This is a genomic window from Salmonella sp. A1325, assembly GCF_056991255.1.
Genome location: NZ_JAMLWO010000007.1, coordinates 1 through 115,343, shown reverse-complemented (window position 1 = coordinate 115,343; position 115,343 = coordinate 1). Strand labels below are relative to the sequence as shown.

Genomic DNA, 115,343 nt, shown 5'->3' with positions numbered 1-115,343 from the left:
CCAGCATCTGGTTATGCGCAATGGTAAAACCGGCGTTATTGGTCACTTTGGCGATGGGTTTAACAATAAGCGTAGTTGAAAACGCCCAAAAGACCCCGGTCAATACCCCGGCAATCACAATGGATTGTACCCAACCGAACCCCAGCCAGAAGACGATTAACCACAGTACTGCCTGTGAATGAGAGACCCCGGTATTACCGGTAAGAAATATACCTTTTGCGCCGGTATAACGGCCAAATAAAACTAATAACAGGTTAGTAAAAAACGCCAGTACAAAAACGTATCCTACATAGCCGAAATTATCGCCCAGCGCTATTTGCGTCGCGGCTTTCATGGCATATGAATCCATTAAGTATCCATGCACGCCATAAGCCTTGCTGACTGCCTCTGCAACCGGTTTAAAAGTGGCTGAAAATTGAAAGCCGCCAAATAACACCATCATCAAACCGACCATCGCGCTGATCATACCGGTGATAATTTTTATAGGCGTCTTTTTATCCAGCGCATAGCCAACACCGACTAATATCCCAATTAATATTGCCGGTTCAGTTAAAAACGTTTGAATAACATCTATAAATTTGGCAAACATCGTCTGAACGCCCTCCATAAGCGTGCCTATTCGTTGTCATGATTGACCCCTTTACTGACGTTACGTATTGCTTCGCTGATGCTATTGAAATTTACCCGATAAACCACCTTGTCTAATTTTGCCTTACACGCACTGTAATAATCAAAATTAGTCATTAAAAGATTTAAGTGATTATTTGTGATTTGATTTGCAAAAATAGGTTAATATATAACCATGATCGATCGGAGTTTTTTATCGATCGATCATGGTTATTATTATTTATGGATAATTAGATAGTTAATATAGATATTTTGTATGTCTGGCTTTTGGCGCTACAGCCTGCAAAGCAATGTTAACACTTCATAATGCGCGGTATGCGGGAACATATCGAAAAGCTGAACACGTTGAATACGGTAGTTCGGCAGATGACGAATATCCTGCGCCATCGTCTGCGCGTTACAGCTCGAATAAATGATAAAACGCGGCGCCATTTGTGCAAGGTAATCGCACAACGGCTTGCCAATGCCGCGGCGGGGAGGATTCACCAATACCAGGTCGGGCGTTTCGCCTTGTGCGGTGGCGAATTGGGTGGAATCCAGCGCCTGGAAATGAAGGCGGGTCAATCCTAGCTCGGCAGCGGATTGCTTCGCGCAGGCAATCGCCTCCGGCGCGATCTCAATACCGGTTAATTGCATCTGCGGCGTCGCGCAGTGCAGGCCGAATCCGCCCACTCCGCAAAAAAGATCCCACATATGGCGTACCGGCAGTTGCCCTACCCAGTCGCGCGCCGTTGCATATAATCGGCTGGCGACCGTAGGGTTGGTCTGAAAGAAACTTTGCGGACGAATCCACAGCGGCACATCGTTAAAACGTTCCGCCAGCGCCTGCTGATCCGTCAGATAGATTTCCGTCTCCCCTTCCATAATCGCCATATGTACCGGCTGAATATTTGCGGTGATCACCCTGAGCTGCGGCAGTTGCGCACGCAGCCACGGTAACGCTGCGCGAAGTTGCGTAAGTTTGGTTTCTGAACGCAACACGAAGCGTAGCATCATGCCGCCATCGAACTGACTTTCCGTCAGCAACAGGTATTTCAGTTCGCCACGTTTTCGCGCCACGTTATAAGGCGTGAGTCCGGCACGGGCAATAAAAGGTTTTAGCGCGCTGAATACGGGGGCAAAGGAGGCGGGATACAGCGGGCAGCCGCAAAGATCGACTGGCGTACCGTCGCGATGCAGCATCCCGAAGAGCGGTTTTTCTACACTACCGCTCACGACCATTTTCGCTTTGTTGCGGAAATGCTGTTCCGGGCCGCCAATCGGCGCGCACCACTGTTCAACAGGCAGCCCGGTCAGCAAACGATGTAAATCGGCTGTTTTTGCGGAAAGTTGTTCGTTAACCGACTGCGTAATCCATTGACAGGAACGGCAGCGACCCGCGTCATAGAGTGCGCACTGCATACCAAAAAACCTTCATATTATCCGGGGCGACGATTATACACATTATTGCAGCCGGAAGAACCGACGGCTGGGAGCGGGAATAAACAGCAGAAACAGAATTAAAAGATCGGGGAGTTTTTGCATGACCAGGGAATGCAGGATATCACGCTTCGATTCTCCCGCGATGCTAAACAACTCCGGATACCCGTAGCCTAACGACGCCGCCCACAGATACCCACTCACAATAATTTGTGTCGCCAGGTACACCCAGCGCGCCCAGCTACGGCCTTTCACCAGCGAAAACGCACAATAAATTTCAACAAAGACCAGCACTAAGCTTGCCAGAAAGACCAGGGTTAAGCTCCACGTCTGCACACTGCGATGAATAAACTCGCCCATCCCACGTATGCCGAGGGTATTCATAATCATCAGCACATCGAGACCGCGAATCAAAATAATCGCCATAGCCGCAACCTGCACCAGCGTAGGCACATTTAAACGGGCATGTGATGAGGTTGATTGCTTTATAAATCCCAATGAATGTCTTCCCTGAAAATGATGCCGCGACCCGCGCGGCAACGCATTGCCATAGTGGAAGATTTTAGTGGCTTCAGCCGCGTCTTGCACGCTGGATATCGCGAATCCGCTGTTTTTCCGCTCGCGCCATCAGGTACCAGGCAATAAATCCGACGATTCCTACCACACCGAGGATTAACGTCGCCAGCGCGTTGATTTCCGGGTTCACGCCCATGCGCACACTGGAGAAAACCAGCATCGGTAGCGTGGTGGCGCCGGGACCGGAAACGAAGCTGGCAATCACCAGATCGTCAAGGGAGAGCGTAAAGGCCAACAGCCAGCCCGAGATCACCGCTGGCATGATCATCGGTAACGTAATGACAAAAAAGACCTTCAACGGCGCCGCGCCAAGATCCATCGCCGCCTCTTCAATCGAACGATCCAGTTCGCGTAATCGCGAAGCGATCACCACTGCCACATAGGCGGTACAGAAAGTGACGTGCGCCAACCAGATGGTCAGCATTCCGCGATCGGAGGGCCAGCCGATAGCATGACCGAGCGCGACAAACAGTAGCAGCAGCGACAGCCCGGTAATCACATCCGGCATCACCAGCGGCGCGGTGATCATAAACGCAAAGCCGTTTGCGCCGCGAAATCGTCCAAATCGCACCATCACCACCGCAGCGATAGTACCGAGCACCACCGCCATCGTCGCCGCGCAGGCGGCAATTGTCAGGCTTAGTCCCACTGCGCTCATCATGGCGGAATCCCGAAAGAGCTCGCCATACCAGCGCGTCGACCATCCCGCCCACACCGTCACCAGCTTCGAACTGTTAAACGAGTAAATCACCAACATTAACATCGGCGCATAGAGAAAAGTAAACCCCAGCACCAGAATCAGAATGCGCCAGGGCGAGCGAACGACCGGTAAGTTATTCATCCGTGCTCCCCCACACTTTTTTGCTGATGTTTATGGAACCACATGATCGGTACTATCAGCAGCAGCAACATAATAATGGCGACCGCAGAAGCCACCGGCCAGTCGCGGTTATTGAAAAACTCCTGCCACAGGACGCGACCAATCATGATACTGTCCGGCCCGCCAAGCAGTTCCGGGATCACGAATTCGCCCACCGCCGGGATAAAAACCAGCATCGAGCCAGCGATGATTCCGCCTTTGGTGAGCGGGACAATGATGCTAAAAAACGTTTTCAGCGGTCGGGCGCCGAGATCCAACGACGCTTCCACCAGCGAATAATCAATGCGCGTCAACGCGGTATAAATGGGCAGAACCATAAACGGCAGATACGCATAAACAATGCCGATATAGACGGCCAGGTTAGTGTGCAGGATCGTCAGCGGCTGATCGATAATCCCTAGCCACAGCAACACATTGTTCAGCACACCGTTGTTTTTCAAAATGCCCATCCAGGCATAGACGCGTATTAAAAAAGACGTCCACGAGGGCAGGATCACCAACAGCAGCAGGATATTGCGCGTGGAGGGCTTGCTGTGCGCCACCGCCCACGCCAGCGGGTAGCCCAGCAGCAGGCAGCAGATTGTGGAAATGCCGGCAATTTGTAACGATTGCAGATAGGCTTCGAAATAGAGCGGATCGTCGGTCAGTTGCAAAAAATTACCGAGATTGAGCGTAATCGACAACTGACCGTCAGCCCATTCCAGCAGATCGGTATACGGCGGGATCGCCCGCGCCATTTCCGCCAGACTTATCTTAAAGACGATAAGAAACGGCAGTAAAAACAGTAGAATGAGCCAGATATAAGGCAAAGCAATAACCAGCTTACGCCCATATTTCATTTGCATTCGCGCCAACCATAGCGCCGCGCCGCCAGGTTTACTGATGCGTGCCGGAGGTTCAAGTGTGCTCATGTTTCCCCCTTATACCGTCAGGACCACGCAGCTATCCGCTTCCCAGCACAAACGCACTTCATCGCCCCAGGTCGGTAACCCTTTCCGGTAACGGTGCGCATTCTGCAGTTGAGCGCTGATCATCTGCCCGCTTTTTAGCCGCACATGATAAATAGACAGATCGCCGAGATACGCAATATGCGCCACTTCGCCGACGGCGAAATTATAGCCATCGGCAGGCGGCGACTCACACAGCATGATTTTTTCCGGACGTAGCGCCACATATACCGGCACATTATCAACGACAGAGGCATCTGCATCGACTTTTAACGGATGAACCAAACCAGGTGCGTCAATGACCAGACCATCCTCTTCACGCGCTTTCAGTAAGCCCTCAAAAACATTTACCGATCCGATAAATTCGGCGCTGTAGCGGGTCGTCGGATGCTCGTAAATCTCCTCCGGTTCGCCAATTTGCACAAATTTTCCACGGTTCATGATGGCAATGCGCCCCGCCATCGTCATCGCTTCTTCCTGATCGTGCGTCACCATGACGCAGGTCACGCCGACGCGCTCAAGGATATCCACCACTTCAAGCTGCATCCGGTCGCGTAATTTTTTATCCAGCGCGCCCATCGGTTCATCCAACAAGAGCAGCTTAGGACGTTTCGCCAGACTGCGCGCCAGGGCCACGCGCTGACGCTGACCGCCGGAAAGCTGATGCGGCTTACGTTTCGCAAACTCCTGCATGTGCACCAGACCCAGCATTTCATTGACGCGGCTGGTAATCTCCGCCTTCGGCAGTTTGTCCTGCTTCAGACCAAAAGCGATGTTCTGCTCTACCGTCATATGCGGAAACAACGCATAGGACTGAAACATCATATTAATCGGACGCTGATACGGCGGAACATGCGCCAGATCGACGCCGTCGAGCATAATTTGCCCGCTGCTCGGCGGTTCAAAACCTGCCAGCATCCGTAGCAGAGTCGATTTTCCACAACCTGACGCGCCCAGCAGGGCAAAAATCTCGCCTTTATAGATAGTCAGACTGACATCATCGACAGCATGTTGCCCGTCGAATGACTTCGTCAGGTTGCGAATTTCCAGAAGCGGCGTCAGCGCTTTACGGGTTTTCACCTGCGGGCGGTGGGGGACATCATTCACAAGGCGCTCTCCGGCATAACACAATCAAACGATACAAACGGTGGAATGCCCGATAGCGCACGCTTATCAGGCCATACCGTTAATAAATTACTTACCGCTTTTCACCTTCGTCCATGCGCGGGTGCGGACGCGATCAATCTTCGGCTCCTGCACTTTCAAGGTAAACAACTTGGCCCGCACATCCGCCGGCGGATAAATTCCCGGGTTATCGCGCACCTGCTGGCTGACCAGCGCCGTCGCCTCTTTATTCGCATTGGCGTAGAAAACGTGATCGGAAATATGAGCAATCACATCAGGGCGCAGCAGATAATTAAGGAACTGGTAGGCCTCGTCTTTATTTTTGGCGTCAGCCGGCATGGCAAACACATCAAAAAACGCCATTGCCCCCTCTTTGGGGATCGAGAAAGAGATATTGACGCCATTTTTCGCCTCTTTCGCCCGGTTAGCGGCCTGCCAGACATCGCCCGCCCAGCCGATGGCCACACAGGTATCGCCATTAGCCAGATCGTTAATGTATTGCGAGGAGTGGAAATAGCGAATGTTTGGCCGTAGCTTCAACAACAGATCGGTTGCCGGGCCGGTGTAGTCATCCGCTTTGCTGCTATTCGGATCTTTACCCAGATAATTCAGCACGGTGGCAAAAATTTCTTCAGGCGCATCAAGGAAAGAGACGCCGCAGCTTTTTAGCTTCTCCAGATTTTCCGGCTTGAGGACTAAATCCCAGCTATTCACTGGCGCATCATCCCCCAGCACCGCTTTCACTTTATCAACGTTATAGCCAATGCCCGTCGTGGCCCACATATAGGGCATGGCGTATTTGTTGTCAGGATCGTGCTTCGCTACCAGTTTCAGCAGTTCAGGATCGAGGTTTTTCCAGCCGGGAAGTTTGCTTTTATCCAGCGGCTGAAAAACGCCCGCGGTGAGCTGGCGCTCAAGAAAACTGGCCGATGGCACCACCAGATCGAACCCGGTGCTGCCTGCCATTAACTTGCCTTCCAGCACTTCGTTAGAGTCAAAGACATCATAGATAACGTTAATCCCGGTCTCTTTTTCAAAGTTCGCCACCGTGTCCGGCGCGATATAATCTGACCAGTTATAAATGTGCAGCGTTTTTTGTTCGGCAGCGAGCGTGCCGACAGAGACGACCATCAGAGCACCCGCAACCAGACCCGATAGCCATTTTTTCTTTAAGGCGGTCATCATCGCTTTCCTTCTGAAATCCGTTAACAAATGAACCCATTAGGCGTGGTCTAAAACATGCCTGAAATGTGCATACCTTTTCATTTGATACAAATGAAGAAGAGAGGTCGCCCTCCCTGCCATCAAGCTCGCTATAGAAGCTTCGCAAGAATAACTTTAGCTAAGGTTTGAGGCTATAGCCCAGATTAAAAAACGCCTTTTATCAATTTTTTATGCAGGTTTTGTCTATGTGATAAAGCGAAATGGTCAGAAAGGAGGTGAATAATTCTTTAAATAAAGGTTAACGGCAGCATAAAAAAACGTAAACAGCAGCCGCGCTGGCAGCGACTGCCTGATTATCGGGAGGGATCAGTGAAGAAAATGGTCAACCGCGCTGGTTTTTTGCGCGTCTTCTTCCGCGTTAAACAGAAGCTGATGCGCCCCGGCCTCAAGGATCACCATAGAAATCTGCTCTTCACTTTGGCGAACAAACCATTCGAACTGTTCGTAGGTGACGCCTTGCATAACGGATAAAGACTGGCACACAACCAGTTTTGGCAGATTATCATCCTGCATATCGAGAAAAGCTTTTACCGTCAACGAACTGGCGTTAATAGCAGAGAGATCGGCCGCCAGCGGCAGCAACGCGGAAGGCCTGACCTCCGCCATCGCGGAAAAAAGAACGGTGTTGTCCACCAAATCGATTTTAGCATCGTAGACGCCGTCAAAATTCTGCATATGCGGCAAATGCAGCGCCTGGCAGGTATCACATTCGAAGAAATTCATGCCCAGGTCGTCGAGCCATTGACGCAACGTATCCAGAGTGGGAACGACCAGTGATATCATAATAATGTGCTACCTCTTACGATGACGATGAAAAAATTACCGGCACAGCTTACGCAAAAAGCGTGCTTCGTACTACGGCGGAATCCATGATTGCGATTAGCCGCCGATTTTAAGGCAAAATTCAGGCGTAGCGTGACGTTCTATCCACTGAATCATTCGCCCCGCGATATCCACGCCCGTGGTCTTTTCGATACCTTCCAGTCCCGGCGAGGCATTCACCTCCATCACCAGCGGCCCGCGCGCGGCGCGTAAAATATCGACGCCCGCCACATCCAGCCCCAGCGTCTGTGCGGCTTTGATGGCGATATCCCGTTCACGGGGCGTGATCGTCGCGATGCTGGCCACCCCGCCGCGATGAAGATTGGAGCGAAAATCACCGGCTTTCGCGCACCGCTCAATCGCCGCCACAACCTCATTGCCGACGACCAGACAACGAATATCGCATCCTTTAGCTTCGGCAATGTATTCCTGAACCAAAATATGGGCATTCAGCCCCCGAAACGCATCAATAACGCTTTCAGCAGCCTGACGCGTCTCCGCCAATACCACGCCGATCCCTTGCGTGCCTTCTACCAGCTTCACGACCAGCGGCGCCCCGCCAACCATCTTAATAAGATCGCTGGTATCATCCGGCGAATGGGCGATCCCGGTAATGGGGAGATCGATCCCCTGGCGCGCCAGAAGTTGTAGCGATCGCAGCTTATCGCGCGCGCGGGTAATGGCGACGGATTCATTCAGCGGATAGCTACCCAGTAGCTCAAACTGACGTAGCGCAGCGGTACCATAAAAGGTAATGGCCGAACCAATACGGGGAATAACAGCGTCAAAATGGGGCAGACGACGCCCCTTGTAATGGATCGACGACGCTGCCGGATTAATATTCATATAGCAGGAAAGAGGATCGAGTATCTCGACCAGATGGCCGCGCCGCATCGCCGCTTCGCGCAGACGTTTGCAAGAATAGAGCGTTCCATCCCTGGACAATATGGCAATTTTCACCCTGCACCTCGCTGAAAACCCTGAAAAGCCCGCGTATCATACACTGGCCCGCAGGTTTTAGCGCGTCGCCCAGCCCTGTTTATGCAAATATTCAAGGATAAATGGGCGATTTTCTTTAATCAGGGTGCGACGGATATGATCGCTCCAGGTATCGCGTCGCGTATTACTGCCGCGGGTCAGATAATACTCAGCCAACTGCTCGTCATAGCGCGCCAGCAGCTTTTCATCAAGCGGTTGATACTGGTTCTCATGAACCACAAGCTCGGCAGGCAGGCGCGGTTTCAGATCCGGATTATCCGCAGGCCATCCCAAACACAGGCCAAAGAGCGGCAATACATGCTTCGGCAATTTTAATAGTTCGGTAACAGACTCAATATTGTTACGGATGCCGCCGATATACACGCCGCCTAACCCCAGTGATTCCGCCGCCGTCAGCGCATTTTGCCCCATCATCGCCGTATCGACGACACCGAGCAGCAGTTGTTCGGCAAGCCCCAACTGCGCGTCAGGACAGATCTGCAAATGACGATTAAAATCGGCGCAAAATACCCAGAACTCAGCGGCCTGCGCCACATGCTTTTGCCCGCCCGTCAGGGGTACTAACGCCTCGCGCAGCGCCCGATCGGTAATACGGATAATAGAGCTGCACTGTAAAAAACTGGAACTGGACGTGCTGCGCGCGGCGGCAATAATGGCCTCTCGCTGCGCGTCAGTCACGGGTTCATCGGTAAAATGGCGAATAGAACGATGGCCACAAAGAAGTTCAATGGTCGGACTCATTATGCTTTTCTCTATCTGAACGGGAAGAAATGTCGGGTGGACGTTTCATCAACTGCGGCGCCAGTAACTGCGCAATACGCCACATCATCGCCACCGCGGCGGGGAGGATCAACACGACGCCCAGGAAAACCATCAATACGCCAGCCAGCGGCGTATTGAACGGCGCGGGCAGCGTAAGGTAATGATTAAGCGATAGCAGAGCAAGCGCCAGCAAAATCATACCGAGGTATTCCAGTATCAGTACGCTTTTGGGTAACACGCCAATCGTGCGCATATCAAGCCTCCCGGTTAACTGACGCACAGTGTAGAACGTTCTGGTCCGGCGTGCTTAACAGATATAGCCCTGGGTTATCAAAGGAACAGGCGTAACCTGCTTTTCATCTGCCGTAAATCGCGGCATGATAACACCTGTTCGCCGTCTGGCTTTATGTTCGAGGAGAGATATGTTTACTGTTATTTTTGGCCGCCCAGGGTGCCCTTATTGCGTGCGTGCAAAAGAGTTGGCGGAAAAACTGAGCAAAGAACGCGACGATTTCAACTACCGCTATATTGATATCCATGCCGAAGGCATTACTAAAGCGGATTTGGAAAAAACCGTAGGTAAACCTGTAGAAACCGTACCGCAGATTTTTGTCGATCAAAAACATATCGGCGGCTGTACGGATTTTGAAGCATGGGCAAAAGAAAATCTGAATCTTTTCGCCTGATTGCTCTGGCAACGCCCTCTACCGGAGGGCGCTATCGGCGTTTTTTTCGCCGGTGGCTAAACAGGCTGCTAATAAACAAATAGCAGAGCGCGCCTAACGCACACCAGAATACGGCGCTAAATAACCACGCCAGTTCTTGCCAAAACGATCGGGTAGGCATAAATACCACGCGCATTAACACCAGGCAAAACGGTGCCGCCAGCATCGCCCCGATCAGCGGTCGGATCACCTCGCGTCGGTGAGAACAAAAACTGGCCACCGCGCCAGGTAACGTAAAAAATAACAGTCCAATCTCAGGATGCCCTGCCGCGCGAAAAGCGCCTTGTACATGCATAGTTAATGAAAGACACACCACAATAAAGAGTACAAAGCAGCAGACAACGCTTGCCCACCCGTGTTTATGTTTCAATCGTTCCTCCTGACACTCTCTATCGAACACGCTTTCCGCCGTGAGGCATCCAGTCAGATAAAGTCATGTGGCATTCCATGCCAAAAACACACCTGCACGATTCTTATAGCCGTTAGTACGCAATAAGATTAAACTAGCAGGATATATTGTTGTGTTGTTTTTATTTGGATGCTGTATGCAATACGATTGCACCCTTAATTCATGATAAAAACAGTAGCGTAAATTACCATTTCTTTCAACAGCTTACTCGTAAACAAGAAGTTAGTCTCCGTGAATATAAACGTCGCAGATTTGTTAAATGGGAATTACATCCTGTTATTATTTGTGGTCCTGGCTCTTGGCCTGTGTCTTGGCAAGTTACGTCTGGGTTCAGTCCAACTTGGTAATTCCATTGGCGTTTTAGTGGTCTCTCTATTATTAGGGCAGCAACACTTTAGTATTAACACCGACGCGCTAAATCTGGGATTTATGCTGTTTATTTTTTGTGTCGGCGTCGAGGCTGGCCCCAACTTTTTTTCGATTTTTTTTCGCGACGGTAAAAATTATCTGATGCTTGCCCTGGTCATGGTCGGTAGCGCTCTGCTAATCGCCTTAGGCCTTGGTAAGCTTTTCGGCTGGGATATCGGCCTGACGGCCGGTATGCTGGCCGGCTCAATGACATCCACGCCCGTGCTGGTTGGCGCAGGCGATACCCTGCGACATTCCGGTATCGCCAGCACGCAACTCTCCTCCGCTCTTGATAATCTGAGCCTGGGCTATGCCCTGACCTATCTGATTGGGTTGGTCAGTCTGATCGTGGGCGCGCGCTACTTGCCTAAACTGCAGCATCAGGATTTGCAAACCAGCGCCCAGCAAATTGCTCGCGAGCGCGGTCTGGATACCGATGCTAATCGCAAGGTTTATTTGCCGGTTATCCGCGCCTATCGGGTTGGCCCGGAGCTGGTGGCCTGGACTGACGGCAAAAACCTGCGCGAGCTGGGTATTTACCGTCAGACAGGCTGCTATATCGAACGTATTCGCCGTAACGGTATTCTGGCGAACCCGGATGGCGATGCGGTGCTGCAAATGGGCGATGAGATTGCGCTGGTCGGCTATCCGGACGCGCACGCCAGGCTCGATCCCAGCTTCCGTAATGGTAAGGAAGTGTTTGATCGCGATCTGCTTGATATGCGCATCGTGACGGAAGAAATTGTGGTGAAAAACCACAATGCGGTCGGTCGCCGCCTCGCTCAGCTCAAGCTGACCGATCATGGCTGCTTCCTTAACCGCGTCATCCGCAGCCAGATCGAAATGCCTATCGACGATAACGTCGTGCTGAATAAAGGCGACGTGTTACAGGTGAGCGGCGACGCCAGACGCGTAAAAACCATCGCCGATCGCATTGGTTTTATTTCGATCCATAGCCAGGTGACGGACCTGCTCGCCTTCTGCGCTTTTTTTATCATCGGGTTAATGATCGGGATGATTACCTTCCAGTTCAGCAATTTTAGTTTCGGCATCGGCAACGCGGCTGGATTGCTGTTCGCCGGGATCATGCTCGGTTTCCTGCGCGCTAACCATCCTACCTTTGGTTATATTCCGCAGGGCGCGCTTAACATGGTGAAAGAATTCGGCTTGATGGTATTTATGGCAGGCGTTGGTTTAAGCGCTGGCAGCGGTATCAGCAACGGTCTGGGCGCGGTCGGCGGACAAATGCTGATCGCCGGGCTTGTCGTCAGCCTGGTACCGGTGGTGATCTGCTTCTTGTTTGGCGCTTATGTGCTGCGCATGAACCGGGCGCTGCTGTTCGGCGCCATGATGGGCGCGCGTACCTGCGCCCCGGCGATGGAAATCATTAGCGATACGGCGCGCAGCAATATTCCAGCGCTGGGTTATGCGGGGACTTACGCTATCGCCAACGTTCTGCTAACGCTGGCGGGGACGCTTATTGTCATCATCTGGCCGGGGTTAGGATAAAACTGAAGTTTGCCTTTAAGTGAAAAAATTTTGCCAATAGGTCGAACTTTTCGTTAAAGCATCAGTCATACCTATTGCCACTGCTTTTCTTTGATGTCCCCATTTTGTGGAGCCCATCAACCCCGCCATTTCGGTTCAAGGTTGGTGGGTTTTTTGTTGCCCGACGCAGAGTGACACGACATTGACGCTCCGGCGATTCGCTTTACCATCTGTAAAATCGCTTCACGCGCCAGCGGCGTTCGATCCGTTACAAAATGCAGCGTCATCCCCTCGATAAACGCATCCAGCGCGCGGGCGGTCTGCGCGTCAAACCACTGCGCCAGCGTATTCTGGCTACGCTGCATCCAGTTTTGCATGACTATTTTTAACGCTGGCTTATCGCTGGCATAGGCATATAACTGATACATTAACGCCATATTATCCGGCGTCGTAACCTGCGAGCCGTAAATCATTTCCGTTATCGCCTGGCACGCCCCCTCCGCATCCGTCACCTGCGCAAAAAAGTCCTGGTATTGACGAGACATGTTCTCGGTGAAAAGTGTAAAAGCTTCACTCAATAACGCATCCATACCGGCAAAATAGTAGGTCATCGAGCCAAGCGGCACCTGAGCGATAGCGGCGATTTTCCGGTGCGTCACGGCATGAACGCCATAGGTCTTTACCGCTTCCAGTGTGGCCTGAATTATTTTTTCCCGTCGCTTAGGATCATTGGCGCGTCTTACGGCATTTTCTTTCATGATGAGTTCCACATCTCATTCAGGATGCAGGCTATAGTAGCCTGCCGCTTACGCTGAAAAAACAGACAGTAAAAACTGTCTGCACAACGAAGTATGACGACGATATGTACAAATGTACACAAGCTTGCTAATGTTTACCTCTCGCTTCTATTTTCTGGCCTGACGCTATGACCGTCCTCTCCTCACGTAACGCCTTAAAACGCCGTACCTGGGCGCTGTTTATGTTCTTCTTTTTACCCGGACTGCTGATGGCCTCCTGGGCAACCCGAACGCCTGCTATTCGGGATATTCTTTCCGTCTCTACCGCGGAAATGGGGGCGGTCTTATTCGGGCTTTCTATCGGTTCAATGAGCGGTATTCTTTGTTCCGCCTGGCTGGTGAAACGATTTGGCACCCGAAAGGTTATTCGCACGACGATGACCTGCGCAGTAACCGGGATGGTTATTCTTAGCGTCGCGCTGTGGTGCGCCTCGCCGCTGATTTTTGCCCTTGGATTAGCTGTTTTCGGCGCCAGTTTTGGCGCCGCCGAAGTGGCGATTAATGTCGAAGGCGCGGCGGTCGAACGCGAGCTGAATAAAACCGTTCTGCCGATGATGCATGGTTTCTACAGTTTCGGCACGCTGGCGGGCGCTGGTGTCGGCATGGCGTTAACCGCATTAAGCGTCCCAGCTAACATCCATATCATCCTCGCGGCTGCCGTGGCGATCGCGCCCATTTTTATCGCCATTCGGGCGATCCCTGACGGTACGGGTAAAAACGCATCGGAAGATTCTCACCTTCAGGAAAAAGGATTACCTTTTTATCGGGACATCCAGCTTTTGCTTATTGGCGTGGTGGTGCTGGCAATGGCATTCGCCGAAGGCTCTGCGAATGACTGGCTGCCGCTACTGATGGTAGACGGACACGGTTTTAGCCCAACCTCCGGCTCTCTGATCTACGCCGGTTTCACGCTAGGTATGACCGTTGGCCGCTTTACCGGCGGCTGGTTTATTGACCGCTATAGCCGGGTGACGGTTGTTCGCGCCAGCGCGTTGATGGGAGCGCTGGGCATTGGCCTGATTATTTTTGTCGATAGCGACTGGGTCGCCGGCGTCTCGGTCATTCTTTGGGGCTTGGGCGCTTCGCTCGGCTTCCCGCTGACCATTTCCGCCGCCAGCGATACCGGTCCCGACGCGCCGACGCGCGTGAGCGTTGTCGCCACGACCGGCTATCTGGCGTTTTTGGTCGGGCCGCCGCTGTTGGGCTATCTGGGAGAGCACTATGGATTACGCAGCGCCATGATGGTTGTGCTGGCGCTGGTTATTCTGGCGGCGCTGGTGGCGAAGGCCGTCGCCAAACCTGTATCGACTCCGCAACCGGTGATGGAGCATAACGCATGAGTATTAAATTAATCGCCGTCGACATGGACGGCACGTTTCTGAGCGATCAAAAAACCTATAACCGTGACCGGTTTATGGCGCAATACCAACAAATGAAGCGGCAAGGCATTCGCTTTGTCGTGGCCAGCGGCAACCAGTATTACCAGTTAATCTCGTTCTTTCCGGACATTGCGCACGAAATCGCTTTTGTCGCGGAAAACGGCGGCTGGGTGGTCAGCGAAGGCGAGGATATTTTTAACGGCGAGCTGACAAAAGCCGACTTCCAGGCGGTTGTCGAACACCTGCTCACACGCGCCGATGTGGAGATCATCGCCTGTGGAAAAAACAGCGCCTACACGCTGAAACGCTACGACGATGCGTTAAAAGCCGTTGCGGCAATGTATTATCATCGTCTGGAGTTTGTGGATAATTTTAATAACATCAACGATGTCTTTTTCAAATTCGGCCTTAATATTACCGATGAACGGATACCGGAAGTACAGGCGGCGCTGCACGACGCCATTGGCGATATCATGGTCCCCGTTCATACCGGCTATGGCAGTATTGATTTAATAATTCCCGGCGTGCATAAAGCCAACGGCCTGCGTCTGTTACAGCAGCGCTGGGGCATTCATGATAGTGAAGTGGTGGTATTCGGCGACGGCGGCAACGATATTGAGATGCTGCGTCAGGCCGGGTTTAGTTTTGCCATGTCGCACGCCAGCGAAGCGGTCGCGGCGGCGGCGAAATACTGCGCCGGATCGAACAACCAGGAAGGCGTGCTGGATATCATCGACAGCGTATTAAACAACGAGCCGCCGTTCAACGTCTAGCGGATGCCTCTCTATGCCTGATAACAGAAAGCTTATCAGGCGTAGCCGCTCTCTCAGACTGTTTGCAAATTCCCCGTCCGCTTATCTTTTAAGAAGACCAGCATCAGCAGTAGCCAAAGAATACCGTTTGCCAGATTAAACAGGCTAAATAGCCCATTGCCGCCGCTTAACCAGGCGTGTTTACTGACTTCAATGCCAACGGTAAAAATCAGCATTTGTAGCATTCCCATCGCCGCCGAGACCGTTCCTTTACTCATATCGCTGGAAAAGAGCGTCAGACGCACCAGTCCGGCATTCGCCAGCCCAATGCCAAAAGCGTATACGCTTAATCCCGCCGTCATCCATAAATAAGCATGGGATGAAACCACCGTCGCCGCCGCGGCGATGATCAGCCCCGCGACGATAGGCCAGCCGCCCATCACGATCAGCGAGCGAACCGTACGTCGGGAGGTTAAACGCGCTAACACCAGATTACCGGCAATGAGCGCGCCAAAAACGGGCACCTGCAGCAGACCATATTCATAGCTGCTGAGCTGTTCGCCGCTAATGATGATAATCGGCGACTGCGCAATCCAGGCCAACAGCGGCAGGCTGACAAATCCCAGCGCTAACGCCCCTGCGACGAATCGCCGGTTTTTTATCACCAGCCGATAATCCCGGCCCAGCGCCTTAAATGACAGCGTTTCGCCCCGCCGCGTGGCGGTCTCCGGCATTGCGCGCTGTAGCCCGAAAAAGGCGATAGCGGCCAGTGCGGCAAATAAAATAAACATCCCCTCCCACGGCAGAACATGCACCCATGCCGCCCCAACCAGTGGTCCCAGTAGCGGCGCGATTAACGCCACGTTCGCCATCAGCGCGGTAATTTTTATACACACCGCTTCCTCAAAGGATTCCTGAATCGCGGCATACCCTACAGCGCCGATAAAACACAGGCTAATCCCTTGCAAAAAACGCAGGAATGTAAATTGTTCGATGTTTTTCGCCAGTAACGTCGCCAGGCAGGTGACAATAAACCACACGACGCCCGCCAGCATCACGGGACGACGGCCAATCCGGTCAGACAACGGGCCAAGCAGCCACTGTAAGAACATACCGCCCGCCAGATAAGCGGTCATGGACGTCGGAACCCAGTCCAGGCCCGCCTGATACTGCTCAACCACCGCCAGCATACCCGGCTGGATCATGTCGTTGCCAATATAAGTAGAAAACTCGTACAGCACCAGACAGAGAGGAAAAAGCAGCGCCTGACGTCCCAGCCTGCCGCCTGATTGTAAACGATTCTGCATACCATCTCTTCGCCAATAAAAACCGCGCAGAGTGTAATGAAAGTCGGGGAACTGAGATAGCGAATTATGAGGCTGCAAGGGAAATAGCGCACATTTTTACAGAAAGCCGCTTAGCGCTTGCATACTTTAAGGTTAATTTAAGTTTGCGCCGTTATCATCAACGTTATTTTATGCCATTGTCTTAAATCTCTTCATGTTGCCGCCAAATAAGACAATACTGCTTTTCCTCTCTGTTACGCTGCATTTATGCTCAGTTTGCACGGGGATGAGCTGGCTATCCCTTTTGATTTCATTGTTCCGAGCCTGGATGTTATGCTGGAAAACCTTAACAACTCGCTGTTTTATTTTATTAACGCCACGCCTGATTCCGCGCAGTGGACGATTTCGCTCGCTATCTTTATCGCCAAAGATGTCATCAACATCGTCCCGCTCTTAGCCGTTGTACTCTGGCTGTGGGGTCCCCGCGATCGGGTCTGCGCCCAGCGTCAGCTGATCGTTAAAATCGGCATCGCGCTGATTATCAGTCTGGCGGTCTCCTGGACAATGGGACACCTTTTCCCGCACGACCGTCCGTTTGTCGATCATATCGGCTATAACTTCCTGCATCATGCCGCCGATGACTCTTTCCCCAGCGATCACGGTACGGTGATTTTTACCTTTGCGCTGGCGTTTTTGTTCTGGCACCGCCTCTGGTCAGGCATCGTGATGATGGCGATAGCTATTACCATCGCCTGGTCGCGCGTCTATCTCGGCGTACACTGGCCGTTAGATATGATTGGCGCGCTGCTGGTAGCGATGCTTGGCTGCCTGAGCGCGCAATTGATCTGGCAATGGTACGGCGTGCCGCTCTACCAGGCACTGCAACGTTGTTACCGTTTCTGTTTCGCGTTGCCCATTCGAAAAGGCTGGGTACGTGACTAAACAGCGAAAAAAAGAGTAATATTAAGCGCTCTGTATGGTGCGGAGCGCTTATTTAACTCTCCAGGGGAACTATGGAAACGCGACGCGACGAGCGTATTGGTCAATTGCTGCAGGCCTTAAAACGCAGCGATAAACTTCATCTTAAAGAAGCCGCGACCCTGTTGGGCGTCTCTGAAATGACCATTCGTCGCGACCTGAACCATAAAAGCGCGCCTGTCGTGTTGCTGGGCGGCTATATCGTACTGGAGCCCCGCAGCGCCAGTCATTATCTGTTAAGCGATCAAAAATCTCGTCTGGTGGAAGAAAAACGCCGAGCCGCTCAGTTGGCTGCGGGCCTGGTACAAGCGCATCAGACGGTATTTATTGACTGTGGCACCACCACGCCGTGGATCATTGAAGCCATTGATAATGACCTTCCCTTTACGGCGGTGTGCTATTCACTTAATACCTTTCTGGCGCTGCAGGACAAACCACATTGCCGCGCCATTCTCAGCGGCGGGGAGTTTCACGCCAGCAACGCCATTTTCAAACCGCTTGATTTCCATGAAACCTTAAACAATATTTGTCCGGATATCGCGTTTTATTCCGCCGCCGGCGTTCATACCAGTAAAGGCGCTACCTGCTTTAATCTGGAAGAGCTGCCGGTAAAACATTGGGCCATGACGATGGCACAGTGCCATGTACTGGTGGTGGATCACAGTAAATTCGGCAAGGTACGTCCGGCGCGGATGGGGGAATTATCACGCTTTGATACGATTATCAGCGACCGCCGTCCCGATGAGGCCTTTGTGGCCTACGCTAAAGCGCAACAAATTACTCTGATGTATTAACCGCAGGTTGCCGGATGCGACGCGCACCCGGCAACGGAGTTATTTTACGAGAACCAACTGCCAAACCACTGATGGAGTTTCATCAGCACAAAATCCCACATCCGGCTGAAAAATCCCCCCTCCTCGACGTTTTCCATCACCATTAACGGGCGTTGCTCAATGGATTTTCCGTTAAGCTGGAAATCGATGGTGCCGACAACCTGCCCTTTCTTCAACGGCGCCGTGAGCTGTGGTTCGTTCAACGTAAAGCTGGCCTTCAGGTTTTTAAGCTGCCCACGCGGAATCGTCACAGACCCCGCATCGCCCGCCCCCAAATTGACCTCACGCTTATCGCCAAACCAGACCCGTTGCGTCACGAATGTCGCGTCAGGTTTAATCGGTGTGACCGTTTCAAAGAAGCGGAAACCCCAGGTCAGCAGTTTTTCTGACTCATTAAAACGAATACGGTCCGTTTTCGCCCCCAGCACGACAGAGATCAGGCGCATATCGCCCTGGGTGGCGGAGGCGACAAGGTTATATCCAGCCCCTGCCGTTGTCCCCGTTTTCATGCCGTCGACATGCAGATTGGTGCTCCACAACAGGCGGTTGCGGTTCGGTTGACGAATATTATTAAAAGTAAATTCTTTCTCTTTATGAATGGCGTATTCGTCAGGCACATCGTGAATCAAGGCCTTGCCGAGCAACGCCATATCGCGAGCGGTACTGAACTGCCCTGGCGCATCAAGACCGTGTACCGTCTGGAAGGTTGTATTGGTTAACCCCAGTCGTTTCGCATAGGCGTTCATCAGGCCGATAAAGGACTCCTGGCTTCCGGCGACGTAGTCGGCAAGCGCGATACAGGCATCATTACCTGACTGAATGATGATGCCTTTATTAAGATCCGCAACCGACACCTGATCGCCTGGCTTCAGAAACATCACCGACGACCCACGTAGCGCCGGGTTCCCCGTCGCCCAGGCATCTTTGCCCACCGTCACCATATCGGTCAGCTTGATTTTCCCTGCCTTCAGCGCCTGGCCCACCACGTAGCTGGTCATAATTTTTGTCAAACTGGCAGGGTCGAGTTTCTCATCGGCGTTGCCTTCCGCCAGTACTTTACCGCTGGCGTAATCCATTAAGATCCAGGCTCGCGCATCAACGCCCGGCGGCGCGATCGTTTGTTCCTCTGCCTTTACAGGCGAAGCGAAAAGGAATAAGAGAACCGAACCTGCCGCGAGGCTACGAAGGGAAGAAGCGTATTGCGTCATAGTACCACCCGAGTATCCATTCCAAAAACACACGTCACACCACCGTGTAATAAGTGCGGTGAGTAATAACGCACTCACGACGTTAAAGAAACCGTAACTTGGTAAAGTTTTTAAAGTTTATGCAATAACATCCCGTTACGCTTCCTTCATAACGATTTTTTTACAGACCATTGTGTAAATGTTAGGTTTATCTCACGGTAGGCCGATTACTGTCATCATCCTGATAAAACGGAAGGGGTTAATATGATTACGCTGTGGGGCCGGAACAACTCGACTAATGTTAAAAAAGTGTTGTGGACGCTTGAAGAGCTGGAACTGCCATACGATCAAATTCTGGCAGGCGGAAAATTCGGCGTTAACCAGGATGCCGACTATCTGGCGATGAATCCTAATGGGCTGGTGCCGCTGCTTAAAGATGATGAAACCGACCTGTTATTGTGGGAATCCAATGCCATTGTCCGCTATCTGGCGGCGCAATACGGCCAGAACCGGCTATGGGTTGATAATCCGGCGCGGCGTGCGGAGGGCGAAAAATGGATGGACTGGGCGAATCAGACGTTAAGCCCGGCGCACCGCGTGATCCTGATGGGACTGGTCAGAACCCCGCCGGAAAAACGCGATCGGGCGGCAATTGAAGCCGGTATCGAAAAGTGTGACAGCCTGTTTGCGCTGCTTGATGATGCGCTGGCCCACCAGCCGTGGTTCTCCGGGGATAACTTTGGCACCGGCGATATCGCTATTGCGCCTTTCGTCTATAACCTGCTGAACGTGGGTCTGAAATGGACGCCGCGCCCGAATCTGGAACGCTGGTATCAACAGCTTACCGAGCGCCCTGCTTTTCGCAAAGTGGTGATGATCCCGGTGACCTAACGCGTGGCTGCAGGACTTACCTTGAGTAACTGCCCGTCGGACTCATCGGTTAACACATATAAGTAGCCGTCAGGTCCGACACGCACATCCCGAATACGCTGCTTTCTGTCACCCAGAATACGGCCTTCTTCCGTCACCGTATTGCCATCGACGCGCATCACAATGACCTCTTTATCTTTTAGCGCGCCGATAAACAGTTTGTGCCGCCACGGCGCAAAAACGTCGCTGGCATAAAAAGCCATCCCGCTGATCGCCGGAGAATCCTTCCAGTAGTAAACCGGTTGCTCCGTTCCCTCGACAATTTCACCTTTGGCTTCCGGCACTTTCAGACCACTATAGTTGACGCCCCATGTGGCCAGCGGCCAGCCATAATTTTTGCCTTTTTCCGGGATGTTAATTTCATCGCCGCCGCGCGGACCGTGTTCATGCAGCCATAGCGCGCCGCTCCAGGGATTGATGGCCAGCCCCTGCGGATTACGAATACCGTAAGACCAGATTTCCGGACGCGCGCCCGCCTGATGCACAAACGGATTATCCGGCGGAATTTCGCCCTGCCCGGTCAGGCGCACCAGCTTACCCTGTAATTTATCCAAATCCTGCGCGGTAGCGCGCTGGTTATTTTCACCCAGGGCAATAAAAAGAGATCCTTGCGCATCGAATACCATACGTCCGCCGAAATGGTTGCCGGTAGACAGCTTAGGCATCTGGCGAAACACGGTACGAAAATGCTCCAGACGCTGAAGATCGTCGCTCAGCCGTCCAAAACCGACTGCCGTACCGGCGTTTCCTTCGCGGTCAGCTTCAGCATAGCTCAGCCAGACGCGGCGCGACTGGGCAAAGTCAGGCGCCAGCACGACGTCCAGCAAACCTCCCTGCCCGTTTGCCCACACTTTCGGTACGCCAGCCAGCGGTTCGGAAAGTCCCCGTCCCACCTGCCAGTGGCGCAGTTGTCCCCCTTTCAGGGTAATGAGCATCCCACGGTTATCCGGCAAAAAAGCCAGCGACCACGGGTGATCGAGTCGGGTTTGCAGCACCTCAACGTTCACCGGCGCAAGATTGGCGTTCGCCCATGAAGAGAAAAGAGAGAATGAAACTATCGCGAGAAGTATTCGACGCATACCGCCTCCTTCAGGGCTCTGCGTTAAAGCGTAGTCAGCATCGCAAGAGGTCGGGTTTATTTTTACAAAACATTAAGCGGCGCGGTCCGGTAAAAAGGGGGAGTCGCCTCCCCCTTATTCAGACCTGTGTAAGTGGTGAATGTGCTTTCAGACTCTGAATACTCAGAGTCAAAGTTGTCAGACAGTTTTCAAGTTTATCTGCGTTGACGGCAATAAAGGTCGGACAATCATGGTGTCCGCTCATTAAACAAACGGCGGCGGCTGCAAGCGCGCCTTCGGCACGACGCAGCGCGTTCCACTCTTCCTGATCGAGATGCAGTCCCTGCCGTAAAGCGTGATCGTGGAGCTCGCGATTCAGTTCAAAAAAATTGTCACGCAGAGTGTCACTTTCGCTGACTGACATATACCCCTTCGCTTTTCGCAATTGCAGATAAGCGGCAAGATCGATACGCGCGTTTATCAGCTTGTTGAGAAGATCGGTTCTCAGTCTGTCAACGACCATACCTTTTTTCCTCCTCTTTTCTACCAGGGTTCAACTTAATAGTATGGTCGTTTTTTAGACAAAGGGGTGTCAGAGATCAAGAATTTTCTTAGAATTGCCCTTTTTCACCTTTTGCTGATAACCACAACGGTTGATGCCGCCGCTCCCGATGAGATTGCGATACAATTTTTGTTCGGATATCTGTAGAATCCCTGCCCTGACCACTCCAATAAATGAACATTTTTTAAGCTATGAGTAATGTAACCCACCAGCCAAAGATCGGCTTCGTTTCCCTGGGCTGTCCGAAAAACCTCGTTGATTCGGAACGCATCCTGACTGAGCTGCGTACCGAAGGCTATGACGTTGTGCCACGCTATGACGATGCGGATATGGTTATCGTTAATACCTGTGGCTTTATTGACAGCGCGGTACAAGAGTCGCTGGAAGCCATTGGCGAAGCGCTGAACGAAAACGGTAAGGTAATCGTCACCGGCTGCCTGGGCGCAAAAGAAGATCAGATCCGCGAAGTGCATCCGAAAGTACTGGAAATCACCGGGCCGCATAGCTATGAGCAAGTTCTGCAGCACGTACATCATTACGTACCGAAGCCGAAGCACAATCCATTTTTAAGCCTCGTACCGGAACAGGGTGTAAAACTGACGCCGCGCCATTATGCGTATCTGAAAATTTCTGAAGGCTGTAATCACCGCTGCACGTTCTGCATCATTCCGTCGATGCGCGGGGATCTGGTCAGCCGTCCGATTGGCGACGTATTAAGCGAAGCGAAACGTCTGGTTGATGCCGGGGTCAAAGAGATTCTGGTGATTTCGCAAGATACCTCCGCCTACGGCGTAGATGTGAAGCACCGCACCGGATTCCATAATGGCGAACCGGTGAAAACCAGTATGGTGAGCCTGTGCGAGCAGTTATCAAAACTGGGCGTCTGGACACGTCTGCACTACGTCTACCCCTACCCACACGTTGATGATGTGATTCCGCTAATGGCGGAAGGCAAAATCCTGCCTTATCTGGACATTCCGCTGCAACATGCCAGCCCGCGGATTCTTAAACTGATGAAACGTCCCGGTTCCGTTGACCGCCAGCTGGCGCGCATTAAGCAGTGGCGCGAAATCTGCCCGGAACTGACCTTACGCTCCACCTTTATTGTCGGCTTCCCCGGCGAAACGGAAGAAGACTTCCAGATGCTGCTCGACTTCCTGAAAGAGGCGCGCCTCGATCGTGTAGGCTGCTTCAAGTACAGCCCGGTGGAAGGCGCAGGCGCGAATGAGCTGCCGGATCAGGTGCCGGAAGAGGTGAAAGAAGAGCGCTGGAACCGCTTTATGCAACTGCAACAGCAAATCTCCGCTGAGCGCTTGCAGGAAAAAGTGGGCCGCGAAATTCTGGTGATCGTCGATGAGGTTGACGAAGAAGGCGCTATCGGACGTAGCATGGCGGATGCGCCGGAAATTGACGGCGCGGTCTATTTGAACGGCGAAACCAACGTCAAGCCGGGCGATATCGTGCGCGTGAAAGTGGAAAACGCCGACGAATATGATTTGTGGGGCAGTCGGGTTTAACGCCACCTCCCCCGGCGCGGGTGCCGGATGTGTTACCCCACCTGGCGAGCCCGTTCCAGGCCCGCCAGGCGTCAACGCCACCGGGCTGGCTTACCCCTTAATCTTCGGGTCCAGCGCATCGCGCAACCCGTCGCCTAACAGGTTAAACGCCAGCACAGTCAGGAAAATCGCCACCGTCGGGAAGAGCGCTACGTGCGGCGCGATGACCATATCCGCCCGCGCTTCATTGAGCATCGCTCCCCACTCCGGCGTTGGCGGCTGCGCGCCTAATCCGAGAAATGACAGGCTTGCCGCGGAAATAATTGACGTACCGATACGCATCGTAAAGAAAACCACAATTGACGAGACCGTTCCCGGCAAGATATGGCTAAACAAAATCGTCGTGTCGCTGGCGCCGATACTGCGGGCAGACTCAATAAACGTCTGCTGTTTTAAGACCAGGGTATTTCCGCGCACCAGACGTGCAAACGCCGGAATAGAGAAAATCGCCACCGCAACAATCACGTTAGCAATACCGCTGCCTAACACCGCCACAACGGCAATCGCCAGCAAAATGCCGGGGAAGGCGAACAGCACATCGCAAATGCGCATAATGAAACGATCCCACCAGCCTTCATAATATCCCGCCAGCAATCCCAACACCGTGCCGATTATCGCGCCGATAAATACCGCGAACACGCCCGCCGCCAGTGAGATCTGCGCCCCAACGAGAACCCGGCTAAAGATGTCTCTTCCCAGCGAGTCAACGCCAAACCAGTGCTGCAAAGAGGGGCCATTGTTCAGGCTATCGTAGTCAAAATAGTTTTCCGCATCGTAGGGCGTCAGCCAACGGGCAAAAATCGCCACCAGAATTAACGCCAGTACGAATCCCCCGGCGACCAACGCGACATGCTGGCGGCGAAAACGACGCCAGAACTCCCGCCACGGCGTGCGTATCTGGTCGGGTTTTACCACCGGCATAGCATGTAAAATCGCCTGACGGCGCCAGTTAAATAATCGCATCCTTACTTATACCTGATAGCCGGATTAATGGCGGCATAGAGGACATCCACCACTAAGTTGATAAGAATAAATTCCAGAGAAAACAGCAGCACTTCCGCCTGAATCACGGGGTAGTCGCGCATGTCGACGGAGTCGACCAGTAATCGCCCAAGCCCCGGCCAGTTAAACACTTTTTCGACGACGATCGATCCGCCAAGCAGAAAGCCAAATTGCAGTCCCATCATGGTGACGACCGGGATCATTGCATTGCGCAGGCCATGTTTTAACACCACCCACGTTTCACTGACGCCTTTCGCCCGCGCGGTCCTCATGTAATCCTCGCTCAGGACATCGACAAACGAGGAGCGCGTAAAACGCGCCATGACGGATGCCACCGCCGCGCCAAGCGTCAGGGAGGGTAAAATATAATGTTGCCAGCTATCCGCCCCCACGGTCGGTAGCCAGCCCAGATCCACGGAAAAAATCTGCATTAACAACATTCCCAGCGCAAAAGCCGGGAAAGAAATGCCGGTCACGGCAAGCGTCATTCCTAACCGGTCAGGCCAGCGATTACGCCACACGGCGGCGGCGATGCCGATCGCCATGCCAAACAGCACCGCCCATATCATACTGGTTATCGTCAGCCACAGCGTCGGCAAAAAGCGGCTGGCGATCTCCTCAGAAACCGGGCGGCGGGAAACCATTGACGTACCGAAATCGCCTTGTAAAACATGGGTGATGTAATGCCAAAACTGGACATGAAGCGGCTGATCAAGCCCCAGCTGCTGACGAACCAGCGCGATCACCTGCGCGTCGGCCTCCGGTCCGGCTATCAGCCGCGCCGGGTCGCCGGGCAACAAATGAACAAATAAAAACACCAGCACTGCCACAATCAACAGCGTAGGAATTAATCCCAGCAGGCGCTTGAGAACATAGTTAAGCATCACACGAACCTTTTACCGGATGGCGGACAACGCGCGCGCCATCCAGCCCCATCGCATTACTTACTTCAAATCCGCATCGTCAAAGCTGAAACCGGTATCCGGCATAATCCAGAAACCGGTCAAATTTTTACTGTGCGCAGAAACCAATTTCTCCACCACCAACGGTATCCAGGGCGACTCTTTCCAGATAATATCCTGCGCCTCTTTGTATAATCGTGTTTTCTCCTGCGGATCGTTGGTCTTTAAGGCCGCCGCCAAATCGCTGTCGACCTGCTTGTTGCTGTAAAAAGCGGTATTAAACTGCGTCGGCGGCCAGTTTTGTGATGCGAAGAGCGGCGATAACGCCCAGTCAGCTTCGCCCGTCGACGCCGACCAGCCGGTATAGAACATTCGCACGCCGCTCTCTTTTTGCCCTTTGCCCTCAACTTCCGCGGCGCGCTGGCCGGCGTCCATCGCGGTTATCCGGGCTTTAATGCCAATCTGCGCCAGTTGCTGTTGGGTAAACTGCAACACTTTTTGCGCGGTGCTATGGTTGTGCGATGACCACAGCGTGGTACTGAAACCGTCTGGATACCCCGCCTCTTTCAACAGTTCGCGCGCTTTAGCCGGATCATAGGGCCACGGCTGATAGCTTTGCGCATAGGCTATCGACGGCGGCACCACGCCCGTCGCCGGCGTGGCGTATCCGGCAAACGCCACTTTAACCAGCGCCTGACGATTGATAGCGTAATTCAACGCCTCACGCACCTTAGGATTATCAAACGGCTTCTGCGTCACATTCATACTGATATAACGCTGCATAATGGACGGGCTGGCGACCAGTTCGAGGTTTTTATTTTTCGCCAGTAACGCGGCCTGCTCATAAGGGATAGGAAAAGCAAATTGCGCTTCGCCGGTTTGCAGCATCGCCGCGCGGGTATTGTTGTCAGTAACCGGACGCCAGGTAATAGAATCCAGCTTGGGTAAGCCCTGCTGCCAGTAACCGGCGAACTTTTTCACTTTGACAAAGTCGGTCTGATTCCAGGTTTCAAGCTGGTATGGACCGGTACCGACCGGATGAAAACCAATATCCTTGCCATATTTTTCCAGCGCTTGCGGCGAGATCATCGCCGTCGCCGGGTGCGCCAGAATATTAATGAAAGCGGAGAACGGCTGTTTCAGGGTAATTTTTACCGTTGCCGGATCGACAACCTCCGTTTTTGCGATATTTTTATACAGGTTATAACGCTTGAGGTGGTTATCCGGATTGCTGGCGCGATCGAGATTCGCTTTCACCGCCGCCGCATCAAAATCCGCGCCGTCCTGAAATTTCCCCCCCTGTCGTAGGGTAATGGTGTAGGTCAGACCGTCATCAGAAACGGTATAGCCTTTCGCCAGGACGTTTTTTACCTTCATGTCTTTATCCAGGCCAAACAGCCCCTGATAAAATGACTTCGCCACCGCCTGCGAGAGCGTATCGTTGGCGTCATACGGATCGAGCGTGGTGAAATTAGACCCTACCGCCACCACCACATCTTTGGCCGCCAGGGCCGGAAAAGCCGCAATGGATGAGGCCAGTCCCAGCGCCGCCAGCCATTTATGCGTAATAAATTGCGTCATGTTGTTCTCCTGAAACCCTGCCTGTCTGAATGTTATAAGCGCGAGAGCGCATTATCCTGCAGCGGCCGCGCAACATAATGTCCCGGCCCGACCAACTGTAATGAAACGGCGGGCGTCTCTTCGCCACGTTTATGAATATTGCTGGGTATATCATCTGATAGCAGAACGCGCCGCGGCCGGTGTCTGGAGGGATCGGCAACCGGCACCGCCGCCATCAATTTACGCGTATAAGGATGCTGCGGATTTTCAAAAACGGCGCGCCGCGGCCCCATCTCAACAATTTGACCAAGATACATCACCGCCACGCGATGGCTAATTCGCTCCACGACCGCCATATCATGCGAAATAAACAGGTAGGCGATCCCCATTTCCCGTTGTAAATCGAGCAGTAAATTAATGATCTGCCCGCGAACGGAAACATCCAGCGCGGAGACCGCCTCATCAGCAATAATCACTTTAGGATTCAATGCCAGCGCGCGAGCAATGCAGATGCGCTGACGTTGACCGCCGGAAAACTCGTGCGGATAACGCCAGGCATGTTCAGGACGTAATCCGACACGCTCAAGCAACCAGGCCACGCGCTTTGCCGCAGCGTCCCCCTGCCCCAGACCATGAATCCGTAAAGGTTCCATAATGGAATACCCCACGGTCTGGCGCGGGTCGAGCGAGGCGTAAGGGTCCTGGAAAATACACTGAATATCGCGGCGCAACGGCTGGAGTTTACCCGCAGACAGCGTGTCAATGCGCTGGCCGTTAAAGATAATCTCCCCCTGCCGGGATTCAACCAACCGCAGCAGCGCGCGTCCGGTCGTCGATTTTCCGCTACCGGACTCGCCCACCAGCGATAGCGTTTCGCCGGGCCAGAGATCGAAACTGATATTCTCAACGGCATGAACTTCACGCGTAACGCGATTAAAGAGACCGCTACGCAGCGGGAATCGCGTCACCAGTCCCCGAACCTGGAGAATAGGCTCGCCTTCCACCACCGTGTCTTGCTCAATCTGCGATTCATAAAGGGCTGGTTCGTCAGCGGAAATCAACGGGAAACGGCGTGGCAGCGAGTGGCCGCGCATCGCGCCAAGCTGAGGGACGGCGGCCAGTAACGTTTGGGTATAAGGATGCGTCGGCGCATGGAAAATCTGCTCTACGCTGCCGGTTTCCACGGCCTCGCCCTGATACATCACCAGCACGCGATCGGCAATATCCGCCACGACGCCCATGTCGTGGGTGATAAAAATCACACCCATCGACATCTCTTGCTGCAACACTTTGATAAGTTGCAGAATTTGCGCCTGGATAGTGACATCCAGCGCCGTGGTGGGTTCATCGGCAATCAATACCGCCGGACGGCAGGATAGCGCCATCGCGATCATGACTCGCTGGCGCATCCCGCCGGAAAGCTGATGCGGATAACGCGATAAAATCGCCTGCGACTCCGGGATCCGTACCTGATCGAGCATACGTTTCGCTTCCGCCAGCGCCTCTTCGTGGCTGGCACCCTGATGCAAACGAATAGATTCGGCAATTTGCTCGCCGACGGTAAATACCGGGTTGAGCGAGGTCATTGGCTCCTGGAAAATCATGGCGATATCCGCGCCGCGCACACGCCGCATCTGCGCGTCACTCTGCTCAGACAGCTCAATCACCTGGCGATTACGCCGACGCAACAGCATTTCGCCGCAGCGCACGTTCGCGCCCGACTGCTCAATCAGCCGCATTAACGCCAGCGCCGTCACCGATTTTCCCGATCCCGACTCGCCGACAATCGCCAGAGTCTCTCCACGCTTCAGGCGTAATGACACATTACGCACGGCGTCTATCTGTTGCCCTTCGTGGTGAAACGCGATATTCAGGCCACTGACGGACAGAACATCGCGGCTATCCAGTTCATCGCTGTGCGGCACCTGCGGCTCCTTATTCCCGGTAAATTCCTGTGGTAGGCGTATCCCCGGCATATCCCCAGGCGCGATACATCCCTTCGCTGTTAAACGGCAACGCGACATTACCTTCGTGATCAACAGCGATTAATCCACCGCTGCCGCCCAGCGCCGGTAATTTTTCCATCACCACGCGCTCACAGGCGTCGGCAAGGCTGAGTCCGCCATATTCCATCAATGCGGCGATATCGTAAGCCGCGAGCGTGCGAATAAAGACCTCTCCCGTTCCGGTACAGGAAACGGCGACGCTGGCGTTGTTGGCATAACACCCGGCGCCGACCAGCGGGCTGTCGCCGACGCGCCCGGGCAATTTATTGGTCATCCCGCCGGTAGACGTTGCCGCCGCCAGATTGCCGAATTTATCCCGCGCCACCGCGCCGACTGTACCCATTTTTTTCGTTTCGTCCAGCGGCGCGCCGCTGTGATCGAGCGCCATTTCGCCCGCCGCACGCGCGGCCAGTAATTGCTCGTAACGCGCCGGGGTGGAAAAGATATCCGGCGAAACGCGCGCCATCCCCTGTGAAAAGGCAAAGTTTTCCGCCCCTTCCCCCACCATGAGTACATGCGGGCTGCGCTCCATCACCAGTCTGGCGGCGAGCACAGGATGGCGAACATGACTCACGCCCGCGACGGCTCCGGCTTTCAGGGTATTGCCGTCCATCACGCAGGCATCCAGTTCATGAGTTCCGTCTCGGGTATAGACCGCGCCGATACCCGCATTGAAGAGCGGACACGCTTCCAGCAGGCGCACCGCTTCCGTCACTACATCAAGCGCGCTGTCACCCGCTTCCAGCATCTTTTGCCCGCTTTCGACAATCTCTGACAGCGCCTGGATATAGCGTAGCTCCTGCTCATGGCTCATTTGCGCGCGAGCAATCGCGCCTGCGCCGCCGTGAATCGCAATCACTGCTTTATTCATTTTTAGGGTCCATTAACGGTGGCACACAACTTTTACTATAACTATCAGAATTGTTGTGAGTTATTCATTCGATTTTTGAATATAGAAAGATGCGTAAGGTATGTAAAGGCGCAAGGCCGTCTCTAAGACCGAGGTAGCATACTGCCCGCCACTGTTTTCTGACATAATAGCCGGATTCGATTTTGCCTCGCAGGAGTATGTTCATGGAATTTTCCGCCGGATTGATGCCGCTTGAAACGGCGCTGACCCAGATGCTTTCACGTATTACCCCGCTCACCGCCGTAGAAACGTTGCCGCTGGTGAACTGCTTTGGCCGCATCCTGGCGACCGATATCGTTTCTCCCCTCGATGTCCCCGGCTTTGATAATTCAGCTATGGATGGTTATGCGGTACGCGTGGCGGATTTGTCCGCCGATAAGCCGCTGCCCGTCGCCGGCAAAGCATTTGCCGGTCAGCCCTACCAGGGAGAGTGGCCTGCGGGAACCTGCATTCGCATTATGACCGGCGCCCCGGTACCGGCAGGTTGCGAGGCGGTAGTCATGCAAGAGCAGACGGAACAAACCGATGACGGCGTGCGTTTTACCGCCGATGTTCGTTGCGGACAAAACATCCGCCGCCGCGGCGAGGATATTCGCCAGGATGCGGTGGTCTTTCCGGCCGGTACGCGCCTGACTACTGCCGAACTGCCAGTGCTGGCGTCGCTGGGAATTGCCGATGCGCAGGTTGTACGTAAAGTGCGCGTAGCGCTGTTCTCGACCGGCGACGAGCTCCAGCTTCCGGGCCAACCGCTGGAGGCGGGACAAATTTATGACACTAACCGTCTAACTATACATTTGATGCTGCAACAGCTTGGCTGCGAAGTGATCAATTTAGGCATTATTCCTGACGATCCCGGTAAGCTTCGCGCCGCATTTATCGACGCCGACAGCCAGGCCGATGTAGTGATAAGCTCCGGCGGCGTCTCGGTTGGTGAAGCGGACTATACCAAAACCATCCTTGAGGAGCTGGGCGAAATCGCCTTCTGGAAGCTGGCTATCAAGCCAGGCAAACCGTTTGCCTTCGGCAAACTCAGTAATAGCTGGTTCTGTGGCCTGCCGGGGAATCCAGTCTCTGCGGCGCTCACGTTTTATCAACTGGTTCAGCCTTTACTGGCGAAGCTTGGCGGCAACACGGCAAGCGCTGTACCGCCGCGCCAGCGTGTACGCACAACATCTCGCCTGAAGAAAACGCCGGGGCGTCTCGATTTCCAGCGCGGCATCCTGCAACGTAGCGCCAACGGCGAACTGGAGGTCACGACCACCGGACACCAGGGCTCACATATTTTCAGCTCGTTTAGTCTGGGCAACTGCTTTATTGTGCTGGAGCGTGAACGCGGCAATGTTGAGCCGGGAGAATGGGTGGAAGTCGAGCCGTTTAATGCTCTGTTCGGAGGCCTGTAATGGCGGAACTTAGCGACCAGGAGATGCTGCGCTATAATCGACAAATTATTCTGCGCGGCTTCGATTTTGAAGGGCAGGAAGCGTTAAAAGATGCGCGGGTATTAGTGGTCGGGCTGGGCGGACTCGGCTGCGCGGCAACGCAGTATCTGGCCGGCGCTGGCGTCGGGCAACTGACGCTACTCGATTTTGATACCGTTTCCGTTTCCAATCTCCAGCGTCAAACCTTGCACAGCGACGCCACGGTCGGGCAGCCAAAGGTTGAGTCCGCCCGCGACGCGCTGGCGCGAATCAACCCGCATATTACCATTACGCCCGTTAACGCGCGGCTGGACGACGACGCTATGACCAGCCTGATTGCCGGGCATTCGCTGGTACTGGACTGTACTGATAACGTTAGCGTACGTAATCAACTTAACGCCGGGTGCTATACCGCGAAAGTGCCGCTAATCTCCGGCGCGGCAATTCGTATGGAAGGACAAGTTACCGTCTTTACGTATCGGGAAAACGAACCCTGTTACCGCTGCCTGAGCCGTCTGTTTGGCGAAAACGCTCTGACCTGCGTAGAGGCAGGGGTGATGGCGCCGCTGATTGGCGTGATCGGTTCGCTACAGGCAATGGAGGCCATTAAGCTGCTGGCGCATTACGGTCAGCCTGCCAGCGGAAAAATCGTCATGTACGATGCGATGACCTGTCAATTCCGCGAAATGAAGTTAATGCGCAACCCCGGCTGTGAAGTCTGCGGACAGTAGCCACTTTACGGATAAACATACCAAAGCACGGTTTATGGCCGTGCTGTATCAACAGATAATTACTGTCATCAGACGCAAAGCCAGCTTACCCAAGCTCCGACTGACGATCGGCTCAAGCAGCGCGGCATCATCTTAAACGCCATATCACAGCCTCAAACCGTGATGTTGTACCTCATTTAACGCCTCTTTGTCAGAACCTCTCCATTCGTTGACGCACATCAAGACAGCTTTCATTCGAAAGTAATTTAATCTTTATATGAAATAAGAGAGGCCGTTTATGATCTTCAATATTCAGCGCTATTCTACCCACGATGGCCCCGGTATCCGTACCGTAGTATTTCTCAAAGGCTGTTCGTTGGGCTGTCGCTGGTGCCAGAACCCGGAAAGCCGCGCCCGCGCTCAGGATCTGTTATACGACGCGCGGCTGTGTCTCGAAGGATGCGACCTGTGCGCGCAAGCCGCGCCGGACGTCATTGAGCGCGCGCTAAACGGCCTGCTCATCCATCGCGAGAAACTGACCGACGCCCATTTTTCCATCCTGGCGCATTGCTGCCCCACACAAGCGTTAACCGTGTGCGGCGAAATAAAAAGCGTCGATGAGATCATGGCGACGGTACTGCGCGATAAACCTTTTTACGATCGCAGCGGCGGCGGTCTTACGCTTTCCGGCGGCGAACCGTTTATGCAGCCGGAACTGGCGGCAGAGCTGTTTAAAGCCAGCCATGACGCCGGTATTCATACGGCGGTTGAGACCTGTCTGCATGTCCCATGGAAATACATTGTGCCCTCACTGCCTTATATCGATCTGTTTCTGGCTGATTTGAAACATGTCGCCGACGGGCCGTTTAAGCAGTGGACCGATGGCAGCGCCTCGCGGGTGCTGGAAAATCTCAGGAAACTCGCCGCCGCGGGCAAAAAAATGGTGATTCGCGTCCCGCTGATTCAGGGATTTAATGCCGATGAGGAGGCCATTAAAGCCATTACCGACTTTGCCGCCGACGAACTGCACGTCGGGGAAATTCATTTTCTGCCCTACCACACGCTGGGCATCAATAAATACCACTTACTCAGTCAGCCCTATCATGCCCCGGATAAACCACTGGATGCGCCGGCGTTACTTGATTTTGCCCAGAAGTACGCCTGCCAAAAAGGTTTAACCGCGACCCTACGAGGATAATTATCATGACCCAACTGAAACTGGACACGCTCAGTGACCGCATTAAGGCGCACAAAACCGCGCTGGTACATATCGTGAAACCGCCGGTCTGTACCGAGCGCGCGCAGCATTATACCGAAATGTATCAGCAGCATCTGGATAAACCGATTCCGGTACGCCGTGCGCTGGCGCTGGCCCATCACCTGGCGGAACGCACTATCTGGATAAAACACGATGAACTGATCGTCGGCAACCAGGCAAGTGAAGTCCGCGCCGCGCCGATTTTCCCGGAATATACCGTCTCGTGGATTGAAAAAGAGATCGACGACCTGGCAGACCGGCCCGGCGCAGGTTTTTCCGTAAGTGAAGAAAACAAACGTATTCTGCACGACGTCTGTCCGTGGTGGCGCGGTCAAACCGTCCAGGATCGCTGCTACGGCATGTTTACCGATGAACAAAAAGGGCTTCTGGCGACTGGCATTATCAAAGCCGAAGGCAATATGACCTCCGGTGACGCGCACCTGGCGGTGAACTTCCCGCTGCTGCTGGAAAAAGGGCTTGATGGCCTGCGCGATAAAGTCGCCGAGCGCCGCTCACGCATCAACCTGACCGTGCTGGAAGATCTGCATGGCGAGCAGTTCCTGAAGGCGATTGATATTGTGCTCGACGCGGTAAGCCAGCATATCACGCGCTTTGCCGCGCTGGCGCGCCAGATGGCGGGCGAAGAGTCCCGTGAAAGCCGTCGTAAAGAGCTACTTACCATCGCCGAAAACTGCGAGGTGATCGCCCACCAACCGCCGCAGACCTTCTGGCAAGCACTGCAATTGTGCTACTTCATCCAACTGATTCTACAAATTGAGTCTAACGGTCACTCGGTGTCATTTGGTCGTATGGACCAGTATCTTTACCCCTATTATCGTCGCGATGTCGAACTAAACCAGACGCTGGATCGTGAGCACGCCATTGAACTGCTGCACAGCTGCTGGCTGAAACTGCTGGAAGTCAACAAGATCCGCTCCGGTTCGCACTCTAAAGCTTCCGCGGGCAGCCCGCTGTATCAAAACGTCACCATTGGCGGTCAGAATCTCATCAACGGTCAGCCAGTGGACGCAGTGAATCCGCTGTCTTACGCCATTCTGGAGTCCTGCGGACGTTTGCGTTCTACCCAGCCCAACCTCAGTGTGCGTTATCACGCCGGAATGAGTAACGATTTCCTTGACGCCTGCGTCCAGGTCATCCGCTGCGGCTTTGGGATGCCGGCGTTTAACAATGATGAAATCGTCATCCCGGAATTTATCAAGTTGGGGATCGAACCGCAGGACGCTTACGATTACGCGGCGATCGGCTGTATCGAAACCGCCGTCGGCGGGAAATGGGGTTATCGCTGCACCGGCATGAGCTTTATTAACTTCGCCCGCGTCATGCTGGCGGCGCTGGAAGGCGGTCGCGACGCCACCAGCGGCAAGGTATTTCTGCCGCAGGAAAAGGCGCTCTCCGCAGGCAACTTTAACAATTTTGACGAAGTGATGGCCGCCTGGGATACCCAAATTCGCTACTACACGCGCAAATCGATCGAAATTGAGTATGTGGTCGACACCATGCTGGAAGAGAACGTCCACGATATTCTCTGCTCAGCGCTGGTAGACGACTGTATTGAACGCGCGAAGAGTATCAAGCAAGGCGGCGCGAAATATGACTGGGTATCCGGTCTTCAGGTCGGTATCGCCAACCTGGGCAACAGCCTCGCCGCCGTGAAAAAACTGGTCTTCGAACAGGGCGTTATCGGTCAACAGCAGCTTGCCGCCGCGCTGGCCGATGACTTCGACGGTCTGACTCACGAGCAGTTGCGCCAGCGTCTGATTAACGGCGCGCCGAAGTACGGCAACGACGATGACAGTGTCGATACCCTGCTGGCGCGCGCTTATCAGACCTATATTGATGAGCTGAAGCAATATCATAACCCGCGCTATGGTCGTGGCCCTGTCGGCGGCAACTATTATGCCGGTACGTCCTCTATCTCAGCAAACGTGCCATTTGGCGCCGCGACCATGGCTACCCCGGACGGTCGCAAAGCGCATACACCGCTGGCGGAAGGCGCAAGCCCTGCATCAGGTACGGATCATCTCGGCCCGACGGCGGTGATTGGTTCCGTAGGCAAATTACCTACCGGTTCCATTCTCGGCGGCGTGCTGCTCAACCAGAAACTGAACCCAACGACGCTGGAAAACGAATCCGACAAACAGAAACTGATGGTTCTGCTACGGACGTTCTTTGAGGTGCATAAAGGCTGGCATATTCAGTACAACATCGTGTCACGCGAAACGCTGCTGGATGCGAAAAAACATCCGGACCAGTACCGCGATCTGGTCGTGCGTGTGGCAGGCTACTCCGCCTTCTTCACCGCGCTGTCGCCGGATGCGCAGGACGATATCATCGCCCGTACCGAACATATGCTGTAATTTGCCCTGGCGCCATCGGCAATATGTCCGAATTGCCTGATGGCGCTACGCTTAACAGGCCTGCGCAGGCCTGTTAATCAGAAGGGATCGGTGCCGTCAAGCACGGCCTGAATGACGTTGAGCGCGCCTTGATGGTTATTATCATCAGTGTGATAGCGTGAAAGCGCTTTGATATTGTCTGCAGCATTGCCCATGGCAAAAGAGTAATGCGCCATTTTCAACATTTCCGCATCATTACCGCTGTCGCCAATGGCGACGACATTCTGTGGCGACCTGTTCCAGCGCTTTAACAGACGACTGATGCCATTCGCTTTATGCAGTCCCGGGATAATCAGGTCGATAAAACCGAAGCCGCTGGTGACGGGCTTCATGATGCCATCCAGAGATACGTGCAGTTTGTCGATAACCAGCGGAATTTGTTCATCGGGCAAATTCAGGGAGAACTTAAACAGGATATCGTCAATGTCGTGATAATCGTTTACCGGCTGCAGGCGGTGATAATGTTTGGCCATCAGCGCCACGAAAGCCTCGGGAGCGTTTTTGCTGACATAAGCGCTTTTCAGACCACAGGCGACGAAGTTAAGCTGCTTATCCTTCAGCAGTTCGCCAATCACAATACGCGATTCATGCCAGGTTAGCTCCCCGTGAAACAACTGTTTGCCATGTTCATACACCAGCGCGCCATTTTCTGCGACGAAGGAAATTTCGTCTTTCAGCTCGGGGAAGAAGGAGATCAACTGGTAGTACTGATTACCGCTAGCGACCACAAATTCGATATTACGTTTTTTCAGTTCCTGGTATTGCGCCATGAAGCGTACACGATCGTACTGCTTGGCATCGTCGAGAAAAGTGCCGTCCATATCGGTAACGACAACGTTAACGGTCATACTTAAGCTCCTGGCTGTAACTGCGACCAGAAACATTTTAATAACAATGTGAGCAGAACCACAAATTTATTTCGAATGAAAAGTGGCTGAACGAAAGGAATAGCCGCATAAGACATTAAGGCGTCCTGGCCACCTTACGTTTTCCTCTCGCTTCCCTCTTTGTGTTCCCCTGCAATATTTTAAACTTGCATTAACCTTATTTTAACTTAAAGTATCACATGTAACTAATTTTACTTTCGAACGAAATACGGTGAAGTTGATATGACGACTCCTTTTACCCACGAAACGCTGCCCGCCGACCCAAAAGCGGCCATTCGTCAGATGAAGCAGGCGCTACGCGCGCAAATCGGCGACGTACAGGCGGTGTTCGACCGTTTGAGCGCCACCATAGCAGCCCGGGTGGCGGAAATTAACGATCTGAAAGCGCAGGGACAGCCGGTATGGCCAATTATCCCTTTTAGCGAACTGGCGATGGGCAACATTAGCGATGCCACCCGCGCCGAGGTTAAGCGCCGTGGGTGCGCGGTGATTAAAGGTCATTTTCCACGCGAACAGGCGCTGGCGTGGGACCAGTCGATGCTCGACTATCTGGACAAGAACCATTTTGACGAGGTGTATAAAGGACCGGGGGATAATTTTTTCGGTACGCTGAGCGCCTCCCGGCCTGAAATCTATCCTGTCTACTGGTCGCAGGCGCAAATGCAGGCCCGCCAAAGTGAAGAGATGGCGCTGGCGCAGTCGTTCCTCAACCGTCTGTGGCAGGTAGAGCACGACGGCAAGCGATGGTTTAATCCGGATATCAGCATCATTTATCCGGATCGCATCCGTCGCCGCCCGCCAGGCACCACATCCAAAGGACTGGGAGCGCATACCGACTCCGGCGCGCTGGAACGCTGGCTGCTACCAGCCTATCAGCAGGTATTCGCCAGCGTGTTTAACGGCAACGTCGAGCAGTACGATCCGTGGAATGCGGCGCACCGTACCGACGTTGAAGAGTATACGGTGGATAACACCACCAAATGTTCGGTATTTCGCACCTTCCAGGGCTGGACTGCGCTCTCCGATATGCTGCCCGGTCAGGGGTTGCTTCATGTCGTCCCTATCCCGGAGGCGATGGCGTATATTCTGCTGCGCCCGCTGCTGGATGATGTCCCGGAAGATGAATTATGCGGCGTCGCGCCGGGCCGGGTGCTGCCGATTTCTGAACAGTGGCATCCTTTACTGATGGCGGCGTTAACCAGCATTCCGCCGCTGGAAGCCGGGGATTCCGTGTGGTGGCATTGCGATGTCATCCACTCCGTCGCCCCCGTAGAAAATCAGCAGGGCTGGGGCAATGTGATGTACATTCCTGCCGCGCCAATGTGTGAGAAAAATCTGGCCTATGCGCGTAAGGTGAAAGCGGCGCTGGAGACAGGCGCATCACCGGGCGATTTCCCGCGCGAGGACTATGAAACCACCTGGGAAGGGCGCTTCACGCTGCGCGATCTGAATATTCACGGTAAACGGGCATTAGGTATGGACGTTTGATGGTCGTACAGCCCTGCCCGCTTAACTGCGGTGCGCCCTTTGTCTGGGCGCACCCGTCTTACCGGACCTACGCGCCAGGATACGTAGGCCCGGTAAGCACAACGCCACCGGGCGTCAGTGTTTAGCTTTCAATCCCTTTACTACGCAAATAATCGTCGTAGTTGCCGCTGAAGTCCACCACGCGCTCCGGCGTAATTTCAATGACGCGGGTTGCCAGCGAGCTGACGAACTCACGGTCGTGCGAAACAAAGATCAGCGTGCCCTGATACAGCTCCAGCGCCATATTCAGCGATTCGATCGACTCCATATCCAGGTGGTTAGTCGGTTCGTCCATAATCAGGATATTCGGCTTTTGCATCATCAGTTTGCCGAAAAGCATACGGCCCTTCTCGCCACCGGAAAGGACTTTCGCAGGCTTTTTGATATCATCCTGGCTAAATAGCAGGCGGCCCAGAATACTGCGCACTGCCTGCTCGTCGTCGCCTTCCTGCTTCCACTGACTCATCCATTCAAACACCGTCAGGTCATTTTCGAATTCATATTCGTGGTCCTGCGCGTAGTAACCAATACGCGCGTTTTCCGACCATTTAACGGTGCCGTGATCGGCGTCCAGATCGCCAACCAGCGTCTTCAGCAGCGTAGATTTACCCACGCCATTGGTGCCGAGTACCGCCAGCTTCTCGCCGACTTCGAGCAGCAAATTGACATTTTTAAACAGCGGACCGTTATCAAAACCTTTCGTCAGCGCTTCCACTTCCAGAGCGTTACGGAACAGTTTTTTATCCTGCTCGAAACGGATGAACGGGTTCTGACGGCTGGAGGCTTTCACCTCTTCCAGCTTGATTTTATCAATCTGCCGCGCGCGCGACGTTGCCTGACGCGATTTAGAGGCATTGGCGCTAAAACGGCTAACAAAAGATTGCAGCTCGGCAATTTGCGCTTTTTTCTTCGCATTATCGGCCAACAGACGTTCACGCGCCTGAGTCGCCGCCGTCATATACTCATCATAGTTACCCGGATAGACGCGCAAGTCGCCGTAATCCAGATCCGCCATATGCGTACAAACCATGTTCAGGAAGTGACGGTCGTGCGAAATGATAATCATCGTGCTATCGCGCTCGTTCAGCACCTGCTCCAGCCAACGGATAGTATCAATATCCAGGTTGTTGGTCGGTTCGTCGAGCAACAGGATGTCCGGATTAGAGAATAACGCCTGCGCCAGCAGCACACGCAATTTCCAGCCTGGCGCGACTTCACTCATCAGACCGTAATGCTGCTCCAGCGGGATGCCCACCCCCAACAGCAGTTCGCCTGCACGCGCCTCAGCGGAATAACCGTCCATCTCGCCGTATTTTACTTCCAGATCGGCGACTTTATAGCCGTCTTCTTCGCTCATTTCCGGCAAAGCGTAGATACGGTCGCGCTCCTGCTTGACTTCCCACAATTCGCCATGCCCCATAATGACAGTATCAAGTACGGTGAATGCTTCAAAAGCGAACTGGTCCTGACGCAGCTTACCGATGCGCTCATTCGGATCGAGGGAAACATTGCCCAGCGTCGGCTCCAGGTCGCCGCCGAGGATTTTCATAAAAGTGGACTTTCCGCTACCGTTGGCGCCGATCAGGCCGTAACGGTTGCCGCCGCCAAATTTGACGGAAATGTTTTCGAACAGCGGCTTACTGCCGAACTGCATGGTAACGTTGCTGGAAACTAACACAGGCTTATCCTGAAAAAAGATGTGACAAACCGCTTATTATGCCACAAGTCTGAAATAAGATCGCGCCCTGTACAAAGGGCTACACTGAACCGTAAGGGAAAAAAACGTGATTTCGTACACATCTGAATTCCCTGTTTACTGGAATGCACCTATAATGCGCTCCCAACATGACAGAATTCTCAACCTACTAGCCTGCTTGGCACAGAATCTCGCATAACATGAATATGAAATTAACAACGCTTTTCGCGGCGGCTTTCGCTGTAGTTGGTTTTTGTAAAACAGCCTCAGCAGTCACTTACCCGCTGCCTACCGATGGTAGCCGTTTAATTGGGCAAAATCAGGTCATCACCGTGCCGGAGGGCAATACCCAGCCGCTGGAGTATTTTGCCGCGGAGTATCAGATGGGTCTGTCCAACATGCTGGAAGCCAACCCGGGCGTGGATACCTTCCTGCCGAAGGGCGGTACCGTGCTGAATATTCCGCAGCAGCTGATCCTGCCGGATACCGTACACGAAGGCATTATCATCAATAGCGCGGAAATGCGCCTCTATTACTACCCGAAAGGCACAAACACCGTTATCGTCCTGCCGATTGGGATCGGTCAGTTAGGTAAAGACACGCCTATCAACTGGACGACCAAAGTTGAACGTAAAAAAGCCGGTCCGACCTGGACGCCTACGGCAAAAATGCACGCTGAATATCGCGCCGCCGGCGAGCCGCTGCCTGCCGTCGTGCCTGCGGGCCCGGATAACCCGATGGGCCTGTACGCGCTGTACATTGGTCGCCTGTATGCTATTCACGGCACCAACGCCAACTTCGGCATCGGGCTTCGCGTGAGCCACGGCTGCGTGCGTCTGCGCAACGACGATATCAAATTCCTGTTTGAAAATGTGCCGGTCGGCACCCGCGTGCAGTTTATCGATGAACCGGTAAAAGCCACCACCGAGCCGGACGGTAGCCGTTACATTGAGGTGCATAACCCGCTGTCAACGACGGAAGCGCAGTTTGAAGGTAAGGAAGCGGTGCCGATCACGCTTAATAAGAGTATCCTGGCCGTCACCAACGAGCCTGACGTTGATCAGACCGTCGTACAACAGGCAGTTCAGGATCGTTCCGGGATGCCGGTTCGTCTGAACTGACAGACTCTGCCTGCGAAGCCCGATAGACACTATCGGGCTTCTCTTACGGCATCAGTTGCAATAATCCATATCCCACCAGCGCCGCCCATGCCAGCATCGGCAGTGAATAGAAATGAAATCGCCACCAGATTCGGCGATCGTTCGCCATCCGTAAAGCAATAAGATTTGCCAGCGACCCCGGCAGCAGACCAAACCCGCCGATATTCACCGCCCACGCCAGCAGCGTCGAGGCCGGTACATAGTTCAGCAGGAGAATGGTACTGGGCACATTACTGATAACCTGAGACAAGCCGATAGCGGTTAGCCAAAGTCCCAGGTGAGACAGTGCGCCAACCTGGTTGAAAACGCCCTGCAACGCCGGCAATTGCGTTAGCAGATGGACATCAATAAACATCGCCATAAATACCAGCAGCAGCGTCCAGTCCACGCTGACTATCACCCTGCGCGCCAGCACAATAAACCCAGCCGCCACCAACACCAGTCCCCATAACTCTTGCCTGAGCTCCAGCGCGGTAAGAAAAACGACATATAATCCCAGGCAACTCCACACCAGACGGGGCTGCCACTGCGGCGAACGCGTACCGGTATGGTACTGTAACGCCCTACCCGGAAAACAAAACCAGCACAGGAGCAGTAACGTCAGCATCATCATGACGGCAAGCGGCGCCATTTGCCCGCTAAATTCAGCAAAGGTTAAGCCGGAGCGTCCCCACAACAGAATATTTTGCGGATTACCGACAGGCGTCAGCAGCGAACCGGCGTTCACCGCCAACGCCTCAAAAATAATCAATCGGTTGACCGGAATCGCACACAGTTTTTTCAACGTTATCGTCAGCGGCACAACGATAAACAGCGCGACATCGTTTGTCAGAAAGGTCGACAGCACCGCCGCAGCCAGCACCAGGAACATCGCCAGTTGCCGCTCGGTATGAAATCGGCGCGTCATCTTGCGTCCCAGCACATCGAAATAGCCGCTCAGCTCAACGCCTTTAGTGAGCAACATTAACCCACTGAGGGTAATAATGGTGTGCCAGTCAATCGCGCCAGGCCAGGCGCGGGGCGCAAAAGGAACAAACAGGCTTAACGCCATCCCCACAATGATCAACAACTGAAAAAAACGGTCACGCCGCAGCGCCCGTAAAAAGGCCAGATTCATTCTACAGATGTTCCATGCTGCTGCGTGAAGGCCAAAAAGGCATCCAATGTCTCCTGGCTGACATGGTGTTCCATCCCTTCCGCATCACGACGCGCGATCTCCGGACTTACGCCTAATACCAGTAAAAAATTTTCGACAATTTGATGCCGCTCGCGGCTTTCCTGCGCCAGCTTCTCCCCTTCCGGCGTCAGAAAAACGCCGCGCCAGGGGATCATTTGAATAAATCCTAACGATGCCAGGCGCTTAAGCATTTTGGCCACAGTTGGCTGGGAGACGCCGAGCCGAGCCGCCATATCCACCTGACGCGCTTCCCCTACCTCAATAATTAAATCGGAAATCAGCTCAACGTAATCGTCTATCAACTCACGGCGATGCGCCTCTCTGACCTGACGAAATCCTTCAACGTGTTCTTCTACGTTCACCAATTGCGTCACTTTTTTTGTTGTTGGCGTACCTGCGCGACGACCCATTTTGCTTCCTCGTTTCTGTGACGCGTTAACGCGTCAGCTGACAGAGCGCTCATTGTAAACCAGAGTTGTCCGGGCACAAAAAATTAACGTTTTAGCAATAGCTATAAAACATAGCCTGTGCTATATCTGTATGTAATGCAGACATCCCTCACGGATCGATGGGATAGAAACATCAGGAGGTTTATATGAACGAATTTAAGAGGTGTATACGCGTGTTCAGTCACTCTCCCTTTAAAGTCCGGTTAATGCTGCTCTCTATGTTGTGCGATATGATCAACGGCAAACCGGAACAGGATAACCCTTCCACGAAATAACGCGGCGGTGCGGTACGCCGCTTTATTTTGCATCCTCAACGGAAATGGCGCCCATTTCCCCTGTTTTTTTGTGGTTTTGCTATTCTCTTCGCAAAACATTTTCTTTCCGGCGGTTGACCTTCTTACCCGCACGCTCTATCTTCTGGCAGCCCTGAATATTTTGCGACTCGCCGTTGCGAACCCAATACCTTTTTTACGCATAATCAGGCAGGTAATGACCCTTCGCGCCAGGGTTAGCACATGGCGTTTTTGCAATAGTGGCATATGAATTCAACCCTTATCGATTCACTTCTCGCCCGTCGTCGGGCTGTAAGCCCGTGGGCGGGCCTCTACTTTTTACAGTCGCTGCTGATTAACCTCGCGCTCGGCTATCCCTTTAGCCTGCTTTATACCGCGGCGTTTACCTGCCTGTTGCTGCTGCTCTGGCGCTACCTGCCCCGCGGACAAAAAGCACTGCTCGGCATTTGTTCGCTGGTAGCCGCTTGCTATTTTCCCTTTGGCCAGGCTTACGGCGCGCCGAACTTTAATACGCTGCTGGCGCTGCACTCCACCAATATGGAAGAGTCGAGCGAAATCCTGACCATCTTCCCGTGGTATAGCTACCTGACCGGACTTTTTATTTTTGCGCTGGGTATTATTGCGCTTCGCCGCCGAAAAGAAGAGGTCAAGCCGCGCTGGAATAGCCTCGACAGCCTGTGCCTGCTGATTAGCGTCGCGGCATTTTTCGTCGCGCCGGTACAAAATCTGGCGTGGGGCGGCGTTTTTAAGGTTATTGATACCGGCTATCCGGTTTTTCGCTTCGCCAAAGACGTTATCGTCAATAACAACGAAGTCATTGAAGAGCAGCACCGTATGGCGCAGCTATCCGGCATAAAAGATAGCTGGACGGTTACTGCGGTGAAACCCAGATATCACATCTATGTCGTGGTGATTGGTGAAAGCGCGCGACGGGATGCCATGGGCGCTTTCGGCGGCCACTGGGATAATACCCCCTTCGCCAGCCATGTGAATGGCGACTTCTTTATGGATTACATCGCCGCCAGCGGCTCAACGCAAAAATCGCTTGGTTTAACGCTCAATCGCGTGGTGGATAACAAACCGCAGTATCAGGATAACTTCGTCACGCTGGCTAACCGCGCCGGTTTTCAGACATGGTGGTTTTCCAATCAGGGGCAAATTGGCGAATACGACACGGCCATCGCCAGTATCGCCAAACGCGCCGATGAAGCGCATTTCCTGAAAAACGGCGATTTTGAAGCGGATAAAAATACTCGCGACGACGCGCTGTTAACCATGACGGCGCAGGTATTGGCGACAGAACGCACGCAACCGCAGTTGATTGTGTTGCATTTAATGGGATCGCATCCCCAGGCCTGCGACCGTACTCAGGGAAAATACGCGACGTTTGTCCAGTCGAAAGAGACGTCTTGTTATTTATACACCATGACGCAAACCGACGATTTGCTCCGTCAGCTCTATACTCAGCTTCGTCATAGCGGCGACAGTTTTTCGCTCGTCTATTTCTCCGATCACGGGCTGGCGTTTAAAGAGCGCGGCAAAGCGGTACAGTACCTGGCGCATGACGACAAATTCCAGCAAAACTTCCAGGTGCCGTTTATGGTGCTATCCAGCGATAGTAAAGCGCATCGGATCATTAAAGCTCGCCGTTCCGCGAACGATTTCCTGAGTTTTTTCTCGCAATGGACAGGAATTAGCGCTAAAGAGATCAAAAATCGCTATCGTTTTATTTCGGAGCAGAAAGCCGGGCCCGTTTATATCACCAATTTCAAATTACAGAAAGTGGACTATAACCATCTGGGCAGCGATATTTTTTCACTAAAATAATGCACGTTTCAGGCAAAAAAAATCCGCCCCGAAAGGCGGATTTTTTATTTTCACCGACGTGATTAGAAGCGGTAACCCACGCCAGCAATCCAGGTGCCAACGTCAACGCTACGAATACGGCTCTGCTCGTAAGAGAAGTCCAGAGCAACATTTTCCATCGGGTTGAATTGCAGACCAGCGCCATAGGAGAAGCCATAATCGCTGGTGTCATGTTTGTAGATTGGGTAATCGGTCGTCTGGAATTTACCGTAACCCACACCGACTACACCGTAGATGCTCGCCCAATCGTTCAGACGGTAAGCCGGGCCGGCAGTGATGCCGTAGTACTGCCCTTTGTTGTAATCGCCCGCACCGTTAGTACGATCTTTTTCGGTGTAGGTGAAGGAACCGATTACGCCCAGCGGGTTGTCGTCCTGCTCGTAACGATACTTCAGGTTGAAACCGCTCATTTTATTCGCTACGCCCTGCGCGTCGCTCTGAGCGTAACCACCGGTAACGGTAGAAGTAGCAGCTACTGCAGTACCTGCGGAAAAAGCCAGAACAGCGGCCAGTGCTGAAAGACATGCAATTTTTTTCATAACCACCTCAAATGTGCTTCAAGTAAGTCCTAAGTTTTAAATATATCAAAAATTAATGGGAAACTCTTTGCGATTCACGGTGTCTAAGGGCGCCTTTCATGTAACAGAACGTTTCCATATCGCGCTATCTTATTCAATTAACATCACTTTTCCGGCTGATTGCACCAATAATGCGCGTGCGGCGCGATACATTCATCCAGATTATTCCTAAACTAACAGTCTATTTATCCATCAATTTAAGTTCATTTTATGGAATCCTGGAAATTTTTTTTCAACGAATCCTCAACCGCCGCGGGGAATTTCCATTACACTGCCACCTTTACTCGTACTGACATTTTTTGACAGGAGAAAGGATGCCGGGGTCAACACGTAAACTACCAGTATGGTTGCCCATTTTGGTTTTGCTCATTGCCATGTCCTCTATTCAGAGTGGCGCTTCACTGGCGAAATCGTTATTTCCTCTTGTCGGCGCGCCGGGCGTAACGGCGCTTCGTCTGGCGTTGGGAACGCTTATCCTTATCGCCTTTTTCAAACCCTGGCGTTTGCGTTTTGCCAAAGAGCAGCGGCTGCCTTTACTGTTTTATGGTCTGTCGCTGGGCGGGATGAACTATCTATTCTATCTGTCGATTCAGACGGTGCCGTTGGGTATTGCGGTCGCGCTGGAATTTACCGGTCCTCTGGCGGTCGCGCTGTTTTCATCCCGGCGGCCGGTAGATTTTATTTGGGTCGTACTGGCTGTGCTTGGACTCTGGTTCCTGCTGCCATTAGGGCAAGATATGTCTCACGTCGATCTTACCGGGGCCGCGTTGGCGCTCGGCGCTGGCGCCTGTTGGGCTGTCTATATTCTTACCGGCCAGCGAGCAGGCGCGGAACATGGTCCGGCCACGGTGGCGGTAGGCTCGCTGATTGCCGCCATCATTTTCGTGCCGATTGGCGCAGTTCAGGCTGGCGACGCGCTATGGCACTGGTCGATTCTTCCCTTAGGGTTAGCGGTCGCTGTGCTTTCTACGGCGCTGCCTTATTCACTGGAAATGATTGCGCTGACGCGCCTGCCAACCCGCACCTTCGGTACGCTGATGAGCATGGAACCCGCGCTGGCCGCCGTTTCCGGGATGATTTTTCTGGGCGAAACGCTTACGGGCATACAAATCATGGCCCTGTGCGCCATCATTGCCGCCTCAATGGGTTCTACCCTAACGATTCGCCGCGAACCGCAAATTAAACAAGTTGACGTAAAATAGTTTCTTATTCTGCATGATGTGCATAATCATGCAGAATATCACCTCGTTATTCACCTTTTATTATCGCGCTATTACTTCGTCATTTTTTGTCATATTTTTTCTCATTTTTTACATTAAAATGAGAATTATTACCCATCAAACAGCAAACTCGTCTAACTAATTGATTTTTAATCATAATAAATATTAAATCTTGTCTGTACTATTAAAGTGATAGGTAAATTCAAAAAAGCAAAGTTAAAAACCGGTGCTATACTTATTTTCGTTAATTACCTGGGACACAAACATCAAGAGGATATGAGATTATGAGTACCGCTAAACTGGTAAAAACAAAAGCGTCTAATCTGCTTTATACCCGTAACGATGTATCAGAGAGCGATAAAAAAGCGACGGTTGAGTTGCTTAATCGTCAGGTGATCCAGTTCATTGACCTGTCGCTGATCACGAAACAGGCCCACTGGAACATGCGCGGTGCTAACTTTATTGCCGTTCATGAGATGCTGGATGGCTTCCGTACCGCACTGACCGATCATCTGGATACTATGGCCGAGCGCGCCGTACAGCTTGGCGGTGTGGCGTTAGGCACCACGCAAGTTATCAACAGCAAAACTCCACTGAAAAGCTATCCGCTGGACATCCATAACGTGCAGGATCACTTAAAAGAACTGGCCGATCGCTACGCTGTTGTCGCTAATGATGTTCGCAAAGCTATCGGTGAAGCCAAAGATGAAGACACTGCCGATATCTTTACCGCCGCATCACGCGACCTCGATAAATTCCTGTGGTTTATCGAATCCAACATCGAATAAATCTATCTCTACCCTGAATACTTCGAGTTGCAGGAAGGTACAAACGCAGCGAATCCGCAGAAGCCTGACTTCCGTCGGTCAATGAAGCGAACGCACCTGCAACTTGATGTACACAAGTATATAAGTCATCCCTATACCCCTGCCTGGCACAGGGGTTTTGCACTTAAATAGTGCACACGTCTTGTACTCCCCTCCGATAAAAGTGAATTATTTGTAATAATTACATCACACAATCGTTAATTAAAGATTGTTTTAACAACAATTTTTACGCTAAATAGACCCTGTATCTCTACTTTGTTATTCATGCACTAAATCAGTGCCCCAAAACGGTGCGGCATACTGGTTTTGCCCGACTTATTGTGCACAGGAATGATTCACGCTTCTGTTAAAACAATGAGTTACATAATTGGCATGATTTTTTCATTACGCTACATGTTCTCGCAGGGGATCGCCCCGTGGATAGAAAAGGAAATGCTATGAAGTCTCTATTAAAAGTTTCACTGGCTGCACTTACCCTGGCTTTTGCGGTGTCTTCGCACGCCGCGGATAAGAAACTCGTTGTGGCAACCGATACGGCGTTCGTTCCGTTTGAATTTAAACAGGGCGACAAATACGTCGGTTTTGATGTCGATTTGTGGGACGCTATCGCGAAAGAACTGAAGCTGGACTACACCCTGAAACCGATGGATTTCAGCGGCATTATTCCGGCATTACAAACCAAAAATATCGATCTGGCGCTGGCGGGTATTACGATTACGGACGAGCGTAAAAAAGCGATCGACTTTTCCGATGGCTATTACAAAAGCGGTCTGCTCGTGATGGTGAAAGCCAACAATAACGATATTAAAAGCGTTAAAGACCTCGATGGCAAAGTCGTTGCCGTGAAGAGCGGAACCGGGTCGGTGGATTACGCGAAAGCGAATATCAAAACCAAAGATCTGCGTCAGTTCCCGAACATTGATAACGCGTACATGGAATTAGGCACCAACCGCGCAGACGCCGTTCTGCACGATACGCCGAACATCCTGTACTTTATCAAAACCGCAGGCAACGGCCAGTTCAAGGCGGTAGGCGAATCGCTGGAAGCACAGCAATACGGAGTTGCCTTCCCGAAAGGCAGCGATGAACTGCGCGAGAAAGTCAACGGCGCGCTGAAAACGCTGCGTGAGAATGGCACCTATAACGAAATCTACAAAAAATGGTTCGGTACAGAACCTAAATAAAACGACCTGATGTTGGCTTGTGGCCCGGTAGTGAGGACGCTCACCGGGCCTACAGCTCTTTTCCGTGACGGATAAGACACTTTCACGCCATTTCCGCGCCGGATAGAGCATTTGACTATTTACACCACGGTAACAGGAACGACATATGCAGTTTGACTGGAGCGCCATCTGGCCCGCCATTCCGCTTTTACTTGAGGGCGCTAAAATGACCCTGTGGATCTCGGTCCTCGGTCTGGCTGGCGGCCTGGTTATTGGACTGGCGGCAGGTTTTGCCCGTACGTTTGGCGGCTGGTTCGCCAACCATATCGCCCTGGTTTTCATTGAAATTATTCGCGGCACGCCCATCGTTGTCCAGGTCATGTTTATCTACTTTGCCCTGCCGATGGCATTTAATGATTTGCGTATTGATCCGTTCAGCGCAGCGGTCGTGACAATTATGATTAACTCCGGCGCTTATATCGCGGAAATTACTCGCGGCGCAGTACTATCCATTCACAAAGGTTTTCGCGAAGCGGGTCTGGCGCTGGGCCTTTCTCGCCGGGAAACCATCCGCCATGTTATTTTACCGCTTGCTCTGCGCCGTATGCTGCCGCCGCTGGGCAACCAGTGGATCATTAGCATCAAAGACACCTCGTTGTTTATTGTTATCGGCGTAGCCGAGCTGACCCGTCAGGGCCAGGAAATTATTGCCGGTAACTTTCGCGCTCTGGAAATCTGGAGCGCCGTGGCCGTCTTCTATTTGATCATTACGCTGGTGCTGAGCTTTATTTTGCGTCGTCTTGAAAGAAGGATGAAAATCCTGTGATTGAATTTAAAAACGTCTCCAAGCACTTTGGCCCCACCCAGGTGCTGCATAACATTGATTTAAACATCCGTCAGGGCGAAGTGGTTGTGATTATCGGCCCTTCCGGTTCGGGTAAATCCACGTTATTACGCTGTATCAATAAACTGGAAGAGATCACCTCCGGCGATCTGATTGTCGATGGTCTGAAAGTCAACGATCCTAAAGTAGACGAACGGCTGATTCGCCAGGAAGCCGGCATGGTGTTTCAACAGTTTTATCTGTTCCCGCATCTGACCGCGCTCGAAAACGTGATGTTCGGTCCTCTGCGCGTGCGCGGCGTAAAGAAAGAAGAAGCGGAAAAACAGGCGAAAGCTCTGTTAGCGAAAGTTGGACTGGCGGAACGGGCGCACCACTACCCCTCCGAGCTTTCCGGCGGTCAACAACAGCGCGTCGCCATTGCCCGAGCGCTGGCAGTGAAGCCGAAAATGATGCTCTTTGACGAGCCAACCTCCGCTCTGGACCCTGAACTGCGCCATGAAGTGCTGAAAGTCATGCAGGATCTGGCGGAAGAAGGCATGACCATGGTCATTGTCACTCACGAAATCGGCTTTGCCGAAAAAGTCGCCTCACGGCTGATTTTCATCGATAAAGGCCGTATTGCCGAAGATGGCAGTCCGCAGGCGTTGATCGAAAACCCGCCAAGCCCACGTTTACAGGAATTTTTACAGCACGTCTCCTGAGATATCGCCCTTCCTGCCCTGCGGCAGGGAGGGCATCATGGAATAGTCCCATTTCATTTTTCCTCCCCTGCGCCATCTATACTTAGTGTTTTGCGTCTCTTTTCTCACTGGAGGAGTCATGCGGTGGACCCTGTTCATCCTTTTTTGTCTACTGGGCACGCCTGCCCATGCGGTCGCCATACCCGGCGTGACCACGGGGACATCAACCAGCCAGCAGGCAGCGCCAGAGCCCAGTCCTGAACAAAAAAAAGCGGCCTATGCGGCCCTGGCTGACGTACTGGAGAACGAGGCTTCACGTAACGAATTGATAGCGCAACTCCGCGAAGCCTCAACCACGCCGCCGACCGAGCCGGCACCAGCGCTTGCGCCGCCTGCGGCCAAAGATGAGAAAACGGTACTGGAGAACGTCACCACCGTTACCCGTCAGTACGGCGATGCTTTCGCTACCCGTTTCGCCCAGCTTTATCGCAACATCACCGATGCGCCGCACAAGCCGTTTAACTCGCAAACCTTCACCAACGCGTTAACCCACTTTTTATTTCTGGCCGTCGCGGTATTTGGTTTTTATAGCGTGATACGGCTTTGCGCCCTGCCGTTATATCGAAAAATGGGCCTGTGGGCGCGCAAGAAAAACCGTGAACGCAGCAACTGGTTACAGCTCCCGGCGATGATCGTCGGCGCGTTTATTATCGACCTGCTGCTACTGGTGCTCACCTTATTTATCGGTCAGATGCTCAGTGATAATTTCCATGCGGGAAGTCGAACTATCGCTTTTCAGCAAAGCCTGTTCCTGAATGCCTTCGCGCTGATAGAGTTCTTTAAAGCGATTCTGCGGCTTATTTTTTGCCCTAATGTACCGGAATTACGCCCATTCGCGATTCAGGATGCGACAGCGCGTTACTGGAATCGCCGTATGAGTTCCCTTAGCAGTTTGATTGGCTACGGGCTGATTGTTGCCGTTCCGATTATTTCCAACCAGGTGAATGTTCAGGTTGGCGCGATGGCGAATGTGGCGATCATGCTCTGCATCACCATCTGGGCGCTGTACCTGATCTTTAAAAACAAAGCGGAGATTACGCAACATTTATTAAGTCTGGCGGAACGATCATTAGCCTTTTTTAGCCTGTTTATCCGCGCCTTTGCGCTGGTGTGGCACTGGCTGGCCAGCGCTTACTTTATCGTGCTGTTTTTCTTCTCGTTATTCGACCCAGGCAATAGCCTGAAGTTTATGATGGGCGCGACCGTGCGCAGTCTGGCGATTATTGGCATCGCCGCGTTTATCTCCGGTATGTTTACCCGCTGGATAGCGAAAACCATCACCCTGTCGCCCCATACGCAGCGCAATTACCCGGAATTACAAAAGCGGCTTAACGGCTGGCTCTCCTCGGCACTAAAAGTCGCACGCTTTTTGACCGTCTGCGTCGCCGTTATGCTGTTGCTCAACGCCTGGGGATTATTCGATTTCTGGCACTGGCTACATTATGGCGCGGGGGAAAAGATGGTCGATATCCTCATCCGTATCGCGTTAATCTTATTCTTCTCCGCCGTGGGATGGACGATTCTCGCCAGTCTGATTGAGAATCGCCTGGCCTCCGATATTCATGGTCGCCCGCTACCCAGCGCCCGCACGCGCACGCTGCTGACGCTGTTCCGCAATGCGCTGGCAGTGATTATCAGTACCATAACCATCATGATCGTGTTATCGGAAATCGGCGTCAATATCGCGCCATTGCTGGCTGGCGCGGGGGCGTTAGGTCTGGCTATCTCTTTCGGTTCGCAAACCCTGGTGAAAGATATTATTACCGGCGTCTTTATTCAGTTTGAAAACGGGATGAATACCGGCGACTTAGTCACCATAGGCCCGCTGACGGGGACGGTCGAAAGAATGTCGATTCGTTCCGTCGGCGTGCGGCAGGATACCGGGGCATACCATATTATCCCGTGGTCCTCGATCACCACTTTCGCCAACTTTGTGCGCGGTATCGGCTCAGTTGTCGCCAACTATGACGTGGATCGCCATGAGGATGCGGATAAAGCGAATCAGGCGCTGAAAGACGCGGTAACGGCGCTGATGGAGACGGAGGATATTCGCGGGCTGATTATCGGCGAACCCACATTCGCCGGTATTGTCGGTTTAACGAACACGGCGTTTACTTTACGCGTATCGTTCACCACCCTACCGCTCAAGCAGTGGACGGTGCGTTTTGCCCTTGATAGCCAGGTGAAAAAGCATTTTGATCTGGCCAATGTGCGCGCGCCGGTGCAAACGTATCAGGTTCTGCCCGCCTCCGCCGGCGGCCCGTCGCCTGATTCACTGCCGCCGCGCGAACCGACGATTTAGCGTTTACGGGTGATAAAACGGCGACGCTGGTCGTCATCCATAAAGGTCCAGGCAATAAAGCGGCTTTGCTTTTGCCCCTGGGCCATCTCTTTTTTCACCACTTTCACCGCGCCAGCCTCCGTCAACGCCCGGTAAAGCGGCGGTAAATTCTCGCCGCGCGACACCAACGTCGTAAACCACAACACCTGACGGCGGAAGGTTTGGCTTTCAGCAATCATTTTTTTAATAAAGGCGACTTCGCCGCCTTCGCACCATAGCTCCTGCTGTTGACCGCCAAAGTTCAGCGCATCATCTTTATTCTGCCCCAAATTGCGGCGCTTACGCTCGCTGCCCGCGCGGGCTGCGGCGGCGGAGTCGTGAAAAGGCGGGTTACAAAGCGTTGCGTCATAAAATTCATTTTTATGAATAATACCGGTAAAAATGGCCGCCGAATCTTTTTGCCGACGCAGACGAATGGCGCGGCTTAACCCCGTATTAGCCTGAATGATAGCCTGCGCGCTGGACATCGCTGCGTCGCTGACTTCACTACCGGTAAATCGCCAGCCATATTCATGGACGCCGATAAGCGGATAAATACAATTGGCGCCCACGCCCACGTCCAGAATAGTTGCCTGCGCCGGAATACTCCCTGTTGTTTCGCCAAGCAGATCCGCCAGATGATGGATATAATCCGCACGACCAGGCACCGGCGGACATAAAAACCCTGGCGGAATGTCCCAGTGTGTGACGGCATAAAAATGCGCCAGCAACGCCTTATTGAGCGCTTTTACCGCTTGCGGATTAGCAAAATCAACGCTCTGTTCACCTGCGGGCGTGCGGATAAGAAAGGACGTCAATTCCGGCGTGGTCTGACACAGTGCGGCGAGATCATAACGGTGTTGGTGGCGGTTGCGCGGGTGTAACCCCGGTTTCTGGGCGGACATGGCATTCTCCTTTTAGCAGCGGCGTAAGATACCCGTATAACGCCACGGGGTAAATATACCACCGCGAATTCCCTGCCTCGCTCGTTTGATCGGATATCTGAATGACATTGGTTCTGCTCATGGTCTGAAAAGATCGCGCGATGCGATTTTTTCACCTGACGGCGCTACACTTAACCTCAGGTACCCTAAAATCAGGAGAGCGTGATGGCATCCGGCTGGGCAAATGACGACGCAGTGAATGAACAAATCAACAATACCATTGAAGATGCCGTTGCCCGCGCTCGCGGCGAACTTCCTCACGGCGAAAGTCGCGATGAATGCGAATCTTGCGGCGACCCTATCCCTGAAGCGCGGCGTAAAGCCGTACCGGGCGTTCGGTTATGCATATCCTGCCAACAGGAGAAAGATTTACATAACGCAACATTTTCAGGATATAATCGCAGAGGTTCAAAAGACAGCCAGTTACGCTGACTTTTCTTTACCGAAACCGCCAGTATCATCCATTCCTTTACGCTCATGCTTTTTAGCGTTCTGCGTCGCAGAATGTGCCGTTAACCTCGACTCTGTAAAGCCAGATGACAAGAACGGTAAATTCCACCGTTGAATTAATTAATAATCAATAGGTTATTTGTCATTCAAAATTTTTGAGCAAGGCCGTCAATTCTATTCGATTTTATCTTTCGCAAAAAACCGTGATACTCATCACATCGACGGAACATCGTCCCATAAACAGAATAACCTGCGAGAGATTAATCATGAAAACCATTAAATATGCTGTTGCAGCCATCGCGCTTTCCACCCTTTCTTTTGGCGCTTTTGCCGCAGAACCGGTTAGCGCGTCTCAGACGCAAAACTTGCATAAAATCGGCGTAGTGTCTGCCGATGGCGCCACCACGCTGGATGGCCTGGAAGCTAAACTGGCTGAAAAAGCCGCCGCTGCTGGCGCAAGCGCTTATAACATCACCTCCGCCGTAGGTAATGACAAAATGAGCGGCACTGCGGTGATTTATAAATAATTTACCTGCCCGCCAGATTTCAGGCTGTAACATCGCTGTTGTTTGAATTCTGACGGGTATTACCCTCGTCTGTTTGCCAACAGACCCACTGCTCCAACCCTCATTAACCCTGTTTGTTACCCTTATTTGCCCGTTCGTCACTGGACGGGCTTTTTTTATTCGCTAAAAGCCTGTTCGACTCGCGCAAGCCCGTCTTCTAACGTCGCTGCCTCTCCCGTCGCAACCAGACAACAGGCCATTTGCGTTTTTAATGATTGCGGCACCGGCTCGCGGCCGGCAAGGCAGCGCTCAATCCAGCGCGCGGTGATTTCAGGATCTTTAGTCGCAGGCAGTGAAAGCGGCTCGTCGTGCGTGTCGCTCTGACGCTCATGCAGTACCTGCACGCCACGGCTATCAATCAGGCTGATTTGCGGACAGCGTTGCGGGTTGGCATAGACTTCGCCTTCGGTACCATGCATCAGCAAAGCCCGCCCGCCGATGCGGCTAAAAAAGGTCGCCACACGCGGGACATATTCAGGGTGAGAAACGCTTGATAAACGCAGCGCGGCATCCTCAGCAAATGGCGTCGCCAGCTTGGCCAGTGAATGCGCGCTGTTGCGCACGCCCATCCGCCAGCGCATCGCCAGTTGTTTTTCCAGCGGCGGGCAGAGCGCGCTCACCGGGATAAACACCGGCTGGTGCCCGTCCAGTTTGGCCTGCGCTTGTCCGCCGTGTAGGGTGGGGACAATCCCCATCAGCTCAAATATTGTTTCCGTCAGTACGCGGGTCGGATCTTCACTGACGCCGTGTACTACAACTGGAAAGCCCAATTTATGCAGCAGGATAGCCAGCAACGGCGTTAAATTCGCCTGTTTACGCGCGCCGTTATAGCTGGGAATAACGACCGGCAACGGCCTATCTGCGGGCGGTGTCAGTTTGATGGTATGATTCTGCATGGCTTCATAAAAGCCCAGCATTTCGGCTTCGCCTTCGCCTTTAATACGCAGCGCCATCAATATACTGCCCATCTCCAGGTCGGGGACGTCGCCATTCAGCATTCGGGTATACAAACCGCGCGCGGTATCCAGATCCAGATCGCGGGCGTGATTTTTACCTCGCCCGATCTCTTTGATGATCTTGCGATAATCCATTGAAAGCTCCTTGAAGTGTGCTCACAGCATTAACGCCGTCGGCGGCGTGCAGGTTTTGCTTTTGGTTTTACTATAACGTCTGGCACGGCAGGCTGCTCTATCGGAAAAACAGGTAAGGCATTCAGTAAACGCTGTCCGTAGTTTTTGGTCAACAACCGCTTATCATAAATGACCACTTCTCCCCGACAGGCGTGGCTACGGATCAATCGCCCTACCTGCTGAATTAAATTAAAAGACGCGCTTGGTAAGCTTTGTACCTCAAACGGATAACGATTCAGGCTTTTTAGCCATTCGCCTTCGGTGATCACGACCGGGCTGTCGATCGGCGGGAAGGCAATTTTATGGATATGGACCTGCGTCAGCAGCTCGCCTTTAAGATCCAGCCCTTCGGCAAAAGACTGAAGCCCAACCAGCACGCTGCGTTCGCCGCTCTCCACCCGTTTACGGTGTAGCTCCACCAGCCGGTAACGCGGCTGGTCGCCCTGGACCAGGAGGAGTAAGCGCACATCAGCGACATGCTCCAGAAAACGCTGCATCGCCCGCCCGCTGGCGAACAGTACCAGCATACCATGATGTTTTTTGCTCTCCAGTTGCTCTCGAAAATAGGCTGCCATTTCGGCAATATGCTGCTCTTCGTTATCAATGGTGGGTTCGTAGCGCATTTGAGGAATCACCAGTTTCCCCTGTTCCACATGATTAAACGGCGAATCCAGCGCCACAAAGCGGTCGCCGGCTTTTTCTTTTAAGCCGCTCATTTCCTGCAGGCGCGAAAAGCTATTGAGCGAGCGCAGTGTCGCCGAGGTGACAATAATGTGCGGTACGCTGCGCCATAACAATCTTTCCAGCTGATCGCTGACGCGGATACCGACACAATGGAACCAGACGTGGAGTTGCCCTTCGCGTATTTCACGCGTCGCCCATTTGGACACCGGCGCGCCTGAAGACTGCGCCATCGAAGCCAGCCGCCATAATTTACTTTGCGCCTCGAACATTCCCAGCGCCCGGTTCATCTGTAAAATCACCCGATGCAAACGCACAATATCGTGCGACCCGGTTTTTTCGCTGAGATCGTTGAGAAAGGATTCCGCCAGCCCACGCAGCGTCTCGGTCAGCTTCGCCAGTCGCTGGCAGATTTCCATGACCTCATCAGGCAACTCGCCCATTGCAAAACGGTGCTCCGCCTCCTGCGCTGCGGGCATATACAGATTAAGAATGGCATTGAGCGAGGCGATCAGTTCGTATACCTCCTCGCAATGGGCGTTAAGTCGCTCAGGATTCGCTAACGGCGGCGTGGTCTTAGGGCGAAATTGCTCCATGCAGGTCGCCACCAGTTTGCTGAACAGATCCAGTTGCAAGCGATACCAGGAGGCGGTAATTTCCGCGCTCATCTCCAGCGCATCGCGAGCGACATCGGGCAGATGATGACCTTCATCCAGTACCAACAGCAGATGCTTTGGTTCCGGCAGTACGGCTTCACTTTCCATCGCCGCCATTACCAGCGCGTGATTCGCCACCACGACTTCCGCTTCCTGTATTTCACGTCGGGCGACAAAGAATGGACATTCGCGGTAATAGTGACAGTTGCGGTTCAGACAACTGGCTTTATCGGTACTTAATCGCCGCCACAGATCGTCGTCAATAGCAATGTCGGTATGATCCCGCAGACCATCCCATTTGTAACCGTCAAGATCCCCTTTCAGCCTGGCGCAGCGCTTTTGCTCTTCCTGGTTGTTAGGCGTCAGTTCGTCATCAAGAAAGGCGAGCAGATCCTGCTGCGTAGGCTCGCTACTGGCGAGCGCCGCCAGGTTTCGCGGACACACGTAACGCCCGCGGCCAAAGGCAGCGGTAAAGCGCAGATCGGGGATGATTTTTCGTAGCAGCGGCAAATCTTTGCTAAAGATCTGATCCTGTAACGCCACGTTAGCGGTACTGACCACCAGTGTTTTTTGCTCTTCCCGGGCAATGGCGATACCGGGAATAAGATAGGAGAGGGTTTTCCCGACGCCGGTCGGCGCTTCAATAGCCAGATGTCTCCCTTCTTCCCCGGCCAGCGTTCTGGCGACGTCAGCAATCATCTGCCGCTGCGGCGCACGGGGAATAAAGTCGGGAATCTGGTCCTGAAGCGCCTTATACCAGGCGGCGATTTGCGCTTTCAGCGCAGCGGTCAATGCCATGAGAAAACCTGAAGTACTGTATAAACAGCCACTATTGTGTCATATTTCAGGGGCGGGAAGTACCTTTTTTACCGGTTCTGGAAGGCGGCTCGCAACGCGATGTGTATTTTGCCGGATGGCGGTGCAAGCACCTTATCCGGCCTACGTATTTGCATAGTCCGTAGGCCCGGTAAGCGTCGCGCTACCGGGCATGTTGCCGGATAAAATTTACTGAGCAGGCGTGATTCTGCGCGGGCGACGCGGCGGACGTGCTTTGTCGCCAGCGGGTTTCCCCTCGCCTGTGCGCGGTTTTGGTTTCGCCTTCGCCGCCCCGCTATCCTGACGTCGCGGCTGCTGACTGCGCCCCGCTCCCCCCTGATTTTGTCCGCGTCCACGACCGCCGCCGCCGCGCTGCTGACGGCCATTCTGAATCGGCTCCGCTTTAATCGACGGGTCCGGCTCATAGCCCGGCGTCGTAATGCGTGGGATCTCTTTTTTCAGCAATTTTTCGATATCACGCAACAGTTTATGCTCGTCAACACAGACCAGCGACAGCGCCTCGCCAGTTGCCGCCGCGCGACCGGTACGGCCAATACGGTGTACATAATCTTCCGGCACGTTCGGCAGTTCATAGTTGACCACGTGCGGCAGCTCTTCAATATCCAGACCACGCGCCGCAATATCCGTCGCTACCAGCACGCGAATATCGCCGGATTTAAAATCGGCCAGCGCGCGGGTACGTGCGCCCTGCGATTTATTACCGTGGATCGCCGCGCTGCGAATACCGTCTTTATTAAGCTGTTCCGCCAGATGGTTCGCGCCATGCTTGGTGCGGGTGAAGACCAACACCTGCTGCCAGTTGCCCTGGCCAATCATCTGCGACAACAGTTCACGTTTGCGTTTTTTATCGACAAAGTGCACGTGCTGCGTCACCTGCTCTGAGGCCGTGTTGCGTCGCGCCACTTCGATTTCCAGCGGGTTGCGCAACAGCTTTTCGGCGAGCGCTTTGATGTCGTCGGAGAACGTGGCGGAGAACAGCAGATTCTGACGCTTCGCCGGCAGTTTCGCCAGCACGCGACGAATGTCGTGAATGAAGCCCATATCCAGCATACGGTCGGCTTCATCCAGTACCAGAATCTCAATCTGATCCAGCTTCACGGCATTTTGATGTTCCAGGTCGAGCAGACGTCCCGGCGTCGCCACCAGCACATCCACGCCGCCGCGCAGTTTCATCATCTGCGGATTAATGCTTACGCCGCCAAATACCACCAGCGAGCGAATATTGAGATATTTACTGTAATCTTTGACGTTTTCGCCAATTTGCGCCGCCAGCTCGCGGGTTGGCGTGAGGATCAACGCGCGCACCGGGCGACGACCTTTAGCGTGCGGCTGATGGGTAATCAGGTGCTGCAATAATGGCAGGGTAAAACCCGCCGTTTTACCGGTTCCGGTCTGGGCGCTGGCCATCAGATCGCGGCCTTCCAGCACGGCAGGAATTGCCTGTTGCTGAATAGGGGTAGGTTCACGGTAACCCTGCTCGGCAATGGCGCGCAGGATATCAGGGTTTAATCCCAGGGAATCAAAAGACATAACTACTCCGGACCGCCCCGACCGTTGCCGGTGTAGTTTTCAGGGAGATGCTCAAATTTGGAATGACAAAAACCACAATGTCATGAAGGGGCGGAGTGTAGCAGTTTTTGTGATGCGGCGCATAAATTATCCCGGAAGGTGGCAAAGACAAATTAATCGACCACACTGGACAAGTGCCATTATGAGTCATAGTCTTAATCAATCGATTGATTAAGTATTAGGGCGTGTGATGAATATTCCCACCACGACCACCAAGGGCGAGCAGGCGAAAAGTCAGCTCATTGCCGCCGCGCTGGCGCAGTTTGGCGAGTATGGCCTCCATGCCACCACGCGCGATATCGCCGCGCTGGCGGGGCAAAATATTGCCGCCATTACTTACTATTTCGGCTCAAAAGAGGATTTATACCTCGCCTGCGCCCAGTGGATTGCCGATTTTCTTGGCGAAAAATTTCGCCCCCATGCTGAAAAGGCGGAACGTCTGTTTCGCCAGCCTGTCCCTGACCGGGACGCCATACGCGAGCTCATTCTGCTCGCCTGCAAGAACATGATTATGCTGCTGACGCAGGAAGACACCGTTAACCTGAGCAAATTTATTTCACGCGAGCAGCTCTCTCCCACGTCGGCCTACCAATTGGTTCATGAACAAGTTATCGATCCGTTGCACACCCATCTGACAAGATTGGTTGCCGCTTATACCGGCTGCGACGCCAATGATACGCGCATGATTTTGCATACCCATGCCTTACTGGGCGAAGTGCTGGCGTTCCGTCTCGGCAAAGAAACTATTCTGTTACGTACCGGCTGGCCGCAGTTTGATGAAGAAAAAGCGGAGCTGATTTACCAGACGGTAACCTGCCACATCGATCTTATTCTGCACGGTTTAACGCAAAGGAGTCTGGACTGATGAAAAAACCTGTCGTTATCGGACTGGCAATCGCAGCGATCGTCGCTGTGATTGCCGGTGGAACCTGGTGGTATCAAAGTCGGCAGGACGATGGGCTGACGCTATACGGTAATGTCGATATCCGTACCGTCAATATCAGCTTTCGCGTCGGCGGCAGGCTGGCGTCGCTGAATGTTGATGAAGGCGATGCCATCAAAGCCGGACAGGTGCTCGGCGAACTGGATCACGCGCCATACGAAAACGCGCTAATGCAGGCGAAAGCTGGCGTGTCGGTCGCGCAGGCGCAATATGATTTGATGCTGGCAGGCTATCGCGATGAAGAGATAGCCCAGGCCGCCGCCGCCGTCAGACAGGCGCAAGCCGCCTATGACTACGCGCAAAACTTTTATAACCGCCAGCAAGGATTGTGGAAAAGCCGCACCATTTCCGCTAACGATCTGGAAAACGCCCGCTCATCGCGCGATCAGGCGCAGGCGACGCTGAAGTCCGCGCAGGATAAACTGAGCCAGTACCGTACCGGTAATCGTGAACAGGATATCGCCCAGGCGAAAGCCAGCCTGGAACAGGCAAAGGCCCAACTGGCGCAGGCGCAGCTTGATTTGCAGGACACCACGCTTATCGCGCCTGCCAACGGAACCTTGCTCACCCGCGCGGTCGAGCCTGGCAGTATGCTGAACGCCGGCAGCACGGTATTAACGCTCTCGCTGACCCGCCCCGTCTGGGTGCGCGCCTATGTCGATGAACGCAACCTCAGTCAGACACAACCGGGGCGCGACATTCTGTTGTATACCGACGGTCGTCCTGACAAACCTTACCACGGCAAGATTGGTTTCGTTTCGCCCACCGCGGAATTTACGCCGAAAACCGTCGAAACGCCGGATCTGCGTACCGATCTTGTCTATCGCCTGCGCATTATCGTCACCGATGCGGACGATGCGTTACGCCAGGGGATGCCAGTCACGGTGAAATTTAATGACGAGGCACGGCATGAGTGAGGCCGTTATTACGCTGCACGGTCTGACGAAGCGCTTTGCGGGAATGGATAAACCCGCCGTCGCGCCGCTCGACTGTACCATTCATTCCGGTTATGTCACCGGGCTGGTAGGGCCGGACGGCGCAGGAAAAACCACGCTGATGCGTATGCTGGCGGGCCTGCTCAAAGCCGATGGCGGCAGCGCGTCCGTATTGGGCTTCGACCCGATACAAAACGACAGCGAGCTGCACGCGGTTCTGGGCTATATGCCGCAGAAATTTGGTCTGTATGAAGATCTTACCGTCATGGAGAACCTTAATCTCTATGCCGATTTACGCAGCGTTACCGGCGAGATACGGGAAAAGACCTTTGCCCGTTTGTTGGAATTTACCGCCCTCGGCCCTTTCACTGGCCGTCTGGCGGGGAAATTGTCCGGCGGGATGAAGCAAAAACTGGGGCTGGCCTGTACGCTGGTCGGCGAACCGAAAGTGCTGCTGTTGGATGAACCGGGCGTTGGCGTTGACCCGATTTCACGGCGCGAGTTGTGGCAAATGGTTCACGAACTGGCGGGCGACGGGATGCTGATTTTATGGAGCACCTCCTATCTGGATGAAGCCGAACAGTGTCGCGATGTGCTGCTGATGAATGAAGGCGAGCTGCTCTATCAGGGCGAACCTAAAGCGCTGACGCAAACGATGGCCGGGCGTAGCTTTCTGATGAGCAGTCCACAGGAAAACAACCGTAAGTTACTACAGAGAGCGCTCAGACTGCCGCAGGTGAGCGACGGCATGATTCAGGGACGTTCGGTACGTCTGATCCTGAAAAAAGAGGCGACCGCAGCAGATATTCGTCAGGCCGAAGGGATGCCGGAAATCACCCTCAATGAGACCGCGCCGCGTTTCGAAGATGCGTTTATCGATCTGCTTGGCGGAGCGGGAACCTCGGAGTCTCCGCTGGGTTCAATCCTGCATACGGTTGAAGGCACTGCCGGCGAAACGGTGATTGAAGCGCAGGAACTGACGAAAAAATTTGGCGATTTCGCGGCCACGGACCATGTTAATTTCGTCGTACAGCGCGGCGAGATTTTTGGCCTGCTCGGCCCGAACGGCGCGGGTAAATCAACCACCTTTAAAATGATGTGCGGCCTGCTGGTGCCGACGTCCGGCAAGGCGCTGGTGCTGGATATGGACCTGAAAGTCAGCTCCGGCAAAGCCCGTCAGCATCTGGGCTATATGGCGCAAAAATTTTCGCTTTACGGCAACCTGACGGTTGAGCAGAACCTGCGTTTTTTCTCCGGCGTCTACGGTTTGCGGGGCCGCGCGCAAAATGAAAAAATTCAGCGCATGAGTGAAGCGTTTGGTCTGAAAAGCATCGCGTCGCATCCCACCGATGCGCTGCCGCTGGGCTTTAAACAGCGACTGGCGCTGGCCTGCTCGCTGATGCACGAACCGGATATTTTATTCCTTGATGAACCAACGTCCGGGGTTGATCCCCTCACCCGCCGTGAATTTTGGCTGCACATTAATAGTATGGTGGAAAAAGGGGTCACGGTAATGGTGACGACCCACTTTATGGATGAGGCGGAATATTGCGATCGCATCGGACTGGTTTATCGTGGGAAGCTTATCGCCAGCGGTACGCCGGACGATCTCAAAGCGCAGGCCGCCGATGAGCAACAGGCCGATCCGACGATGGAGCAGGCCTTTATCACTCTCATCAATGACTGGGATAAGGAGCATACGCATGAGTAAGTCTCTCTCCTGGCGCCGCGTGCGTGCGTTGTGCGTCAAAGAGACGCGCCAGATCGTGCGCGATCCCAGTAGCTGGCTGATTGCGGTGGTGATCCCGCTGCTGTTGCTGTTTATTTTTGGTTACGGCATTAACCTTGACTCCAGCAAGCTGCGGGTGGGGATTCTGCTTGAACAGCAAAGCCAGGAGGCGCTGGATTTCACTCATGCGATGACCGGTTCACCCTATATCGACGCGACCATTAGCGATAATCGCCATGAATTAATTGAAAAAATGCAGGCCGGACGCATTCGCGGACTGGTGGTGATTCCGGTGGATTTCGCGCAGCAAATGGCGCGCGACGGTGACAGCGCGCCGATTCAGGTGATTACCGACGGCAGCGAGCCAAACACCGCCAACTTCGTTCAGGGTTATGTGGAAGGCATCTGGCAAATCTGGCAACAGCAGCGGGCGGAAGATCGCGGCGACACCTTTGAACCGCTCATCGACGTCCAGACGCGCTACTGGTTTAACCCGGCGGCGATCAGTCAGCATTTTATCATTCCCGGGGCGGTGACCATTATCATGACGGTAATTGGCGCAATCCTCACCTCGCTGGTCGTTGCCCGCGAATGGGAGCGCGGCACGATGGAGGCGCTGCTCTCAACCGAAGTGACGCGTGTTGAACTGCTGCTGTGTAAGCTTATTCCCTATTACTTTCTCGGTATGCTGGCGATGCTGCTCTGTATGCTGGTATCGGTGTTTATTCTCGGCGTGCCGTATCGCGGTTCGCTGGTGATTCTGTTTATCATCACCAGTCTGTTTTTACTGAGTACGCTGGGGATGGGGCTGTTGATTTCCACCATCACTCGCAACCAGTTTAACGCTGCGCAGGTGGCGCTGAACGCCGCCTTTTTGCCCTCGATTATGCTGTCCGGGTTTATCTTCCAGATAGACAGTATGCCTGCGGTGATCCGCGCGGTGACCTATATTATTCCGGCGCGCTATTTTGTCAGCACCCTGCAAAGTCTGTTTCTGGCCGGCAATATTCCAGTCGTGTTAGGCGTTAACGTACTGTTTTTAATCGCCTCGGCGGTGATGTTTATTGGCCTGACGTGGCTAAAAACCAAACGACGGCTGGATTAACTCTGGCGCTCCTATTTTGCCCGGTGGCGCTATGCTTACCGGGCCTACGGGCCATGTAGGTCGGGTTAGCGTAGCGCCACCCGACATGAGGAAGGTTCTATGTTTCATCGCTTATGGACGTTAATTCGCAAAGAACTGCAATCGCTTTTACGCGAACCACAAACGCGCGCGATCCTGATTCTGCCGGTGCTGATTCAGGTCATCCTGTTTCCGTTCGCCGCAACGCTTGAAGTCACTAACGCGACTATCGCCATCTATAACGAAGATAACGGCAAACATTCGGTAGAACTTACCCAGCGCTTTGCCCGCGCGAAAGCGTTTACCCATGTGCTATTGCTGAACAGTCCGCAGGAGATCCAGCCGACTATCGATACGCAAAAAGCGCTGCTGCTGGTGCGCTTCCCGGCGGATTTCTCGCGAAATCTGGATACCTTCCAGCCTGCGCCGATGCAACTCATTCTTGATGGACGTAACTCCAACAGCGCGCAAATCGCCGCCAATTATCTGCAACAGATCGTCAAGGAGTATCAGCAGACATTGATGGACGGCAAGCCAAAGCCCAACAATAGCGAACTGGTGGTACGCAACTGGTATAACCCGAATCTGGACTACAAGTGGTTTGTGGTGCCCTCGCTGATCGCCATGATCACCACTATTGGCGTGATGATCGTCACTTCGCTGTCCGTCGCCCGCGAGCGTGAACAAGGCACTCTGGATCAGCTGCTGGTCTCTCCGCTCACCACCTGGCAGATTTTCGTTGGTAAAGCGGTGCCAGCGCTGATTGTCGCAACCTTCCAGGCCACGATCGTGCTAGCTATCGGCATTTGGGCATACCAAATTCCCTTCGCCGGTTCGTTAGCGCTATTTTATTTCACGATGGTGATTTACGGGCTGTCGCTGGTAGGCTTTGGCTTGCTGATATCATCGCTTTGCGCCACGCAACAGCAGGCGTTTATCGGCGTCTTTGTCTTTATGATGCCGGCGATTTTGCTCTCGGGGTATGTCTCGCCGGTGGAAAATATGCCGGTCTGGCTGCAAAACCTGACGTGGATAAATCCTATCCGCCACTTTACTGATATTACTAAGCAAATTTATCTTAAGGATGCGAGTCTGGGAATTGTCTGGGGAAGTTTGTGGCCGCTACTGGTGATAGCGGCCACCACGGGTTCAGCGGCGTATGCGATGTTTAGACGCAAAGTGATGTAGCTTTTTATCTTTCGCCAGTAGCGAGACCACGGCGGGCCCGGCCAGGATAGCCAGCCCCGCCAGAGCCAGTAAGACATTGTTTTGCAATACGCGGGATAGCAGCCAGAGGACAATCAGCGCGGTGCCGAAGTACCAGGTGGTAGTCAGCTCTTCCAGCACATCCGCCACATCGCGCCAGCGTTGCTCATGATGGCGCTGCAACGCCAGCATCAGCAGTACCGTCACGCCATAAAGCACGCATAATCCCAGGCCGACGCGCACTAATGTGCCGCTCATCCAGCCTATTACCAGCATCGCCACTACCAGTAAATGCAACATAATCTGCCAACAACCGAGGCCGGTTGCGACACGAACGCGTTGTTGCCACTTCATGGCTTTTCTCCTGAAGCATTTTTCTCTCATTATTCAGAGTACCGAACTTTACGGAAAATTCCGTAAGACCGCATCTTTTTGTGACGACGACTACACTATTTCAATCAGGATAGTGACGCGGACAGGAAGAAAATGACTCAACACACGCGAAATTTTTCATTCAAAGTGCTCACAATTAATACGCACAAAGGTTTTACCGCCTTTAATAAACGCTTCATCCTGCCGGAGCTGCGCGACGCCGTCAGAACGGTCGGCGCCGATATCGTCTGTCTGCAAGAAGTGATGGGCGCGCATGAAGTACATCCGCTGCATATCGAAAACTGGCCGGACACTACCCACTATGAATTTTTGGCCGACACCATGTGGAGCGATTTCGCCTATGGCCGCAATGCGGTCTATCCGGAAGGCCACCACGGTAACGCGGTTCTATCTCGCTATCCCATTGAACATTATGAAAATCGCGACGTCTCGGTCGGCGGTAGCGAAAAACGCGGCGTGCTCTATTGCCGCATTACGCCGCCCATGCTCAACCGCCCTATCCACGTCATGTGCGTACATCTCGGCCTGCGGGAGAGCCATCGCCAGGCACAGTTAACCATGCTGGCGGGATGGGTGAATGCCTTGCCGGAATCAGAACCGGTGCTGGTGGCCGGAGACTTTAATGACTGGCGGCAAAAGGCCGGCCCGCCATTAAACGCAGCCGGGCTGGAGGAGATATTCACCCGTGCCCATGGCCGACCAGCGCGCACATTCCCGGTGAGTATGCCGCTGCTGCGACTCGATCGTATTTACGTCAAGAATGCGAACGCCAGTTCTCCTACGGCGCTACCGCTGCGGAACTGGCGACATTTATCAGACCATGCCCCCCTTAGCGCGGAGATCCATCTATGAAATGCGGCTGGCGTGAAGGTAATCAAATTCAGCTACTGGAAAACGGCGACCAGTTCTATCCTGCCGTGTTTGAGGCTATCGCTCAGGCACAGCAAAAAATCATTCTGGAAACCTTTATCTTGTTTGAAGATGAGGTGGGTAAAAAACTCCATGCCGCTCTGCTAAAAGCCGCACAGCGCGGCGTAAAAGCCGAAGTATTACTCGACGGCTACGGCTCTCCCGATCTCAGCGACGCGTTTGTCGGCGAATTAACCTCGGCGGGCGTGATTTTCCGCTATTACGACCCCCGCCCGCGTCTACTGGGGTTGCGAACCAATATCTTCCGCCGAATGCACCGCAAAATTGTGGTAATTGATGATCGTATTGCCTTTGTCGGCGGCATTAACTACTCCGCCGAACATATGTCGGATTACGGCCCGCAGGCGAAACAAGACTACGCGGTACGGGTCGAAGGGCCTGTTGTGGCCGATATCCTGCAATTCGAAGTCGAGAATCTGCCGGGGCAAAGCCCCGCGCGCCGCTGGTGGAAGCGCCATCACCAGGCTGAAGAAAACCGCCACCCCGGCGAAGCGCAGGCGCTGTTTGTCTGGCGGGATAACGAAGAGCACCGCGACGATATCGAACGTCATTATCTGAAAATGCTGACCCAGGCAAAGCGTGAAGTGATTATCGCTAACGCCTATTTTTTCCCCGGCTATCGCTTGCTCCACGCAATGCGTAAAGCCGCCCGCCGTGGCGTGAGCGTAAAACTGATTGTCCAGGGGGAACCAGACATGCCGATAGTCAAAGTCGGCGCGCGGTTGCTCTATAACTATCTGGTGAAGGGCGGCGTGCAGGTTTATGAATACCGACGCCGTCCGCTGCATGGCAAAGTGGCGCTGATGGACGATCACTGGGCCACGGTAGGGTCGAGTAATCTCGATCCGCTCAGCCTGTCGCTTAACCTTGAAGCTAACCTGATCATTCACGATCGTACTTTTAACCAGACCCTGCGCGATAATTTACAAGGCATCATCGTGAACGATTGTAAGCAGGTCGATGAGTCTATGCTGCCGAAACGCACCTGGTGGAACCTGACCAAAAGCGTGCTGGCGTTCCACTTTTTACGTCATTTCCCGGCGCTGGTCGGCTGGCTACCTGCGCATACCCCGCATCTGGCGCAGGTTCCCCCGCCTGCCCAGCCAGAAATGGAAACCCAGGATCGCGTTGATCCAGAAAATACAGGAGTGAAGCCCTAATGGCTAAATCGCATCCGCGCTGGCGGCTGGCTAAAAAAGTGCTGACCTGGCTGTTTTTTATTGCGGTCGTCGTTCTGCTGGTGGTTTATGCTAAAAAGGTCGACTGGGGCGATGTCTGGATCGTCATCCGCGACTATAACCGCACGGCGCTTTTAAGCGCTGTAGGACTGGTGATCGTTAGCTATCTTCTGTACGGCTGCTACGACCTGCTTGGACGGCTTTATTGCGGCCATAAGCTGGCGAAGCGACAGGTGATGTTGGTATCGTTCGTCTGCTATGCCTTTAACCTGACGCTCAGCACCTGGGTCGGCGGGATCGGGATGCGTTACCGACTATACTCTCGCCTCGGGTTGCCCGGCAGTACTATCACGCGCATTTTCTCACTCAGCATTACCACTAACTGGCTGGGCTATATTCTGCTTGGCGGCATCATTTTTACCTTCGGTGTTGTCCAGCTTCCCGACCACTGGTATATCGATGAAGGCACGCTACGTATTCTCGGTATCGTTTTATTGTTGATTATCGCGGTCTATCTGTGGTTTTGCGCCTTTGCGAAGCGGCGGCATATGACGATTAAAGGGCAGAAACTGGTGCTGCCGTCATGGAAATTCGCGCTGGCGCAGATGGCGATCTCCAGCGCGAACTGGATGGCGATGGGCGCCATCATCTGGCTGCTGATGGGTCAGGATGTGAACTATTTCTTTGTGCTGGGCGTACTGCTGGTGAGCAGTATCGCGGGCGTCATCGTGCATATTCCGGCAGGCATCGGCGTGCTGGAGGCCGTATTCATCGCGTTGCTGGCGGGCGAACATACGTCGCAAGGCACGATTATCGCCGCCCTGCTCGCGTACCGCGTGCTTTACTATTTTATTCCCCTGTTGCTGGCGCTGGTGTGCTACCTGATCCTGGAAAGCCGGGCGAAGAAGCTGCGGGCGAAAAACGAGCGGGCGATGGCGAAATAAATTTAAGCAGACGCGTTTTCGCTTTCCAGCACAACGCGTTTTATCCGGTAAAAATAAACATATGCTGAGAAAAAAGACGTATTCATCTGTAAGCGGGAAAAAAGCAGCAATGACCAGCTAAACAGCAGCAGGAGCACTTCGTGAAACTCGCCCATGAATACTGATGACAGGGTACAGAACGCTGCCAACGTAACGGAAATAATGGCCAGCAATAGCGCATAGCGGTAAATAATGACCCCGATCATATTCCCATGACAATCCGTTAATAAAATGAGAAATCAGCGCTGGCGGGCATTTCTTATTAAAATCCTCGCCGCCATTTTTAATGGCGCGAGTGACGTCTTTAGCTTCACAAAACGCTAACCAAAATTGTTTGCCACATAATTTAATCATTATACCCATCATCACCAACCTGAATAAAAACCTGCAACGCCTACGGCCTGAAAAATAATAGTATTTCCACAATCATCAAAATGATATAACGACACAGCGTAACCACAGCATTAATAATGCCAAGGTAAAGCGTCAGCGCGCCAAGTAAAGCGCAACGAGGCAGCGATGAAAACTCACCGTGGTATAACATGCGGGCATAACCGTGAAGTGTCGATTTTTCTAGTGCTGTAATCAATGTCCACACCAATACCGTCAGCACACTGACTATCCAGACCAGAGTGCTACTGGCCACCAGGCTATTGACAACTATCGCAGCGATGATCCCGCTTACCGCCATAAAAATTAACGGCCTGAATAGACCAGAACTGATATTCAGGTAGAAAATAAATAAAGCATTAAGACTAAACATGATTCCAACAATCACGAAAATGGTCGCGCCACCTGAGAAAAGGTAAGCTAATGACACGCCGGTAAGCGTAATGATGGCAATATATATCAACGTTACGGCAACAGTGCCAAAGCGGGAAAGACAGGTAACGGCCCCATACCCCAGGCCAAGCAAAAGTGCTGATACCCACAAAACAACAACAGGTTGAACGTGGGTTATCAAAAAATGAGTATACAACGTTAACCATATAATGCCGGCGGTACACCATAGTCCCAACGCAGTATACCAATAGGTAAGGGATAACATTGTCGCGGGAATAAATGCTATTTGCCGTATACGTATTGCAGCCAGAGGGCCCACTTGTCATTTATCACTCTTCACATGATCACGGTGATAAGAATGGCAAGCGCAGGAAAACATTTCTAAGATATTAATGCTGTTTCGCCCTAAATATATTCCTAAAAAAATCCTGGCGCAGGGCCAGGATTTTAAGAGATCGCTATAATTAGCGGCGATTGCCAAAAATACGCAGTAACATCAGGAACAGGTTGATAAAGTCCAGGTACAGCGTTAACGCGCCGAGAATCGAATATTTACGCAGATTAGCGCTATCGCGGGTATCTATTTGCTCGCCGATATTCTTCAGTTTCTGCGTGTCATAGGCCGTCAGACCGACAAACACCACCACCCCGATATAGGTTACCGCCCACATCAGCGCTTCACTCTTCAGCCAGAAATTGACCAGCGAGGCCAGAACGATACCAATAAGCGCCATAAACAGCATATTGCCGAAACCGCTAAGATCGCGTTTAGTGGTGTACCCGTACAGGCTCATGGCGCCAAACATTCCCCCCGTCACCACAAACGTGCTGGCGATAGAGGAGTAGGTGTAAACGATAAAAATACTGGATAACGTCAATCCGGTTAGCGCCGAATAGAGCATAAACAGCGTCGTCGCCATTCCGGCGCTAAGTTTATGCACCAGTCCCGACAGAACAAACACCAGCGCAAGCTGGGCAATAATTAAGCCAAAGAAAGTGATCTTACTGGAAAAGACAAACATCATGACGGCTGGCGTATTAGCCGCATACCACGCGATAAACGCGGTCAGTAACAGTCCGACCGTCATCCAGCCATACACTTGCGCCATATAGGTCTGCAGGCCGGATCGCGCCTGCACTATTGAATCAGATCGTGGAAATCTGTCCATGATGAACTCCTGTGTGGAAATGATACCCTAAAGCGTATCACATTCTGCTACCAACGTTTCGCCAACTGCTGGTCGCTGTCGCGCGCTTCGACCCAGCGATCGCCTTCCGGCGTGGCTTCACGCTTCCAGAACGGCGCACAGGTTTTCAGATAATCCATAATGAACTGACCGGCGTCGAACGCGCTACTGCGGTGCGCGCTGGTGACGCCGACAAACACAATCTCATCGCCCGGCCATAATTCGCCAACGCGATGAATCACCGTGACCCGTCCCAGCGGCCAGCGGGAACGCGCCTTCGCGACGATCTCCGCCAGAGCTTTCTCAGTCATGCCGGGATAATGCTCCAGCGTCAGCGCCTTAACGCTATCGCCCAGGTTATGATTGCGCACTTTTCCAGTAAAGGTGACGACCGCGCCGTCTTCGTCGCGCGCCGCCAGCCAGGAATATTCCTCCCCGACGCTAAACGGCGCAGGGCCGACTACAATTCGCGTTTCACGCATGTTAGCCCCCCGTGACTGGCGGGAAAAACGCCACTTCATCGCCCGCCGTCAGCGGATGGTCAAAACTTACCAGCGTCTGGTTGACCGCCGCCAACAGCTTGCCGTCTTCCAGCGCCAGCGCCCAGCGATCGCTCTTTGTCGCCAGATGCTGTCGCAGCGACTCAACGGTGGAAAAATCTGCTGGAAGCTCCAGCGCATCAGTTCCTGTAAGCTCGCGAACCTGGGCGAAGAAAAGCACCTTAATCATGCGTATCCACCTTAAAATCCCCCGATTTGCCGCCGCTTTTCGCCAGCAGGCGCACCGGACCAATTACCATATCTTTTTGTACCGCTTTGCACATGTCGTAGATGGTTAACGCCGCGACGGACGCCGCGGTTAATGCTTCCATTTCGACGCCGGTTTTACCGGTCAGACGGCACAGAGACTCAATACGCACGCGGTTATGCTCCGGCTCGGCCTGAAGCTGAATCTCCACTTTACTTAGCAGTAGCGGGTGGCACAGCGGGATCAGCTCCCAGGTGCGTTTGGCGGCCTGAATACCGGCAATACGGGCGGTCGCGAAAACATCGCCCTTGTGGTGTTTGCCATCAACAATCATCGCCAGCGTTTCACTACGCATGGTAACGAATGCTTCCGCCCGCGCTTCACGAACGGTTTCCGCTTTCGCGGAAACGTCCACCATGTGCGCTTCGCCTGCGGCGTTTATATGGGTTAATTGCGACATCGTTATTTCTTTAAATGAGGGTGAAAATTACATGGGCGTGTACGGGCATCCAACTGCGGCGCAATGATATTCTCCCATGCGGTTCTGCACGCTTTTGTGGAGCCCGGCATGGCGAAAATCAAGGTGTTATTCGCCACGCCAGCTACCGCGCGCGACTGCAGAGTTGCGGTGCCGATCTCTTCAAACGAGAGCATGCGAAACACTTCGCCAAATCCTTCCACTTCACGATCGAACAGCGGCAACAGCGCTTCCGGCGCCTGATCGCCTTCGGTCAAACCGGTCCCGCCAGTTATCAATACGACCTGCACCTCATCACTGGCGATCCAGGCGGAAACCTGGGCGCGAATCGCGTAACGGTTCTCTTTAACGATGGCTTTCGCCACCACTTCATGCCCGGCCTCCTGCGCCGAATCACGCAGATAATGACCGGAGGTGTCGTCTTCTTCGCCGCGTCGGCTGGAAACAGTAAGAATAGCGATGCGGGTCGGGATAAATTCAGCGCTGACCTGACTCATCTGAAATCTCCTTATTAAGGATTAACCGCCAATGTAAGATAAATTTTGCGTAATACCAGTATTGCTCTGGTGAAGGAAATGGGTCTGCTTTTTCTCCCGCAACGCGTCGGAAATACGTTCCTCAAGCGCGTATTGCTGCGCGTCATCCTGTAACAGGTCGCGTAAACTCACGCCGCCGTCGCCAAACAGACATAAATGCAGCTTACCGACAGACGAAACACGCAGGCGATTACAGGTGGCGCAGAAATCTTTTTCATACGGCATAATGAGGCCGATCTCACCGGCGTAATCGGGGTGACAAAAAACCTGCGCCGGGCCATCGCTACGCTGGCGGAGCTGGTGGATCCAACCGCGCTTAATCAGCTCGTCGCGTAATACCTGACCCGAAATATGATGTTTGCGGAAGAGATCGCTCCCCTCGCCCGTCTCCATAAGTTCAATGAAGCGTAGCTGAATGGGGCGAGGCTGAATCCAGGCAAGGAAGGTATCCAACTGATGGTGATTCACGTCGCGCATCAGCACGGTGTTGACTTTCACCTTTTCGAAACCGGCGTCAAAGGCGGCATCGATGCCCGCCATCACCTGGCGGAATTTGTCCTGACCGGTAATCGCATGGAACTGACGCGCATCCAGACTATCCACGCTAACATTGACGCCCGTCAGCCCCGCTTCGCGCCAGTTCGCGGCATCGCGCGCCAGTCGATAACCGTTAGTGGTCACCGCGATCTGGCGAATAGCATCATTTTCACCCACGGCGGCAATGATGTCGGTAAAATCGCGGCGTAATGAAGGCTCGCCGCCGGTAAGACGCACCTTCTCCGTGCCAAGACTGGCAAAAGCGCGCGTAACGCGACGAATTTCATCGACGGTAAGGAAACCGTTGTTAGTGACGCCGCCAGGTTTGTAGCCATCCGGCAGGCAGTAGGTGCAACGAAAGTTACACACATCGGTAATCGACAAACGCAAGTAGTAAAACTTACGCGCGAAAGCATCGGTAAGTTGTGAAGCCATGTACACCTTTCCAAATACGGGAGGCGGAGTCATTTCTTCCTGCGCCCTGGTGGCAAACGTTAAACGTTGTCACGGCCAAAGCACCGTATCAAAAATGACCCAGGTGCAGAGGCTAGAGTGTTTACTGTGGTTACGCCGATACTAGCGTGTAAATGACAATTTCGCCATCACGCTTTCGCTATATAAACATATACATAGCGATATGATCGTGCTATTTAGCGACAGAATACGTGAAAATCACACTTTTACATTGATATATATCATTTAGCCGTGGTAACGCCCTCGCTATAAAGGGGTAGTCGGGAATAATTAATTGTCTTTTAGCCGGTCGGCTAATTGCTGAAAACCCGCGACTTGCGCTACTGTAGCGCTGCTTATTTGACTTCAGGAATTTTTATGCGCAATCGTACGCTGGCTGACCTTGATCGTGTCGTTGCCCTCGGCGGAGGGCATGGATTAGGACGCGTCCTCTCCTCGCTTTCTTCTTTAGGTTCGCGCCTGACCGGCATTGTGACTACCACAGATAACGGGGGGTCAACTGGCCGTATTCGCCGCTCGGAAGGCGGAATCGCCTGGGGCGATATGCGCAACTGTCTGAATCAGTTAATTACCGAACCCAGCGTCGCATCCGCTATGTTTGAGTATCGTTTTGGCGGTAATGGCGAACTTTCTGGTCATAACCTCGGAAATTTGATGTTAAAGGCGTTAGATCACCTGAGCGTGCGGCCTCTGGAAGCGATTAATTTAATTCGTAATCTGCTTAAAGTGGACGCGCAGCTGATCCCGATGTCGGAGCTACCGGTAGATCTGATGGCGATTGACGAACAGGGGCATGAGATTTACGGCGAGGTGAATATCGATCAGTTAGCGACGCCGCCGCAGGAGATCATGTTAACGCCGAACGTTCCGGCGACGCGGGAAGCGGTACAGGCCATTAATGACGCGGATCTGATTCTGATTGGCCCTGGCAGTTTTTATACCAGCCTGATGCCTGGCCTGCTGCTGGATGAACTGGCACAGGCGCTGCGGCGCACCCCGGCGCCAATGGTGTATATCGGCAATCTGGGCCGCGAACTGAGTCTGCCCGCCGCCAGTTTAACGCTGGTCGATAAGCTGGCGATGATGGAGCAATATATTGGCAAAAAAGTCATTGACGCAGTGGTGGTTGGACCGCAAGTTGACGTCAGTGCGGTGAACGATCGGGTGGTGATTCAGGAAGTGCTGGAGGCCAGCGATATCCCCTATCGCCACGATCGTCAGTTACTACACAATGCGCTGGAAAAAGCGCTACAGGCGTTGGGTTAAGCCCGTTTACCGACGACACTGCGCTTATCAGAAGCCTGTTTACACCGCAGGGTAAACAGGCTCTCTCCCCCTTCTGATAAACTGCGTTCAGCTATCACCAGTAGGCGCCCATGAGCGAGCTCACCTCTTTTTCCAGCAATATATTCTCCATGAGCTCAGTAAAGAGTGACTGATTAATTTCTTCCATTATTTTTCTCCCAATAGCACGCTCTGCATCCATCTGTACCTCAATAGCACGCTCTGCGTCAGAGTCGGCTGCTATTCTTAAAGCTTCCAGTTCAGCATTGACCCGGCTCTGATACTCATCCGTTTCAATACACTCAGCCCTTTTAGCCATCATTTCACGCCACTCTTCTGGCGCTATACGCTCCAGCACTTTATGCCACGGCCCCCACAACGCAAACCATTTGTGAAAATCCCTATTTTCAGCAATTTTTATCGTTATTTCCGCCTCGTCAAGGTCAGACTCAGTAATACCCGAAACGTTATAAAAGCGCATATCCTGGGTCATTGTTGTCAGCGACAGCGACTCTCGTAACTGATTCTGAAAACCCAGATATACTTCGATTTCGTCAATAAAAAACAGCCGTTTTACCTTTTCTCTCGCGAGCGATTCTATTTGCGCCAGCCGAAAAATCTCACGCCCCGCCATAATCAGTTCCGCTAAGTGGCTATCAAAGGCGCCTCTTTCAGCATCATGAACCAACGTCGCTTCCTGCATTTGGTGGTATGCCAGTGTGACCCGATCTTCACAGCTTATCGTTGCATCCATCGCTATAGTAAATGCGGCTTCTCTTAGTGTGCTATCATCAGCCAGGCGGAGACTTGTGCCTTAAAATCCGAATGTCGGGTGTTCTGCGTATCGCTAAGACGATCCAGAAACATGCTGAAGGCTGCCGCGTTTACTTCCGTCTCAAACGCCCGCCATTGGTTGACGTCTTCCTCCTCGAGATTGGTTAGCCACCCCTGGACAGCTTGATGCAGTGGTCGAGTTACCCGAACAATTGAAAAGCCGCCCATGGCAAAAAATACCTGGGGTCCCTGATAACCCGCAGAGGACATTAGCCGCTGCATATTCTGTATTGTTCGTTCTGAAAAAGGATTATGTTCTACGATTATTCTTGTAGGTTGAGGTCCTTCACCACGAAAATGGGGTAACGACTCCGGGAGACGGACCAGGTGATTGCGAGAGGCCTGCATTATTTGTAATGCTGCTGGGAGGTTTTCCGGTAGATTACTCAATGCGTTACGGGAAACGTCCAGCGTTGTTATCGTGGGAGGTAGTGTTTCAGGCAGAACAGTAATCTGATTTTTACTTACATCCAGGAACTGTAATTCTGGTGGTAACGATGCGGGCAGACTGGTTAAGGCATTTTCGCCAGCCTCCAGATTCTTCAGGCCCGGTGGCAATGTTTCAGGCAGAGCGGTTAACGAATTACTCTGCACATTCAAATGGGTAATCCCTGACGGAAGATGTTCTGGCAGTGTCCTTATGCGGTTATCATAAACGCTCAGGTACCGAAGTTCCTCAGGTAGATTTTCAGGTAAGGAACTAATTTTATTATGGAAAAGATCCAGCGATTGAAGCGCTGAAGGCAAACGTTCCGGCAATTCAGTAATACGGTTAATGCTCAGCTCTATTTTCTGTATGGTATCCGGTAACGTGGCAGGGATACTGGTTAGCTGATTACTGCTGGCATACAGGGTCTTTATATTTCCCTGTAAATTTTCCGGCAAACTTTTCAGTTCATTGTTATCGAGTATCAGAGTAGTTATCTGCTCAGGAATACAGGCGGGTATAGTGGTAAGTCCTAATATTTTCAGACGGAGTTCCGTCTTATTATTTTTCAGGCAGTCACGCATCCGTTGTACGGCTTCTTCACGATTTGCTACCTCTTCCGCTGGCGCCTCTTTTACCCACTCAGACCAGATTAACTCATAATTCACAGCATCTTTGGAGCCGGAAGCGCTACTCGCCTGCTCGCTTTCTGTTACACGGGTATAGGTGACTGACTTTCCCCCTCCCTCAACGGTATAACCCTCTGTATTAAAAACTATAGACAGAATTTCCTGACTATTTTCACTCAAAATACAGTATTGGTCTGCCCCTCCTCTACTATACTGAATATTATCCGCATACGCCGGGAAAGCTAACATCCTTAAACATTCAAACTTGCTTTTGATCTCTTCTGGCGAGGCGGTTTCAGGTGGATGACAAAGATAAGCGATGCAGCTTTGTGCTTCAACCTGATGTTCTGAAGAGAAAAAGGCACTTATTTTATTCCATATCTCTTCTTTTAAAGGCACCTCTGTTGATGCCTCATTGCTAATACTTTGATGCCTTGCCGTAGATTGTATATTAGTAATATTAAACATATTTTCCCTACCTGATCTGAACGTAACCTAAAGTAACAGATAAGGATATTCTCAACTTTAAACAAGAGGCCATAGTCGTCATTATTTCGGACAAATTATTCAGTATTTGCAGCGCTTGACTTATAAATGCTCGCGCTTCCATCACCTCTTTTTTAAGTAGAATGATGTAATCTGTTGCCATGACACGCTTTCAACGAACTCACATAAGATTAAAATGACGATCATAAGGATAGCTATACCGATAATACGGGGCGTTTTTTTTCATAGCCGAGGAGAGAGGGAAAATTAGCGTTGGGTTCAGCCTCAACGCTAATTTTCTTCAGTTGTGATTAAACTAGCTACCCCATTGATGTTTTGAGTTTTTCGACAATCCCGTTAGTCAAAGCCTGTCACTGTTTTTCATTCCTGACTGACTTAGCCCTTACTATTGCACTGAAATTCTCAAAAGCGAGCCATGGTAACGATGACTCGCTGCCGATCGACACATTGTCAGGACGCCGCGATAAACAACTCGCGTAACTGGTGCAACTGGTCGCGAATTTGCGCGGCTTCTTCAAACTCCAGATTTTGCGCGTGCTGCATCATTTGCCCTTCCAGTTCATGAATTTTCTGCTGCAACGCTTTCGGCGTCATATCCAGTTCGACAATTCCGGCTTTTGCCGTAGAACGGCCCTTGCCTTTCCCCTTCGCTTTGGTTTTCGCAATGTTCTGCCCCAGCGCCAGGATGTCGACCACTTTTTTGTTCAGCCCCTGCGGAGTGATACCGTGCTCTTCGTTGTACTTCTGCTGCTTCTCGCGACGTCGCTCGGTTTCGCCAATCGCCTTCGCCATCGACGGCGTGATTTTATCGCCATACAGAATCGCTTTACCGTTAACGTTACGCGCCGCGCGTCCTATGGTCTGAATCAGGGAGCGCTCGGAGCGCAGGAAGCCCTCTTTATCGGCGTCCAGAATCGCCACCAGCGAGACTTCCGGCATATCCAGCCCTTCGCGCAGCAGGTTAATCCCCACCAGAACGTCAAACTCGCCCAGACGCAAATCGCGGATGATTTCCATGCGCTCCACGGTATCAATATCTGAGTGCAGGTAACGCACGCGCTCGCCGTGCTCTTCCAGATATTCGGTCAAATCTTCCGCCATCCGTTTGGTGAGCGTAGTGACAAGGACACGCTCATTAATGGCCGCACGCTGACGAATTTCGGACAGCAGATCGTCCACCTGGGTCGCCACCGGACGCACTTCAATAATCGGGTCCAGCAGCCCGGTCGGTCGCACGACCTGATCCACCACCTCATCACCAGATTTTTCCAGCTCATAGTTGCCGGGCGTGGCGGAAACATAGATAGTTTGCGGCGCTAAGGCTTCAAACTCCTCAAACTTCAGCGGACGGTTATCCAGCGCCGAAGGCAGACGGAAGCCATACTCGACCAGCGTCTCTTTGCGCGCCCGGTCGCCGCGGTACATGCCGCCTATCTGCGGGATGGTGACATGAGACTCATCCACCACCAGCAGTCCGTCGGCGGGCAGATAATCGAACAAGGTTGGCGGCGGTTCGCCCGGCCCGCGGCCCGACAGAAAGCGGGAATAGTTTTCAATGCCTGAGCAGTAGCCCAGCTCGTTCATCATCTCTAAATCGAACTGCGTGCGCTGGCTTAATCGCTGCTCTTCAAGCAGCTTATTATTTGCCAGCAAGACTTTACGCCTGTCCGCCAGCTCATCTTTTATCTCTTCCATCGCCTGCAGAATACGCTCGCGCGGCGTCACGTAGTGCGTTTTGGGATAGATAGTATAACGTGGCACCGTTGACTCTACCTGCCCGGTTAACGGGTCGAATAGCGACAGGCGTTCCACTTCTTCATCAAACAGCTCAACGCGTAGCGCGATGTCGTCAGATTCAGCCGGGAAGATGTCGATCACTTCGCCGCGCACGCGAAAGGTACCACGCTGAAAAGCTTGATCGTTACGGGTGTATTGCAATTCCGCCAGCCGACGCAAAATCGCGCGCTGGTCAATCAGCATTCCCACCGTCAGATGCAGCATCATTTTCAGGTAGAGATCCGGATCGCCCAGACCGTAAATCGCGGACACGGAAGCCACCACCACGACATCGCGTCGCTCAAGCAACGCTTTCGTTGCCGACAACCGCATTTGCTCAATATGTTCGTTTACCGAAGCGTCTTTTTCGATAAACGTATCCGAACTTGGCACATACGCTTCCGGCTGATAGTAGTCATAGTAGGAGACGAAATACTCCACCGCGTTTTCCGGGAAAAACTCTTTCATTTCGCCGTAGAGCTGTGCCGCCAGGGTTTTATTGGGCGCAAGCACCATCGTTGGCCGCTGCAAGTCCGCAATGACGTTGGCAATGGTGAATGTCTTCCCGGAGCCGGTCACGCCCAATAACGTCTGATGCGCCAGCCCGTCCTCCAGCCCCTCTTCCAGACGACGTATAGCGTCCGGCTGATCGCCAGAAGGTTTAAAAGCGGAATTCAGTTTGAACGGTTTACTCATGAGCGGCTACCTGAAGGAGTGAGCGGGCAGGGGTGTAATTTTACTCTCGACGGTGAATATTGCCAATAAAAAATACTGGATGAAAAAACAGTAACACTTCAGTATATAATGGCTATCGGCAGATATCCCACGCTATTTAGAGGTAAAACATAGACAGTCGCGGGGTAAAATTCCAGCAGTGTGCTGGTTATCCCCAGACCAGAGTCTTTTTTAACATTTGTCAAGTCGGATGATGAAAGTTTTATGTCAACGTATCCCCCTTCCTTTACAACCATTGATTTTATATAACTTGCTGTCTAAAAAGGGATATTTTCTCAAGCCGTCTTTCGCGCCAATTTAGTCGCAGGCCGCGTCGCCTCTCGCTTACGTTGTGTTTTCTAACTCTAATACACAAGGTTATCCACAGGAATAGTGGATAACTGCTTCCAGCCCGTATCCCCTGCCGCCTGGCAAAATCAGCCCTTGACGTTTTCGCCGGGCGATAAAAAAAAATTATCGCTATTTTTGGCAGATTATTGGCTAACGAGAAGGGAAAAATTGAGGCGTAGACGCTCACATTTTGCACATTTTTAGCATGGCGACGTCAGGAGGGTCTGGCGAAAGAACAGCAGGATCGTCAGATCCTGCAAGAAGGCGATTTTTAAGCACGGTCAGGCGCGTTCCAGGGGGCTGAGGTCCAGATACTGTCCTGTCGCCGCCTGCGATGGAGAAATGCCCAGCCACGGGATTTCCCCTAACAGCGGGGCCGGTATGACGCGGCGAAGCGTCGCGAGATATTCACCATGACGCGCGCCCGGCGGCTGTATGTCGTTGGCTATCCATCCGACAAGTGGTAATCCGGCCTGTTCTACCGCCAGCGCCGTCAGCATGGCGTGATTAATACAGCCCAGCTTGACGCCAACAACCAGAATCACCGGCAGCTGCTCCGTCTGTACCCAGTCGGCAAACGTCAGCGTGGCAGAGAGCGGCGTAAACCAGCCGCCCGCCCCTTCTGTCAACACCCAGTCTGCCTGCGACTCCAGCGTTCGCAATCCGCGTGATAATACCGCCGCGTCTATCGCCCGGCCTTCGTCGGCGCTAACGATGTGGGGAGAGGTAGGCTCGGCAAAAGTATAAGGATTGATAGCGGAATAAGGTTGCGGCAGGCTGCTGTTACGCTGCAAGGCCAACGCATCGCTATTGCGTAGCCCGTCGGTTGTCATTTCGCTGCCGGAAGCGACGGGCTTATAGCCTACGGTTTGATAACCTAACTGCGTTGCGGCCTGCAATAAGGCGCAACTGGCGACCGTTTTACCGACTTCAGTATCAGTACCGGTGACAAAATAGCGTTTAGTCACGTTCAATCACTCCCATAAAAAGATGGTACGTCAGCGGATATTTCCCCTGCCGCTGCGGCCATGCCAACTGAATCTGTCTAAGCCGGGCGCGGGTTAATACATCCGACTCCCGCCCTTCATGAAGATGGGTGGCGCCAATGCCTTTAAGCGAGCGCATCGCACTCAGGGCATCCTCAAACCACAATGTCATCGCCTGAGTATGACGAGACGCCCGCCAGCCGCGCAGCGCGTGGTCAATGGCCTCTTCCGGCAAAAAGCTATTCGCGTGAGCGCGATTATCGACGGCCTGCCATGCCTGACGCAGCTCCGGCAACGCCCCCTGGCACAAGGTGGTAAACGCCACCACGCCGCCGGGCCGTACAACCCGATACAACTCGCTCAACGCATCACGTAAATCGCCGCACCACTGGACCGCCAGGTTGCTCCAGGCCAGGTCAAAAACTTCGGCGTCATGGGGAATCGCTTCGATATCCGCCAGCAAATAGTGATGCGCCGCCTGACGATCGCGCGCCTGTTGCAGCATCGGCAGCGAAAGATCCAGGGCGGTCACTTCGCTCCCCCGCTCTCGCCAGTAACGACTCATACGTCCAGGGCCGCAGCCTGCGTCCAACACACTGGCAAACTGGCGGCCTGCCAACAGCGTCAGCAGCGCATCCGCGCTGTGTTGCTGCAAAGAGGCGTGCTGTTCATATTGCGATGCGGCCCGGCCAAACGCCGCCGCAATAGCCTGCTTATTCACCTGCGCCATGCAGCACCTCCAGCAGACGGTCTATATCGCACGCTTCATGCGCCTGCGTTAACGTTAAGCGCAGGCGCGCCGTGCCGACAGGCACCGTCGGCGGACGAATCGCCGTCGCCCAGCATCCTTGTTGACGCAGCGCCTCCGCCAGGCGCAATGCACGGCTGTTATCGCCCACGATTAACGGCTGGATGGCGCTATGGGCATTCAGTAGCGTAAATCGGGACGCGTTAACGCCGGCCCGAAAGCGCTGAACCAGAGCGGCGAGTTTTTCGCGCCGTTCACGACCTTCATCGCTACGGATCACCGCCAACGAGGCGCTTAACGCCTGCGCCTGGGCGGGCGGCATACTGGTGCTGTAAACCAGATGACGGGCGAATTGCAGCAAATAATCCGCGACGCTTTCCGAGCAGAGCACCGCTGCGCCGCTGACGCCAAACCCCTTACCGAAAGTCACCACCAGCAACTCAGGCTTCACCCCCCGTTGCCAGCAGGTGCCCCGCCCCTCATCGCCAGTCACGCCGATGCCGTGCGCATCATCAACCAACAGCCAGGCATGATGCCTGCGGGCAATGTGCTGGATTTCCGCCAGCGGCGCGCTGTCGCCGTCCATGCTGAATACACCTTCTGTCACCACCAGTTGCTGGCCCACGCAGGGCGATTGCAGTAAACGCGACAGATGCTGCGTATCGTTATGGATAAAGCGGCGAAGCTGCGCCGGACTCAGATTGGCGGCCTCCAGCAGGGAAGCATGACTCAACCTGTCGGCCACAATCCCGTCATTTTTTTTCATTAAGGCGGTAATGACCGCCTGATTCGCCGCAAAGCCAGAGATAAACAGTAGCGCGCGCGAATATCCTAACCATTGCGCCAGTTCCTCCTCTAACGCCTGGTGCGCCACGGAATAACCGCTGATATGACCCGACCCGCCGCTGCCGACGCCAAAACGCGTCGCTGCCTGTTGCCAGGCGCGAATAATCTGCGGGTGTTGACTTAAGCCGAGGTAATCATTGCTGGAGAAGTTAAGATACTGTCGCCCGTTCGCTACCAGCCAGCGTCCGGCGCCCTGCGACACCACATAGCGGCGGCGCAATGTATCCGTCGCCCGACGCGCCGTCAGCGCATCGTCGACGCGTTGTTGCCAACTCATAAGGCTGCCGCGTTGTAATAATCATCGGTGTCAGGCGTCATCAGCGTCTGCTCCAGACGTTGCTGCTGCTCGTTATCGCCCGCCAGCACCCTGGTCTGCTGCGGATTCAGCCCCAGCTTACGGAATAACTGCAGATCCTTGTCCTCTGCCGGATTTGGCGTAGTTAACAATTTGCAGCCATAGAAAATCGAGTTCGCCCCGGCCATAAAGCACATCGCCTGGGTCTGCTCGTTCATCTGTTCACGTCCTGCGGAAAGACGCACGTATGAGGTCGGCATCATGATGCGCGCTACGGCGATAGTACGAATAAAATCAAACGCATCCACGTCATCGTTATCCGCAAGCGGCGTGCCTTTCACCTTCACCAGCATGTTAATTGGCACGCTTTCCGGCGGCGTCGGCAGGTTCGCCAACTGCAACAACAGTCCGGCGCGATCGGTAACCGTTTCGCCCAGACCCACAATGCCGCCGGAGCACACTTTAATCCCTGCTTCACGGACTTTTTCCAGCGTGTCGAGGCGCTCCTGATAGGTACGGGTAGTGATGATATTGCCGTAAAACTCCGGCGAGGTATCGAGGTTGTGGTTGTAGTAATCCAGCCCGGCGTTAGCCAGACGCTGCGCCTGGCTCTCGTTCAACATGCCGAGCGTCATACAGGTTTCCAGCCCCATCGCTTTGACGCCCTGTACAATCTTCTCCAGATAAGGCATATCGCGTTCATGCGGATTCTTCCAGGCCGCCCCCATACAGAAGCGGGTCGAACCGGCGTTTTTCGCTTTACGGGCGGAGTCCAGTACCTGCTCCACTTCCATTAAACGCTCGGCTTCCAGCCCGGTTTTATAGCGCGAGCTCTGCGGGCAGTATTTACAATCCTCCGGGCAGGCGCCGGTTTTGATCGACAGCAGCGTACTAACCTGTACCTGCTGCGGATCGAAATGCTGGCGATGAATTTGCTGCGCTTCAAACAGCAATTCCAGCAGTGGTTTTTCAAATAATTCGGTTACTTGCGACAGTGTCCAGCGTGGGTGGCGAGCCATCGGGCTTCTCCAAAATATGTTGTTTGTTTTTGATATGGTGTAGACTCGTAAACCTAAATCTTTTTAATTTGGTTTACAAGTCGATTATGACAACGGACGATCTGGCCTTCGATAAACGCCATATTTGGCATCCTTACACTTCCATGACCTCGCCGCTGCCGGTATATCCCGTTGAGCGGGCCGAAGGCTGCGAGTTGGTTCTCGCCTCGGGCGAACGCCTGATTGAGGGGATGTCCTCGTGGTGGGCGGCCATTCATGGTTATAACCACCCGCAATTGAACGCGGCGATGAAAGCGCAAATTGACGCCATGTCGCATGTCATGTTCGGCGGCATAACCCATCAACCTGCGGTGAATCTGTGCCGTAAGCTGGTCGCGATAACGCCTGAGCCGCTGGAGTGTGTCTTTCTGGCCGACTCTGGTTCGGTGTCGGTAGAAGTGGCCATGAAGATGGCGCTGCAATACTGGCAGGCGCGCGGCGAATCGCGTCAGCGTTTTCTGACGTTTCGCCACGGTTATCATGGCGACACGTTCGGCGCGATGTCGGTGTGCGATCCGGATAACTCCATGCACAGCTTGTGGAAAGGCTATCTGCCGGAGAATCTGTTCGCGCCGGCGCCGCAAAGCCGGATGGATGGCGAATGGGATGAAAGCGACATCGCGCCATTTGCCCGCCTGATGGCCGCGCATCGCCATGAAATAGCCGCCGTGATTCTGGAACCTATCGTTCAGGGCGCGGGCGGGATGCGCATATATCATCCACAATGGCTCAGGCGTATTCGTAACATGTGCGATCGCGAAGGCATTCTGCTGATTGCCGATGAAATAGCCACCGGATTTGGCCGTACCGGCAAACTGTTCGCCTGCGAGCACGCCGGGATCGCGCCGGATATTCTGTGTCTCGGCAAAGCCTTAACCGGCGGCACCATGACCCTCTCGGCAACGCTCACGACACGCCAGGTTGCAGAGACTATTAGCAACGGCGAGGCGGGGTGTTTTATGCATGGCCCGACGTTTATGGGGAATCCGCTGGCCTGCGCCGTCGCCTGCGCCAGCCTGACGCTGCTGGAAAGCGGCGAATGGCGTCAGCAGGTGGCGTCTATCGAGTCTCAGTTACGCGCTGAGTTAGCTCCCGCGCAAAGTTCTCCCTGGGTGGCGGATGTGCGGGTGTTGGGTGCGATTGGGGTGGTTGAAACCACGCATCCGGTCAATATGGCGGCGCTTCAACGCTTCTTCGTCGGGCAAGGCGTCTGGATCAGGCCGTTCGGCAAGCTAATCTACCTGATGCCGCCCTACATTATTCGTCCGGATCAACTGCGCCGTTTGACCCAGGCGGTCAATGACGCGGCACACAATGAAACATTTTTTAGCCATTAATCAGCGGTAAGCGATGCTGCTTCTGGCTACACTTCTGGTGAGTCAAAAGGAGAACGCATGAAACTTATCAGCAACGATTTGCGCGATGGAGATAAACTTCCTCATCGCCACGTTTTTAACGGTATGGGCTATGATGGCGATAATATTTCGCCGCATCTGGCCTGGGACGACGTGCCGATGGGCACCAAAAGTTTTGTCGTGACCTGTTACGATCCCGACGCGCCGACCGGCTCCGGCTGGTGGCACTGGGTGGTGGTGAACCTCCCGGCGGATACGCGCGTACTGACCCAGGGGTTCGGCTCAGGCCTGGTGGCCGTACCAGACGGCGTCATTCAGACGCGTACCGATTTCGGTAAAGCGGGCTACGGCGGCGCGGCGCCGCCTAAAGGGGAAACGCACCGCTATATCTTTACGGTTCACGCGCTGGACGTCGAGCGTCTTGAGGTTGATGAAGACGCCAGCGGCGCGATGGTCGGCTTTAACGTGCATTTCCATTCGCTCGCCAGCGCCTCGATCACGGCGATGTTCAGTTAAACGCTGTGCCGGATGGCGGCGTAAACGTCTTACCCTGCCAACGGGTTGGGTAAGCCGAATAAGCGCCGCGCCATCCGGCAGCATTCACATAAAGTCCGGCACCAGACGCTGTAACGCGCCTTGCGCCAGCAGCGCCGTCGCACACTCAATATCGGGCGCGAAAAAACGATCCTGCGTATAGTGCGCCACCCGCTGGCGCAGTGTCTGCCGCGCCTGTTCCAGTAACGGGCTGGAGGTTAACCCTTCCCGTAAATCTATCCCCTGACAGGCAGCCAGCCACTCCACGGCAATGATGCCGCGGGTATTCGCCGCCATTTCCCAGAGTCGCCGCCCTGCCGCCGGGGCCATTGAGACATGATCTTCCTGATTCGCCGAGGTCGGCAGGCTATCCACGCTGTGCGGGTGCGCCAGCGCTTTATTCTCACTAGCGAGCGCCGCGGCGGTGACCTGGGCAATCATAAAACCGGAATTAACGCCGCCATTTTTCACCAGGAACGGCGGTAACTGCGACATATGTTTATCCATCATCAGCGCGATGCGCCGCTCCGATAGCGCGCCGATTTCCGCTATCGCCAGCGCCAGATTATCCGCCGCCATGGCAACCGGTTCAGCATGGAAGTTACCGCCGGAGATCACCTCCCCCGCCTCGGCAAAGACCAGCGGATTATCGGACACCGCGTTGGCCTCAGTCAGCAGTACCTCTTTCGTCTGACGTAACTGGGTCAGACAAGCGCCCATTACCTGCGGCTGGCAGCGAAGGGAATACGGGTCCTGAACTTTATGACAGTGGTGATGTGATTCAGCAATAGCACTGGTATCGGTCAGCAGATGCCGGAACAACCGCGCGGCGTCAATTTGCCCCTGTTGTCCGCGCGCGGCATGAATGCGCGCATCAAAAGGACGGCGTGATCCCAGTACGGCTTCGGTGGTCAGCGCGCCGCAGACGACGGCGGAGGCAAATAACTCCTGTGCCTCAAACAAACCGCGCAGCGCGAAAGCCGTTGACGCCTGGGTGCCGTTAAGCAGCGCCAGCCCCTCTTTGGCCGCCAGCGCGACAGGCTCCAGTCCGGCCTTTTCTAGCGCCGTCTGCGCCGGAAGCCATTCACCCTGCCAGCGCGCTTTTCCTTCGCCAAGCAGCGTCAGCGACAGATGCGCCAGCGGCGCTAAGTCGCCCGACGCGCCAACCGAGCCTTTTGCCGGAATCAGCGGATACACGCCGGCATTCACCAGAGCGATGAGCGCCTCTATCACGCTCAACCGAATCCCGGAAAACCCGCGCGCCAGGCTATTGATTTTCAATACCATAATCAGACGCACCATCGCGTCATCCAGTGGGTCGCCTACGCCCGCGGCGTGAGACAGCACCAACGATCGCTGTAGATTTTGCAAGTCTTCATCAGCGATGCGCGTCTGCGCCAGCAGACCGAAACCGGTGTTGATGCCGTAGGCGGTACGCCCTTCGGCAACGATATCATTGACGCACGCGACGCTGGCGTTAATGCCGTCAATGGCGCTGGCGTCCAGCCGAAGCTGTACCGGATGACGCCAGACATCGTACAGTTGAGAGAGGCTTAACTGCCCCGGAGTGAGTGTCATGGTGTTCATATCAGCCTTTCCCCTGCGTCGCCGCAACCATCGGTAAATTCAGACCTTGCTCAACAGCGCATTCCACCGCGAGATCATATCCGGCATCGGCATGGCGCATGACGCCCGTCGCCGGATCGTTGTGTAACACGCGGCGAATACGCGCGGCGGCCTCGTCAGTGCCATCACAGACAATCACCATACCGGCGTGTTGCGAAAAACCCATCCCCACCCCGCCGCCATGATGGAGCGATACCCATGTTGCCCCGCTGGCGGTATTCAGCAATGCATTTAACAGCGGCCAGTCGGAAACCGCGTCGGAACCGTCGCGCATCGCTTCGGTTTCACGGTTAGGGCTGGCGACAGAACCGGAATCCAGGTGATCGCGGCCAATCACAATGGGCGCGGATACCTCGCCGCAACGCGCCATTTCGTTGAACGCCAGTCCCAGTTTTTGCCGCCACTCCAGGCCTACCCAGCAGATACGCGCCGGTAGCCCCTGAAAATGAATGCGCTCGCGCGCCATATCCAGCCAGTGATGCAGATGTTTATCCTCCGCCACTATCTCTTTGACTTTGGCATCGGTTTTATAGATATCCTGCGGATCGCCGGACAGCGCCACCCAGCGAAACGGCCCGATGCCACGACAGAACAGCGGACGAATATAGGCTGGCACAAATCCCGGAAAATCAAAGGCGTTTTCCACCCCCATCTCTTTCGCCATCTGACGAATATTGTTGCCATAGTCAAAGGTCGGCACGCCCATTTTACTGAACGCCAGCATCGCCCGAACATGCGCCGCCATGGAACGTTTCGCTGCCTGCATCGTCCCGTGGGGATCGGATTGCGCGTTTTTCTGATACTCCTCCCAGCGCCAGCCGGAGGGCAAATAGCCATGTAGCGGATCGTGGGCGCTGGTCTGATCGGTCACCAGGTCCGGGCGCACGCCGCGATTAACCAGTTCCGGCAGGATATCCGCCGCGTTCGCGCACAGGGCGACGGACACGGCTTTCCCCTCGCGGGTGTAGCGCGTAATGCGGGCCAGCGCGTCATCCAGCGTGGCGGCCTGCTCATCCACGTAGCGAGTACGCAGACGAAAATCGATACGGCTTTGCTGGCATTCAATCGTCAGCGAACACGCTCCGGCCAGCGTCGCGGCTAGCGGTTGCGCGCCGCCCATGCCGCCCAGCCCGGCGGTCAGCACCCAGCGTCCCGCCAGCGTGCCGTTATAGTGCTGACGCCCCGCCTCGACAAAGGTTTCGTATGTTCCCTGCACGATTCCCTGGCTGCCGATATAAATCCAGCTTCCGGCCGTCATTTGACCGTACATCGCCAGCCCTTTCGCATCCAGTTCGTTAAAGTGTTCCCATGTCGCCCAGTGGGGAACCAGGTTGGAGTTGGCGATTAATACCCGCGGCGCGTTGTCGTGCGTTTTAAATACGCCGACCGGTTTGCCAGACTGAATAAGCAACGTTTCGTCCGCCTCCAGCCGGGTGAGCGCATCAACAATAGCGTCATAGCATTCCCAGTTGCGCGCGGCGCGACCAATCCCGCCGTAGACCACCAGCTCATGCGGATTTTCCGCCACGTCAGGATCGAGATTATTCATTAACATCCGCAGCGGGGCTTCTGTCAGCCAGCTTTTCGCCGTTAATACCGTGCCTCGGGGCGCGCGGATAGTCTGCTGACGATACTTGCTTTCAGGCATAGCAATGACTCCTCATTGTTATCGGTCTGCCATCGCCAAATAACGCTAAAACGCCACTATCAGGCACCGCCGCAGACCCACAGATAAGAATCAGACATATACTTGTCTATACAAGTAAGCACAAGAATAGAATTAACAAAAATGATACAATTTTGTTATATTGTGTCAGCAATCACGTTTTCCGGCAGCAGTCCGCTCAGGAGATAAATCGTCCCTGTAGCCGGTAGCGCGACCCGGGGAAAAGTAAGCGGGCGTGAGAAACAATCCGCGACGCGGACCAGGTTGTACGACGAATGAGCAGACAAGGCTCATGCTCTTTGATAGTTAACCACGCGCACTCTTGCGCCGTGGCGCGCACCGCCTCCACAATATGTTCCCCTTCCGTTAGCGGCGCGATCCGCGACAAATAAGCGTGCGGCGTGGTCTGACGGTAATCCTGCGCCAGGTAATCCACGGCAATATCCGCGTTCACGCAGCGATCTTCAATTTGTACCGGCAGATCGTTTTCATAATGCACCATGATGGAATGGAAAATGACATCGCTCTCATTGACGTTGAGAGCGCTTGCCTGGATGGCGTTTGCCCGCACGCGCTCCAGCGTGAGCACCTCACAACGATGCTGATGACGGCGGGCGGCTATCTCCTCGGCGATACTGCGGACTTCAAACAGCGCGGACTGGCCTTTTGGTTCGGCGACAAACGTCCCCACGCCCTGTAAACGCACCAGCCACCCTTCATCCGTCAGCTCACGCAGCGCCCGGTTGATGGTCATTCGGCTAAAGCCATACTGAGCGACCAGTTCAGCTTCCGACGGAATGCGATCGTGCGGCTGCCAGACGCCGTCGGCTATTTTTTTACAGATGTCCTGTTTCACCGTTTCGTAAAAAGGCGCAGGCGCAGAACGGGAGCGGGATGAATACATGCGTGAAGCCTTCCTTATGCGGATAATGTTTTCCGGATGACAGATTAACGCCACCAGTGCGCGATTTGCCAGCCAAGCCGCGCCGCCACGCGCGCCGCTGCGCCATCGTCATCAAAGCGTGGATTAAATTCAACCAGATCCGCCGCCTGTAATTTTCCGCTGCGGCAAACCGGCTCAATTAAACGCAGAACCTGTATCAGCGGCACGCCCAGCGCTGCGGGAGCGGAGACGGCCGGCATTTCCCAGACAGGCAATACGTCGAGATCGATAGTCAGATAAATTTTATCCACCTTGTCAATAAACTGCGTCATCTGCGCCAGTGCGTCATGGCAGTCCAGATCCTCCACCACGGTAACATTCCGCCACTGCGCTTCCCGCCACAACGCCTGTGTATTTGCCGCACGGCTCACGCCGAAACAGGCATAATGAAACGCGCGGCTCTGCGCGTCGCATAGCTGCGCCAGTTGACGAAACGGCGTCCCGGATGTTGCCCGGTCGGTCTGACGGAGATCCAGATGCGCATCAAGATTAATGATCCCTACGCTTTCCTGCGCAAACGCGTCCAGCACCCCCGCGCCATGTCCAAACGAGGTTTCATGCCCGCCGCCCAGTACCAGCGTGCGCATCCCGGCCCGCAGACAGCGGCTTACCGCATCGCGCAAGGCCTGCTGCGCGCCTTCCAGATCGGGCGTCGGCGCAACCCAATTGCCTAAATCCACCAGCCGTTCATGTCCCTGGTGGCTAGCCATATTCGCCAGCGCTTTACGCAACGCGTCCGGGCCGCCTGCCGCGCCGGGACGACCTGCATTGCGTTTTACCCCCTCGTCGCAGGCAAATCCCATTAACGCGATCTTTTGCTGCCAGTTTTCGGGGGAAAAGGTCTCGCTGCGCGTGACGGTCTGAAACAGACGCCGCGCATCCGGCGCTTCTATACTGTCATCGCGCCCCTGCCAGAGCGCCGGAGAAGCCGGATACCATTGCGTCATGAGATTTGTCCTCTGTATACCCGCTGATATAAAGGGTTACGCCCCGGCTCATACACTATCTCTACCGGCTGTTCAGCATCCCACACCACAAAATCCGCCCGGTAGCCGGCCCTGATCTGCCCATGCGTCGCCTGTCTTCCCAGCGCGCGAGCGGCATGGCGCGTAACGCCCGCCCATGCCTCTTCCGGCGTCAGACCAAACTGTACGCAGGCCATATTCATCGCCAGATGCAAACTGCAAAACGGGCTGGTGCCAGGATTGAAATCGCTGGCGACGGCGACAGGCACCTGATAGCGGCGCAGCAGTTCCACCGGCGGGCGCTGCGTCTCGCGCAGAAAGTAAAACGCGCCGGGCAACAACACGCCGACAGTACCGCCGTCACGCATCGCCGCGACGCCCGCTTCATCAAGATATTCGATATGATCCGCCGATAACCCCTGATAACGGCTCACCAGCTGCGCGCCGCCCAACAGCGAAAGCTGCTCAACATGGCCTTTAACGGGAATACCTAACGCCTTCGCCGTCTGCAACACGCGCTCACTCTGCGCCACATTAAAGCCGACGCTCTCGCAAAAGAGGTCTACCGCATCAAATAACCCTTTTTGCCAGAGCTGCGGAATCATCGTCTCGCAGACCAGAGTGATGTAGCCGTCCAGGTCGTCACGATACTCCGCTGGCGTAGCATGAGCGGCCAATAGCGTGGGGCTAATGTCGATAGCGTTTTCGGCAGCAAGTTTTGCAGCGACGCGCAACAGCTTTTCTTCTGTCGCCAGCTCCAGACCATAGCCGGATTTAATCTCCAGCAGCGTAACGCCTTCGCTGGCAAGGCGCATCATGCGTTCGCGCGCCAGCAGGTAGAGCGTCTCCTCCGCACAGGCGCGGGTTGCTGATACCGTCGCGTTAATGCCGCCGCCCTGAGCGCTAATATGCTGGTATGACGCGCCGTTAAGCCGCTGCTCCCACTCTGCGGCGCGGTTACCGGCAAACACCAGATGCGTGTGGCAATCGATAAGTCCCGGGGTTACCAGTCGTCCCTGCATATCATGGATATTGTCCCCGCTGACAGGAAGCTGCGTCTCTGGCACGATATCGCAAATATGCCCTCCGCGTACAATCAGCGCCTGGTTATCCACCAGCCCGTACGGGGCTTGCCGCTGCGGGTCCATTGTCGCCAGCCTGATGTTTCGCCAGACAGTATCGCCCGGTAAAAGTTGCCGCATTCCTGTCGCTCTCTTGCCTGTCATGAGTTGTATAGACATTTATTTTCTTTCTGCTCCGGATTGTCAACTCAAAGCGCGAAAGTTGTTGCTTAATTGTGATAAAACTATCTGATGCTACAGGTGTTTCCAGCCTGAAAAGGAACTTTTTACCTTTTCGCCTTCCCGTTTCGTTCAACTTAGTATAAAAAAGCAGGCTTCAATGGATGTCATTTAACTTTTTCAAGCCCGGAGCAACCTGTGAATACATTATCGGTTTCCCGTCTGGCGCTGGCACTGGCTTTTGGCGTGACGCTGAGCGCCTGTAGCTCTACGCCACCCGATCAGATCCCTTCCGATCAAACCGCGCCTGGCACCGCCTCGCGCCCCATTCTGTCGGCAAATGAAGCGAAAAACTTCGTTGCGGCGCGCTATTTTGCCTCCCTGACGCCGAATACCGCCCCGTGGTCGCCGTCGCCGATTACCCTGCCCGCACAGCCTGACTTTGTGGTGGGGCCGGCAGGTACGCCAGGCGTTACGCACACCTCGATTCAGGCCGCGGTCGATGCGGCAATGGTTAAACGCACGAACAAACGCCAGTACATTGCTATTATGCCGGGCGACTATCAGGGGACCGTGTATGTTCCCGCCGCGCCGGGAAGTCTGACCCTGTACGGGATCGGTGAAAAACCGATCGATGTGAAAATTGGGATGGCGATTGATGGTGAAATGAGTGTCGCTGACTGGCGCCGCGCGGTGAATCCCGGCGGGAAATATATGCCTGGTAAACCCGCCTGGTATATGTTCGACAACTGCCAAAGCAAACACGCCGCGACGATCGGTGTAATGTGTTCTGCCGCGTTCTGGTCGCAGAATAACGGTTTGCAGCTACAAAATCTGACCATCGAGAACACGCTGGGCGACAGTGTCGATGCCGGAAACCATCCGGCGGTGGCGCTGCGTACCGATGGCGACAAAGTCCAGATTAACAAGGTCAATATCCTTGGCCGCCAGAACACCTTCTTTGTGACCAATAGCGGCGTACAGAACCGTCTGCAAACCGATCGCCAGCCGCGTACGCTGGTGACGAACAGCTATATTGAAGGCGATGTGGATATGGTTTCCGGACGCGGCGCCGTGGTGTTCGATAACACCAACTTCCAGGTCGTCAACTCCCGCACACAGCAGGAAGCCTACGTCTTCGCCCCGGCGACGCTGTCCAATATTTACTATGGCTTTTTGGCGATCAACAGCCGCTTTAACGCCTCCGGCGATGGCGTTGCGCAGCTTGGCCGCTCGCTGGATGTCGACGCCAACACCAACGGTCAGGTAGTGATCCGCGACAGCGTGATTAACGAGGGCTTCAACGTTGCCAAACCGTGGGCCGACGCGGTCATCTCGAAACGTCCGTTTGCCGGAAATACGGGAACCGTGGATGACAAAGACGAGGTGCAGCGTAATCTGAACGACACTAACTACAACCGCATGTGGGAATACAACAACCGCGGTGTAGGCAGTAAAGTGGTGGCGGAACCTAAGCAGTAATCGCCGTTCCGGTTCAGGCTTATAAACGGGCCGCCGCAGCAGATGTGGCGGCCCGTGGTTTTACTGCAAGCGATGTTTATCGAAATTAATCAGGCATCCTGCCCTGGTGAGCTCCAGCCCGCCGCCCTCCGGCACACAGCGCTTTAGTACGCGTTCACCACAACCCACATTGGCCCCTGGCCGACGGCATAACGGCCTTTTTCCGTCAGCAACCCCTGAGTGCCCGTAATTTCATAGACCGCGATATGATGTGATTTTTGACCCGCAGCAATCAGGTATTTTCCGCTATTGTCGATATTAAAGCCGCGCGGTTGGGCTTCCGTCGGCTGGAAGCCTTCAACGCTCAGTACGCTGCCGTCTTCGGAGACACTAAAGACGGTAATCAGACTGGCGGTGCGGTCACAGGCATACAGATGCCGTCCATCCGGCGTAATATGAATATCCGCCGCCCAACGGGTATCGGAAAAATCGGCGGGCATCATATCCAGGGTTTGTACGCACTCTATCTCGCCATGCGGATTTTTAAGCTGCCAGACATCCACCGAACTGTTCAGTTCATTGACGCAATACGCATATTGTCGATTCGGGTGGAAGACCATATGACGCGGGCCTGCCCCTTCAACTGTATTTACTTCCGCCGGCTCCTGGGCCACCAGATGGCCGTCATCGCTTAGCGTAAACAGACAAATACGATCCTGTTTTAGCGCAGGCACCCACAGGGTACGGTTATCAGGCGTAATATTTGCCGAGTGGCAGCCGTCCAGCCCTTCCACCACATCCACCAGCTCAACCGGCAGGCCATCCTGTAAGCGCGTCACGCTGACATTACCGGCGTTATACGATCCGACAAAGACAAAACGACCATGATGATCGGTAGAAATATGGGTCGGGCTACCCGGCAGGCCGGATTCGGCGGCAAACGTCAGCGCGCCATCATCCGGCGCAATACGATACGCCAGGACACGAAACTCCGGGCGCACGCCGACATAGAGGTAGCGTTTATCCGGACTGACCACCATCGGCTGAACCTGACCGGGCACATCCACGACCTGCACCAGCGTCAGCGTCCCTTCGTGGTTCAGGCTCCAGACGTGAATTTGCTGACTCTCAGGGCTGGCGGTATAGACTGTTTGTTTCATGAATACTCCTTTGCATATGGCATGTAGCTGCAATAACAGGACACAGCTTAACGTAGTCGCTTTTGACGGCGAATGCTGAATTCAGACGCAGAATTTTGTCTGCTTACCGTCCCGGTGTACCATGCCGACAGACGGAATTATTACTCTTAATCTGGAAAAAATTATGACTGCACGCGTGATTGCCCTCGATTTAGACGGAACGTTATTAACCCCGCATAAAACCTTACTCCCCTCCTCGCTTGACGCGCTATCACGCGCCAAAGAGGCGGGCTTTCAACTTATCATTGTCACTGGTCGCCATCACGTTGCTATTCATCCTTTTTATCAGGCGCTGGCGCTGGAAACACCTGCTATTTGCTGCAACGGCACCTATTTGTATGATTATCAAGCTAAAACTGTCCTGGATGCCGATCCTATGCCCGTGGATAAGGCGTTGCAGTTGATTGATTTACTGGATGAGCATCAGATTCACGGCCTGATGTATGTTGATGACGCTATGCTTTACGAACACCCAACCGGTCACGTCGTGCGTACCTCCCGGTGGGCGCAGACCTTGCCGCCGGAGCAACGTCCGACCTTTACACAGGTCTCTTCGTTGGCGCAGGCGGCGCGCGACGTGAATGCCGTGTGGAAGTTTGCGCTTACCGATGAAGATATTCCCAGACTACAGCGGTTCGGTCAGCATGTTGAACAGGCGCTTGGCCTGGAGTGCGAATGGTCATGGCACGATCAGGTGGATATCGCGCGCCAAGGCAACAGTAAAGGCAAGCGCCTTACCCAGTGGATAGAAGCGCAGGGAGGGTCAATGAAAAATGTGATCGCTTTCGGCGATAACTACAACGACATCAGTATGCTGGAGGCGGCAGGCACTGGCGTTGCGATGGGCAACGCCGATGAGGCGGTGAAAGCGCGCGCTGACGTTGTGATCGGCGATAACACTACCGATAGCATCGCCAAATTTATTTACACCCACCTGCTATAGTCAGGCGGTGATAGAAACGCTTTTCACCTGCGCGTAAAGCCACAGGCCAGGCTTGATATTCAGCTCATCCCTGGCCCACGGGCTTATTCGCGCCCACAGCGTTCTGCCGCCTATCTCAAGCTGGACTTCCACCTGTCCGTTATCGTCATAACAATTCGCCACTTTTGCCCGCAATACGTTGCGGATACTGGTCTGCTGCGGCGGCTGTAGTACCAGCGAGACATCCGACGCCTGTATACGAATACGCAGTGTGGATTGCAGCGGCTGATTGAGTTTATTTACCCACAGGTGCTGGTCGCCAAGCGCCAGAGCTGTCATGGCATAATGCGGGTGATGCTCCAGCACGCTGACTTTCAGAATACTGCTCTGTTGCTCTTTCGGCAGCCACGGGTGCATAACGCTGCTTCCCCAGACTTCTTCCAGCGGGCCAAACGCTTTAACCTGTCCATCCTCCAGCACCATGACTTTATCCGCCAGGTGGAGAATTTCATCGAGAGAATGGCTGACATACAGCATGGGAATATTGATTTCTCGCGCCAGCCGTTGCAGGTACGGCAGTAATTCGCGTTTACGCGGGATATCCAGCGAGGCCAACGGTTCGTCCAACAACAGCAACTCCGGGGCGGTGAGCAATGCCCGGCCTATCGCTACGCGCTGTTTTTCTCCGCCGGACAAGCTCCCCGGCAGGCGATCAAGCAACGCTTCAATTCCCAGCAGCGACACCAGCTTATCAAACTGACCGGTCATGCTTTTCGCCATGCCGTAGCGCAAATTGCCGCGTACTTTGTAATGGGGGAACAGGCGCGCATCCTGGAAAACATAACCGATGCGGCGCTTTTCCGGCGTTAAACAGATACCGTTTTCCGCGTCATGCAACACCCGGCCATTCAGCGCGATGCGTCCTTTTTGCGGGCGAGTCAAACCACTGATGGCATTAATCAGCGAAGTTTTTCCCGCGCCGGAGACGCCAAAGATAGCCGTGATCCCACTGGCTGGCAGCGTTTCGTTGAGGGTTAAACAGTGCGTTCCCAGCGTCTGGGAAAAATTAAGCTCCAGCATGGTTAGCGCCCCGTCCGTTCACGGCTCATCCGCGCCAGCCATTCAGAAATCAACAGCGAAATCAGCGCTAATACAATCGAAATCACGCACAGCCTCGCCGCCGCGCTCTCCCCGCCCGGCGTCTGGATCAAGGTGTACATGGCGGAAGGTATGGTGCGGGTTTCGCCCGGAATATTGGAAACAAAGGTAATGGTCGCGCCAAATTCGCCAAGCGAACGGGCAAACGCCAGCACCGTACCGACAATAATGCCCGGCAGGGTAAGCGGTAAGGTGATAGTCAGAAAAACGCGCCAGCGCCCGGCGCCCAGCGTTCTGGCGGCCTGTTCGAGCTTGATATCCACTCCCTCCAGCGCCAGCCGAATGGCCCGCACCATCAGCGGGAAGGACATCACCGCCGCCGCCAGCACGGCGCCGCGCCAGCTAAAGGCAAACGTGAGACCGAACCAGTCATACAGCCACTGGCCAATAAACCCGCGTCGCCCCATCGACACCAGCAGCAGATAGCCGACCACCACCGGCGGCAGCACCAGCGGCAGATGCAGGACGCTATCAAGTAAGGCTTTGCCCGGAAACCGGCATCGCACCAGTAACCAGGCAAAAAAGATCCCAAACGGCAGGCTAAACAGCACGGCCAGGGAAGATACTTTCAGGCTAAGAAGGACAGCCTGCCATTCTGGATCGGTCAGTATCATTACTTCGTCGTAAATCCATAACGTTTAAAGATTGCCGAGGCCTGCGGTCCTTTCAGGTAATCATAGAACGCGCTGACGGTCGCATTTTTATGCCCCTCCACGATAGCGATGGGGTATTCCACTTTTTTATGTGAATCTTCCGGGAACGTCGCCACCACGTTGACCCCTTTGCTGGCGACCGCATCAGAACCGTATACAATGCCCAAAGGCGCTTCGTTACGTTCGACCAGCGCCAACGCACCGCGCACATCCTCGCCCGGCGCCAGTTTCGGTTCAAGCGTTTGCCATGCGCCCAACTTTTGCAGCGCTTCTTTGGCATAAATTCCCGCCGGTACGTGTTGCGGATCGCCCACCGCCAGACGCCCGCCGTTCAGCAGACGAATCCAGTCCGTTTTGTTGTCGATGGTAAACGGTTTCTGCTCGCTGGCTTTCGGCGCCACCACCACCAGGCTATTGCCAAGCAATGTTTCGCGCGTCGTGGTATCCACCGCTTTTTTATCGGCTGCGTAATCCATCCATTTCTGGTCAGCAGAGATGAACAGATCCGCCGGCGCGCCCGCTTCTATCTGGCGCGCCAGCGTTGAAGAGGAGGCGAATGAGGAGACCACATCCACATTTTTCTCTTTTTTATATTCTGCCGCAATGTCCTGCATCGCGTTCGTTAGCGACGCGGCGGCAAATACGGTGATCTTGCCTTCATCCGCCAGCGCATGACCAGCGATGACGAAAGATAATGTCGCCCCTGCGACCAGGCGTAACCAGGAATGCGCCATCTGTAACTCCTTGTGCGTTTCGTTATGTAAACGACAATATAACGATAATCTCAGGGGTTTCCCAGCGGTTATTCATACCCATTAACGATTAAACACAGAAAATATCGGCAGGAAAAGCAGGATCTTGAGTAACAAAAACGCCCGACTGAGCGGGCGTTTGGGAAAATCAGCGGTTCTGTCTGGACTGGTCTTTCTGACCGATACCGGAAAAAATGTTGAACACCTCACCCAGACCGTAAATCAGACCGAGGATGATGGCCATCACTACCGGTACCATGATGACGGCGAATACCAGACTTTTTAATAACTCTAACATGGGCAACTCCAGATATAGTCCTTTTTGTATTTTAACCGCATCACACAGAAAAGCACTCCCCTTTTGTGCGGTCGGCTTTGCGCTGACGCGCTTTTCAGTCACAATAGTCTTTTTACCAGGAGCTGGTTATGCAGGCCGAAATCCTTCTTACCCTGAAACTTCAGCAAAAGCTTTTTGCCGATCCCCGACGTATCTCTCTGCTGAAACACATTGCGCTTTCCGGCTCGATTAGTCAGGGCGCGAAAGACGCGGGAATCAGCTATAAGAGCGCCTGGGATGCGATAAACGACATGAACCAGCTTAGCGAACATATGCTGGTTGAACGCGCAACGGGCGGCAAAGGCGGCGGCGGCGCGGTATTAACCCGCTATGGTCAGCGTCTGATCCAGCTTTACGATTTGCTGGGCCAAATTCAGCAAAAAGCGTTCGATGTGTTAAGCGACGATGACGCCCTGCCGCTTGACAGTCTGCTGGCCGCTATCTCCCGCTTTTCACTGCAAACCAGCGCCCGAAATCAGTGGTTCGGCACCATTACCGCCCGCGATCGCGATCAGGTGCAACAGCATGTCGATGTGCTGCTGGCCGACGGCAAAACGCGGCTTAAAGTCGCGCTGACGGCGCAAAGCGGCGAGCGTCTCGGCCTGGAGGAAGGTAAAGAAGTGCTGATCCTGCTAAAAGCGCCATGGGTTGGCATTACCCGGGATGCAGCCGTTGCACGCGCCGCTGACAATCAGTTGTCGGGAACGATCAGCCATATCGAGCGCGGCGCGGAACAGTGTGAAGTGTTGATGGCGCTGCCGGACGGCCAGACGCTGTGCGCCACGATACCGACTGCGGATGCCGCCACGTTAAAGGAAGGCGATGACGTGATTGCCTGGTTTAATGCGGACAGAGTGATTATTGCAACGTTGTGCTAAGCACATTGACATCCGTTGCCGAAAGACGTATCCCTGTCATTCATCGCTGCAAAAAATGGGATGCAAAATGTCATCGTTGCAAATTTCGCAAGGCACGTTTCGTCTGAGCGATACAAAAACACTTCATCTGGATTCGCTGACGCTCAATGCGGGCGATAGCTGGGCATTCGTTGGGGCTAACGGGAGCGGGAAGTCGGCGCTCGCCCGCGCGCTGGCGGGTGAACTGCCATTATTAACAGGCGAGCGCCAGTGTCAGTTTACCCGCATTACTCGTCTGTCCTTTGAACAATTGCAAAAGCTGGTCAGCGATGAGTGGCAACGTAATAACACCGATATGCTCAGTCCTGGCGAAGACGATACCGGGCGCACTACCGCGGAAATTATTCAGGATGAAGTTCACCATCCTGCCCGCTGTGCGATGCTGGCGCAGCAGTTCGGCATTTCCGCTTTACTCAACAGGCGTTTTAAATACCTTTCTACCGGCGAGACGCGAAAAGCGCTGCTGTGTCAGGCGCTGATGTCTGAGCCGGAGTTATTGATCCTTGATGAACCGTTCGACGGGCTTGACGTGACCGCCCGTCAACAACTGGCGCAACGCCTGACGGCGTTGAACCAGGCGGGTATGACCCTGGCGCTGGTACTCAACCGTTTTGATGAGATCCCGGACTTCGTGCAGTTTGCCGGCGTGCTTGCCGACTGTACGCTGGCGGAAACCGGAACGACGACAGAGTTGCTGCAACGGGCGTTGGTTGCTCAACTCGCGCACAGTGAGCGTCTGACCGACGTACAATTACCCGAACCGGACGAACCTTCCGCCCGCCATGCGTTACCCGATGGCGAACCACGGATCGTACTTAACGATGGCGTAGTCTCGTATAACGATCGCCCTATCCTCCACCACCTAAGCTGGCGAGTCAATCCGGGCGAACACTGGCAGATCGTCGGTCCTAACGGAGCGGGTAAGTCTACGTTGCTTAGCCTTATTACTGGCGATCATCCGCAAGGCTACAGCAACGATCTCACGCTGTTCGGGCGGCGGCGAGGAAGCGGCGAAACAATCTGGGATATCAAAAAACATATCGGCTACGTCAGCAGCAGTTTACATCTGGATTACCGCGTCAGTACCACGGTGCGCAATGTCATTCTCTCCGGCTATTTCGATTCTATCGGCATTTACCAGGCCGTTTCAGACAGGCAACGAAAACTGGCGCAACAGTGGCTGGATATTCTGGGAATCGATAAGCGTACGGCGGATGCCCCCTTCCACAGTCTCTCCTGGGGACAGCAGCGGCTGGCGCTAATCGTGCGCGCGCTGGTTAAACATCCGACAGTGTTGATTCTGGATGAGCCGCTGCAAGGGTTGGATCCGCTGAATCGCCAACTGGTACGCCGTTTTGTGGATGTATTAATTCGCCAGGGAGAGACCCAACTGCTGTTCGTTTCCCATCATGCAGAGGATGCGCCTGCCTGTATTACCCACCGACTGGAATTTGTACCAGAGGGCGAACGTTATAAGTATGTTTCCGGACGATGCAATAATTAAATGTATTATCAGAATGGCGCCGCGCGCCATTCTGGAACCACTCTCCTTTTATTAAGAATAATAATAACGGTCGATAAGCTTACTATCTCTTGAATCGCTGACCGCCTCATTGTCATAATAATCCTGAAATTTTCGACAATGATGTCGTATGTGAATATAAGGGATTCATTATGGCTTTTCGTTTTCCACAAATAATACTATTTTTACTGGCAGCCATGTTATTTTGCCCCGGCAGTTATGCTGAGCAAAAGCCGACCGCTGCGCAGGAAGCGCGTAAAACCGCCGTTGAGGTCGCTGTTGAAGGCATGAGTCGCGCCGCCGTTGCGGGTCCGACAAAAATTAGTTTAGGTGATAAAGCCACGCTTAATCTGCCGGAAGGATTTACCTGGATACCCGCAAAAGAAGCGGCGGTATTTATGCGTGAAATTGGTAACTATGTTGACGATGAATATTTTTACGGTCTCGTATTTAAAAAGGAAATGAATGGATTTATTTCTATCGAATATGATGATTCTGGTTATGTAAAAGATGATGATGCAAAAAATTGGGATGCCGATGAATTAATGGATAACCTGCGCAAAGGCACAAAAGAAGCGAATAAAGATCGTATTGCAAAAGGCATTGAGCCGATAGAAATTATTGGCTGGATCGAGAAGCCTACCTACGATGCAACCAATCATCGTCTGATCTGGTCCGCCGCCATCCAGGATATCGGCACCAACGAACCACTGAATGAACAAGGCGTGAACTACAACACCTATCTGCTAGGACGTGAAGGCTATTTTTCTTTAAATCTGGTGACCGACAGAGGTTCTGTTGACCACGAAATCCCTCTGGCGAAAAGAATTCTCAGTTCCGTCAAGTTCAACTCTGGACAACGCTACGCTGACTTCAACGAATCAACGGACAAAATAGCGGAGTATGGGCTCGCCGCGCTGATTGGCGGTATCGCGGCCAAAAAAGTAGGACTGCTTGCTATGCTCGGCATCGCGTTACTTAAATTCTGGAAAGTGACCGCCATCGGCGTCGTCGCCGTCGGGGCGCTCGCCAGGAAGCTACTCTCGCGTAAAAAAGACTGACAGCCCCTGCCCCGTCCGTTTCATTTCCAGGCGCATAACGCGCCTTTTTTTCGGATAAAAAGCAGAAGCATTCTCAAGCCAGATGATTTGTAATCATTTAATTGATATAAATGCGCAAAATCACCAGTGTGTAAACGATTCCACTAATTTATTACATGTCACACTTTTCGCATCTTTGTTATGCTATGGTTATTCCATACCATAGGCTTAACGGAGCGAATTATGAGAGTATTGGTTACAGGTGGTAGCGGTTACATTGGAAGTCATACCTGCGTACAATTGCTGCAAAATGGTCATGACGTCGTCATCCTCGATAACCTCTGCAACAGCAAGCGCAGCGTGCTGCCCGTTATTGAACGTCTGGGCGGTAAGCACCCGACCTTTGTCGAAGGCGATATTCGCAACGAAGCGCTTATAACCGAAATTCTGCACGATCACGCGATTGATACCGTGATTCACTTTGCCGGCCTGAAAGCCGTCGGCGAATCGGTCGCCAGACCGCTGGAGTACTATGACAACAACGTCAACGGTACGCTGCGGTTGGTCAGCGCCATGCGTGCGGCCAACGTTAAAAACCTTATTTTTAGCTCCTCTGCCACCGTTTATGGCGATCAGCCCAAAATTCCTTACGTCGAAAGTTTTCCTACCGGCACGCCGCAAAGCCCCTACGGCAAAAGTAAATTGATGGTAGAACAGATCCTCACCGATCTGCAAAAAGCCCAGCCGGAGTGGAGTATTGCGCTGCTGCGTTATTTCAACCCGGTCGGCGCGCACCCGTCGGGCGACATGGGAGAAGATCCGCAAGGTATTCCGAATAACCTGATGCCCTATATCGCCCAGGTCGCCGTGGGGCGTCGCGAATCGCTCGCCGTTTTCGGCAACGATTACCCGACCGAGGATGGCACCGGCGTACGCGATTACATTCACGTTATGGACTTAGCCGACGGGCACGTCGTGGCGATGGAAAAACTGGCGGACAAATCCGGCGTACATATTTATAACCTCGGCGCGGGTGTCGGCAGTAGCGTCCTGGATGTGGTCAACGCCTTTAGTAAAGCCTGCGGTAAACCCATTAATTACCACTTCGCGCCGCGTCGCGACGGCGATCTCCCGGCGTATTGGGCGGATGCCAGCAAAGCCGATCGCGAGCTGAACTGGCGCGTCACCCGCACGCTTGACGAAATGGCGCAGGACACCTGGCACTGGCAGTCACGCCATCCGCAGGGATACCCAGATTAAGGACGTTGTTATGACCCCATTTAATCCCATCGATCATCCGCATCGCCGTTATAACCCGCTTACCGGCCAGTGGGTTCTGGTTTCGCCGCATCGCGCAAAACGCCCCTGGCAGGGGGCGCAGGAAACGCCGTCTCAGCAAATGCTGCCGGCCCACGATCCGGACTGCTTCTTGTGTGCGGGCAATACGCGTGTCACCGGCGATAAAAATCCCGATTACAAAGGGACTTACGTCTTTACTAACGATTTCGCGGCGCTGATGGCCGATACGCCGGATGCGCCGGACAGCCACGATCCGCTGATGCGCTGTCAGAGCGCGCGCGGCACCAGCCGCGTGATCTGCTTTTCTCCCGATCACAGTAAAACGCTGCCGGAGTTGAGCCTGCCCGCGCTGACGGAAATCGTCAGAACCTGGCAAACGCAGACCGCCGAGTTAGGCAAAACCTATCCGTGGGTGCAGGTCTTTGAAAATAAAGGCGCGGCGATGGGCTGTTCGAACCCGCATCCGCATGGCCAGGTCTGGGCCAACAGCTTCCTGCCGAATGAGGCCGAACGCGAAGATCGTTTACAAAAAGCCTATTTCGCCGAACAGCGTTCGCCAATGCTGGTGGATTATGTCCAGCGGGAACTGGCGGACGGCAGCCGCACCGTGGTCGAAACCGAACACTGGCTGGCGGTGGTGCCTTACTGGGCGGCGTGGCCGTTCGAAACGCTACTGTTACCCAAAACTCATGTCCTGCGCATTACCGATTTAAGCGACGAGCAGCGCGACTCTCTGGCGCTGGCGTTGAAAAAGCTGACCAGTCGTTATGACAACCTGTTTCAGTGTTCCTTCCCCTACTCAATGGGCTGGCACGGCGCGCCGTTTAACGGTGAAGAAAACGCACACTGGCAGTTGCACGCGCACTTTTATCCGCCGCTGCTGCGCTCTGCGACCGTCCGCAAATTTATGGTCGGCTATGAAATGCTGGCGGAAACCCAGCGTGATTTAACCGCAGAACAAGCGGCTGAACGCCTGCGCGCGGTCAGCGACATCCATTTTCGCGAATCCGGAGTATAAAAATGAATCTGAAAGAGAAAACGCGCGCGCTGTTTGCTGAAATTTTCGGCTACCCTGCCACCCACACGATTCAGGCGCCAGGCCGCGTCAATCTGATCGGCGAGCACACTGATTACAATGATGGTTTTGTTCTGCCCTGCGCTATCGATTACCAGACCGTAATTAGCTGTACACCGCGCGACGATCGTACCATACGGGTGATTGCCGCCGATTACGACAATCAGGTGGACGAATTTTCACTGGATGCGCCGATCGTGACCCACGATAGCCAGCAGTGGTCTAACTATGTGCGCGGCGTAGTGAAACATCTGCAACAGCGTAACAACGCGTTTGGCGGCGTGGATATGGTCATCAGCGGTAATGTGCCGCAGGGCGCCGGGTTAAGCTCCTCCGCTTCGCTGGAAGTGGCGGTGGGCACCGTCTTCCAGCAGCTTTATCACCTGCCGCTGGACGGCGCGCAAATTGCGCTCAACGGACAAGAGGCCGAGAACCAGTTTGTCGGCTGTAACTGCGGCATTATGGATCAGCTCATCTCTGCGCTCGGCAAAAAAGATCATGCGTTGCTGATTGATTGCCGTACGCTCGGCACCAAAGCGGTTTCCATGCCGAAAGGTGTCGCCGTGGTGATCATCAACAGTAACTTTAAGCGCACGCTGGTGGGCAGCGAGTATAATACCCGCCGTGAACAGTGCGAAACCGGCGCCCGTTTCTTCCAGCAGCCGGCCCTGCGCGATGTCAGCCTTGAGGCGTTCAATGCCGTTGCCAGCGAACTGGACCCGGTAGTCGCAAAACGCGTTCGCCATGTATTGAGCGAAAATGCCCGCACCGTTGAAGCGGCAAGCGCGCTAGAGAAAGGTGATTTGCAACGTATGGGCCAACTGATGGCGGAGTCCCATGCCTCAATGCGCGATGATTTCGAAATTACCGTCCCGCAGATAGACACGCTGGTAGACATTGTCAAAGCGACCATCGGCGATCAAGGCGGCGTGCGCATGACCGGCGGCGGCTTTGGCGGGTGTGTTGTCGCGCTGATCCCGGAAGATCTGGTTCCCGCTGTTCAGCAGGCCGTTGCGCAACAGTACGAAGCGAAAACCGGAATCAAAGAAACCTTTTATGTATGCAAACCGTCACAAGGAGCAGGACAGTGCTAAATGAAACGCCCGCACTGGCCCCCGATGGTCAACCGTACCGCCTGCTAACCCTGCGCAACAGCGCAGGGATGGTGGTAACGCTGATGGACTGGGGAGCCACTCTTCTTTCCGCCCGTATACCGCTGTCTGACGGCAGCGTTCGGGAAGCATTACTGGGCTGCGCCAGCCCGGAACACTACCCTGAACAGACGTCGTTCCTCGGCGCCTCTATTGGCCGTTACGCGAACCGTATCGCCAATAGCCGCTATACGTTTGCCGGCGAAACCGTACAGTTAAGCCCAAGCCAGGGCGAGAACCAGCTACACGGCGGACCGGAAGGCTTTGACAAGCGCCGCTGGCAAATTGTGAACCAGAACGATCGCCAGGTATTATTCGCGCTCACCTCTGATGACGGCGACCAGGGCTTTCCTGGCCATCTTTGCGCCACGGCGCAATATCGTCTGACCGATGACAATAGAATCTCCATCACCTACCGGGCAACGGTCGATAAACCCTGTCCGGTGAATTTGACCAACCACGTCTATTTTAATCTGGACGGCGATCGGACCGACGTGCGCCAACATAAGCTGCAAATTCTGGCGGATGAGTATCTGCCGGTAGATGAATCCGGTATTCCACGCCAGGGGCTAAAATCGGTAGCCAATACCTCGTTTGACTTCCGGATGCCAAAAGTCATTGCCAGCGAGTTTCTCGCCGATGACGATCAGCGCAAGGTTAAAGGCTACGATCATGCTTTCCTGCTACAGACGCAGGGTGATGGCAAAAAGCCGGCGGCCCGTCTGTGGTCACAGGATGGAAAGCTACAAATGATGGTTTACACCACCGCCCCGGCGCTACAGTTTTATTCCGGCAATTATCTGGCGGGTACACCTTCCCGCGGGCCGGAACCTTATGCCGACTGGCAAGGGCTGGCGCTGGAGAGCGAACTGCTGCCGGACAGCCCGAATCATCCTGAATGGCCGCAGCCTGACTGTATCCTTCGCCCTGGCGAGGAGTACGCCAGCCTGACCGAGTATCAGTTTATTCCGTTCTAACGATATGCCGCTACATGCCCGATGACGCAAGCTTATCGGGCCTACGCGCCATTGCCCTGCTCAAACCTCCACCACTTAAAGACAAAATCGCAACTCTGAGTTCACAAGAACCTTACACTGCGCCACTATTTTCGCTATGGTTATGCGTAAGCATTGCCGCCAACACCTCGCGGCAATATAATGAGAATTATTATCATTACATATGATTTATAGGAGTGAGAGTATGGCTGTAACTAAGCTGGTTCTGGTACGTCACGGTGAAAGTCAATGGAACAAAGAGAACCGTTTCACCGGCTGGTATGATGTTGACCTGTCTGAAAAAGGCGTAAGCGAAGCAAAAGCAGCGGGTAAACTGCTAAAAGAAGAAGGTTTCAGCTTTGATTTTGCCTACACTTCCGTACTGAAACGCGCTATCCATACGCTGTGGAACGTACTGGATGAACTGGATCAGGCGTGGCTGCCGGTGGAAAAATCCTGGAAACTCAATGAACGTCACTACGGCGCGTTGCAGGGGCTGAATAAAGCGGAAACGGCAGAAAAATATGGTGACGAGCAGGTTAAGCAGTGGCGCCGCGGTTTTGCCGTGACGCCGCCGGAACTGACCAAAGATGATGAGCGTTATCCGGGTCACGATCCACGTTATGCCAAACTGAGCGAGAAAGAGCTGCCGTTGACCGAAAGTCTGGCGCTGACCATCGACCGCGTTATTCCTTACTGGAACGACACCATCCTGCCGCGTATGAAGAGCGGTGAGCGCGTGATCATCGCCGCTCACGGTAACTCATTGCGTGCGCTGGTGAAATACCTGGATAACATGAGTGAAGATGAGATCCTTGAGTTAAACATCCCGACCGGCGTGCCGCTGGTGTATGAGTTCGACGAAAACTTCAAGCCGATCAAACATTACTATCTGGGCAACGCTGACGAGATCGCTGCGAAAGCGGCTGCCGTGGCGAATCAGGGTAAAGCGAAGTAATCACCTTTGCCGGATAGCGGTATAACTGCCTTATCCGGCCTACGAGCAATGGGTAGGCCGGATAAGCGCAGCGCCATCAGGCAATACGTCTTAAACAGCGATCACGCCGTCCAGCACCACCTGCAATTTCCCCTGCGAACAGCGCTCCACGCGTCCTCGTACCCGGTACACTTCAGCCAGACGCTCCGCAGTAATCACCGTCTCCGGCGCGCCGCTGGCGACCAGCCTGCCGTCTTTTAGCATCAGGACATGGTCACCATGACGCAGTGCAATATTAATGTCATGCGCCACGACTATCGTCACCCTATTTTGCGCCTGGGTATCCCGACGCACGAGATCCATTACGTGAAACTGATAGTTTAAATCCAGCGCGCTGAGCGGCTCATCCAGCAACAGAAGTTCAGGGCGACGAATCAGCGATTGCGCCATACCCACTAACTGCCGCTGACCGCCGGAAAGCTGGTCGAGATACTGCAACGCCAGATGCGTTATGCCCAATTGCTCAAGGATAGCCAGTATCTGCGCTCTGCCCTGCGCATTGTCTCTGCCGCCTGATGCCCGCAGTACCACGATAATCGACTCCAGTACATGCAGATGTACGCCCTGCGGTAATGACTGCGGCAAAAACACAACTTTCTGCGCCCGCTCGGCAAACGATAACGACATGAGATCTTCGCCATCAAGCAGCGCCTCGCCGTCGGCGTTATTCAGCCCGGCCAGCGAACGTAGTAACGTCGATTTACCACAGCCGTTCGGCCCCAGCAAAATGGTAATTTTCCCGCGCGGCAGTAAGGGAACGTTGAGATCTGCAATAACCGGCTGAGTGGAATAGCCGGCGCTAAATGAGCGGAGCATTAACCCGCGCATCAGAGACTCCCCCGATGTCGCAATACAATGCTTAAAAAGAACGGAACCCCGACCAGCGAGGTGACAATCCCCACCGGCACCATGACGCCCGGAATACTATTTTTCGCCGCAATAGAGGCCAGCGATAACACCAGCCCGCCTATCAGCACGCTGCCCGGAAGGTAGAAACGGTGATCTTCCCCCAAAAGTATTCGCGCAATGTGCGGTGCAACGAGACCAATAAAACCAATCGGCCCGACGAAAGCTACCGCCAGCGCTGATAACAAGCTGATACGCAACAATGACAGCAGGCGTAAACGGCGGACATGAATCCCAAAGCTCATCGCCCTCTCTTCGCCCAGACGTAATGCCGTGAGTTGCCAGGCGCTTCGTAACGCGCAAAAAAGCACAGCAATAAACACCACGGCCAGTACGCCCAATTTTTCCCACGACGCACGGACCAGGCTCCCCATCGTCCAGAATACCAGCCCCTGCAGCGTATCTTCATCAGCCACAAACTGCATAATGGCGACCAACGCGTTAAAGGTGAATACCAGCGCAATGCCGAACAACACCACTCCGGATGCGGCGACGCCTGTCCAACGGGTAATACCGTCCAGTAGAAACGCGGATAAAAGTGCAAAGATGAACGCATTGGCCGGGATAAACCAGGTGGCTGGAATACCGGGAATACCGATCCCCAACACAATCGCCAGCGCAGCGCCAAAAGCCGCCGCGGACGATACGCCAAGGGTAAACGGCGTCGCCAGCGGATTATTTAAAATGGTTTGCATTTCGGCGCCCGCTAACCCTAACGCCATGCCTACCAGCAGCGCCATCAGGGCATAGGGTAAACGAATATCCCAGACAATAACGTGTATGCCCGCATTCACCTTTTCCGGCTGGAAAAGGGCCTGCCACAGCGCACTGAGCGGTAAACCAGAAGACCCACAGGTTACATCCACCATCAGTGAAGCCATCATCGCCAGCGCAATAGCTAACATGAGCACGGCCCGTTTTCGTATGATCTGGCGATAGCGCGGAATGACGGGCGTGGAAGCGAGACCGGGGGCTAAAAGTGATTTGTCCTGACAGGTCATGGTTCGGGCTACGTTATTAATCAGAGGAGAATTATAGCGCCGAATTATTTCGTTATATATTTATTTATATTTCGATTAATGACACGGTGGCCTATCTCACCGGCCTCCAAATAAAAAACCGCCCTTGCGGGCCGGTTTAAGACGTAATGAAGATTAACCGCGACGGGCTTTTACCGCTGCCGACAACTGACGAAGCAGCGCATCGGTATCTTCCCAGCCAATACAGGCGTCAGTAATGCTTTTACCGTAGGTCAGCGGCTGACCGCTTTCCAGACTCTGGTTTCCTTCTACCAGATGACTCTCGACCATCACGCCAATAATCGCTTTTTCACCGCCCGCTATCTGCTGACAGACATCGGCGCAAACCTCCATCTGCTTTTGAAATTGCTTACAGGAGTTGGCATGGCTGAAATCGATCATGACCTGCGGCGTCAGTCCCGCTTTGGTGAGGCCTTCTTTCACCTCAGCAACATGCTGCGCGCTATAGTTTGGCGCTTTACCGCCGCGCAGAATGATATGGCAGTCGCCGTTGCCGCTGGTATTCACAATCGCCGAATGACCCCATTTAGTGACGGAGAGGAAGCAATGCGGCGCGCCGGCGGCGTTGATGGCGTCAATGGCGACTTTAATCGTGCCATCAGTACCATTTTTAAAACCGACCGGACAAGAGAGGCCAGACGCCAGTTCGCGATGAACCTGGGATTCAGTAGTCCGCGCGCCAATGGCGCCCCAGCTCATCAGATCGGCCAGATATTGCGGCGTGATCATATCGAGGAATTCGCCGGCGGCAGGCAGGCCGCTGTCGTTAATATCCAGCAGCAGTTTGCGCGCAATACGCAGACCGTCGTTAATCTGGAAGCTGTTATCCATGTGCGGATCGTTAATCAGCCCTTTCCAGCCGACGGTGGTACGCGGTTTCTCAAAATAGACGCGCATGACAATTTCAAGCTCGCCTTGAAGCTCATCACGTAGCGCCAGCAAACGGGCGGCATACTCTTTCGCCGCTGCCGGATCATGAATTGAACAAGGACCGATCACCACCAGCAGACGATCGTCATTGCCTTTGAGAATTTTATGGATGGCTTTGCGCGCGTGAGCAACGGTATTTGCTGCATTTTCCGTGGCGGGAAACTTTTCCAGCAGCGCGACCGGAGGTAATAACTCGTTGATTTCTTTAATGCGTAAATCGTCGTTCTGATAATTCATGTTTATTCCAGTGTTGCCGTACTTATCCCAATGAATGCAATCCCTCCAATCTATCTCTTCAATTAAATAGTGTAAACGGGCTTTTACACTTTGAACGGAATAATCCTGGAATTCAGGAAAAAAACGCACAAATGTAGCGAAAAATGGGATCTAACCTACACTTTTTAACTGTAACCACTCTGTTTATGAATTATTGCAAGATTCTCTGCTGCGTTAACCTGCGGCGGCGAACGTTTTTTATCCCTTATTTGAGGATTTGACTGACACGTGCACTGTTGGAAGAGGTTATCCGACATATCCACCATAACAGGAGCATCTTATGAAAATGACAAAACTGACTACGCTTTTACTCACCGCTACCCTCGGCCTTGCCAGCGGCGCAGCGTTAGCTGCTGAATCTAACGCGCAATCCAGTAATGGCCAAGCGAACTCGGCGGCAAATGCCGGTCAGGTTGCCCCGGACGCCCGCCAGAATGTAGCGCCGAATGATGTGAATAACAACGACATCAATACCAACGGCAATACTAACAGTACGATGCAGCATCCAGACGGTTCAACCATGAATCATGACGGAATGACCAAGGATGAAGAGCATAAAAATACCATGTGTAAAGACGGGCGCTGCCCGGATATTAATAAAAAAGTGGAAACCGGTAATGGCGTCAATAATGACGTGAATACCAAAACCGACGGTACCACACAGTAATGCAGAAAAAAGTCTGATAACGGGAGAGCTTTCGCTCTCCTTTTTATTTTGTCAGCGAAAAATCAGTATGATGTCTACAGTATTGATGAGAATAACAAAGGAATGACGTTATGGCGCACTCACACTCTCATGCCGATTCACACCTGCCGAAAGATAATAATGCTCGTCGCCTGCTTTTCGCCTTTATCGTCACTGCCGGATTTATGCTCCTTGAGGTGGTGGGCGGGATACTCTCCGGCTCTCTGGCGTTGCTGGCGGATGCGGGACATATGCTCACCGACGCGGCGGCCCTTCTCTTTGCGCTGCTGGCGGTTCAATTTTCCCGTCGTCCCCCGACTGTTCGCCACACTTTTGGCTGGCTAAGACTCACCACACTGGCGGCTTTTGTGAATGCCATTGCGTTGGTGGTCATTACCCTTCTCATTGTCTGGGAAGCGATAGAGCGCTTTTACACGCCACGTCCGGTGGCGGGCAATCTGATGATGGTGATTGCGGTTGCGGGTCTGCTGGCGAACCTGTTTGCGTTCTGGATTCTCCATCGGGGAAGCGATGAAAAAAACCTGAACGTGCGCGCTGCCGCGCTACATGTGATGGGCGATTTGCTGGGTTCCGTCGGCGCAATAGTCGCCGCGCTGATCATTATCTGGACGGGCTGGACGCCAGCGGACCCGATTCTCTCTATTCTGGTTTCGGTACTGGTGTTACGCAGCGCCTGGCGTTTGTTAAAAGATAGCGTCAACGAATTGCTGGAAGGCGCGCCGGTTTCGCTGGATATTAATGCCTTACAGCGCCATTTAAGCCGGGAAATCCCCGAAGTCCGTAACGTACACCATGTGCATGTCTGGATGGTCGGCGAAAAACCGGTCATGACATTGCACGCTCAGGTCATTCCGCCACACGACCATGATGCGCTGCTGGAACGTATCCAGGATTTCCTGATGCACGAATACCATATTGCGCACGCTACGATTCAGATGGAGTATCAAGTGTGTCACGGCCCGGACTGTCATCTGAATCAGACGCCATCCGGGCATGTTCATCACCATTAACGGGAAAGCGCGCGCGATCCTCGCTCCCGCGCGCTGTTTATCCACAGGCGGCTACCGTTCACGGCGATAAATGTCAGGATCAGATATTCCAGCGACATCGCATAGACGCCCTGCAAAGCAAAAATCACCACACTGATCACGTTGATTACCACCCACAGGAGCCAGTTTTCGACATATTTGCGTGTCATCAGAATCATCGCCGCGATAGACAGCACCATCATGCAAGAGTCCCAGAACGGGAAAGCGTCCGGTTGCAGTACAGGCATTGTCACCTGTAACCCCAGCATCTGCATAATGGCGACGGCCACGCGCGTCAGGACGGCGAATACGGGATCGATATATCGCGTCATCAAACCGATAGCTATCACACATATCGCCAGCCATGCCATTGCTTTTGGCAACGGCAGCCAGCGGATTTTAAGCTCGGCTTGATTATCCTTTGTTTGCCGCGACCACGCATACCAGCCATAAATATTGGCGGCAAAGAAAAAGAGTTGCAGCAACAGGCTGGCATAAAGCTGGATCTGAAAGAAAATAATCGCAAACAGGGTGACGTTAACCAGTCCAAAAAAGTAGTTGCTGATCTTCTCCAGACTGGCAAGCCAAATACAGAGCAGGCCGGCGATGGTCCCTACCGCTTCGATCCACGAGAGATCGTACCCGCCAGCGCCAATCGGAATATGAATCAGTATGTTGTGCGTACTAAAAAAATCCATTCTCTCCCCCAAAGATTTCCGTCTTTACGCCCGAAGTGTAGTCGCAAAATCCAGCATTCGGTTGAGGGGCAGTAATGCGCCCTCGCGTAGCGCCGCATCAACCTGTATTTCATGCGCCGCGCCTCCCTGCTCCAGCCCTTCAGCAATGGCTTTCAGGCCATTCATCGCCATCCACGGACAGTGCGCGCAGCTACGGCAGGTCGCCCCCTCGCCAGCCGTGGGCGCTTCAAGCAGCTCTTTTTCAGGCACCGCCTGCTGCATTTTGTAGAAGATGCCGCGATCGGTCGCCACGATAAGCTGTCTGTGCGGCAGCGTTTTTGCCGCCTTAATAAGCTGACTGGTGGAGCCCACCGCATCGGCCATTTCGACAATGGACTGCGGCGATTCAGGGTGAACCAGAAGAGCGGCATCGGGATAGATTTTTTTTAAACGGGTCAACGCCTGGGTTTTAAACTCGTCATGCACGATACACGCCCCTTGCCAGCACAGTACATCGGCCCCGGTCTGTTTTTGCACGTAATTCCCCAGGTGTCTGTCCGGCGCCCAGATAATTTTTTCCCCCAAACTATCCAGATGCTCAATCAGTTCTACGGCGATACTGGAGGTCACAACCCAGTCCGCACGCGCTTTAACAGCAGCCGAGGTGTTAGCATAGACCACTACGGTTCTGTCAGGATGCGCATCACAAAAAGCGCTAAATTCGTCTATTGGGCAGCCTAAATCCAGCGAACATTCCGCCGCCAGGGTAGGCATAAGAATGGTTTTTTCCGGGCTGAGGATTTTGGCGGTTTCCCCCATAAACCGTACGCCCGCTACCAGTAACGTGGATGCGGCGTGCTTCGCGCCGAAACGGGCCATTTCCAGCGAGTCGGAAATACAGCCGCCGGTTTCTTCTGCCAACTGTTGAATTTCCGGATCTGTGTAGTAGTGCGCCACCATCACCGCATCCCGTTCGCTGAGGAGTCGTTTGATTTTCTCACGATAAAATTGCTTTTCATCGTCGTTCAACGGCGTTGGTTTCGGCGGGAACGGGTAGATTGCGGCTTGTGGGTCAAACATTACGCTCATCATGCTTCTCGTTTTACTGGCTTAACGAAACAACCAAATGAAAGCGTAATAAACGCCGCAATCGGTTAATTTGTTTTATATGCTAAACAAGATAGCTGATTCAATAAGGAAAGTCACAATAATTACGTAGCCGTGTTTGATGGCGGCGTAACGTCTTATCTGGCCTACGTGAGCGGTGCCGTCTGTAGGCCTGATAAGCGCAGCGCATCAGGCAAGACCCGAACCTGCGACAGGTTCGAATCTTCCATATCGCAGATAGCAAAAAAGCGCCTTTAGGGCGCTTTTTTACACTGGTGGGTCGTGCAGGATGACTCGCTTCGCTCGCCCTTCGGGCCGTCGCCGCAAGCGGCTCCGTTGTCTCACTGCGTGAGACCCAAACCTGCGGCAGGTTCGAATCTTCCATATTGCAGATAGTAAAAAAGCGCCTTTAGGGCGCTTTTTTACATTGGTGGGTCGTGCAGGATGACTCGCTTTGCTCGCCCTTCGGGCCGTCGCCGTAAACGGCTCCGTTGTCTCACTGCGTTCGACCCGAACCTGCGGCAGGTTCGAATCTTCCATATCGCAGATAGCAAAAAAGCGCCTTTAGGGCGCTTTTTTACACTGGTGGGTCGTGCAGGATGACTCGCTTTGCTCGCCCTTCGGGCCGTCGCCGTAAACGGCTCCGTTGTCTCACTGCGTTCGACCCGAACCTGCGGCAGGTTCGAATCTTCCATATCGCAGATAGCAAAAAAGCGCCTTTAGGGCGCTTTTTTACACTGGTGGGTCGTGCAGGAT

General features: G+C 53.7%; 107 protein-coding genes, 3 other RNA genes, 3 pseudogenes and 1 riboswitch (1 of these 114 running past the window's edge). Of the genes and pseudogenes, 47 read left to right on the top strand and 66 right to left on the bottom strand.

The window, feature by feature from the left end; translation table 11 throughout:
- The 11 genes from NAZ64_RS14980 to NAZ64_RS14930 all read right to left on the bottom strand — a co-directional run.
- On the bottom strand, positions 1-607 hold the 5' end (the start) of the coding sequence (locus NAZ64_RS14980; RefSeq protein WP_000399323.1) for a PTS sugar transporter subunit IIC. 737 nt of this gene lie to the left of the window's left edge; 607 of the gene's 1,344 nt are visible here — the first part of the coding sequence; the start codon lies at positions 605-607; its stop codon lies off the left edge, out of view.
- Positions 608-900: 293 nt separating this feature from the next.
- On the bottom strand, positions 901-2,028 hold the full coding sequence (rlmC, locus tag NAZ64_RS14975; protein ID WP_001149801.1) for a 23S rRNA (uracil(747)-C(5))-methyltransferase RlmC: 1,128 nt from the start codon (positions 2,026-2,028) through the stop codon (positions 901-903).
- 42 nt (positions 2,029-2,070) lie between these two features.
- Positions 2,071-2,544: a YbjO family protein gene (locus NAZ64_RS14970; RefSeq protein ID WP_000505788.1), complete on the bottom strand. Its 474-nt coding sequence runs from the start codon at positions 2,542-2,544 to the stop codon at positions 2,071-2,073.
- A gap of 73 nt (positions 2,545-2,617) precedes the next feature.
- On the bottom strand, positions 2,618-3,463 hold the full coding sequence (potI, locus tag NAZ64_RS14965; RefSeq protein ID WP_001061621.1) for a putrescine ABC transporter permease PotI: 846 nt from the start codon (positions 3,461-3,463) through the stop codon (positions 2,618-2,620).
- Positions 3,460-4,413 (bottom strand): putrescine ABC transporter permease PotH, encoded by a 954-nt coding sequence (gene potH, locus NAZ64_RS14960; protein WP_220569322.1) that lies wholly within the window; start codon positions 4,411-4,413, stop codon positions 3,460-3,462. The genes potI and potH overlap by 4 nt, the downstream gene beginning before the upstream one ends.
- Before the next feature lie 9 nt (positions 4,414-4,422).
- The gene (potG, locus tag NAZ64_RS14955; protein WP_001000698.1) at positions 4,423-5,556 is read right to left on the bottom strand and encodes a putrescine ABC transporter ATP-binding subunit PotG; all 1,134 of its coding nucleotides are present in this window, start codon (positions 5,554-5,556) and stop codon (positions 4,423-4,425) included.
- Positions 5,557-5,643: 87 nt separating this feature from the next.
- Positions 5,644-6,756 (bottom strand): spermidine/putrescine ABC transporter substrate-binding protein PotF, encoded by a 1,113-nt coding sequence (potF, locus tag NAZ64_RS14950; RefSeq protein ID WP_000125769.1) that lies wholly within the window; start codon positions 6,754-6,756, stop codon positions 5,644-5,646.
- A 348-nt stretch (positions 6,757-7,104) separates the two neighbouring features.
- The gene (locus tag NAZ64_RS14945) at positions 7,105-7,581 is read right to left on the bottom strand and encodes a YbjN domain-containing protein (protein ID WP_000624814.1); all 477 of its coding nucleotides are present in this window, start codon (positions 7,579-7,581) and stop codon (positions 7,105-7,107) included.
- A 96-nt stretch (positions 7,582-7,677) separates the two neighbouring features.
- Positions 7,678-8,580, bottom strand: a complete 903-nt coding sequence (gene rimK / locus NAZ64_RS14940) for a 30S ribosomal protein S6--L-glutamate ligase (RefSeq protein ID WP_000684361.1) — start codon at positions 8,578-8,580, stop codon at positions 7,678-7,680.
- Positions 8,581-8,637: 57 nt separating this feature from the next.
- Positions 8,638-9,360, bottom strand: a complete 723-nt coding sequence (nfsA, locus tag NAZ64_RS14935) for a nitroreductase NfsA (protein WP_000075300.1) — start codon at positions 9,358-9,360, stop codon at positions 8,638-8,640.
- A complete protein-coding gene (locus NAZ64_RS14930) occupies positions 9,344-9,634 on the bottom strand; it encodes a YbjC family protein (protein WP_001259137.1) in 291 nt (96 codons plus the stop codon). Before NAZ64_RS14930 ends, nfsA begins: the two co-directional genes overlap by 17 nt.
- A 169-nt stretch (positions 9,635-9,803) precedes the next feature.
- Between NAZ64_RS14930 and NAZ64_RS14925 the strand changes: the two genes are divergently transcribed.
- Entirely contained in the window at positions 9,804-10,067 is a 264-nt protein-coding gene (locus tag NAZ64_RS14925) for a GrxA family glutaredoxin (protein ID WP_000495513.1), read from the top strand.
- Between the two features lie 31 nt (positions 10,068-10,098).
- Here NAZ64_RS14925 and NAZ64_RS14920 read toward each other — a convergent pair whose 3' ends face one another.
- Complete coding sequence (locus tag NAZ64_RS14920) at positions 10,099-10,476, bottom strand: inner membrane protein YbjM (protein WP_000680850.1); 378 nt, start codon at positions 10,474-10,476, stop codon at positions 10,099-10,101.
- 270 nt (positions 10,477-10,746) lie between these two features.
- Between NAZ64_RS14920 and NAZ64_RS14915 the strand changes: the two genes are divergently transcribed.
- On the top strand, positions 10,747-12,432 hold the full coding sequence (locus NAZ64_RS14915) for an aspartate:alanine antiporter (protein ID WP_001024853.1): 1,686 nt from the start codon (positions 10,747-10,749) through the stop codon (positions 12,430-12,432).
- Between the two features lie 116 nt (positions 12,433-12,548).
- Here NAZ64_RS14915 and NAZ64_RS14910 read toward each other — a convergent pair whose 3' ends face one another.
- Positions 12,549-13,169, bottom strand: coding sequence for a TetR/AcrR family transcriptional regulator (locus NAZ64_RS14910; protein WP_000661870.1), 621 nt, complete (start codon positions 13,167-13,169; stop codon positions 12,549-12,551).
- Between the two features lie 167 nt (positions 13,170-13,336).
- Between NAZ64_RS14910 and NAZ64_RS14905 the strand changes: the two genes are divergently transcribed.
- Entirely contained in the window at positions 13,337-14,548 is a 1,212-nt protein-coding gene (locus tag NAZ64_RS14905; RefSeq protein WP_000217433.1) for an MFS transporter, read from the top strand.
- Entirely contained in the window at positions 14,545-15,360 is an 816-nt protein-coding gene (locus NAZ64_RS14900) for a Cof-type HAD-IIB family hydrolase (protein ID WP_220569323.1), read from the top strand. The genes NAZ64_RS14905 and NAZ64_RS14900 overlap by 4 nt, the downstream gene beginning before the upstream one ends.
- Positions 15,361-15,413: 53 nt before the next feature.
- Here the strand turns inward: NAZ64_RS14900 and NAZ64_RS14895 are convergent, their stop codons facing one another.
- Positions 15,414-16,646 carry an MFS transporter gene (locus tag NAZ64_RS14895; RefSeq protein ID WP_001181284.1) on the bottom strand — a complete coding sequence of 411 codons (1,233 nt, stop codon included), beginning with the start codon at positions 16,644-16,646 and terminating at the stop codon, positions 15,414-15,416.
- Between the two features lie 312 nt (positions 16,647-16,958).
- Between NAZ64_RS14895 and ybjG the strand changes: the two genes are divergently transcribed.
- Positions 16,959-17,567 carry an undecaprenyl-diphosphate phosphatase gene (ybjG, locus tag NAZ64_RS14890; RefSeq protein ID WP_023198815.1) on the top strand — a complete coding sequence of 203 codons (609 nt, stop codon included), beginning with the start codon at positions 16,959-16,961 and terminating at the stop codon, positions 17,565-17,567.
- 71 nt (positions 17,568-17,638) lie between these two features.
- Entirely contained in the window at positions 17,639-18,397 is a 759-nt protein-coding gene (gene deoR / locus NAZ64_RS14885) for a DNA-binding transcriptional repressor DeoR (protein ID WP_000450103.1), read from the top strand.
- A 44-nt stretch (positions 18,398-18,441) separates the two neighbouring features.
- On the opposite strand, the gene dacC is transcribed toward deoR, so the two are convergent.
- A complete protein-coding gene (dacC, locus tag NAZ64_RS14880; protein ID WP_000195712.1) occupies positions 18,442-19,644 on the bottom strand; it encodes a serine-type D-Ala-D-Ala carboxypeptidase in 1,203 nt (400 codons plus the stop codon).
- A gap of 243 nt (positions 19,645-19,887) precedes the next feature.
- Here dacC and NAZ64_RS14875 point away from each other — a divergent pair, with 243 nt between their 5' ends.
- Entirely contained in the window at positions 19,888-20,514 is a 627-nt protein-coding gene (locus NAZ64_RS14875; RefSeq protein ID WP_131045217.1) for a glutathione S-transferase family protein, read from the top strand.
- Here NAZ64_RS14875 and NAZ64_RS14870 read toward each other — a convergent pair.
- Both NAZ64_RS14870 and bssR read right to left on the bottom strand, forming a co-directional pair.
- The gene (locus tag NAZ64_RS14870) at positions 20,511-21,632 is read right to left on the bottom strand and encodes a PQQ-dependent sugar dehydrogenase (protein ID WP_220569324.1); all 1,122 of its coding nucleotides are present in this window, start codon (positions 21,630-21,632) and stop codon (positions 20,511-20,513) included. The genes NAZ64_RS14875 and NAZ64_RS14870 overlap by 4 nt on opposite strands.
- A gap of 118 nt (positions 21,633-21,750) precedes the next feature.
- Positions 21,751-22,134: a biofilm formation regulator BssR gene (bssR, locus tag NAZ64_RS14865; RefSeq protein WP_000259651.1), complete on the bottom strand. Its 384-nt coding sequence runs from the start codon at positions 22,132-22,134 to the stop codon at positions 21,751-21,753.
- A gap of 230 nt (positions 22,135-22,364) precedes the next feature.
- Here bssR and rimO point away from each other — a divergent pair, with 230 nt between their 5' ends.
- Complete coding sequence (gene rimO, locus NAZ64_RS14860; RefSeq protein WP_000073317.1) at positions 22,365-23,690, top strand: 30S ribosomal protein S12 methylthiotransferase RimO; 1,326 nt, start codon at positions 22,365-22,367, stop codon at positions 23,688-23,690.
- 90 nt (positions 23,691-23,780) lie between these two features.
- On the opposite strand, the gene gsiD is transcribed toward rimO, so the two are convergent.
- Genes gsiD through iaaA form a run of 5 tightly spaced genes read right to left on the bottom strand, consistent with a single transcriptional unit; the run spans position 23,781 to position 30,070 of the window.
- Positions 23,781-24,692, bottom strand: a complete 912-nt coding sequence (gsiD, locus tag NAZ64_RS14855) for a glutathione ABC transporter permease GsiD (RefSeq protein WP_220569326.1) — start codon at positions 24,690-24,692, stop codon at positions 23,781-23,783.
- A 2-nt stretch (positions 24,693-24,694) separates the two neighbouring features.
- A complete protein-coding gene (gsiC, locus tag NAZ64_RS14850; RefSeq protein WP_000936064.1) occupies positions 24,695-25,615 on the bottom strand; it encodes a glutathione ABC transporter permease GsiC in 921 nt (306 codons plus the stop codon).
- A gap of 60 nt (positions 25,616-25,675) precedes the next feature.
- On the bottom strand, positions 25,676-27,214 hold the full coding sequence (gene gsiB / locus NAZ64_RS14845; protein ID WP_483640975.1) for a glutathione ABC transporter substrate-binding protein GsiB: 1,539 nt from the start codon (positions 27,212-27,214) through the stop codon (positions 25,676-25,678).
- Positions 27,215-27,246: 32 nt separating this feature from the next.
- Positions 27,247-29,118 carry a glutathione ABC transporter ATP-binding protein GsiA gene (gene gsiA / locus NAZ64_RS14840; protein ID WP_001120575.1) on the bottom strand — a complete coding sequence of 624 codons (1,872 nt, stop codon included), beginning with the start codon at positions 29,116-29,118 and terminating at the stop codon, positions 27,247-27,249.
- Between the two features lie 10 nt (positions 29,119-29,128).
- Positions 29,129-30,070, bottom strand: a complete 942-nt coding sequence (iaaA, locus tag NAZ64_RS14835; RefSeq protein ID WP_001030503.1) for a beta-aspartyl-peptidase — start codon at positions 30,068-30,070, stop codon at positions 29,129-29,131.
- Positions 30,071-30,273: 203 nt separating this feature from the next.
- Here iaaA and moeA point away from each other — a divergent pair, with 203 nt between their 5' ends.
- The 4 genes from moeA (at position 30,274) to NAZ64_RS14815 (ending at position 35,873) form a co-directional block, all read left to right on the top strand.
- A complete protein-coding gene (gene moeA, locus NAZ64_RS14830; RefSeq protein WP_000395792.1) occupies positions 30,274-31,509 on the top strand; it encodes a molybdopterin molybdotransferase MoeA in 1,236 nt (411 codons plus the stop codon).
- A complete protein-coding gene (gene moeB, locus NAZ64_RS14825; protein ID WP_000829280.1) occupies positions 31,509-32,258 on the top strand; it encodes a molybdopterin-synthase adenylyltransferase MoeB in 750 nt (249 codons plus the stop codon). Before moeA ends, moeB begins: the two co-directional genes overlap by 1 nt.
- Positions 32,259-32,535: 277 nt before the next feature.
- A complete protein-coding gene (locus NAZ64_RS14820; RefSeq protein ID WP_000576951.1) occupies positions 32,536-33,435 on the top strand; it encodes a glycyl-radical enzyme activating protein in 900 nt (299 codons plus the stop codon).
- A gap of 5 nt (positions 33,436-33,440) precedes the next feature.
- Entirely contained in the window at positions 33,441-35,873 is a 2,433-nt protein-coding gene (locus NAZ64_RS14815; protein ID WP_000192667.1) for a glycyl radical protein, read from the top strand.
- 77 nt (positions 35,874-35,950) lie between these two features.
- On the opposite strand, the gene NAZ64_RS14810 is transcribed toward NAZ64_RS14815, so the two are convergent.
- Entirely contained in the window at positions 35,951-36,760 is an 810-nt protein-coding gene (locus NAZ64_RS14810) for a Cof-type HAD-IIB family hydrolase (protein ID WP_483640974.1), read from the bottom strand.
- Positions 36,761-37,021: 261 nt separating this feature from the next.
- Between NAZ64_RS14810 and NAZ64_RS14805 the strand changes: the two genes are divergently transcribed.
- Positions 37,022-38,287 (top strand): DUF1479 domain-containing protein, encoded by a 1,266-nt coding sequence (locus NAZ64_RS14805; protein ID WP_000210951.1) that lies wholly within the window; start codon positions 37,022-37,024, stop codon positions 38,285-38,287.
- 121 nt (positions 38,288-38,408) lie between these two features.
- Here the strand turns inward: NAZ64_RS14805 and NAZ64_RS14800 are convergent, their stop codons facing one another.
- Positions 38,409-40,004, bottom strand: coding sequence for an ABC-F family ATPase (locus tag NAZ64_RS14800; protein WP_000961434.1), 1,596 nt, complete (start codon positions 40,002-40,004; stop codon positions 38,409-38,411).
- A gap of 218 nt (positions 40,005-40,222) precedes the next feature.
- Here NAZ64_RS14800 and ldtB point away from each other — a divergent pair, with 218 nt between their 5' ends.
- The gene (gene ldtB / locus NAZ64_RS14795) at positions 40,223-41,143 is read left to right on the top strand and encodes a L,D-transpeptidase (RefSeq protein WP_001056404.1); all 921 of its coding nucleotides are present in this window, start codon (positions 40,223-40,225) and stop codon (positions 41,141-41,143) included.
- A gap of 43 nt (positions 41,144-41,186) precedes the next feature.
- Here ldtB and NAZ64_RS14790 read toward each other — a convergent pair whose 3' ends face one another.
- Positions 41,187-42,299, bottom strand: coding sequence for an anion transporter (locus NAZ64_RS14790; protein ID WP_001046525.1), 1,113 nt, complete (start codon positions 42,297-42,299; stop codon positions 41,187-41,189).
- Positions 42,296-42,769, bottom strand: a complete 474-nt coding sequence (gene mntR / locus NAZ64_RS14785; protein WP_000533543.1) for a manganese-binding transcriptional regulator MntR — start codon at positions 42,767-42,769, stop codon at positions 42,296-42,298. Before mntR ends, NAZ64_RS14790 begins: the two co-directional genes overlap by 4 nt.
- 185 nt (positions 42,770-42,954) lie before the next feature.
- Between mntR and mntS the strand changes: the two genes are divergently transcribed.
- Positions 42,955-43,083 carry a manganase accumulation protein MntS gene (mntS, locus tag NAZ64_RS14780; RefSeq protein ID WP_001001755.1) on the top strand — a complete coding sequence of 43 codons (129 nt, stop codon included), beginning with the start codon at positions 42,955-42,957 and terminating at the stop codon, positions 43,081-43,083.
- 264 nt (positions 43,084-43,347) lie between these two features.
- Positions 43,348-44,928, top strand: coding sequence for a phosphoethanolamine transferase (locus tag NAZ64_RS14775; RefSeq protein WP_001089315.1), 1,581 nt, complete (start codon positions 43,348-43,350; stop codon positions 44,926-44,928).
- Positions 44,929-44,990: 62 nt separating this feature from the next.
- On the opposite strand, the gene ompX is transcribed toward NAZ64_RS14775, so the two are convergent.
- A complete protein-coding gene (gene ompX / locus NAZ64_RS14770) occupies positions 44,991-45,506 on the bottom strand; it encodes an outer membrane protein OmpX (RefSeq protein ID WP_024797842.1) in 516 nt (171 codons plus the stop codon).
- Positions 45,507-45,859: 353 nt separating this feature from the next.
- Between ompX and rhtA the strand changes: the two genes are divergently transcribed.
- The 6 genes from rhtA (at position 45,860) to ybiO (ending at position 52,641) form a co-directional block, all read left to right on the top strand.
- Complete coding sequence (gene rhtA / locus NAZ64_RS14765; protein ID WP_001119555.1) at positions 45,860-46,747, top strand: threonine/homoserine exporter RhtA; 888 nt, start codon at positions 45,860-45,862, stop codon at positions 46,745-46,747.
- A gap of 302 nt (positions 46,748-47,049) precedes the next feature.
- Positions 47,050-47,553 (top strand): DNA starvation/stationary phase protection protein Dps, encoded by a 504-nt coding sequence (dps, locus tag NAZ64_RS14760; RefSeq protein WP_000100805.1) that lies wholly within the window; start codon positions 47,050-47,052, stop codon positions 47,551-47,553.
- A 476-nt stretch (positions 47,554-48,029) separates the two neighbouring features.
- Positions 48,030-48,776 carry a glutamine ABC transporter substrate-binding protein GlnH gene (gene glnH / locus NAZ64_RS14755; RefSeq protein WP_000838671.1) on the top strand — a complete coding sequence of 249 codons (747 nt, stop codon included), beginning with the start codon at positions 48,030-48,032 and terminating at the stop codon, positions 48,774-48,776.
- A gap of 145 nt (positions 48,777-48,921) precedes the next feature.
- Complete coding sequence (glnP, locus tag NAZ64_RS14750) at positions 48,922-49,581, top strand: glutamine ABC transporter permease GlnP (RefSeq protein WP_001159076.1); 660 nt, start codon at positions 48,922-48,924, stop codon at positions 49,579-49,581.
- Complete coding sequence (gene glnQ, locus NAZ64_RS14745; protein WP_000569093.1) at positions 49,578-50,300, top strand: glutamine ABC transporter ATP-binding protein GlnQ; 723 nt, start codon at positions 49,578-49,580, stop codon at positions 50,298-50,300. The genes glnP and glnQ overlap by 4 nt, the downstream gene beginning before the upstream one ends.
- 118 nt (positions 50,301-50,418) lie before the next feature.
- Positions 50,419-52,641 carry a mechanosensitive channel protein gene (gene ybiO, locus NAZ64_RS14740; protein WP_483640973.1) on the top strand — a complete coding sequence of 741 codons (2,223 nt, stop codon included), beginning with the start codon at positions 50,419-50,421 and terminating at the stop codon, positions 52,639-52,641.
- On the opposite strand, the gene rlmF is transcribed toward ybiO, so the two are convergent.
- On the bottom strand, positions 52,638-53,564 hold the full coding sequence (gene rlmF, locus NAZ64_RS14735) for a 23S rRNA (adenine(1618)-N(6))-methyltransferase RlmF (RefSeq protein WP_131046191.1): 927 nt from the start codon (positions 53,562-53,564) through the stop codon (positions 52,638-52,640). The two genes, ybiO and rlmF, sit on opposite strands and share 4 nt — an antisense overlap.
- 204 nt (positions 53,565-53,768) lie before the next feature.
- Here rlmF and NAZ64_RS14730 point away from each other — a divergent pair, with 204 nt between their 5' ends.
- Together NAZ64_RS14730 and ybiJ are read left to right on the top strand one after the other, a co-directional pair.
- Positions 53,769-54,035: a DksA/TraR family C4-type zinc finger protein gene (locus NAZ64_RS14730; protein WP_000146332.1), complete on the top strand. Its 267-nt coding sequence runs from the start codon at positions 53,769-53,771 to the stop codon at positions 54,033-54,035.
- Positions 54,036-54,319: 284 nt separating this feature from the next.
- The gene (gene ybiJ / locus NAZ64_RS14725) at positions 54,320-54,580 is read left to right on the top strand and encodes a DUF1471 family protein YbiJ (RefSeq protein ID WP_000849089.1); all 261 of its coding nucleotides are present in this window, start codon (positions 54,320-54,322) and stop codon (positions 54,578-54,580) included.
- A 155-nt stretch (positions 54,581-54,735) separates the two neighbouring features.
- Here the strand turns inward: ybiJ and ybiB are convergent, their stop codons facing one another.
- From ybiB to rhlE, 3 genes are all read right to left on the bottom strand, one after another.
- Entirely contained in the window at positions 54,736-55,710 is a 975-nt protein-coding gene (ybiB, locus tag NAZ64_RS14720) for a DNA-binding protein YbiB (RefSeq protein ID WP_079843092.1), read from the bottom strand.
- A gap of 29 nt (positions 55,711-55,739) precedes the next feature.
- Positions 55,740-57,884: an ATP-dependent DNA helicase DinG gene (gene dinG, locus NAZ64_RS14715; protein WP_001218630.1), complete on the bottom strand. Its 2,145-nt coding sequence runs from the start codon at positions 57,882-57,884 to the stop codon at positions 55,740-55,742.
- Positions 57,885-58,091: 207 nt separating this feature from the next.
- On the bottom strand, positions 58,092-59,453 hold the full coding sequence (gene rhlE, locus NAZ64_RS14710) for an ATP-dependent RNA helicase RhlE (protein ID WP_080176992.1): 1,362 nt from the start codon (positions 59,451-59,453) through the stop codon (positions 58,092-58,094).
- Positions 59,454-59,682: 229 nt separating this feature from the next.
- On the opposite strand from rhlE, the gene cecR reads away from it, so the two are divergent.
- The 5 genes from cecR to NAZ64_RS14685 all read left to right on the top strand — a co-directional run bounded on the left by cecR (position 59,683) and on the right by NAZ64_RS14685 (position 65,410).
- Positions 59,683-60,357 carry a transcriptional regulator CecR gene (cecR, locus tag NAZ64_RS14705; RefSeq protein ID WP_080176991.1) on the top strand — a complete coding sequence of 225 codons (675 nt, stop codon included), beginning with the start codon at positions 59,683-59,685 and terminating at the stop codon, positions 60,355-60,357.
- Positions 60,357-61,352 carry a secretion protein HlyD gene (gene hlyD, locus NAZ64_RS14700; protein WP_000743431.1) on the top strand — a complete coding sequence of 332 codons (996 nt, stop codon included), beginning with the start codon at positions 60,357-60,359 and terminating at the stop codon, positions 61,350-61,352. The genes cecR and hlyD overlap by 1 nt, the downstream gene beginning before the upstream one ends.
- Positions 61,345-63,081 (top strand): ATP-binding cassette domain-containing protein, encoded by a 1,737-nt coding sequence (locus tag NAZ64_RS14695; RefSeq protein ID WP_001287616.1) that lies wholly within the window; start codon positions 61,345-61,347, stop codon positions 63,079-63,081. The genes hlyD and NAZ64_RS14695 overlap by 8 nt, the downstream gene beginning before the upstream one ends.
- Positions 63,074-64,204 carry an ABC transporter permease gene (locus tag NAZ64_RS14690; protein ID WP_000045765.1) on the top strand — a complete coding sequence of 377 codons (1,131 nt, stop codon included), beginning with the start codon at positions 63,074-63,076 and terminating at the stop codon, positions 64,202-64,204. Before NAZ64_RS14695 ends, NAZ64_RS14690 begins: the two co-directional genes overlap by 8 nt.
- A 99-nt stretch (positions 64,205-64,303) precedes the next feature.
- Positions 64,304-65,410, top strand: coding sequence for an ABC transporter permease (locus tag NAZ64_RS14685; RefSeq protein ID WP_000469050.1), 1,107 nt, complete (start codon positions 64,304-64,306; stop codon positions 65,408-65,410).
- Here NAZ64_RS14685 and NAZ64_RS14680 read toward each other — a convergent pair.
- A complete protein-coding gene (locus tag NAZ64_RS14680) occupies positions 65,372-65,782 on the bottom strand; it encodes a YbhQ family protein (protein WP_000871970.1) in 411 nt (136 codons plus the stop codon). The two genes, NAZ64_RS14685 and NAZ64_RS14680, sit on opposite strands and share 39 nt — an antisense overlap.
- A gap of 132 nt (positions 65,783-65,914) precedes the next feature.
- Here NAZ64_RS14680 and NAZ64_RS14675 point away from each other — a divergent pair, with 132 nt between their 5' ends.
- Genes NAZ64_RS14675 through NAZ64_RS14665 form a run of 3 tightly spaced genes read left to right on the top strand, consistent with a single transcriptional unit; the run spans position 65,915 to position 68,873 of the window.
- Complete coding sequence (locus NAZ64_RS14675) at positions 65,915-66,673, top strand: endonuclease/exonuclease/phosphatase family protein (RefSeq protein ID WP_000192039.1); 759 nt, start codon at positions 65,915-65,917, stop codon at positions 66,671-66,673.
- Positions 66,670-67,911 carry a cardiolipin synthase ClsB gene (clsB, locus tag NAZ64_RS14670; RefSeq protein WP_000649639.1) on the top strand — a complete coding sequence of 414 codons (1,242 nt, stop codon included), beginning with the start codon at positions 66,670-66,672 and terminating at the stop codon, positions 67,909-67,911. Before NAZ64_RS14675 ends, clsB begins: the two co-directional genes overlap by 4 nt.
- Positions 67,911-68,873 (top strand): lysylphosphatidylglycerol synthase transmembrane domain-containing protein, encoded by a 963-nt coding sequence (locus NAZ64_RS14665; RefSeq protein WP_220569329.1) that lies wholly within the window; start codon positions 67,911-67,913, stop codon positions 68,871-68,873. The genes clsB and NAZ64_RS14665 overlap by 1 nt, the downstream gene beginning before the upstream one ends.
- Before the next feature lie 2 nt (positions 68,874-68,875).
- On the opposite strand, the pseudogene NAZ64_RS14660 reads toward NAZ64_RS14665, so the two are convergent.
- The 9 genes and pseudogenes from NAZ64_RS14660 to moaA form a co-directional block, all read right to left on the bottom strand.
- Positions 68,876-69,124, bottom strand: a pseudogene (locus tag NAZ64_RS14660) (hypothetical protein); the annotation flags it as partial.
- A pseudogene (locus NAZ64_RS14655) lies at positions 69,051-69,284 on the bottom strand (hypothetical protein); the annotation flags it as partial. The pseudogenes NAZ64_RS14655 and NAZ64_RS14660, both read right to left, overlap by 74 nt.
- Before the next feature lie 22 nt (positions 69,285-69,306).
- A complete protein-coding gene (locus tag NAZ64_RS14650) occupies positions 69,307-70,014 on the bottom strand; it encodes a Bax inhibitor-1 family protein (RefSeq protein ID WP_076935439.1) in 708 nt (235 codons plus the stop codon).
- Positions 70,015-70,159: 145 nt separating this feature from the next.
- Positions 70,160-70,864: a Bax inhibitor-1/YccA family protein gene (locus tag NAZ64_RS14645; RefSeq protein WP_000373611.1), complete on the bottom strand. Its 705-nt coding sequence runs from the start codon at positions 70,862-70,864 to the stop codon at positions 70,160-70,162.
- 47 nt (positions 70,865-70,911) lie between these two features.
- Complete coding sequence (moaE, locus tag NAZ64_RS14640) at positions 70,912-71,364, bottom strand: molybdopterin synthase catalytic subunit MoaE (RefSeq protein WP_220569330.1); 453 nt, start codon at positions 71,362-71,364, stop codon at positions 70,912-70,914.
- Between the two features lies 1 nt (position 71,365).
- Complete coding sequence (moaD, locus tag NAZ64_RS14635; protein ID WP_000598599.1) at positions 71,366-71,611, bottom strand: molybdopterin synthase sulfur carrier subunit; 246 nt, start codon at positions 71,609-71,611, stop codon at positions 71,366-71,368.
- On the bottom strand, positions 71,604-72,089 hold the full coding sequence (gene moaC, locus NAZ64_RS14630) for a cyclic pyranopterin monophosphate synthase MoaC (protein ID WP_000080895.1): 486 nt from the start codon (positions 72,087-72,089) through the stop codon (positions 71,604-71,606). The genes moaD and moaC overlap by 8 nt, the downstream gene beginning before the upstream one ends.
- Positions 72,090-72,091: 2 nt before the next feature.
- A complete protein-coding gene (gene moaB / locus NAZ64_RS14625; RefSeq protein ID WP_000084604.1) occupies positions 72,092-72,604 on the bottom strand; it encodes a molybdenum cofactor biosynthesis protein B in 513 nt (170 codons plus the stop codon).
- A 21-nt stretch (positions 72,605-72,625) separates the two neighbouring features.
- Positions 72,626-73,615, bottom strand: a complete 990-nt coding sequence (gene moaA / locus NAZ64_RS14620) for a GTP 3',8-cyclase MoaA (RefSeq protein WP_000168180.1) — start codon at positions 73,613-73,615, stop codon at positions 72,626-72,628.
- A riboswitch (molybdenum cofactor riboswitch) is annotated at positions 73,603-73,747 on the bottom strand. Its footprint overlaps the gene before it by 13 nt.
- Before the next feature lie 264 nt (positions 73,748-74,011).
- On the opposite strand from moaA, the gene yvcK reads away from it, so the two are divergent.
- Positions 74,012-74,920, top strand: coding sequence for a uridine diphosphate-N-acetylglucosamine-binding protein YvcK (yvcK, locus tag NAZ64_RS14615; protein WP_001246040.1), 909 nt, complete (start codon positions 74,012-74,014; stop codon positions 74,918-74,920).
- Positions 74,921-75,014: 94 nt separating this feature from the next.
- Here yvcK and slrP read toward each other — a convergent pair.
- The 7 genes and pseudogenes from slrP to bioB form a co-directional block, all read right to left on the bottom strand.
- Positions 75,015-77,296 (bottom strand): annotated as a pseudogene (gene slrP / locus NAZ64_RS14610) (SPI-1 type III secretion system effector E3 ubiquitin transferase SlrP).
- 7 nt (positions 77,297-77,303) lie between these two features.
- Positions 77,304-77,477, bottom strand: coding sequence for a hypothetical protein (locus NAZ64_RS14605; RefSeq protein ID WP_134944911.1), 174 nt, complete (start codon positions 77,475-77,477; stop codon positions 77,304-77,306).
- A gap of 308 nt (positions 77,478-77,785) precedes the next feature.
- Positions 77,786-79,807, bottom strand: coding sequence for an excinuclease ABC subunit UvrB (uvrB, locus tag NAZ64_RS14600; RefSeq protein WP_000042502.1), 2,022 nt, complete (start codon positions 79,805-79,807; stop codon positions 77,786-77,788).
- Between the two features lie 650 nt (positions 79,808-80,457).
- A complete protein-coding gene (bioD, locus tag NAZ64_RS14595) occupies positions 80,458-81,144 on the bottom strand; it encodes a dethiobiotin synthase (protein ID WP_000167226.1) in 687 nt (228 codons plus the stop codon).
- Positions 81,137-81,892, bottom strand: a complete 756-nt coding sequence (gene bioC, locus NAZ64_RS14590; protein ID WP_076932647.1) for a malonyl-ACP O-methyltransferase BioC — start codon at positions 81,890-81,892, stop codon at positions 81,137-81,139. Before bioC ends, bioD begins: the two co-directional genes overlap by 8 nt.
- Entirely contained in the window at positions 81,876-83,033 is a 1,158-nt protein-coding gene (gene bioF, locus NAZ64_RS14585; protein ID WP_483640972.1) for an 8-amino-7-oxononanoate synthase, read from the bottom strand. Before bioF ends, bioC begins: the two co-directional genes overlap by 17 nt.
- Entirely contained in the window at positions 83,030-84,070 is a 1,041-nt protein-coding gene (bioB, locus tag NAZ64_RS14580; RefSeq protein ID WP_000090724.1) for a biotin synthase BioB, read from the bottom strand. The genes bioF and bioB overlap by 4 nt, the downstream gene beginning before the upstream one ends.
- An 86-nt stretch (positions 84,071-84,156) precedes the next feature.
- Between bioB and bioA the strand changes: the two genes are divergently transcribed.
- On the top strand, positions 84,157-85,446 hold the full coding sequence (bioA, locus tag NAZ64_RS14575; protein ID WP_079842066.1) for an adenosylmethionine--8-amino-7-oxononanoate transaminase: 1,290 nt from the start codon (positions 84,157-84,159) through the stop codon (positions 85,444-85,446).
- 57 nt (positions 85,447-85,503) lie between these two features.
- A complete protein-coding gene (locus tag NAZ64_RS14570; RefSeq protein WP_000767407.1) occupies positions 85,504-85,980 on the top strand; it encodes a kinase inhibitor in 477 nt (158 codons plus the stop codon).
- A gap of 84 nt (positions 85,981-86,064) precedes the next feature.
- Here the strand turns inward: NAZ64_RS14570 and hutH are convergent, their stop codons facing one another.
- The 5 genes from hutH to hutI all read right to left on the bottom strand — a co-directional run bounded on the left by hutH (position 86,065) and on the right by hutI (position 92,400).
- Positions 86,065-87,585 (bottom strand): histidine ammonia-lyase, encoded by a 1,521-nt coding sequence (gene hutH, locus NAZ64_RS14565; RefSeq protein WP_483640971.1) that lies wholly within the window; start codon positions 87,583-87,585, stop codon positions 86,065-86,067.
- A gap of 1 nt (position 87,586) precedes the next feature.
- Entirely contained in the window at positions 87,587-89,272 is a 1,686-nt protein-coding gene (hutU, locus tag NAZ64_RS14560) for a urocanate hydratase (RefSeq protein WP_220569334.1), read from the bottom strand.
- Positions 89,273-89,468: 196 nt separating this feature from the next.
- Positions 89,469-90,194 carry a histidine utilization repressor gene (locus tag NAZ64_RS14555; protein ID WP_220569335.1) on the bottom strand — a complete coding sequence of 242 codons (726 nt, stop codon included), beginning with the start codon at positions 90,192-90,194 and terminating at the stop codon, positions 89,469-89,471.
- Between the two features lie 44 nt (positions 90,195-90,238).
- The gene (gene hutG, locus NAZ64_RS14550) at positions 90,239-91,180 is read right to left on the bottom strand and encodes a formimidoylglutamase (RefSeq protein WP_220569336.1); all 942 of its coding nucleotides are present in this window, start codon (positions 91,178-91,180) and stop codon (positions 90,239-90,241) included.
- Positions 91,177-92,400 carry an imidazolonepropionase gene (gene hutI, locus NAZ64_RS14545; protein ID WP_115286176.1) on the bottom strand — a complete coding sequence of 408 codons (1,224 nt, stop codon included), beginning with the start codon at positions 92,398-92,400 and terminating at the stop codon, positions 91,177-91,179. Before hutI ends, hutG begins: the two co-directional genes overlap by 4 nt.
- Positions 92,401-92,637: 237 nt before the next feature.
- Between hutI and NAZ64_RS14540 the strand changes: the two genes are divergently transcribed.
- The gene (locus NAZ64_RS14540) at positions 92,638-93,921 is read left to right on the top strand and encodes a putative acyl-CoA thioester hydrolase (protein ID WP_001094770.1); all 1,284 of its coding nucleotides are present in this window, start codon (positions 92,638-92,640) and stop codon (positions 93,919-93,921) included.
- A gap of 143 nt (positions 93,922-94,064) precedes the next feature.
- Here the strand turns inward: NAZ64_RS14540 and pgl are convergent, their stop codons facing one another.
- Positions 94,065-95,060 (bottom strand): 6-phosphogluconolactonase, encoded by a 996-nt coding sequence (gene pgl / locus NAZ64_RS14535; protein WP_115286177.1) that lies wholly within the window; start codon positions 95,058-95,060, stop codon positions 94,065-94,067.
- A 163-nt stretch (positions 95,061-95,223) separates the two neighbouring features.
- Here pgl and NAZ64_RS14530 point away from each other — a divergent pair, with 163 nt between their 5' ends.
- Entirely contained in the window at positions 95,224-96,042 is an 819-nt protein-coding gene (locus NAZ64_RS14530) for a pyridoxal phosphatase (RefSeq protein WP_220569337.1), read from the top strand.
- Here NAZ64_RS14530 and modC read toward each other — a convergent pair whose 3' ends face one another.
- The 4 genes from modC to NAZ64_RS14510 form a co-directional block, all read right to left on the bottom strand.
- Complete coding sequence (modC, locus tag NAZ64_RS14525) at positions 96,043-97,101, bottom strand: molybdenum ABC transporter ATP-binding protein ModC (RefSeq protein ID WP_000891710.1); 1,059 nt, start codon at positions 97,099-97,101, stop codon at positions 96,043-96,045.
- 2 nt (positions 97,102-97,103) lie between these two features.
- Positions 97,104-97,793: a molybdate ABC transporter permease subunit gene (gene modB / locus NAZ64_RS14520; RefSeq protein WP_023258605.1), complete on the bottom strand. Its 690-nt coding sequence runs from the start codon at positions 97,791-97,793 to the stop codon at positions 97,104-97,106.
- Positions 97,793-98,566, bottom strand: a complete 774-nt coding sequence (modA, locus tag NAZ64_RS14515; RefSeq protein WP_000951416.1) for a molybdate ABC transporter substrate-binding protein — start codon at positions 98,564-98,566, stop codon at positions 97,793-97,795. The genes modB and modA overlap by 1 nt, the downstream gene beginning before the upstream one ends.
- Before the next feature lie 166 nt (positions 98,567-98,732).
- A complete protein-coding gene (locus NAZ64_RS14510) occupies positions 98,733-98,882 on the bottom strand; it encodes an AcrZ family multidrug efflux pump-associated protein (protein WP_000891513.1) in 150 nt (49 codons plus the stop codon).
- A gap of 128 nt (positions 98,883-99,010) precedes the next feature.
- On the opposite strand from NAZ64_RS14510, the gene modE reads away from it, so the two are divergent.
- The 8 genes from modE to gpmA all read left to right on the top strand — a co-directional run bounded on the left by modE (position 99,011) and on the right by gpmA (position 107,878).
- Positions 99,011-99,799 carry a molybdenum-dependent transcriptional regulator gene (gene modE, locus NAZ64_RS14505; protein WP_001147416.1) on the top strand — a complete coding sequence of 263 codons (789 nt, stop codon included), beginning with the start codon at positions 99,011-99,013 and terminating at the stop codon, positions 99,797-99,799.
- Between the two features lie 67 nt (positions 99,800-99,866).
- Positions 99,867-101,342, top strand: a complete 1,476-nt coding sequence (gene modF / locus NAZ64_RS14500) for a molybdate ABC transporter ATP-binding protein ModF (protein ID WP_023206977.1) — start codon at positions 99,867-99,869, stop codon at positions 101,340-101,342.
- A gap of 170 nt (positions 101,343-101,512) precedes the next feature.
- Positions 101,513-102,421 (top strand): DUF2167 domain-containing protein, encoded by a 909-nt coding sequence (locus NAZ64_RS14495; protein ID WP_000885520.1) that lies wholly within the window; start codon positions 101,513-101,515, stop codon positions 102,419-102,421.
- Positions 102,422-102,643: 222 nt separating this feature from the next.
- A complete protein-coding gene (galE, locus tag NAZ64_RS14490; protein ID WP_001265465.1) occupies positions 102,644-103,660 on the top strand; it encodes a UDP-glucose 4-epimerase GalE in 1,017 nt (338 codons plus the stop codon).
- A 10-nt stretch (positions 103,661-103,670) separates the two neighbouring features.
- The gene (gene galT, locus NAZ64_RS14485) at positions 103,671-104,717 is read left to right on the top strand and encodes a galactose-1-phosphate uridylyltransferase (protein ID WP_000187473.1); all 1,047 of its coding nucleotides are present in this window, start codon (positions 103,671-103,673) and stop codon (positions 104,715-104,717) included.
- Between the two features lie 2 nt (positions 104,718-104,719).
- Entirely contained in the window at positions 104,720-105,868 is a 1,149-nt protein-coding gene (galK, locus tag NAZ64_RS14480; protein ID WP_023207343.1) for a galactokinase, read from the top strand.
- Positions 105,862-106,902 (top strand): galactose-1-epimerase, encoded by a 1,041-nt coding sequence (gene galM, locus NAZ64_RS14475; protein WP_000931428.1) that lies wholly within the window; start codon positions 105,862-105,864, stop codon positions 106,900-106,902. Before galK ends, galM begins: the two co-directional genes overlap by 7 nt.
- Before the next feature lie 223 nt (positions 106,903-107,125).
- A complete protein-coding gene (gene gpmA, locus NAZ64_RS14470) occupies positions 107,126-107,878 on the top strand; it encodes a 2,3-diphosphoglycerate-dependent phosphoglycerate mutase (protein ID WP_000301554.1) in 753 nt (250 codons plus the stop codon).
- A 90-nt stretch (positions 107,879-107,968) separates the two neighbouring features.
- Here gpmA and NAZ64_RS14465 read toward each other — a convergent pair whose 3' ends face one another.
- From NAZ64_RS14465 to aroG, 3 genes are all read right to left on the bottom strand, one after another.
- On the bottom strand, positions 107,969-108,745 hold the full coding sequence (locus NAZ64_RS14465; RefSeq protein WP_080095446.1) for an ABC transporter ATP-binding protein: 777 nt from the start codon (positions 108,743-108,745) through the stop codon (positions 107,969-107,971).
- Positions 108,745-109,824, bottom strand: a complete 1,080-nt coding sequence (locus tag NAZ64_RS14460; RefSeq protein WP_053258957.1) for a FecCD family ABC transporter permease — start codon at positions 109,822-109,824, stop codon at positions 108,745-108,747. Before NAZ64_RS14460 ends, NAZ64_RS14465 begins: the two co-directional genes overlap by 1 nt.
- Before the next feature lie 153 nt (positions 109,825-109,977).
- The gene (gene aroG / locus NAZ64_RS14455; RefSeq protein ID WP_001109234.1) at positions 109,978-111,030 is read right to left on the bottom strand and encodes a 3-deoxy-7-phosphoheptulonate synthase AroG; all 1,053 of its coding nucleotides are present in this window, start codon (positions 111,028-111,030) and stop codon (positions 109,978-109,980) included.
- Between the two features lie 319 nt (positions 111,031-111,349).
- Here aroG and NAZ64_RS14450 point away from each other — a divergent pair, with 319 nt between their 5' ends.
- Together NAZ64_RS14450 and zitB are read left to right on the top strand one after the other, a co-directional pair.
- Positions 111,350-111,736, top strand: coding sequence for a YbgS-like family protein (locus NAZ64_RS14450; protein ID WP_000784380.1), 387 nt, complete (start codon positions 111,350-111,352; stop codon positions 111,734-111,736).
- Positions 111,737-111,846: 110 nt separating this feature from the next.
- Positions 111,847-112,785, top strand: coding sequence for a CDF family zinc transporter ZitB (gene zitB / locus NAZ64_RS14445; RefSeq protein ID WP_000951250.1), 939 nt, complete (start codon positions 111,847-111,849; stop codon positions 112,783-112,785).
- On the opposite strand, the gene pnuC is transcribed toward zitB, so the two are convergent.
- From pnuC to NAZ64_RS14420, 5 genes are all read right to left on the bottom strand, one after another.
- Entirely contained in the window at positions 112,782-113,501 is a 720-nt protein-coding gene (gene pnuC, locus NAZ64_RS14440) for a nicotinamide riboside transporter PnuC (protein WP_000345367.1), read from the bottom strand. The two genes, zitB and pnuC, sit on opposite strands and share 4 nt — an antisense overlap.
- 24 nt (positions 113,502-113,525) lie before the next feature.
- Complete coding sequence (gene nadA / locus NAZ64_RS14435; protein WP_000115351.1) at positions 113,526-114,569, bottom strand: quinolinate synthase NadA; 1,044 nt, start codon at positions 114,567-114,569, stop codon at positions 113,526-113,528.
- Positions 114,570-114,860: 291 nt separating this feature from the next.
- A non-coding RNA gene (locus NAZ64_RS14430) (RtT sRNA) lies at positions 114,861-114,986 on the bottom strand.
- A 29-nt stretch (positions 114,987-115,015) separates the two neighbouring features.
- Positions 115,016-115,141: non-coding RNA, RtT sRNA (locus tag NAZ64_RS14425), on the bottom strand.
- 29 nt (positions 115,142-115,170) lie between these two features.
- Positions 115,171-115,296, bottom strand: a non-coding RNA gene (locus NAZ64_RS14420) — RtT sRNA.
- Positions 115,297-115,343 lie beyond the last annotated feature (47 nt).

What these genes read in the sequence shown, in the direction of transcription:
- rlmC (WP_001149801.1), bottom strand. Translation starts at nt 2,028, where the DNA reads ATGCAGTGCGCACTCTATGACGCGGGTCGCTGCCGTTCCTGTCAATGG.
- potI (WP_001061621.1), bottom strand. Translation starts at nt 3,463, where the DNA reads ATGAATAACTTACCGGTCGTTCGCTCGCCCTGGCGCATTCTGATTCTG.
- potH (WP_220569322.1), bottom strand. Translation starts at nt 4,413, where the DNA reads ATGAGCACACTTGAACCTCCGGCACGCATCAGTAAACCTGGCGGCGCG.
- potF (WP_000125769.1), bottom strand. Translation starts at nt 6,756, where the DNA reads ATGACCGCCTTAAAGAAAAAATGGCTATCGGGTCTGGTTGCGGGTGCT.
- NAZ64_RS14945 (WP_000624814.1), bottom strand. Translation starts at nt 7,581, where the DNA reads ATGATATCACTGGTCGTTCCCACTCTGGATACGTTGCGTCAATGGCTC.
- nfsA (WP_000075300.1), bottom strand. Translation starts at nt 9,360, where the DNA reads ATGAGTCCGACCATTGAACTTCTTTGTGGCCATCGTTCTATTCGCCAT.
- NAZ64_RS14930 (WP_001259137.1), bottom strand. Translation starts at nt 9,634, where the DNA reads ATGCGCACGATTGGCGTGTTACCCAAAAGCGTACTGATACTGGAATAC.
- NAZ64_RS14925 (WP_000495513.1), top strand. Translation starts at nt 9,804, where the DNA reads ATGTTTACTGTTATTTTTGGCCGCCCAGGGTGCCCTTATTGCGTGCGT.
- NAZ64_RS14910 (WP_000661870.1), bottom strand. Translation starts at nt 13,169, where the DNA reads ATGAAAGAAAATGCCGTAAGACGCGCCAATGATCCTAAGCGACGGGAA.
- NAZ64_RS14905 (WP_000217433.1), top strand. Translation starts at nt 13,337, where the DNA reads ATGACCGTCCTCTCCTCACGTAACGCCTTAAAACGCCGTACCTGGGCG.
- NAZ64_RS14900 (WP_220569323.1), top strand. Translation starts at nt 14,545, where the DNA reads ATGAGTATTAAATTAATCGCCGTCGACATGGACGGCACGTTTCTGAGC.
- NAZ64_RS14895 (WP_001181284.1), bottom strand. Translation starts at nt 16,646, where the DNA reads ATGCAGAATCGTTTACAATCAGGCGGCAGGCTGGGACGTCAGGCGCTG.
- ybjG (WP_023198815.1), top strand. Translation starts at nt 16,959, where the DNA reads ATGCTGGAAAACCTTAACAACTCGCTGTTTTATTTTATTAACGCCACG.
- deoR (WP_000450103.1), top strand. Translation starts at nt 17,639, where the DNA reads ATGGAAACGCGACGCGACGAGCGTATTGGTCAATTGCTGCAGGCCTTA.
- dacC (WP_000195712.1), bottom strand. Translation starts at nt 19,644, where the DNA reads ATGACGCAATACGCTTCTTCCCTTCGTAGCCTCGCGGCAGGTTCGGTT.
- NAZ64_RS14875 (WP_131045217.1), top strand. Translation starts at nt 19,888, where the DNA reads ATGATTACGCTGTGGGGCCGGAACAACTCGACTAATGTTAAAAAAGTG.
- NAZ64_RS14870 (WP_220569324.1), bottom strand. Translation starts at nt 21,632, where the DNA reads ATGCGTCGAATACTTCTCGCGATAGTTTCATTCTCTCTTTTCTCTTCA.
- bssR (WP_000259651.1), bottom strand. Translation starts at nt 22,134, where the DNA reads ATGGTCGTTGACAGACTGAGAACCGATCTTCTCAACAAGCTGATAAAC.
- rimO (WP_000073317.1), top strand. Translation starts at nt 22,365, where the DNA reads ATGAGTAATGTAACCCACCAGCCAAAGATCGGCTTCGTTTCCCTGGGC.
- gsiD (WP_220569326.1), bottom strand. Translation starts at nt 24,692, where the DNA reads ATGCGATTATTTAACTGGCGCCGTCAGGCGATTTTACATGCTATGCCG.
- gsiC (WP_000936064.1), bottom strand. Translation starts at nt 25,615, where the DNA reads ATGCTTAACTATGTTCTCAAGCGCCTGCTGGGATTAATTCCTACGCTG.
- gsiB (WP_483640975.1), bottom strand. Translation starts at nt 27,214, where the DNA reads ATGACGCAATTTATTACGCATAAATGGCTGGCGGCGCTGGGACTGGCC.
- iaaA (WP_001030503.1), bottom strand. Translation starts at nt 30,070, where the DNA reads ATGAATAAAGCAGTGATTGCGATTCACGGCGGCGCAGGCGCGATTGCT.
- moeA (WP_000395792.1), top strand. Translation starts at nt 30,274, where the DNA reads ATGGAATTTTCCGCCGGATTGATGCCGCTTGAAACGGCGCTGACCCAG.
- moeB (WP_000829280.1), top strand. Translation starts at nt 31,509, where the DNA reads ATGGCGGAACTTAGCGACCAGGAGATGCTGCGCTATAATCGACAAATT.
- NAZ64_RS14820 (WP_000576951.1), top strand. Translation starts at nt 32,536, where the DNA reads ATGATCTTCAATATTCAGCGCTATTCTACCCACGATGGCCCCGGTATC.
- NAZ64_RS14815 (WP_000192667.1), top strand. Translation starts at nt 33,441, where the DNA reads ATGACCCAACTGAAACTGGACACGCTCAGTGACCGCATTAAGGCGCAC.
- NAZ64_RS14810 (WP_483640974.1), bottom strand. Translation starts at nt 36,760, where the DNA reads ATGACCGTTAACGTTGTCGTTACCGATATGGACGGCACTTTTCTCGAC.
- NAZ64_RS14805 (WP_000210951.1), top strand. Translation starts at nt 37,022, where the DNA reads ATGACGACTCCTTTTACCCACGAAACGCTGCCCGCCGACCCAAAAGCG.
- ldtB (WP_001056404.1), top strand. Translation starts at nt 40,223, where the DNA reads ATGAATATGAAATTAACAACGCTTTTCGCGGCGGCTTTCGCTGTAGTT.
- NAZ64_RS14790 (WP_001046525.1), bottom strand. Translation starts at nt 42,299, where the DNA reads ATGAATCTGGCCTTTTTACGGGCGCTGCGGCGTGACCGTTTTTTTCAG.
- mntR (WP_000533543.1), bottom strand. Translation starts at nt 42,769, where the DNA reads ATGGGTCGTCGCGCAGGTACGCCAACAACAAAAAAAGTGACGCAATTG.
- mntS (WP_001001755.1), top strand. Translation starts at nt 42,955, where the DNA reads ATGAACGAATTTAAGAGGTGTATACGCGTGTTCAGTCACTCTCCCTTT.
- NAZ64_RS14775 (WP_001089315.1), top strand. Translation starts at nt 43,348, where the DNA reads ATGAATTCAACCCTTATCGATTCACTTCTCGCCCGTCGTCGGGCTGTA.
- ompX (WP_024797842.1), bottom strand. Translation starts at nt 45,506, where the DNA reads ATGAAAAAAATTGCATGTCTTTCAGCACTGGCCGCTGTTCTGGCTTTT.
- rhtA (WP_001119555.1), top strand. Translation starts at nt 45,860, where the DNA reads ATGCCGGGGTCAACACGTAAACTACCAGTATGGTTGCCCATTTTGGTT.
- dps (WP_000100805.1), top strand. Translation starts at nt 47,050, where the DNA reads ATGAGTACCGCTAAACTGGTAAAAACAAAAGCGTCTAATCTGCTTTAT.
- glnH (WP_000838671.1), top strand. Translation starts at nt 48,030, where the DNA reads ATGAAGTCTCTATTAAAAGTTTCACTGGCTGCACTTACCCTGGCTTTT.
- glnP (WP_001159076.1), top strand. Translation starts at nt 48,922, where the DNA reads ATGCAGTTTGACTGGAGCGCCATCTGGCCCGCCATTCCGCTTTTACTT.
- ybiO (WP_483640973.1), top strand. Translation starts at nt 50,419, where the DNA reads ATGCGGTGGACCCTGTTCATCCTTTTTTGTCTACTGGGCACGCCTGCC.
- rlmF (WP_131046191.1), bottom strand. Translation starts at nt 53,564, where the DNA reads ATGTCCGCCCAGAAACCGGGGTTACACCCGCGCAACCGCCACCAACAC.
- NAZ64_RS14730 (WP_000146332.1), top strand. Translation starts at nt 53,769, where the DNA reads ATGGCATCCGGCTGGGCAAATGACGACGCAGTGAATGAACAAATCAAC.
- ybiJ (WP_000849089.1), top strand. Translation starts at nt 54,320, where the DNA reads ATGAAAACCATTAAATATGCTGTTGCAGCCATCGCGCTTTCCACCCTT.
- ybiB (WP_079843092.1), bottom strand. Translation starts at nt 55,710, where the DNA reads ATGGATTATCGCAAGATCATCAAAGAGATCGGGCGAGGTAAAAATCAC.
- dinG (WP_001218630.1), bottom strand. Translation starts at nt 57,884, where the DNA reads ATGGCATTGACCGCTGCGCTGAAAGCGCAAATCGCCGCCTGGTATAAG.
- rhlE (WP_080176992.1), bottom strand. Translation starts at nt 59,453, where the DNA reads ATGTCTTTTGATTCCCTGGGATTAAACCCTGATATCCTGCGCGCCATT.
- cecR (WP_080176991.1), top strand. Translation starts at nt 59,683, where the DNA reads ATGAATATTCCCACCACGACCACCAAGGGCGAGCAGGCGAAAAGTCAG.
- hlyD (WP_000743431.1), top strand. Translation starts at nt 60,357, where the DNA reads ATGAAAAAACCTGTCGTTATCGGACTGGCAATCGCAGCGATCGTCGCT.
- NAZ64_RS14695 (WP_001287616.1), top strand. Translation starts at nt 61,345, where the DNA reads ATGAGTGAGGCCGTTATTACGCTGCACGGTCTGACGAAGCGCTTTGCG.
- NAZ64_RS14690 (WP_000045765.1), top strand. Translation starts at nt 63,074, where the DNA reads ATGAGTAAGTCTCTCTCCTGGCGCCGCGTGCGTGCGTTGTGCGTCAAA.
- NAZ64_RS14685 (WP_000469050.1), top strand. Translation starts at nt 64,304, where the DNA reads ATGTTTCATCGCTTATGGACGTTAATTCGCAAAGAACTGCAATCGCTT.
- NAZ64_RS14680 (WP_000871970.1), bottom strand. Translation starts at nt 65,782, where the DNA reads ATGAAGTGGCAACAACGCGTTCGTGTCGCAACCGGCCTCGGTTGTTGG.
- NAZ64_RS14675 (WP_000192039.1), top strand. Translation starts at nt 65,915, where the DNA reads ATGACTCAACACACGCGAAATTTTTCATTCAAAGTGCTCACAATTAAT.
- clsB (WP_000649639.1), top strand. Translation starts at nt 66,670, where the DNA reads ATGAAATGCGGCTGGCGTGAAGGTAATCAAATTCAGCTACTGGAAAAC.
- NAZ64_RS14665 (WP_220569329.1), top strand. Translation starts at nt 67,911, where the DNA reads ATGGCTAAATCGCATCCGCGCTGGCGGCTGGCTAAAAAAGTGCTGACC.
- NAZ64_RS14645 (WP_000373611.1), bottom strand. Translation starts at nt 70,864, where the DNA reads ATGGACAGATTTCCACGATCTGATTCAATAGTGCAGGCGCGATCCGGC.
- moaE (WP_220569330.1), bottom strand. Translation starts at nt 71,364, where the DNA reads ATGCGTGAAACGCGAATTGTAGTCGGCCCTGCGCCGTTTAGCGTCGGG.
- moaD (WP_000598599.1), bottom strand. Translation starts at nt 71,611, where the DNA reads ATGATTAAGGTGCTTTTCTTCGCCCAGGTTCGCGAGCTTACAGGAACT.
- moaC (WP_000080895.1), bottom strand. Translation starts at nt 72,089, where the DNA reads ATGTCGCAATTAACCCATATAAACGCCGCAGGCGAAGCGCACATGGTG.
- moaB (WP_000084604.1), bottom strand. Translation starts at nt 72,604, where the DNA reads ATGAGTCAGGTCAGCGCTGAATTTATCCCGACCCGCATCGCTATTCTT.
- moaA (WP_000168180.1), bottom strand. Translation starts at nt 73,615, where the DNA reads ATGGCTTCACAACTTACCGATGCTTTCGCGCGTAAGTTTTACTACTTG.
- yvcK (WP_001246040.1), top strand. Translation starts at nt 74,012, where the DNA reads ATGCGCAATCGTACGCTGGCTGACCTTGATCGTGTCGTTGCCCTCGGC.
- NAZ64_RS14605 (WP_134944911.1), bottom strand. Translation starts at nt 77,477, where the DNA reads ATGGCAACAGATTACATCATTCTACTTAAAAAAGAGGTGATGGAAGCG.
- uvrB (WP_000042502.1), bottom strand. Translation starts at nt 79,807, where the DNA reads ATGAGTAAACCGTTCAAACTGAATTCCGCTTTTAAACCTTCTGGCGAT.
- bioC (WP_076932647.1), bottom strand. Translation starts at nt 81,892, where the DNA reads ATGGCGCAGGTGAATAAGCAGGCTATTGCGGCGGCGTTTGGCCGGGCC.
- bioF (WP_483640972.1), bottom strand. Translation starts at nt 83,033, where the DNA reads ATGAGTTGGCAACAACGCGTCGACGATGCGCTGACGGCGCGTCGGGCG.
- bioB (WP_000090724.1), bottom strand. Translation starts at nt 84,070, where the DNA reads ATGGCTCGCCACCCACGCTGGACACTGTCGCAAGTAACCGAATTATTT.
- bioA (WP_079842066.1), top strand. Translation starts at nt 84,157, where the DNA reads ATGACAACGGACGATCTGGCCTTCGATAAACGCCATATTTGGCATCCT.
- NAZ64_RS14570 (WP_000767407.1), top strand. Translation starts at nt 85,504, where the DNA reads ATGAAACTTATCAGCAACGATTTGCGCGATGGAGATAAACTTCCTCAT.
- hutH (WP_483640971.1), bottom strand. Translation starts at nt 87,585, where the DNA reads ATGAACACCATGACACTCACTCCGGGGCAGTTAAGCCTCTCTCAACTG.
- hutU (WP_220569334.1), bottom strand. Translation starts at nt 89,272, where the DNA reads ATGCCTGAAAGCAAGTATCGTCAGCAGACTATCCGCGCGCCCCGAGGC.
- NAZ64_RS14555 (WP_220569335.1), bottom strand. Translation starts at nt 90,194, where the DNA reads ATGTATTCATCCCGCTCCCGTTCTGCGCCTGCGCCTTTTTACGAAACG.
- hutG (WP_220569336.1), bottom strand. Translation starts at nt 91,180, where the DNA reads ATGACGCAATGGTATCCGGCTTCTCCGGCGCTCTGGCAGGGGCGCGAT.
- hutI (WP_115286176.1), bottom strand. Translation starts at nt 92,400, where the DNA reads ATGCGGCAACTTTTACCGGGCGATACTGTCTGGCGAAACATCAGGCTG.
- pgl (WP_115286177.1), bottom strand. Translation starts at nt 95,060, where the DNA reads ATGAAACAAACAGTCTATACCGCCAGCCCTGAGAGTCAGCAAATTCAC.
- NAZ64_RS14530 (WP_220569337.1), top strand. Translation starts at nt 95,224, where the DNA reads ATGACTGCACGCGTGATTGCCCTCGATTTAGACGGAACGTTATTAACC.
- modC (WP_000891710.1), bottom strand. Translation starts at nt 97,101, where the DNA reads ATGCTGGAGCTTAATTTTTCCCAGACGCTGGGAACGCACTGTTTAACC.
- modB (WP_023258605.1), bottom strand. Translation starts at nt 97,793, where the DNA reads ATGATACTGACCGATCCAGAATGGCAGGCTGTCCTTCTTAGCCTGAAA.
- modA (WP_000951416.1), bottom strand. Translation starts at nt 98,566, where the DNA reads ATGGCGCATTCCTGGTTACGCCTGGTCGCAGGGGCGACATTATCTTTC.
- NAZ64_RS14510 (WP_000891513.1), bottom strand. Translation starts at nt 98,882, where the DNA reads ATGTTAGAGTTATTAAAAAGTCTGGTATTCGCCGTCATCATGGTACCG.
- modE (WP_001147416.1), top strand. Translation starts at nt 99,011, where the DNA reads ATGCAGGCCGAAATCCTTCTTACCCTGAAACTTCAGCAAAAGCTTTTT.
- modF (WP_023206977.1), top strand. Translation starts at nt 99,867, where the DNA reads ATGTCATCGTTGCAAATTTCGCAAGGCACGTTTCGTCTGAGCGATACA.
- NAZ64_RS14495 (WP_000885520.1), top strand. Translation starts at nt 101,513, where the DNA reads ATGGCTTTTCGTTTTCCACAAATAATACTATTTTTACTGGCAGCCATG.
- galE (WP_001265465.1), top strand. Translation starts at nt 102,644, where the DNA reads ATGAGAGTATTGGTTACAGGTGGTAGCGGTTACATTGGAAGTCATACC.
- galT (WP_000187473.1), top strand. Translation starts at nt 103,671, where the DNA reads ATGACCCCATTTAATCCCATCGATCATCCGCATCGCCGTTATAACCCG.
- galK (WP_023207343.1), top strand. Translation starts at nt 104,720, where the DNA reads ATGAATCTGAAAGAGAAAACGCGCGCGCTGTTTGCTGAAATTTTCGGC.
- gpmA (WP_000301554.1), top strand. Translation starts at nt 107,126, where the DNA reads ATGGCTGTAACTAAGCTGGTTCTGGTACGTCACGGTGAAAGTCAATGG.
- NAZ64_RS14465 (WP_080095446.1), bottom strand. Translation starts at nt 108,745, where the DNA reads ATGCGCGGGTTAATGCTCCGCTCATTTAGCGCCGGCTATTCCACTCAG.
- NAZ64_RS14460 (WP_053258957.1), bottom strand. Translation starts at nt 109,824, where the DNA reads ATGACCTGTCAGGACAAATCACTTTTAGCCCCCGGTCTCGCTTCCACG.
- aroG (WP_001109234.1), bottom strand. Translation starts at nt 111,030, where the DNA reads ATGAATTATCAGAACGACGATTTACGCATTAAAGAAATCAACGAGTTA.
- NAZ64_RS14450 (WP_000784380.1), top strand. Translation starts at nt 111,350, where the DNA reads ATGAAAATGACAAAACTGACTACGCTTTTACTCACCGCTACCCTCGGC.
- zitB (WP_000951250.1), top strand. Translation starts at nt 111,847, where the DNA reads ATGGCGCACTCACACTCTCATGCCGATTCACACCTGCCGAAAGATAAT.
- pnuC (WP_000345367.1), bottom strand. Translation starts at nt 113,501, where the DNA reads ATGGATTTTTTTAGTACGCACAACATACTGATTCATATTCCGATTGGC.
- nadA (WP_000115351.1), bottom strand. Translation starts at nt 114,569, where the DNA reads ATGAGCGTAATGTTTGACCCACAAGCCGCAATCTACCCGTTCCCGCCG.